The organism is Azospirillum sp. UENF 111221 (genome assembly GCF_058780625.1).
In genome coordinates, this window is the sequence record NZ_JBSNCH010000005.1 from 111,431 (window position 1) to 225,019 (window position 113,589).

The following is a 113,589-nucleotide window of genomic DNA, read 5'->3' on the forward strand; positions in this document are numbered from 1 at the left end:
CGAAGCCTGCGGTCCGCAGGAAATTCCGGCCCATCGAATCCGTGCAGGTCTGCCGCCGCAGGACCGCAGAGGGTTGTCCGTTGATTTCGCGGGTGCGAAAGGCAAAATAGGACCATGTAATCAGCGCCAAGCGCAGGAGATCAACATGGCCTACTCTTCGATGCAGTCTTCGTCCGGTGAATTGTTTGCGACCGGAACAAAAGAAATCACCCTCTTCCAGCGTGTCGTTCATTGGGTCCACGAACGGATTGAACTTCACCGCGCGGAAAGTGAGCTGAACCACATGTCCGACTCCGAACTGTCCGACATCGGACTGACCCGCGGCGAAATCCACATGGCCGTCCGCCGCAGCATCTGAGTCGGCGTCCGGCACGGTCTCGCGTACCGGAAAAAGCGGATATCGAAAGGTTTGCCCACAGCGTCCGGCGCGAGGCGGCCAATCGAGTCCCGAATGCGGAAAGCCCCGGACAATGCCGGGGCTTTCGCATATGAACCTCCATTAACCTTTTCTTCATGGACCCTGCCCATGCGACGCATATGCCTGGGAAGGGTTGCGCGCTGCAGCATTATTATGGTTAATGCATTTTAACATTACCCCCGGTTCTGTTCTAAAATGGAAACGGGGCGCCTTCGGGAACCCCAATCCTCCGTGAGAGCCGTGGTCGAAGCATGAGTCTCATTCATCGCCTTCAGTCGCTGGAAGCGGAGCGCGATGCCGCCCGGGAGGAAGCCGAGCGCGCCAATCTCGCCAAGTCGAAGTTCCTCGCTGCCGCCAGCCACGACCTCCGTCAGCCGCTCCAGGCTTTGTTCTTCCTGTCCGCAGCCCTTGCCCGCCATGTCGGCGACCACAGCGGCCGCGATCTGCTGTCCCGGCTCGACCAGGGGCTCGACACCATGAAGGGCCTGCTGGACGGGCTGCTGGAGGTGTCGCGCCTGGAAGCGGGGGTGGTGACGCCGGTCCTCGACACCTTCGACGTCGGCGAGCTGACCGACGCGCTCGACGCCGCCTATGGCGAGCAGGCGACCGCCAAGGGGCTGGTCTGGCGGGTGGAGAGCTGCGAGGCGGTGCTGCGCAGCGACCGCGGGCTGCTGATGCAGCTGTTGCGCAATCTGGTCGACAATGCGCTGCGCTACACCGATGCCGGGGCGATCCGCATCCGCTGCCGCATCGATGCCGGGCCGGACGGCGACCGGCTGGCCATCGAGGTTCAGGACACCGGCATCGGCATCCCGCCCGAACATCTCGACCGCATCTTCGAGGAATTCCATCAGGTCGGCAATCCGGAGCGCGACCGGCTGCGCGGGCTCGGGCTCGGGCTCGCCATCGTGCGGCGGCTGTCGCAGCTGCTCGACCATCCGGTCGAGGTGCGGTCGGTGCACGGGCAGGGATCGGCCTTCCGCGTCCTGGTGCCGCTGGCGCCGGCCCGCTTTCTCGCCGGCCGGGCAGGGGGGCCGGAGCGGCCGCCGTCCATCGACCGCCCGCGCCTTGCCGTGCTGGTCGATGACGACGCGGTTGTGCTGCTGGGCTTGCAGACGGTGCTGACCGAATGGGGGTTCCGCGTCGTCGCCGCCGACAGCGCCGACCGGGCGATGGACCGGCTGGAGTCGCTGGGACGGGTGCCGGACATCGTCATCGCCGATTACCGACTGCGCGAGGGGCGGGTCGGCACCGAGGTGATCCGCCGGGTGCGCGCCCGCTACGGTGCGGAGGTTCCCGCCCTGATCCTGACCGGGGAGACCGGCGCCGACACGCTGGCCGACGCCTCGGCCCATGGCGTGGCGATCCTGCACAAGCCGGTGACCCCGCGCCAGCTCCAGGCCGAGGTCGACCGCCAGCTGCGGATCAAGCGCGTGAACGGCATCGCGCAGGCGGCGCAGTAGCTCCGCTCAAGCAGCGCCTTAAATAGCAGCCCCTTAAATCAGCGCACCCTGCCGCGCATCGGCCTCCGCCTTGTCGGCAGGGGCGACATCGCCGTGCTCATGCCCGCCCAGCGCGGTGCGGCCGGCCTCGGTCAGGCGGCAGACCAGCCAGTCCGGCTTCAGCGGATTGTCGAACCAGCGCTCCGCCCATCCCGACTTCAGGCAGGCGTCCACCGTCGGCTTCTTCACGCGCTGCCCGCGCTCGTCGAACAGCGGCAGCTTGCCGCCCGGCTGGTCCAGACCGCGGCGCAGCCATGCCCCCTGAACATCGGACGGGGTGCTGCGGGACGGGGAACGGCGGGGCTTTGCCATGGGACGGGCTGCTCTTGCGGATACGGGAACGGACAGGAAAATCGCCGGCCCCGGCGGGGGCTGTGGCAAAGTGCGGGCATCCTACGCCAAAGCGCGGGGCAGGTGCATCGAAAAGGAGGGAGCCTTCCCCATGCCGGGAACCCGGCCTGTCCCGGCCTGTCCCGGCTGGCTGCGGGCGGGGACGGACCGAGGCGCCGCAATACAGGAATATCCAAACAGAGCCTTGACGCCGATCAAAGGCAGGGGTTGCAGTTGGCGATAGGAAGGGCGCGGGCCCGACCGCCGCTCGAATGGCGCTCCTCATCCCGGCCCGTTCAACAAGGACATCGAGATCATGGACGATTGCTCCGCACACGGCCCCATTCCCCTGTCGCTGGACGAGGCGGTCGCCCGCGTCGCACGGGGCTATGGCGCGGTGACCGGGACGGAGGAGGTGCCGCTGCGCCGGGCGCTCGGCCGCGTTCTGGCGGAAGAGGTGGTGGCGCCGGTCAACGTGCCGCCGGCCGACGTCTCGGCCATGGACGGCTGGGCCTTTCCCGCCGAGGCGGGGGAGGGCTTCCGGCGGCTGGACGTCGTCGGGCGGGTTCCGGCGGGATCGACCTTCGACGGCACGGTCGCGGCAGGGCAGGCGGTGCGCATCTTCACCGGCGCGCCGGTCCCGGCCGGGGTCGACACCGTGGCGATGCAGGAGGATTGCCGGACCGACGGCGACGCCGTGCTGGTCCCGGCATCGCTGAAGCGCGGCTCCAACATCCGGCTGGCGGGGGAGGACATGACCGCCGGTGCGGTGGTTCTGCAAACCGGCCAGCGCCTGCGCGCGCAGGAGGTCGGGCTCGCCGCCGCGGTCGGCCGCTCCACCCTGACGGTGCGCAAGCGGCTGACCGTCGTGCTGTTCTCCACCGGCGACGAGCTGCGCGAGCCGGGGACGCCCAAGCCGGACCACGCCATCTATGACGCCAACCGCTACACGCTGGCCGCCCAGCTCGACGCGCTGGGGGTGGAGGTGCGCGACCTCGGCATCCTGCCCGACCGGCCGGACGCCACCCGCGCCGCACTGGCCGAGGCCGCCGGCACCGCCGACCTGATCGTCACCAGCGGCGGCGTGTCGGTCGGCGAGGAGGACCATGTCAAGGCGGCGGTCAATGCGCTGGGCTCCATCGACCTGTGGACGCTGGCGATCAAGCCGGGCAAGCCGCTGGCGCTCGGCCGGGTGGGCGACACGCCCTTCCTGGGGCTGCCCGGCAATCCGGTGTCGGCGATGGTGACCTTCCTGCTGGTCGGCCGCCCGCTGGTCCTGCGCCTGTCGGGGGCCAGCGGCATCGCCACGCCGCGCAGCCTGGTGGTCGCCGACTTCACCTTCACCAAGAAGCCCGGCCGCCGCGAGTTCCTGCGCGCCCGGCTGGAGCGCGGCGCGGACGGCCGCCCGGTCGCGGTGAAGTTCCCCAGCAACAGCTCCGGCGTGCTGACCTCGATGGTCGAAGCCGACGGGCTGGTCGACATGCCGGCCGAGGCCACGGCGGTGCGGCCCGGCGATCTTGTCGATTTCCTGCCCTTCACCGGCCTGTTCGCGTGACGCTGGAGCAGCTGCGCATCTTCGCCACGGTGGCGGAGATGCTGCACTTCACCCGTGCCGCCGAGGTTCTGCACCTGTCGCAGCCGGCGGTCAGCGCCGCCATCGCCGCGCTGGAGGCCGAGCATGGCCTGCGCCTGTTCGACCGCATCGGCCGCCGGGTGGAGCTGACCGCCGCCGGCGACCTGCTGCACGCCCAGGCCCGCGCCATCCTGGCGAAGGTGGAGGAGGCCGGCACGATGCTGGCCGAGCTGTCCGGCCTGTCGCGCGGGGCGCTGCGGCTGGCGGCGAGCCAGACGGTCGGCAACCATTGGCTGGCGCCGCGGCTGCTGCGCTTCGCCGCGGCCTATCCCGGCATCCGGGTCGATCTGTCCATCGGCAACACCGAACAGGTGGCCGAGGCGGTGCGCGACGGCCGCGCCGAGCTTGGCATCGCCGAGGGGGCCGTGAGCGATTCGGCGCTGGTCAGCGAACCGATCGAAGGCGACCGGCTGCGGCTGGTGGTCGGCGCCGGCCATCCCTGGGCCGGGCTGGGCCGGGTCGGGCGCGAGGAGATGGCGGCCGGGCGCTGGATCCAGCGCGAACCCGGATCCGGCACCCGCGCGCTGTTCGAGGCGGCGATGCGCGGGGTGGGGCTGGCGCCCGACGCGCTCGACGTGGCGATGACGCTGCCCGGCGGCGGGGTGATCCGGGCGGCGCTGCTGGCCGGCGTCGGGGCCAGCGTGCTGTCCGACCTGATCGTCGCCGAGGATCTGGCGGCGGGGCGGATCGTGGCGCTGGATGGGCTGGACCTGCCGGCCCGGCCCTTCCACCTGCTGCGGCACCGCGACCGTTACCGCAGCATCGCCGAGCGGGCGTTCGTGCGCAGCGCGCTGGACGCCGGACAGGCCCCGGCGTCCAATTGACGGTCGTGCCTCAGGCCATCCGCAGGGCGCGGGTCCCGTAACCGGCCAGCTCGACGGCAGCGAATGCCAGCATCGAAACACCCACCATCGGGAAGAACAGGCCGCCTGCAAGCGCGATGACGATCAGCCCCTTCGGCACGGGCCGGCCCGCCGGCAGGCGCGGCGCGCCCAGGCTGCCGGCCGGGCGGCGCTTCCACCACATCACGATGCCCGACATCGTCAGCCCCACCATCGCCACCAGGGCCGCGAGCAGCACCAGCTGGTTCGCCAGCCCGAATGCCTGGCCCATATGGATGCCGACCCCCCATTCCGCCAGCCGGCCGAACAGGCCCAAATCCTTCAGCTGCATGTCGAACAGCACCGTGCCGCTGTACTGGTCGAGATGAACGACCCGTTCCCGGCTGACGTCGTCGGGATAGACGGAGGCGGTGAAGACGCCGTCCGGCTTGCCTGGGATGGCGATGGCATAGCCCGGCGCCATGCCCAGCGCCTCGACCGTCCGCACCACGTCGTCCAGCTTGGCGGGCACCCCGGCCGCCGACGTGGACAGCGGCGCCGGCTGGTTCTCGACGATCCAGGGGGCACGGTCGATTGTGTCCTTCAGCGGGACGGTGGAGACCGGGTACTTGTCCCAATAGCCGTCCGGCATGCCCATGCCGACCGCATAGGCGGCGGCGTAGAACTGCTTGCCCCAATAGCCCGACCAGGGCAGTCCGGTCATCGCCAGGAAGACGATGAAGACGCTGACGAAGAGTCCGGTGACGGCATGCAGGTCGCGCCAGAACACGCGCTTGCCCGGCCCTCCGCGCACCGTGACGACACCACCCCTTTGGCCGCCCCTCTGCTGACCGCGCGGCCACCAGAGATAGAGGCCGGAGGCGGTCATCAGCACCATCCAGCCGGCCACCCCCTCGACGACGCGCTCCGCGAACCAGCCGGCATATTGCAGGCTGTGCAGCTTGCGCACGACATACATGGTCGGCGATCCGGCGAAGCCGCCGTCCCACAGGCTGCCCAGCACCCGGCCGTCATAGGGATCGACATAGACGACGTCCTTCAGCCCGTCGGATCCCAGGATCTTCACTTCGGCGGGGCGGTCGGGTGCCGCAGGGGCGCCATAGCCCTTGAGCGTGCCGGGATGGGCTTCCAGCGCCCTGGCGACCAGGGCGGACGGAGCCAGCCGCTCGGTAGCCTGCGGTGTCACGAGGCGCAGCTCGCGGTGCAGCCCGTCGTTGATCTCGTCCTTGAACAGATAGAGGGCGCCGGTCACGCAGAGCAGGATGACGAAGGGGGCGCAGATCAGCCCGGCGAAGAAATGCCAGCGCCACAGCGCACGGTAAAGGGCAGAGCCGATGGCTCCGCCTTGCAGAGTTTGCGTCATGATCGGTCCAGTCGGTCGTCGCGATGCGGGTTCGCCCGGCAGGCGGGCGGCTCAATGCGTCGGATGACGGCCGGATGGCGGGGCTTGCGACTGGAAGGGCTTGAGCGGCTTCGGGCGGTGCGGCTGTTCGGGCTCCGGCACCTCCGCCGGCAGCAGCGGAATCGCCGGCAGGACCAGCATCTGCAACGCCGGCAGCAGGACGAGAAACTGTCCGAGCCAGTTGCAGGGCAGGTGGAGCGGCGGCAGGTCCGGCTTCTCGCTCTGCCCGCCGTCCGGCAGCGGCAGCCCGTCATGGTCCGCCGGCAGATAGACCAGTTCGCTTCCGGTGCAGATCGCGACATAGCCGTCGCGGTCGGCGGCCCCGGCATAGGGTGCGGCAAGGCGAACGAACAGGCTGAGGCTCAGCGCGAGTGCAAGCGCCAGCCCCCACCGTTCCTGCAGCCTGCGGCAATAAACCAGCATCGGTTTCCGTTCGCCAGAGAGCCCGAAAGCCGTCGATCGTTATCCGATCCGCGGCCAGCGGACAAGTGCCGGTGGAAGCACCGCTCTCGACAAGCGTGGTGGTACCCATACAGCCTAACGGTACATCGGCGGTTCGCCATATCGCCACGACCGGGTTATCGGCGCTATAACCGGGCGATCCCGCTTCCGGTTGTAAGGCGACATGATGGCACGGCTGTTGACGCTGCTTTGGGTTCTGGTGGTGATGGCATTTGCGGCCGGTCCGGTCCGTGCCGACTATACGCCGCCCGGCGCCCTCTCCGACGCTTCCGCCTATGCCAACGGGCTGCTGCTGAAATCGCCGCCGCAACCGAAACCGCAGGTGATCGCCGATTTGCTGAAGCAGGCGCGCGCCGCCCGCGACCGCAAGGACATGGCCGGCGCCATCCAGGCCTATGAGAAGACGATCACCCAGGGCGGCGGCTCCCCGTCGGTCTGGCTGGAGCTGAGCGCCGTCTGGCAGGCCGCCACCCCGCCCAACCGGGACCGCGCGCTGCAAAGCGCCGTGATGGCCGGCCAGTTCAACCCGAAGGACGAGGAGCGGGTCGCCATCCTCTGGCGCATCGCCACCCTGATGGACGAGGCCTTCGGCAAGCCGGACGAGGCGGTCAAGGCGCTGAGGTCGATCCAGGAGATCGCGCCGAAGATGGAGGCCGCGACCCTCGACACCCAGGCGCCGAAGCTGGAGGAACGCATCGTCGCACTCCGCCGCAAGGCCGGGCTGGCGCTGACCGGCGTCACCGTCAATGCGGAGGGCAGCAGCCCGCGTGTCTCGCTTCCAGTTCAGCGACCGGCTGAGCGGCAAGCAGGGCGTGCGCTTCGACGACTATGTCCGGGTGGAGCCGGCGACCAAGACCGCCATCGAGACGCGCGACAACAGCCTGTGCCTGCGCGGCGTCACCCATGGTTCCGGCTACACCGTCACCCTGCGCCAGGGTCTGCCCGGCGAGGACGGGGTGAACCTGAAAGCCGACGAGACCCAGCGCGTGCGCGTGCCCGACCGGCCGTCGATGGCGGCCTTCCGCGGCTCCGCCTACATCCTGCCGCGCAAGGGGGCCGACGGCATCCCGGTGGTCAGCGTCAACACCGACCGGCTCGACGTGTCGGTCTACCGCATCGCCGACCGGGCGCTGGTGTCCAACAAGTATGAAGGCAACATCTTCAACGAGCTGACCAGCTACTCCGCCGACCGGCTCGCCCAGGAGAATGGCGAGCTGGTGTGGTCCGGCTCGCTGGAGGTGAAGGGGGAGCGCAACCGCGACACCACCGCGGCGATCCCGTTCCGGCAGGCGGTGGGCGACGATCCCAAGGCCGGCCTCTATGTCGTCACCGCCCGCCCGCATGACGTGGAGGAGTCCGACCGCTGGGAGGCGCTGGCGACCCAGTGGGTGCTGCTGTCCGACATCGGCCTGACCAGCTTCCGCGGCGCCGATGGGCTGACCGTCTTCGCCCGCTCCTTCGGCACGGCCAAGCCGCTGCCGGGGGTCGATGTGGCGCTGGTCGCCCGCAACAACACCGAACTGGCCCGTGTCAAGACTGACGAGTTCGGCCGCGCCCGCTTCGCCCCCGGCCTGTTGAAGACCGGCGGCAACGCACCCGAGATGGCGATGGCCTATCTCGGCACCGATTTCGCCATGCAGGATCTGACCGGCGCCGCCTTCGACCTCAGCGACCGCGGGGTCGGCGGGCGTCCGGCGCCGGGACCGATGGACGCCTTCGTCTATGCCGACCGTGGCGTCTACCGCCAGGGCGAGACGGTGAACCTGTCGATCCTGCTGCGCGACGACAAGACCGAGGCGGTCGACAACTTCCCGCTGACGGTGAAGGTCCTGCGGCCCAGCGGCACCGAATATTACAGCGGCGCCCTGAAGGGCCAGGAGGCCGGCGGCTTCTTCCTGCCGCTGACCCTGACCCGCACCGCACCGCTCGGCGGCTGGGAGGTGCAGGTCTACAGCGACCCGAAGGGCGAGCCGATCGGCCGCGGCTCCTTCCAGGTCGAGGATTTCGTGCCGATCAAGCTGGCGCTCGACGTGACCGCCAGCGCGCCGATCCTGGTTCCGGGCCAGCCCTTCGAGGTGACGGCGCAGGGCCGCTTCCTCTACGGCCCGCCGGCCGCCGGGCTGGAGGGCACCGCCGAGGTGGCGCTGAAGACCGACCCGATGCCCTATCCGGCCTTCAAGGACTATCGTTTCGGCCGGGTGCAGGACAACCCGACCGAGCGGCTCGACCCGCTGGAATTCCCGACCACCGACGAGCAGGGCGTGTCGCACATCGCCGTGACCCTGCCGGAGGTGCCTGACACCAGCAAGCCGCTGCGCGCCGACATCCGCGTCACCCTGTCCGAGCCGGGCGGGCGCCCGGTCCACAAGTCGGTCAGCGTGCCGGTGTGGCCCAAGACCCATGCGCTGGGCCTGCGCCCGCGCTTCTCCGACGGGCGCGTCGGCGAGGGCGGCGATGCCGCCTTCGATCTGGTCGCCGTGGCGCCGGACGGCAGCGCCGTCGCCAAGCCCGGCATCAAGTGGGAGCTGGTCGAGGAACGGGTGTCCTTCGTCTGGTTCCGCCGCGACGGCCGTTACAGCTACAACGCCACGGTGCGCGACATCCCGCTGGCCTCGGGCAGCGTCGATGTCGCCGCCGACAAGCCGGCGGTGGTGGCGCTTGGCAAGCGCGACTTCGGCCGCTACCGGCTGGAGGTGACGGACAAGGCGGCGGGCGTGGCCAGCTCCTACCGCTTCTATTCCGGCTGGGCCAGCGGCGACGAGACCGCCGACATCCCGGACAAGCTGGAGGTCTCCACCGACAAGCAGTCCTACAAGCCGGGCGAGACCGCCCGCATCCGGGTGGCGCCGCCCTTCGCCGGCGAACTGCTGGTGACGGTGGCGACCGACCGCATCTTCGACGTGCGCACCATCTCGGTTCCGGCCGAAGGCGCGACGGTGGAGATCCCGGTCGATGCCGCCTGGGGTCCGGGCGCCTATGTGACCGCCACCGCCTACCGCCCGCCGGTCAAGGGCCGCGAACGTCAGCCGGTGCGCGCCATGGGTGTGGCCTGGGTCGGCGTCGATCCGTCGGTGCGCACCATGACCGTCACGCTCGACGCGCCGCAGGTGATGCGCCCGCGCAGCCGGCTGGAGGTCGGGGTGAAGGTCGCCGCCGCCGATGGCGGGAAGATCGAGGACACCTATGTCACGCTGGCCGCGGTGGACGAGGGCATCCTGCGCCTGACCGACTTCGCCAGCCCGCAGCCGGAGAAGCATTATTTCGGCAAGCGGCGGCTGGGGCTGGACATCCGCGACGATTACGGCCGGCTGATCGACCCGCTCGACGGTCCCTATGGCGCCATGCGCCAGGGCGGTGATTCGAGCGGCGCCGGACTGCCGGTGGTGCCCTTCACCGTGGTCTCGCTGTTCCACGGGCCGGTCAAGGTCGGCGCCGACGGCACCGCCCGCATCGGCTTCGACGTGCCGGACTTCAACGGCGAACTCCGGCTGATGGCGGTGGCCTACAGCCGCGGCCGTGTCGGCTCCGCCGCCGGGCCGGTGACGGTGCGCGATCCGCTGGTCGCCGACGCCATCCTGCCGCGCTTCCTCGCCCCCGGCGACGACAGCCGCGTTACCTTGTCGCTGCACAATGTCGAGGCGGCTGCTGGCACCTATGAGGTCGCCGTCACCGCCCAGGACGCGGTGGCGGTGGAGGGCGGCAATCTGTCGGTTCCGCTGGCGAAGGGCGAGCGCAAGACGCTGATCGTGCCGCTGAAGGGTGTGGCCGCCGGCATCGGCCATGTCGCCGTGGCGGTGAAGGGGCCGGAGAATTTGTCGCTGAACCACGACTACGGCATCACCGTCCGCCCGGCGCGGTCGGTGGAGACCCAGTTCGTCACCCGCCAGATCGCTCCGGGCGAAAGCGTCCGCTTCGACGGGGCCGAGCTTGCGACCTACCTGCCGGGAACCACCAGCTGGTCGGCCAGCTTCACCACCGCACCGCCCTTCGACGTCGCCGGCATCCTGCGGGCGCTCGACCGCTACCCGTTCGGCTGCCTGGAGCAGACGGTCAGCCGCGCCCTGCCGCTGCTGGTGGTGCGCGACGTCGAACTGGCGCTGGGCAAGGACCGCAAGCCCGACGACGGGCTGGAGGCGCGGGTCCAGCAGGCGATCTCCCGCACGCTGGACAAGCAGCGCTTCGACGGCGCCTTCGGCCTGTGGGGGGCGAATGACGAGGCCGACGGCTGGCTGACCGCCTATGCCGCCGAGTTCCTCGTCCGCGCCAAGCAGAAGGGCGAGGCGGTTCCCGACAAGCCCTTGACCGACGCCCTGAACTGGCTGCGCCAGCGCGCCATCGCCAGCGCGTCGGAGCCGGGGGATCTGGCGGTGCGCGCCTATGCCCTGCACACGCTGGCGCTGGCCGGCGTCTCGCTGCCGGGCCCGGCGCGCTACCTGCACGACACAGCACTGGAGAAGCTGCCGACGCCGCTCGCCAAGGGGCAGCTCGGTGCGGCGCTCGCCCGCATGGGCGACCAGGAGCGGGCGGCCAGCGCCTTCGACAGCGCGGTCGGCCATCTGGCACGTGAGGAATGGCACGTCGATTACGGCTCGACCGTGCGCGACTCCGCGGCCCTGGTGGCGCTGATGACCGAGGTCAACATGGCCGGCACCCGCATCCCGGCGCTGATCGACCGCCTGCCGGCGTCGGCCACCGCCGCCAACCGCACCAACACGCAGGAAAAGGCGTGGTCGGTGCTGGCTGCCGACGCGCTGCTGCGCGGCGCGCCGGCCAAGGCGGAGATGACGCTGGGCGGTGCGAAGAAGGACGGCGCGCGGGTCGATCTGACCCCGACGCTGGCCCAGCTGAAGGCCGGCATCCCGGTCGCCAACGCCGGCAAGGCGGCGGTCTGGCAGGCGGTGTCGCTGTCTGGTGTGCCGGTGGCGCCGCAGCCGGCGGCGCGCGAGGGGCTGCGCATCAAGCGCAACTTCTTCACCCGCAAGGGCGAGGTGCTGAACCTCGACACCATCAAGCAAAACGACGTGTTCGTCGTCGTGCTGGAGGGCGAGGCCAACACCAAGCTGTTCCACCAGGGCATGGTGACCCATGCGCTGCCCGCCGGCTGGGAGATCGAGAACGCCAAGCTGGGCGGCGGCACGCCGGAGGAGATGGCGTGGCTGGGCGACCTCAGCTACACCCGCACGACCGAGGCGCGCGACGACCGCTATGTCGCCGCGGTGGATTTGACGGAGGACCAGCAGACCTTCAAGCTGGCCTTCATCGTCCGCGCCATCACCCCCGGCACCTACGAGCTGCCGGGTGCGACGGTGGAGGACATGTACAAGCCGCGCTTCTTCGCCCGCCAGACCACCGGGCGGATCACCGTCCGTCCGGCGGAGTGACGATTGGCGCCGGGTTGGGTGCGTAATGTCTGGGTAAGGCGGGCGGGGGTGGCGGTGGCCGCCCTTGCCGCCCTGATGGGGACGGCGCTGCTGCTCGACCGGCTGTTCCCGCCGCCGCTCGACCGGCTGGCCGACCTGTCGGTGACTGTCACCGACCGCAAGGGCCAGCCGCTCCGCGTCTTCACCAACGCGGCCGGCGCGTGGCGGCTGCCGGCGACGGTGGACGATGTCTCGCCGCTGTTCGTCGAGCTGCTGCTGGCCTACGAGGACCGGCGCTTTGAAAACCATGCCGGCGTCGATCCGCTGGCGGTGCTGCGCGCGGCGGGACAGAATCTGGGGGCGGGGCGGGTGGTCTCCGGCGCCTCCACCATCACCATGCAGGTCGCCCGCCTGCTGGAGCCGCGGCCACGGACCTTCAGCGCCAAGCTGATCGAGGCGGCGCGGGCGGCCCAGCTGGAATGGCGCTACGGCAAGCGCGACATCCTCGGCATGTATCTGACGCTCGCCCCCTATGGCGGCAACATCGAAGGCATCCGCGCCGCCTCTCTGATGCTGTTGGGCAAGGCGCCGATTGAACTGGACGCGGCGGAGGCGGCGCTGCTGGTCTCGCTGCCGCAATCGCCCTCCCACCTGCGCCCCGACCGCTATCCGGAGCGGGCGCGGGCGGCGCGCGACAAGGTGCTGGACCGGGTGGCGGAAGCGGGCGCGCTGCCGCCCAAAGCGGTGGCGGAGGCCAAGACCCTGCCGGTGCCCTCGGCCCGGCTGCCGCTGCCGGCATCATCCCCGCATCTGGCCGACCGGTTGCGCAGCGCCAATCCCGGACGGGCGCAGATCGCCACCACCATCGACGGCACCCTGCAACAGGCGGTCGAGGCGCTGGGCCGGAAGACGGCGGAAACGCTGAACCCGCAGGCCGGGCTGGCGGTGCTGGTGGTCGACAACCGCGACCGCTCGGTGCTGGCCTATCTCGGCAGCCCCAACGCGCTGGACGAGACACGGCAGGGCCCCATCGACATGGTGCGGGCGGTGCGCTCGCCCGGATCGGCGCTGAAGCCCTTCATCTATGGGCTGGGCTTCGACGACGGCATCATCCACCCGCTGACCCAGATCGCCGACGTCTCCACCCGCTTCGGCGACTGGGCGCCGCGCAATTTCGACCGCAGCTTCACCGGCGACCTGACGGTGATGGAGGCGCTGCAACGCTCGCTGAACGTCCCGGCGGTGCTGGTGCTCGACCGCGTCGGGCCGCTGCGCTTCGCCGAGGCGTTGCGCAAGGCCGGTGCCCGGCTGGTGCTGCCGGGCGGCACAACGCTGCCGGGGCTGCCGGTGGCGCTGGGCGGGGCGTCGATCAGCCTGTGGGACATGACCATGCTTTACAGCGGGCTGGCGCGCGACGGGCTGGTGGCGCCGCTGCGCGCCAGGCTGGACGAGCCCGGCGGGGCGGAGCAGCGGCTGCTGTCGGCCACCGCGGCGCAGCAGGTCCGTGCCATCCTGGAAGGCTCGCCGCCGCCGCCGGGGGTGGTGCAGGCGCAGGAGCTGCGCGGCAGCGGGCCGGTGGCGCTGAAGACCGGTACCAGCTACGGCTTCCGCGACGCCTGGGCCTTCGGCGTCACCGGGCGCTATACGGTCGGCGTGTGGGTCGGGCGGCCGGACGGCACGCCCAGCCCCGACCATTACGGCCGCAACACCGCCGCTCCGCTGCTGTTCGAGGTCTTCGACCGGCTGCCGGCCGAGCGCGGCCGTCCCGCCGGCCCGGTCAGGAACGAGGCGCCGCCGGAGCTGCTGCGCCACCTGCGGCCGGGCGAGGTCGAACTGGCCGGGCCGCGCCAGACCGACCGGCTGCGCCTGACCTTCCCGGTCAGCGACATGGTGCTGGAGGCACTGGGCCCTGATGGCAAGGGGGAGCCGATGACCCTGACCGCCACCGGCGGGCGTCGCCCGCTATCCTGGCTGATCGACGGGCGGCGCATCGCCCAGTCACCGATTGCCCGCGACGTGGTTTGGCGTCCGGACGGGCCGGGGGTGGTGCGGGTCACCGTGCTGGACGCCGACGGCCGCAGCGACAGCGCGACCGTCGAGATTCGCTGAAACCGCTGGAGTGTGATCGGTTCAAGCGGGATCGCTTGAAGCGTGAATCACACGAAGAACCAAAAGCTTAGAGACTGTCTGGTGCTTCAATGAGCACCAGACAGTCTCTAAGACGCGCGGCGCAGTCCGAAGGGGGCGTCGTCGCGCCCGCTCCACACCCGCGTGCGGACGCGCATCTGCTTCTGGCAATCCGCCGAGCAATAGAGCGGTGCCGGCCCCCGCGTGGACGGACGGACGAAGGGACGGCCGCAGCAGGCGCAATGCAGCGGACGGGTCGCGGTGTGCAGAAGGGTGGCCGAACGGGCGGGGGCGGACATCTCGGGAGTGTTTTCTTGGTTTCGGGTGACGGCCAATATAGGGGCAGTGTGTTGCAGTTCCATGCTCGGGAAAACGCCTAGGACGGAATGGGTAGACGCCCTGTCCGGCGGTCGGAGGCGGTTGACCGGCTCCCACCGAGGGCCTATTTGGAAAGGCTGACAACAAGCGGGAGCGGTGCGGTGCCGATGCGCGTCGCCGACTGGATGCGGAGGCTGAGCGGGGTCGCGGGGGCGCTGGTCCTCGTGATGCTCGGCCTGCTGCTGTGGTCGGGCAATGCCGCCGCTGCCTGTCCGCATGATGCGCCGGCCGCCATGGCGGTGCACGGCGTGCCGCACGCGGCCGCCATGGATGGAATGGACCATGGCCGCCCCGCGCCGGGCCGGACGCATCACGCGACCCAGCCTTGCTGCGCCGGCATGGCCTGTGCCCCCATGGTCGTCGGTTTGCCAAGCGCCGGTCTGACGACCCCGGTCGGCTCCACCGGGCTGCGCTTGCGGTGGACGACCGGACTGTTGCGTGAAGGGCTTGGGGTGCGGCCCGACCTGCCGCCGCCGCGGCTGGGATGATGCCGGCGCGCCGCTGGGCTTCCGCGGCGCCTTTCCTTATCCCCTTTTCATCCGAATCTTCGGAGTCCGTCATGACTCTCGCGCTTTCGCGCCGCCGTCTGCTGTCGACGGCGGTCGCCGGCGGCTGTGCCGCCCTGCTTCCCGCCTTTCCGCGTTCCGTCTTTGCCGCCAGTCCGGTGGAGGATGCCGTCCGGCTGACCGTCGACCGCCGCACGCTCGACGTGAACGGCAAGGCGGCCGGCGTGTTCGGCATCCGCCAGCCCGACGGCACCCATGGGCTGACCCTCGATCCCGGCCGGCGCTTCGTCGTCGATCTCGCCAACCGGGCGGGCGAGGACTCGATCATCCACTGGCACGGCCAGACGCCGCCCTATGTCCAGGACGGTGTCGTCGACAACAACCGTCCGGCGATCCGCGACGGCGAGTCGGTCCGCTACGACTTCGCGCCCCGCACCGGCACCCATTGGATGCACTCCCATCACGGGATGCAGGAACAGCTGCTGATGGCGGCCCCGCTGGTGGTCCGCAGCGCAGAGGATGTGCGCACCGACGAGCAGGAGGTGACACTCCTACTGCACGACTTCACCTTCCGCGACCCGGCGGAACTGCTGGCCTCCCTGGGTGCGCCGGCCGGCGGAACGGCCCATGGCGGGCACGGCCAGATGGATCACGGTGCCATGAGCACTGGCGCCATGAATCACGGCGTGATGAACCATGGCTCAATGGATCACGGACAGGCGGGACATGGTTCGGCGCATGGCTCTGGGCATGGCATGAGCGGCATGTCCGGCGGCATGGCGATGGACCTGAACGACGTCGAGTACGACGCCTACCTCGCGAACGATCGCACGCTCGCCGACCCCGAACTGGTCCGGGTGGAACGGGGCGGACGGGTGCGGCTGCGCATCATCAACGGCGCCACCTCGACCGCCTTCCATCTCGACCTCGGGCGGCTGACCGGGCAGGTGATCGCCGCCGACGGCAACCCGGTGCAGCCGGTTGCCGGCAGCCGCTTCGCCATGAGCATGGGCCAGCGGCTGGACATCCGCCTCACCGTGCCGGCCGAGGGCGGCGCCTTCCCGATCCTGGCTCTGCGCGAAGGGGCGGTGCAGCGCACCGGCATCATCCTTGCCACCCCCGGCGCTGCGGTGGAGAAAATCGCGACGACCGGGGAGACGCAGACCGATCCGCTCGACCTGTCGCTGGAACGGCAACTGATCGCCATCATGCCGCTGGCGGCGCGTACAGCCGACCTGACGCGGCGGATGCAGTTGACCGGCTCGATGGCGCCCTATGTCTGGAGCCTGGACGGTCTGACCTTCGGGGCGCACCGGCCTTTGACGGTCCGCCAGGGCCAGCGGGTGGAGCTGACCTTCGAGAATGCGTCGATGATGGCGCATCCCATGCACCTGCACGGCCATCATTTCCAGGTGGTGGCCATCGACGGCCGGCCGGTGGCGGGGGCGGTGCGCGACACCGTCCTGGTGCCGATGATGGGCAGCGTCACCGTCGCCTTCGACGCCGACAACCCCGGCCGCTGGCCGCTGCATTGCCACAACCTGCTGCACATGGCGACGGGGATGATGACGGAGGTGGTCTACGAGGGGGTGGGGTGAGGACGCTCCCAGTCCCTCAGTAATGCGGCGGCGGCCGGTCGTCCTGCGGGGAGGCGATGGCGTATTCCGCCGCCTCCACCCGGTCGCGCATGCGCCTCATCTGGGCGGTCAGGCGGTCGATGGTCTGGCCCTGGGCGAAGATGACCTCCGACATCTCCTCCGCCATGCGCTCGTGATGCGCGAGGCGGCTTTCCAGATCGGCGAGGCGTTGTTCGAGGGCAGGATCCATAGGGCACCGATGACAGGAAGGAAAATCGGGGAACGGGCCGCAAGATGGACCATTCCCCGCTCCGGGTCGAGGTGCCTTTCCGCTCACGCCATGGCGGTGGTGCCGGCCAGCCAGCCGGACAGGCCGGTCAGCACCAGCACGGTCAGGCTGGCCAGCCGCAGGGTCAGCGGCGCCATCGCCAGCCCGCCCATCAGCTTGTCGTTGCGCAGCAGCACCAGCATCGGGATCAGGATGAAGGGCAGGGTCAGGGCCAGCACCACCTGACTCAGCACCAGCAAGCCATCCACCGCCCCGTCCCCGGCGCTGCCCAGCACCGCCAATGCCGGGATCAGCGAGGCGCCGCGGGTGATCAGCGCACGGGTGACCGGGCGCAGTCGCAGGTTCAGGAAGCCCTCCGTCACCATCTGCCCGGCCATGGTGCCGGTGGTGGTGGAGCTTTGGCCGGCGGCCAGCAGGGCGATGGCGAAGACCAGGGCGGCGACGCCGCCGATGCTGCTGCCCAGCAGGGCGTGGGCGTCCTCGATGCCGGGGGAGGCGCCGGCAGCCGCCCCCTGGAAGGCCACGGCGGCGACGGCCAGGATGGCGCCGTTGACCAGACCGGCCAGCGCCAGAGCGGTCGACAAGTCGATGGTCAGCCAGCGCGCGGCCTGCCGCCGCTCCTCCTCCGTCTTGACCTCGGCCAACCGGGCCTGCACCAGACCGGAATGCAGGAACAGATTGTGCGGCATGACGGTGGCGCCGATGATGCCCAGCGACAGGTACAGCATCTCGGGATTGCGAGCCAATTCGACGCTTGGCACCAGACCGGCCAGCAGGGCGCCGGGGTCGGGGCGGGCAATCGCCAACTCCCAGGCGAAGCAGACGACGACCACGCTCATCAGCGCGCCGACCACCAGTTCGGGCGCACGGCCGCGGGCGCCGGGCAGGGCCAGGATGCCGAAGGTCAGCACGGCGGAGATCACCACCCCGGCCATGATCGGGATGCCGAACAGCAGCTTCAGCGCGATGGCGCTGCCCAGCAGCTCGGCCAGATCGGTGGCGATCATCGCCAGCTCCGAGACCGCCCAGACCAGCATCGCCACCGGCCGCGGGAAACGCTGGCGGATCAGCCGGGCCAGATCGGTGCCGGTCGCCAGCGTCAGCCGGACGATCAGCCCCTGCAGGAAGATGCCGGCCAGACTGGCGATCAGCACCGCCGACAGCAGGGCGAAGCCGAAGCTGGAGCCCGCCGCGATGTCCGTCGCCCAGTTGCCGGGATCCATGTAGCCGACCGCCACCACGAAGCCGGGGCCGAGCATGGTCCAGAACCGGCGTCCCACCGCAGGGGAGCGGGTGGGGACGGTGTCGGCGATGGTGGGGGATGCGGTCTTCACGCCGGTTGCTCCTGAACGGGACGGCCGGAGGGCTTGGCCGCCGATGCAACAGTGGCAGGGTCTTTCGATAGCGTCCAATCGACGTTTTCTAACGTGGCGATAGGCGCTTGCTATCGATGTGGTGACCGAGCCAAGTCTGGTCCAGTTCAGAACAGCAGGGCGTCCCCTTCGTTCGCAGTGCAGCAGTGCCATGAGGGCGAATTTCGCCGGGAACCAATCCTCCTCACTCAATCCCCCGTTGTCAGCGGCGGCGCGGACCGAAGCGCTTGCGCGGGGCGCCGCGGAAGCCGGCGGCCGGCGGCGGCTCGCGGCGGCGGGCACGGGACGCCAGCGCTTCGGACAGGCGCTGGCCGATGGCGTCGCGGGCGCTGCGCACCCGGTCGCGGTCGGGCAGGGCGTCCGGGAACTTGCGCGACGCCCAGAAATAAAGGTCGCAGGCGCGCGACGCCGCCTCCAGCACATCGGCGGCCAGCCCGTCGAGCCGCGCCGGGATCAGTCGGCCGAGCGGCAGCCTTTCTCCGGCCTCCACCGCGTCGAGGATCGCGGCGAACACCTTGGCATCCTCCGCATCTTCCAGGTCGGCGGGGGCGAGCAGCAGGTCGAGCTTGGCGGTGAGCGCCAGCCGGCGGGCATCCAGCATGGGTGCTGCCCGGCGCAGCGCCGACAGGTCGGCCAGCCGGAAGGGGGAGCCGGATGTCGCGGCGCTGCCGAAGCACTCCACCAGCAGCCGGGTCTCGTCGCTGTCGATGTGGCTGGCGAGACGGGCCAACATGGCGCGGGTCGGGCGGACGGGCAGGGGAGCGTCGGCGCGCAGGCGGCGGTCGGGCGCCTCCAGCAGGCGTTTCAGCGTGGCGGGGGTGCCGCGGGCGATGACGCCGAAATGCCCCTCCTCGAACTGGCCGAAGCGGCCGGCGCGGCCGGCGATCTGCTTCACCTCGGTGGCACTCAGCGGGCGGACGCCGCTGCCGTCGAACTTCTCCAGGGCGGTGAACAACACCCGGCGGCAGGGCAGGTTCAGCCCCATGCCGATGGCGTCGGTCGCCACCACCACATCCGCCTCGCCGGACAGGAAACGGGCCGCCTCGCGCCGCCGCACCGCCGGGGCCAGCGCGCCGTAGATGGCGGCGACCGACAGCCCCTGGGCCAGCAGCGTGTCGCGGACGCTGTGCACCTCGCGGCGGGAGAAGGCGATCAGCGCGTCGCCGCGCTCCACCTCCGCCCACTCCAGCCGGCGGTCGAGCATCGACAGCGGGGTCTTGCGCTCAAGCTCCACCACCTCCAGCGGTTCGCCGAGATGGGCGGCGGCGCGCTCCACCAGCGGCCGGACCTCCGGCGCGCCGAGGATGTAGACGGTCTCCGCCGGCACGCCCATCAGGGCGGCGGTCCAGGCCCAGCCGCGCGCCGGGTCGGCCAGCATCTGGATCTCGTCGATCACCGCGACCTCGACGGGGCGGTCGGGGTCCATCACCTCGATGGTGGAGGCGGTGTGGCGGGCGCCGGGGGTGCGGATTTCCTCCTCGCCGGTGATCAGCGTTGTTGGGGTGCCTTCGCCGTTCAGCCGCTCCATCACCTCCAGCGCCAGCAGGCGCAGCGGCGCCAGATAGACGCCGTCGCGCGCTTCGCGCAGCGCGGTGATGGCACGGTGGGTCTTGCCCGAGTTGGTCGGGCCGATCACCAGCACCAGACGGCGGTTCATGCCGCGCGCCACCGGGAACAGCCGTTCGAAGCGCGAGAAGTCGAAATGGCGGTCGACATAGAGCCGGCCGCGCCCCTCCGCCCGCTCGCGGCGCCACTGGTCGTATTCGCGGTCCCAGCGGTCGAGCAGCTCGTCGGCGTCGCTGCGGTTGCGGGCGGCCTTGCCCAGCCGGTCGGCGAGGCTGGCGAAGCCCCACTCCGGGTCGTCACCGGCCCGCTCGGCCAGATCGCGCAGCCGGGTGGCGACCCGCGACAGGGTGTCGTCCAGTGCTGCGCGCAGGGCCGGGTCATGGTCCAGCCGGGCCGACAGCTCCCCATCGGACAGGTCCGACAGCTCCAGCGCGTCGAAGGTCCGGGAAACCTGCAAGCGGATCGCCGGGGACAGGCCGGGCCAGGGCAGCTCGTCGCTGCGCACGGCGCGGACGCGGGTGCGGTCCTCGCAGGACAGCAGGGTGGTGTGGCCGCCGGCCAGCGCCCGGCGGCCCTGGGCAAGCAGCGCGTCGCGGCGGTGGGCGCGGTCGATGCGTCCGGCGATCTCCAGCAGGATGGCCGCGCGCCGCTCCGCCGGCACCAGCAGGTCGCGCTTGCCCTTCGGCAGCGGCAGGCCGAGCGCCACCAGCCCGCGCGCCTCGGCGTCGGTCATCCGCAGCAGGCCGGCCGCCCCCAGCGTCGTCACCTCCGGATGGGCGACGGCGAGGTCATGGACCAGATGCGGGTCGGCGGTGGCTGTGGCGGCCGGCGTGCCGATGTCGTCGCTCATATCGTCTGTCATGGCACCTGTCCGGACGCGATGTGGTGCAGCACGATGCCGCTGGTGGTCGCCACGTTGAGGGAATCGAAGTCGCCGGCCATCGGGATGCGCACGCTGCGGGCGCGGGCCAGCAGGGCGGGCGGCAGGCCCGGCCCTTCAGAGCCGAACAGCAGGGCGGCACGGCGCGGCGGCGTCAGGGCGGCCAGCGTCTCGGCACCGGCGGGGCTGAGCGCCACCGCCTCGAAGCCGAAGCGGTCGAGCAGGGCGAGCGGATCCTCGTCCGCGGCGAGCTTGGCCGTCGGCACCAGCAGGGTCGCCCCCACCGAAACGCGGATCGCCTTGCGGTAGAGCGGGTCGCAGCAGCCGGGATCGAGGGTCACCGCATCGGCGCCGAAAGCGGCGGCGTTGCGGAAGATGCCGCCCATATTGTCGTGGTTGCCGATGCCGAACAGCATGACGACACGGGAAACCGGCCCGCAGGCACCCAGCAGGTCGGCGACGCTCGGGACACCGGTCTTTTCCCCCACCGCCAGGATGCCGCGATGCAGGGGGAAGCCGGCGATGCGGTCCAGCACGGGCTGGGTGGCGGTATAGACCGGCGTTTCGGGCGAAAGGGCCGCCAGCATCGGCTCCAGCGCCTCCAGCCGCTTCTCGGCGATCAGCAGCGAGCGGGCCCGGTAGCGGGTGGATTGCACGAGGCTGCGCACCACCACCGCCCCTTCGGCGATGAACAGCCCGTCACGGCCGACGAGATCGCGCTCCCGCACGTCGCGGTAAGGCTCGATGCGCGGGTCTTCGGGGTCGGTGATCGGGATGACCTGATAGTGCGGGGTGGGCAAGGGGCGGCTCGGCGTCTGGGGTGTCCGCCTACTTAGTGCATGTGGCGGCGGGTTTCCAATGCCGTTCCCTGCCTGCCTCCATGGGCATACCCCCTTGCCGATGCGGAAGTCCCTGCTCATGTTGCGGTGCAGCATAAGCATTTGGAGACGTGCCGGCCATGACGATGATCCGAAAGCTGTGGAACCGTGTGTGCGGCAAGGCGACGCCTGTGCCGCCCGCCTGCCCTGCGGAACCGTTGGAACTGTCGGGGCCGGACCCTCTTCTGGCCCTGCCGCCGCCCAGGCCAACGCTGGCGCTGGCCTTGCAGGGCGGCGGTGCGCATGGCGCCTTCACCTGGGGCGTGCTCGACCGGCTGCTGGAGGAGGACATCCGGCTGGTCGGGGTCAGCGGGGCCAGCGCCGGGGCGATGAACGCCGCCATGCTGGCCCAGGGCTGGGCACGCGGTGGATGCAGTGGGGCGCGGGCCGAACTGGCGACTTTCTGGGAGCGGGTCAGCGCCGCCGGGCGGCTGGGGCCGATCCGGCCGAGCGTGACCGACCGGCTGCTCGGCCGCTGGAATGTCGATCACGCGCCGGGAACCCATATGGTCGATTGGGCACGGCGCTGGGTCAGCCCCTATCGGACCCAATCGGCGGATTTCCACCCGCTGCGCGGCCTGCTGGCCGAGATGGTCGAACCGGAGCTGATCCGGCGGAGCGGGCTGCGGCTGTTCGTCAGCGCCACCACTGTGCGGACCGGAGCCCTGCGGCTGTTCGACGAGACGGAGCTGGAGGTCGATCACCTGCTGGCCTCGGCTTGCCTGCCCAGCCTGTTCCGCGCGGTGCGGATCGACGGCCAGGATTATTGGGATGGCGGCTATCTCGCCAACCCGCCGCTGTCGCCGCTGGCGGCGGCCTGTCCCGGCGCAGACCTGCTGGTGGTGACGATCAACCCCTTCACCTGCGCCACCACGCCGGAGGATCCGGCCGGCATCGCCGCCCGCCTCAACCAGATCACCTTCAACGCCGCCCTGTTGCAGGAGATGCGCTGCCTGTCCGCCCGCGGCGACGCCCCGCGCCTGCACATGATCGGCGCCGACGAGCATCTCCAGGATCTGGGGCTCTATTCAAAGCTGATGACCGACTGGAGCTTCCTGAACTGGCTGCGCGACGCCGGGCGCGAGGCGGCGGGGCGCTGGGTCGAGGAGAACATGCGGGCCGTCGGCGTCGGCAGTTCGGTGCGGACCCCGGCCCTGGCCTGACCCTCACTCTGCCGGATGCTGTTGGGCGTCTGGATCGCTGTGGGCGAACCAGCGTTTCATCCGGCGCGACAGCCCGTCGAGATAGGTCAGCGCCACCGGCACCACCAGCAGCGTCAGGATGGTGGAGGACAACAACCCGCCGATCACCGCATGGGCCATCGGCGCGCGCTGCTGCGCCCCCTCGCCGATGCCGAGCGCCAGCGGCAGCATGCCGAAGATCATCGCGGCGGTGGTCATCACGATGGGGCGCAGGCGGATGATGCCGGCCTCGACCAGCGCGTCGTGCAGGCCGGCGCCGCGCTTGCGCGCCTGATTGGCGAAATCGACCAGCAGGATGGCGTTCTTGGTCACCAGCCCCATCAGCATGATGAAGCCGATGGCGCTGAAGATGTTCAGCGTCGATCCCGCCGCCAGCAGCCCCAGGAAGACGCCGACCAGCGACAGCGGCAGCGAGGCCATGATGGCGAGCGGTTGCAGGAAGCTGCCGAACTGCGAGGCGAGGATCAGGTAGATCAGGATGACGGCAAGCGCCAGGGCCTGCATGGCATAGCCGCTGGTCTCGGCGATGTCCTTGGTCGAGCCGCCGAAGACGATGCGGTAGCCCGGCGGCAGCTCGATCTTGGCCAGCGCCGCCTGGAGGTCGCGGCCGGCATCGCCGGCGGCGCGGCCCTGGACGTTGGCCTGGACATTCACCTCGCGCTGCAAATCGCGCCGGTTGATCTGCGAGGCGCCGAGCGTCGTCACCACCTCCGCCACCTGGGACAGCGGGATCATGCGCGGCGTGCCGTTGGCATCGACCCCGCCGGAGAAATAAATGCGGTCGAGGTCGGCGCGGCCGGCGCGGTCGCCTTCGGGCAGGCGGACCAGCACGTCGTAGCTCTCGCCGTCCGGCGCCTTCCAGCTCGACACCGTGTCGCCGGCGAACAGCGGGCGCAGTGTGTCGGCCACCTTGGCGGTGCCGATGCCGAGATCGCTGGCGAGGTCGCGCTCCAGCCGGACCGCCAGCGTCGGCTTGGCCGCCTTCAGCGTGCTGTCGACATCGACGAAGCCGGGGATGGCGCGCATGGCGCCGATCACGGTCTGCGACAGCCGGTCCAGCTCGGCGATGTCGCGGCCCTGGACCGAAACCTGGATTCTGCTTCTGCACGCCGCCGACGCCGGGGATGGCGATGCCGATGGTGACGCCGGGGATCGCCGACAGACGTTGCCGCAGCAGCGGGGCCAGGTCGTTGGGCGAGCGCTTGCGCTGGTCGATGGGGGTGTAGCGCAGATAGATGCTGCCGCGGTTGTGGCCGATGGAGACCCCGGTGTTGACCGTGCTGTAGGTGTAGGCGATCTCCGGGAACTCGCGGATCGCCGCCTCGACTTGGCGGGTCTTGGCGGTGGTGGTGGCGAGCGACGAGCCGACGGGGGATTCCACCTCGACGATCTGCTCGCCGAGGTCGGCGGCGGGGACGAACTCCACGCCGATGCGCGGCACCAGCAGGAAGCTGCCGAAGAAGATCGCCAGCGCCACGATCACGACAATCCAGCGCCGGCGCAGGCCCCAGCGCAGCAGCCGGCCATAGCCGTGCGAGAGCGCATCGAAGCCTCGCCCGAACCAGGCGGCGAAGCGGCCGAAGATCGAGCGGCCATGGCGGCCGTGGGCGGCCGGGTCGTACCAGATGCTGGACAGCATGGGGTCGAGCGTGAAGGACACGAACAGCGAGATCAGCACCGCCGCCGAGACGGTGATGCCGAATTGCAGGAAGAAGCGGCCGATGATGCCGCCCATGAAGGCGACCGGCAGGAACACCGCGACGATGGTCAGCGTGGTCGCCAGCACCGCGAGCCCGATCTCTGCCGTGCCGTCGAGTGCCGCCTGACGGTGGCCCTGGCCGCGGGCGAGGTGGCGCATGATGTTCTCGCGCACGACGATGGCGTCGTCGATCAGGATGCCGATGGCGAGCGACAGCGCCATCAGCGTCATCATGTTCAGCGTGAAGCCCATGGCGGCCAGCATGCCGAAGGTGCCGAGCACGGCAACCGGCAGGGTCAGCGCGGTGATGACCGTGCTGCGCCAGGACCCCAGGAACACCATGACGATCAGGATGGTCAGGATGCCGCCCTCGACCAGCGTCTCCTGCACGTTGCTGAGCGAGTTGGTGATGCCGCGGGAGCTGTCGCGCACCACCGCCAGCGTCACGTCCGCCGGCAGCGAGCCGTTGGTCCGCAGATCCTGGATCGCCCCATGCAGGCCGCGGGCGACCTCCACCGTGTTGGCGCCCTGGACCTTCACCACATCGACCGCCAGCGCCGGGTTGCCGTTCAGCAGGGCGGCCGAATCCTGCTCCTCCTGCCCGTCGATCACCTCGGCGACCTGGGAGAGGCGCACCGGGCTGCCGCCGCGCCGCGCGACGATTAGGTCCAGCAGGTCGCGCGGGTTGCGCACGCGCCCCTCCACCTGCACCACCCGCTCCCGTCCCTGGCCGGAGACGGTGCCGGCGGGCACGTCCTGGTTCTCGCTGGTGACGGTAGCGATCACCTCGTCGACGCCGACGTTGAGTGCTTCCAGCTTTTCCGGCTTCAGGCGGATCAGGATCTGCCGCTTGACCCCGCCGGCGATGGTGGCCTTGCCGACGCCGCGGACATTCTGCAAGCGCTTCAGGATGATCTGGTCGGTCAGCGTGGTGAGGTCGCGCAAGGACCGCAGGTCGGAGGTGACGGCGATGGACAGGATCGGCTGGTCGTCCGGGTTGAAGCGGGTGATCTGCGGATCCTTCACCTCGTCGCGGAAGCTGGCGCGGATGGCCGAGACCTTCTCGCGCACGTCCTGCAACGCCTGGACCGACGAGGTCTTCAGGTCGAACTCGGCGATCACCACCGACTGCCCCTCGTAGGAGCGCGAAGTCAGCGTCTTGATGCCGGCGATGGTGTTGATCGCATCCTCGACGGGCCGTGTGATGTCGGTCTCCACCGTCTCCGGGCTGGCGCCGGGATAGGCGGTGCTGACCACCACCACCGGGAAATCGACGTCGGGAAACAGGTCGACGCCCAGCCGGTTGTAGGAGAAGAGGCCGAGCACCATCAGCGCCACCATCATCATGGTGGCGAAGACCGGGTTGTCGACGCTGATGCGGGTGATCGGCATGGCTGCTGGTCCGTCCGGGTCAGGTGCCGGCGATCGAGACGCTGCGTCCGGCGGTCAGGCCGGGCAGGTTGCCGGTGACGACGCGCTCGCCCGGCGCCAGGCCGTCCACCTGCACCAGATCGCCGCGCGCCCACAGCGCCACCCGCGTGACCGGGCGGCGCACGGTGCGGCCGTCCGCAATCGCCAGGACGAACTCGCCCTGCTCGTCGTGGCGGATGGCGACCGGCGGCACGGCGATGGCGCCCGCCGCCTGCGCCACCAGAACCTCGCCGCTGGCGAACATGCCGCCGCGCAGCGCGCCGTCGCGATTGTCGATGGTCACATAGACCGGGATGGCGCGCGATCCCGCCCGCGCCATCGGGTTGATGCGGGCGACGCTGCCGGCGAACTCCCGTTCGCCGAACCCCTCCACCCGCAGGCTGGCGGTCTGGCCGACGGCGAGCCGGGCCACCTGCTCCGCCGGGACGGTCGCCTCGACCTCGACCCGCGACAGGTCGACCACGGTGAACATGGCGGCATTCACCGCCAGATTTTCCCCGGGATTGACGGTGCGGGTGGCGACCATGCCGTCGATGGGGCTGAGCACCACCGCGTCGCGCAAGGCCTTGCGCGCCAGTTCCACCTGCGCCGCCAGTGCGTCGACCTGGGCGCGCTGGAAGCCGAAGCTGCTTTCGGCCTGATCCAGGCTGGTGTCCGAGACGATGTTGCTGGCGGTTCAGCGTGCGGTTCTTGGTCAGCGTCTTTTCGGCCAGCACCAGCTGAGCCCGCGCGCCCTCCAGGTTGGCCTGCTTCTCATTGAGGCGGGCGGTCAGCTCCACCGTGTCGAAGCGGGCCAGCATTTCGCCGCGGCGGACCGCCTGCCCCTCGCGCACCGCCACCTCGGCCAGACGGGCGGCGACCTCCGCCTTCACCGCCGACTGTTCCATCGGCGAGACGGAGCCGCTGAGCCGGACCGTCTCCGCCAGCGCGCGCGGGGCGACGGCCGTGACCTCAAGCGCGGTCAGCTCCACCGGGCGCTCCGCCGCCTGGCCGGCCGGGGTGGGGGAGGGAGGGGCCGGATTGCGGGCGCGCCACAGGGCAATACCGCCGCCTGCCGCAAGAAGAACCAGCAGGATCGCCAGCAGCCGGCCGAAGCGCCGGGGCTTGCGGGGCGGGGCGTCTTCCTGCGGCGGGGACGGCATCTGCGGCTGCGGTGTCTGCTGGGCCGGCGGGAAGGTCCGTTGGGGGGCGGTCATGATCGTCGATCCAGTTCGGCCGAGCCTGTCCGATCGGAACGGCATCGGTTGAGGGGGCGGCCGGCGCCCTCCATTAGGGGTGGCGTGGATGTTCCGTCAAGGTTCCCGTTGTCGCGCCTTGTGACGGCATGGTGATGTCCGGACGGAGAGAGAAGATAGGCATAGGGACATTTGCCCAAAATCCTAATTGCCGACCTCTTCACAAGGGATAAAGCGGGCATTTTTGAGGCATCTTCGGGACAGGATTCAAGAAACGGCCGTGATGTCGCTTGACAGGCGTGGGCTATACATTGAAAAGCGATCCATCTTTTGTCCCGCCTGCGCCAACAGCACGGAAATCCCCTCGTGGTCAAACGAAACCTCGCGACGATCCACGCCGCCGGAGCACTGCTGTGCCTTGCCCTCGGTCTGGCCGGCTGCGCCTCCGACGCGCCGCAGGTGCAGACGGCTCCGCCGGTCGAATCCGCTGCCTATGTCCCGGATCCGAACGATCCGCTGTCCCGCTGGGTCCCGCACATCCGCGAGGCTTCCCAGCGGTACGACATGCCGGAGAAATGCGATCCGCGCGGTGATGATGCGCGAGAGCAACGGCCGGGCGACGACCAACAGCGGCAAGGTGCTGACCAGCTCCGCCGGGGCCATCGGCCTGATGCAGGTGATGCCCGGCACCTACGAGCTGATGCGGGCCAAGTATGGACTAGGGTCCGATCCCTCAGACCCGCACGAGAACATCATGGCCGGCACCGCCTACTTGCGCGAGATGTACGACCTGTTCGGCGCCCCCGGTTTCCTGGCCGCCTACAATTGCGGCCCGGCCTGCTACGCCCAGCATCTGGCCGGCAAGCAGCGGCTGCCGCGCGAGACGAAGATGTATCTGGCGGCGCTGACCCCGGTGCTGCGCGGCACCGGCCCGCGCGAACCGTCGCTGGCGGCCGGCGCCTCGGCCATCGAGGTCGCGGTGGTGCCGGACGACGCGCCGAAGCCGCGCGGCGGCCAGACGGCGTCCACGCAGCGGACGGAACCGGCGCCGGTCGTCGTCGCCTCCGCCGCTCCGGAAACCCGCGCGCCCGAATCCCGCGCTGTCGAGCCGCGGCGGATGGAGCCGCGCCCGGCCGAGCCGAAGCTCGCAGAACCGGCGCCCGCTCCGGCACCGGCTCCGGTGGTGGTGGCGTCGCTGCCCGAACCCGCGCCCGCTCCCGTCCCGGCTCCCGCCCCCGCGGTGGCTCCGGCAAGGCCGGTGCAGGTCGCCAGCCTCGACCCGGCGCCCGCACCGACGCACCGCGTCAGCCCGCAATTCACCACCCAGGTCGCCGAGGCGCTGTTGCCGCCGCAGTCGGTCGGCAAGGGTGAGCGCGTTGTGATGCGCTTTGTTTCCCAGCGCGCCGACGGCTGCGGCAGCCTCGCCGGCCGCGACCGCGCCTGCGTCGCACTGGCCGACGTGCGTTGACGGCATAGGGCTGCGCGGTCCTGTTCCCCCGCTGTGGGGAGCGGGGCCGCCGCTGTCCCCAGGTCCAGCGTGAGCGGAGCTATTTTTTCGCACTCTTGCGGTCCGATTTGATCCGCATCACTTACGGATCGCCTCGCCACTGGCATAACGGTGAGATGGACCGGTCCGAACACACATCCAGCCCATACCCTCCCTGCGCCTGTTGCGGCGAAGAGGTGCTGCTCGGCGAACCCATGTACTGGACGCCGGAGCGTCCGGGCCATGTCTGGCACGACCTGTGCGCGCAGAGGGAAGGCCTGCTTCCCGCCACCCCCAAGCCAGCCCGCGGCAAGCGGCGCAGCCCCAGGACGCAGACGGTCGAATCGCTGTTTTGAGCGACATCTGGGCAGGCAAAAGAAAAGGGGCGGTTTCCCGCCCCTTTGTCTTTCACCGGCAAAGCGTTTCCACTCGCCTCATTCCCACTCGATGGTCCCCGGCGGCTTCGACGTGATGTCGTAGACGACGCGGTTGACGCCGCGGACCTCGTTGACGATGCGGTTGGACACGCGCGCCAGGAAGTCGTGGGGGAAGGGGTACCAGTCGGCGGTCATGCCGTCGGTGGAGGTCACCGCGCGCAGGGCCAGCACATGGTCGTAGGTGCGGCCGTCGCCCATCACGCCGACGGTGCGGACCGGCAGCAGCACGGCGAAGGCCTGCCAGATCGCGTCGTAGAGGCCGGCGTTGCGGATTTCCTCCAGATAGACCGTATCGGCCTTGCGCAGGATCTCCAGCTTCTCCGGGGTGATCTCGCCGGGGACGCGGATGGCGAGGCCCGGGCCGGGGAAGGGGTGGCGGCCGATGAAGGCCGGCGGCAGGCCGAGTTCACGGCCCAAGGCACGGACCTCGTCCTTGAACAGTTCGCGCAGCGGCTCGACCAGCTTGAGCTTCATCCGCTCCGGCAGGCCGCCGACATTGTGGTGCGACTTGATGGTGACCGACGGGCCGCCGGTGAAGGAGACGCTCTCGATCACGTCGGGGTAGAGCGTGCCCTGGGCCAGGAACTCCGCACCGCCGACCTTCGCGCTCTCCTCGTCGAAGACCTCGATGAACAGGCCGCCGATGATTTTGCGCTTCTGCTCCGGATCGGTGACGCCGGCCAGCTTGCCCAGGAACAGGTCGGCCGCCTCGCGGTGGACCAGCGGGATGTTGTAGTGGTCGCGGAACAGCCGCACGACCTCTTCCGACTCGCCGGCGCGCATCAGGCCGGTGTCGACGAAGATGCAGGTCAGCTGGTCGCCGATGGCCTCATGGATCAGCACGGCCGCGACCGACGAATCGACGCCGCCCGACAGGCCACAGATCACCTTGCCGGTGCCGACCTGGGCGCGGATCTTCTCGATGGCCTGTTGCTTGAAGGCGGCCATCGTCCAGTCGCCCTCGATGCCGGCGACGCGGTGGACGAAGTTCGCCAGCAGCTGGGCGCCGTGCGGGGTGTGGACCACCTCCGGGTGGAACTGCACGCCGTAGATGCGGCGCTGGTCGTCGGCGATGGCGGCGAAGGGCGCGCCGTCGCTGACCGCCACGGCGCGGAAGCCGGGCGGCAGCGCGGTGACGCGGTCGCCGTGGCTCATCCACACCTGTTCCTTCGACCCGACCTCCCACAGCCCGTCGAACAGGGCGCAGGGCTCCTTGATCTCGATGAAGGCGCGGCCGAACTCGCGGTGGTCGGAGCCGGACACGGTGCCGCCCAGCTGGTGGCACATCGTCTGCTGGCCGTAGCAGATGCCGAGCACCGGGACCTTCAGGTCGAACACGGCCTGCGGGGCGCGCGGGCCGTTCGCCTCGGTGACCGAGGCCGGGCTGCCCGACAGGATGATCGCCTTCGGGTCATACTCGCGGATGCGCTCGTCGCTCATGCCGAAGGGGTGGATTTCGCAATAGACACCGCTCTCGCGCACACGGCGGGCGATGAGCTGGGTCACCTGCGACCCGAAATCGAGAATGAGGACCCGTTCGGCTGAAAGCGAGGCGGCGGAAAGGGAGGCGGCGCTGGACATCGGCGAATCCTGATGCGTGGGGACTCAAGTCCCCTCACTACCGCACCTCCGGCCCCGCCGACAAGCGTGCAAGCGGCGTCAGGTCGCGCCAGCCATAGGCGATTTCCACCAGATCGCTGCCGGCGAAGCGGATCGGCCGCTCCGCCACCTTGATTCCGCCCAACCTTTCGTAGAACCAGCGCGACGGGTTGTCGCGCAGGCACCAGACCGCCGCGGACCGGATGCCGGCGGCCAGGAAACGGTCGGCCATCGCCGCCATCAGCCGCCGACCGATGCCGTAACCCTTTGCGTCATCTAGCAAATAAAGCGCGTGGAACTCACCCGCATGCCCTTCCACCGTGACCCGCCGCGTGCCGAAGGAGGCGATGCCGACGATGGTGCCGGGACCGGCGATCCGGCCGGTGACATCCACCGCGACGAAGGCGCCCTGGCCGGGGCCGCGCGTCTCGGCGATGGCTGCCCAGCGCTGGGCGGCGGCCGGTTCGGACAGGTTGACCAGGAACTGCGCCGGGATCAGCCCGGGATAGGTGGAGCGCCAGCTTTGCACATGGACGCGGGCCATGCCGGCGGCGTCCGACCCGCGTGCCTGGCGGATTGCGAGCGTGGTGTCCGTCATCGACCGACCCTCCCGTGCAGCCTCTCTCCAACAGTTTGGAGTGCCCGCGCAGGAAGTCCAGATGGAAAAGGAGGGAGACGCACGACGCCGTCGATAGGCCTGCGGGCGACCGGCTTCGGCTCCGACCGAGGCTTCGGCCTCGGCTCCGGTTGTCATCGCGGCGCAACAGAGGTAAACAGCGGGACTTGTTCCGGCGGGGGCCCGCACCGATCCTTGATCGGGCGGGGCCGCGCCAGTCCGTCCCAGGTGCCATGGCGGCGCCGCGGGCGGGGCTCCGGAGACCGGACACCGCATGTATTCCTCGCCTACGCTTTCCCGCTACATCGGCCGGCAGTTCGTCGTGTGGTTCTGCCTGCTGATGGTGATCCTGCTCGCCATCGTGCTGCTGCTGGACACGGTGGAGCTTCTGCGCCGCGCCGGCACCAAGCCCCACGTCACCTTCGGGCTGGTGGTGGAGATGGCGCTGCTGAAGCTGCCGGAGATCGGGCAGCAGATCTTCCCCTTCGTCGTCCTGTTCGCGGGCATGTTCACCTTCTGGCGGCTGACGCGCAGCGCCGAGCTGGTGGTCGCCCGCGCGGTCGGCGTGTCGGCCTGGCAGTTCCTGATGCCGGTGATGTTCGCCGCCGCCGCCATCGGCGTGGTGAAGGTGACGCTGATCAACCCGGTCGGCGCCGTGTTCATCGCCAAGTACGAGCAGCTGCAGGACCGCTATCTCAAGCTCCAGTCCAGCACGCTGAACATCTCGCGCTCCGGCCTGTGGCTGCGCCAGACCAACGAGAACGAGCAGTTCTTCATCCATTCGGAGCTGGTGAACCCGGTGACCTTCGAGCTGTCGAACGTCATCGTCTTCCTGTTCGACGCCGACCAGAATTATCTGGGCCGCGTCGATGCGCCGAGCGCCGTGCTGAAGGACCGCAAGTGGGAATTGCAGGAGGCGATCCTGAACCGGGCCAAGAAGGACCCGGAGAAGCTGGACAGCTACACCATCCCGACCGAGCTGGACATGGCGACCATCGAGGAGAGCTTCGCCCCGCCGGAAACCATCTCCTTCTGGGAGCTGCCGCGCTTCATCCACACGCTGGAGACAACCGGTTTCCCGGCCGTGCGCCACCGGCTGCATTACCAGTCGCTGCTGGCCCAGCCCTTCCTGTTCCTGGCGATGGTGCTGTTCGCCGCCGCCTTCTCGCTGCGGCTGCCGCGTCGCGGCGGCACCATGGCGATGGTCACCGGCGGCGTGCTGACCGGCTTCGTGCTGTTCGTGATGACCGACGTGGTCCGCACCTTCGGAATGTCGGAAACCATTCCCATCCTCATGGCCGCCTGGAGTCCTGCCGGCATCAGCCTGCTGTTGGGCATCGCCGCCCTTCTGCATCTGGAAGACGGCTGACGGGACGGCTGCCGGGAGGGGGTGCTGGGACGGGACGCCGGGAAGGGACGGGGGTGGGACCATTCGCCGCAAAGCGGGCGGTTATCGCCATCGGTCATAATTCCGCCCACTTGGTTTAGCACTGGATTGCAGGGTCCGATTCCGTTTGCCAGGGGCACCGGCCCCACCGTAATAACGGGCGACCCGTTTTTGGAGCTTGAGCAGCATGTCGAGTTTGCGAGCCGTCCGGACCACCGTCGCCGTGGCGACCGCCTGTGCGCTTCTGGCCATGCCCGCCGTGGCGCAGTCCAGCAAGGCTGCCGCCGGTGCCGCCGCGCCGCGGACGGGGGACGAGAGCACGCGTCAGGCCCGCGCGCCGGGGTCGGAAGGCATCGCTGCGGTGGTGAATGACGAGGTCGTTTCGGTTTCGGACGTCAATGCCCGCATCCGCATGGCGCTGCTGAACGCCGGCGCCGCCGCCAATCCGGAAACGACCAAGCGGCTGATGCCGCAGGTGATGCGCCTGCTGATCGACGAGCGCCTGCAGATGCAGGAGGCCAAGCGCCAGGGCGTCACCGTCTCGGCGTCGGAGATCGACGACGCCGTCAAGCGCATCGCCGAGCAGAACCGCATGAACGGCCAGCAGCTTCAGGAGATGCTGAAGCGCCAGAACGTGCCGTACTCCACCCTGAAGGACCAGATCCGCGCCCTGCTCGCCTGGCAGAAGGTGATGCAGCGCCGCATCCGCCAGGAGGTCGTGGTCGGCGAGGACGAGGTCGACGCCGCGATGGAGCGGCTGAAGGCCAACATCGGCAAGCCCGAATATCTGGTCGCCGAGATCTTCCTGGCAGTGGACAGCCCCGACCAGGACGACGAGGTGCGCCGCAACGCCGAGCGTCTGGTGGAAGAGGTGAAGCGCGGCGGCAATTTCGCCGCACTCGCCCGCCAGTTCTCGCAGTCGGCCGGCGCCGCGTCGGGCGGCGACCTCGGCTGGGTGCGCAGCGGCGAACTGTCGTCGGAGGTGGACAAGGCGCTGTCGGGCATGCGCGGCGGCCAGCTGTCGGCGCCGGTCCGCACGGCGACCGGCTACCACATCCTGCTGGTGCGCGGCCAGCGGCCGTTCGGCAGCAGCGGCGGCGAGGTGCCGATGCCGGTCGCCCGTCCGGCGGCTCCCCGTCCGCAGCCGCGGCCGGACGTGGCCAAGGCCACGGTCAACATGAAGCAGATCATCCTCCCGATCGAGTCCAAGGAGCAGGCCAAGTCCGTCAAGGAACAGGCCGAGAAGCTGCGCAAGTCGATCAAGAGCTGCGCCGATTTCCAGGCCCGCGCCAAGGAGACCGGCATGCCGGAATCGGGCGACATGGGCACCATGCGGGTGAAGGACATGGCCCCCGGCCTGCAGAACCTCGCGCTCGGCATCCCGCTCGGCCAGGCCAGCCCGGTGCTGATGAGCCCGGCCGCCGCGGTGATCCTGATCGTCTGCAAGCGTGACATGCCGATGATCCAGCCGCCGCCGGAAGCCCAGCCGGCTCCGCCGCCGCCGCCGGCCCCGACCCCGGTTCAGGAAGCCAAGCTGCCCGGCCGCGACGAGATCGAGCGCGAACTGGTCAGCGAGCGGGCGGAACTGCTGTCGCGCCGGTACCTGCGCGACCTGCGCCGCACCGCCTTCATCGAGACCCGCCTGTGACCGCCGCCCCGCCGAACGACCTGCCGCTGGCCCTGACCATGGGGGAGCCGGCCGGCGTCGGCGGGGAGATCGGGCTGAAGGCGTGGCTGGCCCGCGACGAGGCCGGCCTGCGCCCCTTCGTCGTGCTGGACGATCCCGCGAGGCTGGCCGCGCTGGCGGCCTCGCTCGGGCTGCCGGTGCCGGTGCAGGCCGTCTCGTCTCCGCAGGAGGGGGCGGCGATCTTCGGCCGTGCCCTGCCGGTCCTGCCGGTCGCGCTCGGCAACCCGGTCGTCGCCGGCCGGCCCGATCCGGCCAATGGTGCCGCGGTGATCGCCAGCATCGACCGTGCCGTGGCGCTGCTGCAGGGTGGGCAGGCCGCGGCCGTTGTCACCAACCCGATCCAGAAATCGTCTCTCTATGCCGCCGGTTTTCGCCATCCCGGCCACACCGAATATCTGGCCCACCTCGCCGGGCTGGCCGGCGAGCCGATCATGATGCTGGCGGCGGCCGATCTGCGGGTGGTGCCGGTGACCATCCATGTGTCGGTGCGCGACGCGGTGAACCAGCTGACCGCCGACGCCATCGTCCATGCCGGCCGGGTCACCGCGGCGTCGCTGGCGCGCGACTTCGGCATCGACCGTCCGCGGTTGGCCGTCGCCGGCCTCAACCCGCATGCGGGGGAGGGCGGGGCGATGGGGCGTGAGGAGATCGACATCATCGAGCCCGCCATCGCGACGCTGCGCGCCGACGGCATCGACGTGTCCGGGCCGCGCCCGCCCGACACCATGTTCCATGCCGCCGCCCGCCGTGGATATGACGCGGCGCTGTGCATGTACCACGATCAGGCGCTGATCCCGGTGAAGACGGTGGATTTCGACAGCGGCGTGAACATCACGCTGGGCCTGCCCTTCGTCCGCACCTCTCCCGACCATGGGACGGCGCTGGACATTGCGGGCACTGGCAGGGCCAATGCGACCAGCCTGATCGCGGCGCTGAAGACGGCCGACCGGATGGCGCGGAACCGGCAGCGGACAGCCGGCCCCTGAGGTCGAAGTTCTCCAAACGAAAAAGGAGCGCCCGATGCGCTCCTTTTTTCATGCCGTCTGCTTTCGTTGCTTTCCGACCCGTGCCGTAAGCCTGGCCGTCAGCCCCGGTCATCGGGATCGTACATGGTCGGCCCGCCCTGCTGGTCATGGTGGGAGGGCATCTGATCGCGGTGATGGTGGGTGCGGGCGATGAAGGGTGCCAGCTCCTGCAACTCGATGAAGTTGTCGGCCTGCCGCCGCAACTCGTCGGCGACCATCGGCGGCTGCGAGCGGACGGTGCTGACGACGCTGATGCGGACGCCCTTGCGCTGCACGGCCTCCACCAGCCGGCGGAAGTCGCCGTCGCCGGAGAACAGCAGGATGTGGTCGACATGCTCGGCCATCTCCATCACGTCGATGGCCAGCTCGATGTCCATGTTGCCCTTGATCTTGCGCCGGCCCGATGCGTCGGTGAACTCCTTGGTCGGCTTGGTCACCATGGTGTAGCCGTTGTAGTCCAGCCAATCGACCAGCGGACGGATCGGGGAGTATTCCTGGTCCTCGACGAGGGCCGTGTAATAGAAGGCGCGCACAAGCCGGCCTTCCCCGGCGAAGCCGTCACGCAACCTTTTGTAATCAATATCGAAGCCGAGTGAACGCGCTGCGGCGTAGAGGTTGGCGCCATCGATAAAAAGTGCGAGACGCTCTTCTTTGTAAAACAACTTGCTGACATCACGCGGCAAAGTCGAATTTCGGTCCAATGCAAGGATCCTTCCATCGCTGCTTGTTGAAAATGTATTGGAACATGCGCAAAAGCTCGCGTTCCAATTTTGAAATCTAGTGTATTGCCGGCAGACATACAAGAGGCAGGGTTTGCCGACTGTTTCCAGGCATCGGGCCGGATAGATATTGAGATTGGACGGATGTGTTCCCCTGACGCAATGCAGCAGCGCTGTCGTTCGCGCTTGCACCTATCGGGCCACATCCATATAGTCTAGAGCCTCCTCTGAATCCGGAGTTCGTCTGGCATGGCCCGCGTTACCGTTGAAGATTGCGTCCTGAAGGTTCCGAACCGTTTCGAGCTGGTCATGATGGCTGCCCAGCGCGCCCGCGAAGTCGCGAGCGGCGCCCCGCTGTCGATCGACCGCGACAACGACAAGAATCCGGTCGTGGCGCTGCGCGAGATCGCGGACGAGACGGTGTCGCTGGAGTATCTGAAGAACGCCCTGATCAAGGGCCACCAGAAGCATGTTGAGCCGGACGAGCCCGAGGAAGAGATCGTCGAGCTGATGGCCGGCGAGAATGACTGGGCCGCCCGCGGCAACAACTCGCTGGGCGACGAAGACGGCATGAGCGAGAGCGACGGCGAAGAGCTGACCGAGGAAGACGACGTCGCCGCCGACATGGATGCGGAGCCGGGCGCCGGCTTCGCCATGACCGAGGATCCCGACGGAGACCTCTGATCCTGGACAACGACCGCAGGACCCGGAGGGGGCGCAACGCCCCCTCGCCGAACAAAAAACAGGAGGGCGTCCTGCTCTCCTTCGGTTCTTGCAGGACCGCCCTGAGAACCGCCACGAACACATTTGAGGCGCCGCGTGCGCCGGGTCGGGCCGCATGATCCGGCAGTACGAGCTTGTCGAGCGCGTCAAGGCGTATGATCCCTCCGCCGACGAGGATTCTGCTCAACCGTGCCTACGTCTTTTCGATGAAGGCGCACGGGTCGCAGACGCGCGCGTCTGGCGATCCCTACTTCCTCCACCCGCTGGAGGTCGCCGGCATCCTCACCCAGATGAAGCTGGACGCCGGCACCATCGCCACGGCGCTGCTTCACGACACGGTCGAGGACACCGTCGCCACGCTCGAAGACATCGAGCGGGTGTTCGGCAAGGAGATCGCCCGTCTGGTCGACGGCGTCACCAAGCTGTCGCGGCTGGAGCTGAACAGCGAGCAGGCCAAGCAGGCGGAGAATTTCCGCAAGCTGGTCATCGCCATGTCGGAGGACATCCGCGTCCTGCTGGTGAAGCTGGCCGACCGGCTTCACAACATGCGCACGCTGTTCCACCTGAAGAAGCCGGAAAAGCGCCGCCGCATCGCCCGCGAGACCATCGAGATCTTATTCGCCCTTGGCCGAACGCATCGGCATGCACAAGATCAAGGACGAGCTGGACGATCTTGCCTTCGCCGAACTGAACCCCGACGCGCGCGACAGCATACTGGCCCAGCTGGCCCGCCTGCGCAGCGAGGGCGAGAACCGCGTCCAGACCATCATCACCGAACTGCGCGAGCTGCTGGCCTCCGAAGGTCTGCCCGACGTGTCGGTGTCGGGGCGCGAGAAGTCGGCCTATTCGATCTGGCGCAAGCTCCAGCGCAAGAATGTCAGCTTCGAGCAGCTGTCCGACATCATGGCCTTCCGCATCACGGTCGGCTCGGTCGGTGAATGCTATCAGGCGCTGGGCATCGTGCACGCCCATTATCCGGTCGTGCCCGGGCGCTTCAAGGACTACATCTCCACGCCCAAGCCCAACGGCTACCGCAGCCTGCACACCGGCGTGATCGGTCCCGGCCGCAACCGGATCGAGGTGCAGATCCGCACCCAGGACATGCACGAGATCGCCGAGCTGGGCGTGGCCGCCCACTGGGCCTACAAGCAGGACCACCAGCCGCGCCCGACCGGCGGCGAATACCGCTGGCTGCGCGAGCTGCTGGACATCCTGGAGCATGCGCAGAAGCCGGAAGAGTTCCTGGAGCACACCAAGCTTGAGCTGTTCCAGGACCAGGTGTTCTGCTTCACGCCGAAGGGCGACCTGATCGCGCTGCCGCGCGGGGCGACGCCGGTCGACTTCGCCTATGCCGTGCACTCGCAGGTCGGCGACCATTGCGTCGGGGCGAAGATCAACGGCCGCATGTTGCCGCTGCGCACCCAGCTGCAGAACGGCGATCAGGTCGACATCGTCACGTCGAAGGCGCAGACGCCGGTTCCCGGCTGGGAGCGCTTCGTCGTCACCGGCAAGGCGCGCGCCCGCATCCGCAAGTTCCTGCGCACCCAGCAGCGCGCCCAGTATATGGAACTGGGCCGCGGCATGCTGATGCGGCAGTTCAAGTCGGAAGGCTACGAGTTCACCGAAAAGGCGCTGGAGGCCGCCACCAAGATCTTCCAGCAGCCGACGGTGGACGACCTGATGGCCGGTGTCGGCTCCGGCCTGCATTCGGTCCGCGAAGTCTTCCACGCCGTCTTCCCCGGCCACAAGGCCCAGACCGCTCCCGCCGTCCGCGAGCTGGAAGAGAGCGCGCCGAAGCCCAAGGCCAAGGCCCGCAAGGAATCGGCGCTGCCGATCCGCGGGCTGATCCCGGGCATGGCGGTCCATTACGCCCGCTGCTGCCACCCGCTGCCGGGCGACCGCATCGTCGGCATCGTCACCACCGGCAAGGGCGTGACGATCCACACCATCGATTGCGAGACGCTGGAAAGCTTCCATGAATCGCCGGAACGCTGGATCGACGTGTCGTGGGAGACCGGCCCGGATTCGCCGGAGGAGCATGTCGGCCGCATCAGCGTCGTCATCGCCAACGAACAGGGCTCGCTCGGCACGCTGTTCACGGTGATCGGCAAGAATCAGGGCAACGTCATCCATCAGAAGATCACGAACCGCAGCACCGATTATTTCGAGCTGCTGATCGACATCGACGTGAAGGATGCCAAGCACCTGACCAACATCATGGCCGCCCTGCGCGCCACCCCGGCCATCCATTCGGTGGAGCGGGCGCGGGGGCGGTGACGCTCCCGACGGCACGGAGCAGGGTCGCACCACAAAGACGCACCATGAAGGTGCGCGATGGGAGAACAGGACATGCGGCTCGCCAGGCTGCTCCTGCCGGTTTCGGTTGCTGCCGTCTGCCTGTCTCCACTTCATGGGGCCAGTGCGGACAACGGCGAGAGGTTGTTCGTGGAGAGATGCGCCATGTGCCACGGGACGGATGCGAAAGGCTCCGGTCCGTTGGCGCACAAGAGCAACCCTCCGACCCCCGATCTGACGACGGCGGCCTTCAGGAAGCGATTGGCGGACTATCCCGGCGTCATCGTGTCGTCGGTCATCCTGCGGCCAAACGGCGATCTGATCCCGAAGACACTGAAGGAGAACGGCTACCGGCTCCCGCCGCACGCCTGGACCGTCAAGGACTTCCGCGATCTGAACGACCACATGAACGGCCTGATCCAACGGTCGAAATAAGGACAATCCGCCGGGATCGCCGGTCCGGCCATTCGGTCGGGCAGGGGGCGGAGACGGTAAATTCCCTGTCATCCGCGATTGCGTCGGTCGGTTCGGCGTGACGGATGGCGGACGCACCGCTATATAGACGGAATCGCTCCCGCCCGTTCCGGCGGGCCGCGGCGCTTTGGAGTCCTTGCATGTCCCGTCCTCTCCGCCTCGGCGTGAACATCGACCATGTGGCGACCGTCCGCAACGCACGCGGCGGGGCGCATCCCGATCCGGTGCGCGCGGCGAAGCTGGCCATCGAGGCCGGTGCCGACGGGATCACCGCCCATCTGCGCGAGGACCGCCGCCACATCGTGGATCGCGACATCGAACGGCTGATGGCCGAGATCGACCGTCCGCTGAACTTCGAGATGGCGGCGACCGGCGAGATGCTGGGCATCGCGCTCCGCCACAAGCCGCACGCCGCCTGCCTCGTCCCGGAAAAGCGCACGGAGGTGACGACCGAGGGCGGGCTGGACGTGATCGGCCAGTACGACCATCTGGTCCGCCCGGTCGGCGAACTGGGTGCCGCCGGCATCCGCGTCTCGCTGTTCATCGATCCGGAGCCGGCGCAGCTCGACGCCGCCAAGCGCCTCGGCGCCCCGGTGGTGGAACTGCACACCGGCGCCTATTGCGACGCCCACAGCCCGGCGGAGCGCGAGGCGGAACTGGCGCGCATCGTCCGCGCCGCCGCCCATGCCGAGGCGATCGGGCTGGAATGCCATGCCGGCCACGGCCTGAGCTACGACACCGTCGGCCCCGTGGCGGCGATCCAGACCATCGTGGAGCTGAACATCGGCCATTTCCTGATCGGCGAGGCGATCTTCGTCGGGCTGACCAACTCCATCGCCCGCATGCGCAAGGCGATGGACAGGGCGCGCGCCGCCGGACTGCCGGCATGACGATATCCGGCACCATCCTCGGCATCGGCAACGACCTGATCGACATCCGGCGGGTCGAGAAGTCGCTGGAACGCTTCGGACAGCGCTTCATCGACCGCATCTTCACCGATGTCGAGCAGGCCAAGTCCGAGCGCCGCGCCGGCTCCGCCGCGAAGAACAACGCGCGGGCCTCCACCTACGCCAAGCGCTTCGCCGCCAAGGAGGCCTGTTCCAAGGCGCTGGGCACCGGCTTCCGCGACGGCGTCTTCTGGCGCGACATGGGGGTGGTCAACCTGCCGTCCGGCCAGCCGACGATGCGGTTGACCGGCGGCGCGCTGGCCCGGCTGGAGGCGATCACGCCGCCGGGCATGCGCGCGAAAATCCATGTGACGCTGACCGACGAATACCCGATGGCGGAAGCGTTCGTCGTCATCAGCGCCGAGCCTGTCCAGTCCGTCCCCAATTCGTCCACAACGCCCACCGAAACGGCGACCCCAGAATGACCTTTCAGAAAGAAACGGCGCCCACTGCCAAAGCCAAGGAATCCGGGTTCGCCGAAACCGTCAAGACGGTGATCTTCGCCGTGCTGATCGCCTTCGGCGTGCGGACCTTCGCCTTCGAGCCGTTCAACATCCCGTCGGGCTCGATGATCCCGACGCTGCTGATCGGCGATTACCTGTTCGTGTCGAAGTTCAGCTACGGCTACAGCAAATACACGGTCGGCTTCGGCCTGCCGCTGTTCGAGGGCCGCATCCTCGGCTCCGAGCCGGAGCGGGGCGACGTGGCGGTGTTCAAGCTGCCGCGCGACAACAAGACCGACTACATCAAGCGGGTGATCGGCCTGCCGGGCGACACCGTCCAGATGATCGGCGGCATCCTGCACATCAACGGCCAGCCGGTGAAGCGGGAGCGGATCGAGGATTACGTGACCACGGATTCGCTGGGCCGCAGCATCCGCACGGCGCAGTTCCTCGAAACGCTGCCCAACGGCCGCACCCACCGCATCATCGAGGAATCGGACAACGGCCCGCTCGACAACACGCCGGTGTTCAAGGTGCCGCCCGGCCATCTCTTCATGATGGGCGACAACCGCGACAACTCGCTCGACAGCCGCGTGCCGTCGCAGGTCGGGTTCGTCCCCATCGAAAACATGGTCGGCCGGGCCGAATTCCTGTTCTTCTCGCTCGACGAGGGCACGCGCTTCTACGAAATCTGGCGCTGGCCGGTCGACCTGCGCTTCAGCCGTCTGTTCAACGGAGTCCGGTAAGTGTCCACCGTCACCAAGGCGCCCGCCGATCCGGGCGCCGGCTCCGACATCCAGCCCGATGGCGCCGCCCGGTCCGCGGACGTCGCCAGCCTTGCGCAGGCGCTGGGGTATGAGTTTTCCGACCCGTCGCTCCTGCACGATGCCGTCACCCACCCCAGCCTGATGGGGCTGGAGCGGGTCGGCCGCAAGGGGCACAAGGGGCCGGGCATCGCCTATGAGCGGCTGGAGTTCCTGGGCGACCGCGTCGTCGGGCTGGTCGTCGCGCAATGGCTGCTCGAACGCTATCCGAACGAACGCGAGGGCGCGCTGGCCAAACGGCATGCCGCGCTGGTGCGCCGGGAATCGCTGGGCCGCGTCGCCGACGCCATCGGGCTGGGCGCCTATCTGCGCCTGTCGCCGGCGGAGGCGCAGAGCGGCGGGCGGGAGAACCGCACCATCCTGGGCGACGCCTGCGAAGCGGTGCTGGGCGCCATGTATCTCGATGGCGGGCTGGAGCCGGTGACGCGCTTCGTCCGCCAGGCTCTGGCCGGCGAGATCGACAAGGCGACGCCGCCGCCGCTGGACAGCAAGACGACGTTGCAGGAATGGGCGCAGGGCCGCGGCAAGCCGCTGCCACGCTATGAACAGATCGAACGCAGCGGCCCGGCGCACGAGCCGCTGTTCGTGGTTGCGGTGCATGTCGAGGGGATGGAGCCGGTCTCCGGTTCCGGCTCCTCGAAGCGCATCGCGGAAAAGAAGGCGGCCAGCGCGTTGCTGCGCCAGGTGGGAGTGCAAGTCGATGACTGACGGTCGCGACGACATCGACAAGACGAAGATCCAGCCCGGTTCCGAAGCTGCGGAGCCGACTCCGGAGCCCGTGGGGGAACCCGTGCCGGACGACGAGGCGCTCGAAGACGCCGGCCTCGAGGGTGAGGATGCCGCCGAAGAGGGCGACTTCGACGACGAAGAGGACGGCGAATACGAGGACGACGACTACGACGACGATGAGGACGCCCCGCGCGGGCAGCCCATCTCCGTCCTGCCGCCGTTGCCGACGATGCCGGACCATCCGCGCTGCGGCTTCATCGCGCTGGTCGGTGCGCCGAATGCCGGCAAGTCGACGCTGCTGAACGCGATGATCGGCAGCAAGGTGTCGATCGTCAGCCCGAAGGTGCAGACCACCCGCACCCGCGTGCTCGGCATCACCATCCAGGGCGATGCCCAGATGATCTTCGTCGACACCCCCGGCATCTTCAAGCCGAAGCGCCGGTTGGACCGCGCCATGGTGGCGGCTGCCTGGCAGGGGGCGGAGGATGCCGACGTGATCGGCGTGCTCTACGACGTGTCGCGCCGCTCCATCGACGAGGACACTCGCAGCATCGTCGCCCGGCTGAAGGAACAGGGGCGCGAAGCCATCCTGATCCTGAACAAGATCGATCTGGTGAAGCGCGACGTCCTGCTGGGCATCGCCGACGCCTTCCGGCAGGAGGGCATCTTCTCCGACATCTTCATGGTGTCGGCCTTCACCGAGGACGGCGTCGCCCATCTGAAGCAGTTCCTGGCCGACCGTCTGCCGGAAGGGCCGTGGCATTTCCCGGAGGACCAGATCTCCGACATGCCGATGCGCCTGCTGGCGGCGGAGATCACCCGCGAGAAGCTGTTCCTCCAGCTTCACCAGGAGCTTCCCTATTCCGCCACGGTCGAGACCGAGGTGTGGGAGGAGTTCGACGACGGCTCGGTCAAGATCTCGCAGGTCATCTTCGTGCAGCGCGAAAGCCAGAAGGCCATCGTGCTGGGCAAGGGCGGCCAGCGGATCAAGGCGCTGGGATCGGCCGCGCGCTCCGAGCTGACGCACATGCTGGAACGCCGCGTCCACCTGATCCTGTTCGTGAAGGTGCGCGAGGGCTGGGTCGACGATCCGGAACGCTACTCGGCCTGGGGCCTCGATTTCGGAGCGTCCTGACCTCGTGGCGTCCCGCCCCATGAAAAAGGCCCTCTCCTGCGGGAGAGGGCCTTTTCATTTGTCCGCCGTTGAGCGGTTTCGTCAGGCGGCGATCAGGCGCAGATGGCCGTCGAAATCGTCGAGCGCGCGCATCAGGTCCATCATCGCCTGATCGGCCTGGGCGCGGGCGAAGGGCCATGCGTCGTCATCGGCCATGTGGGCGGCCTCGATGCGGGCGATGGCGCGATTGTTCAGGCCGCGGAGACGGTCGAGCGTGCGTTCCCACGTCTCGCGCCGGTTGCTGTCCGCGCGCTCCACCATCGATCGCAGGGTTTCCATGCGGTCGGTGGCGCGCAGCACCAGATCACGGCTCAACGTGTCGAAAGCTTGCCGGTTGCGGCGGCTCATGAAGTGTCCTCCTTTGATCCTCAACCGTTTTTTGACTTCTTGGCGCTTTTGACCTCTCGGCCGGATGGAAAGATATCCCCGCGCCGACATGACGAAAACACGCCGGAAGCGCAGTCGGCACAGCCCGTTTGGGAGATGCCGCCCGGTTTTCGCGGTGCGATTTCGCAGTTGCGGAATACCTGTCCGAATCCAAATCCCGCCGGGCCGCCAAGCCCATCAAGGACAAGGCAAACCCGGTGGCCAAGGAAGTCATCCTGGTTGGATTGCGTTTCCTCCATGGCCGGTTTCATCCGGCCCGTTCCTGTTTTTATACGCCGTCATTTTGACGACGTTCTTTTGTTTTGGTGACGCTTTTGTGCCGGAATGCCGCTGTCGGGTCAATTCGCCCAAAAATCATAGTCGGCGCGCAATCTGTCGCAGCCTTAAGGCGAGGTTGTAGACCTGTTATTCAGCAGAAAGTCGGAAGTGGTAGACCTGGCGGGAGCGCGGTCCTGATCCTATGCGTGCGTGTTCACTCGGCCGCGACGGCATAGGCGGGGACGGCCTCGGCATTGGCCGGCTCAGGCAAGACGGAGCCGCAGCAGGGGGCGGCGGCCGGCGTCGCCACGACGGCTGCGGCAGCGGCGGCCTGCTGTGCGAAGATAGCGCGGTGTTCGCTGGCCATGCTGCGCATGGTCGGAACGCATTTGCCGCACTGGACCTGGCAATTGTGATGGCGGAACACCGAGGCCGGGGTCGTGGCGCCCTGATCGAGCGCAGCCTTGACCTTCTTATCGTTCAACGCGTGGCAGATGCAGACGAACATAAGCCCTCGGCGAAAATCGGTTTCGGATGAGGTGTCCTGAGCCCAGCAATAGCTGAGAGTGAGAATCGTTGTCAATGCAGCAATTGCGAGCCAATCGCATATAAGAAGTTTCGAGACGCTTTGTCACAGCCCCCTTCGCGTCACGCCGAAAGGGGTGAGCCGCATCCTTGCGCTTGCATTCGACGGCCGGCAGCGGTAGCCCGTGGGGCATGGACGACAGCACCCCCAAAACCGCCTCCCCGAATGCCCCCGGCACCGACCCGAAAGCCATTCCCGGCGCGGTGGTGACCCCGCTTGGCCAGACCATCTATCTGGCGGCGGACGGCTTCCTCGACGATCTGGTGGCGGAACTGGGGGATGTCGCATCGGTCGACGGCCGGCTGGTCTTCGTCGACGGTCCGGCCCGGCCGGCGGCCTGGGCGCAGAACATCTGGTACGACCCGGTCCGCATCGACTTCCCTTCGATCAAGGGCGGGGCAAAGGCTCTGCGCGGCATCCAGCGCAATTGGGCGCTGTGGTCGCAGCGCCATCACCGCCGCGCCGCCCTGATCCAGGAAAACCTGCCGCATGTGTCGGCCAAGCCGGTGGTCTTCCCGTCGCCCCTGCCGACGGCGCCGCTGGGCTCCTGGACGCTGGTGGACGAGTCCACCATCATCGCCGCGGCGCACTGTTCCAGCCCCTTCCGCAACGGCGAGGTGACCTTCGTCGAGAACCGCACGGCGCCGCCCAACCGGGCCTATCTGAAGCTGTGGGAGGCGCTGACCCTGTTCGGCGAGCAGCCGGGACCGGGCGACCGCTGTCTCGACCTCGGCGCCTGTCCCGGCGGCTGGACCTGGGTGCTGCACGAGCTGGGGGCGTCGGTGGTCAGCGTCGACAAGGCGCCGCTCGATCCGGCCATCGCCGCCCTGCCGCGGGTGGAGATCCGCCAGGAGAGCGCCTTCGGCCTGAAGCCGGCGACGGTCGGTCCGGTCGATTGGCTGTGCTGCGACGTGATCTGCTATCCGACCCGCCTGCTGCGGCTGGTGAAGGAGTGGATGGACAGCGGGCTGGCCAAGCGCTTCGTCTGCACGCTGAAGTTCCAGGCGGACACCGACCATGAGACCGCCCGCGCCTTCGCGGAGATCCCCGGCGGCCGGGTGCTCCACCTCCACCACAACAAGCACGAGCTGACCTGGATCTGGCCGGCGAAATAAGGGCCGGCAAAATAAGAGCCAGTACTGGGCTCAGGCCAGCGCCCGCCCCTCGGCATAGCCATAGCTGACGTAATGCTGCTTGGCGGCGGTCAGGTTGCCGCCGACGGCGGTGCGGACGTCCGGGTTCGCCGCCAGATAGGCGGCGGCGTTGAAGCGGGTCAGCGAACGGCCCTCCAGCCGGCCGCTGACGATGTAATGCAGTTCCACCGCTTCGCGGTTGTCGCCGAAGGCGGCGATCAGGTCGGGGTTGCTGGCCTCGTAGGACAGCGTGTCGAACAGGGTGGAGCTGCGGCCCTCGCGGTTGCCGGCCTCGATGTAATGGCGGGTGGCGGCGGCGACGTCGCTGCCGAAGCTGGTCAGCAGGTCGCCATAGCCGGCCAGATAATTGTAGGGATCGAAGCCGGTCAGGCTGCGGCCCTCATAGACGCCGGCACCGATCAGATGCTGGGTCGCCGCCGCGGCGTTGGTGCCGAGTGCTGCGATCAGGTCGCTGTTGGAGGCGACGTAGCGCAGCGCGTCGAAACTGCCGGACACCATCGACGACAGGGCGGTGCTGCCGTCGGCGAAGCGCAGATAGTCGATGTTGGTCAGCAGGTCGTTGCCGTCGGCGCCGCTGACGATGTAGCGGCCGGCGTCCAGCGACTGGACGCGGTACTGCGCACGGCGTCCGCTGAGCACCACGGTGTCGGTCCCGGCGCCGCCGTCGATGACGTTGCCCAGATCGTTGACGGTGAAGCTGTCGTTCCCGCTGCCGCCGGTCGCCAGCTGCACCCTGGTGCCATAGGCCAGAGCCAGGAAGGTCGTGCCGCCGGCGCTGCTGAACTGGCCGCTGCGCAAATCCAGCGACAGGTCGGCCGTCTGGGCGGCACCGTTCAGGCTGTTGTGGCCGGTGGGGTCCCACAGGGTGGTGAAGCTGGCGGTGTTCAGCGCATAGCCGGTGTCGCCGGCCCCGGTCGCCATGTTGGCGCCGTAGAGATACTGGATCGCGGCGATGTCGTAGAGGCTGGGGCCGGTCAGGTAGGTCCCCGACGGCAGCGCGGCGTTCTCGTTGTAGGACATGATGCTGAACGCATAATTGTCCGTCGCCGCCGGCAGATAGGGCCCCTCCGTTCCGTCGTCGGTGCCGGCGTTGTAGTTGCCGGGATGCTTCAGCCCCAGCGCATGGCCGATCTCGTGGATGACGGTCATGTAGCTGTAGCTGCCCGACGTCGGGTTGGTGTTCCCGGCGCTGTCGTTGGCCAGGAACACCTGTCCGCCCTGGATGCCGGTGGAGGGATAATAGGCGTAGGCCGCCGACTGGCCGCGCTGCCGGTTGGTCCCGAAGGCGACCGCCGCGCTCGCGGCGTCGGAAATCTCCACGAAGGTGACGTTGGCGACCGCGCTCCAGGCCGCCAGCGCCTGCCGGACGGCGGCGCGCTGGGCCGTGCTCATGGCGGCGAAACCGGTGGAGTCGGCGGAGGAGACCTGCCGCGCGCTGGTCAGGAAGCCATAGGTGACGGTGGCGGCGGCGCCGACGGAGCCGCCGTCCAGCACCGTGCCGTTGTTGCCCCAATGCGGTGTTCCGCTGGCGAGCAGGGTGGCGACGGTGTCGGACGGCGCAGACTGGCTCATGGACGCTGGCTCTCGCGGTGATCGGGGAGGGGCAAACAGGGAAGGGCAGGCGGGGACATGGCCCGGACGAACGCCGAGACACGAGGGATATATGGCTGATACGGAAGACGGGAACAGCCTCCAGCGCAACCGGTCAGGCGCGGCGCAGGGCCAGTTCGATGGAGGGGCGCAGCATGGAGGCGGCGGCATGGCCGATCTCCACCGCCTCGGCGGCGCGGTCGAACTCCAGGATGCCGATATGGGCCAGCCGCGGCGCGATCAGCACGTCGGGCGGTTCGCCGGCCAGACGGGACCGGGTGATGCGGTCCTGCATGATGTCGATGGAGCCGGCCATCACCTCCAGCGCGTTGGGCATATGCTTGTGGGCATGGGCGTCGTCGATCTGGTCGGCCAGGAACTGGGTGCGCCGGCTGGGCTTGCGGCCGAGCCATGTCGAGATCTGGCTGGTCAGGTGGGACAAGGCGGGGGAACCGGCGTCGCCGCCCGCCACCACCGGTTCCGGCGCCTTGACCGCGACCGTGTTGCCGCCGATTCCCTTGCCGCCAAGCCCTTTCCCGGTCAGCCCCTTGCCGGCGGTGCGGCCGGTCGGCCGGCCCAGCGGCGACAGCTCGCTGTTCAGGTTGACCGCGACCACGATGTCGGCCCCCAGCGCCCGGCAGAGCGAGACCGGCACCGGATTGACCAGGGCGCCGTCCACCAGCAGGTGATGGTCGCGCCGCACCGCGGGGAACAGGCCGGGCATGGCGGCCGAGGCCATCACCGCCGACATCAGCGGGCCGTCGCGCAGCCACATCTCGCGCCCCGTCGACAGGTCGGTGGCGACGGTGGCGAAGGGCATCGGCAGCTTTTCGATCAGGACGTTGCTGCGCTCGTTGTCGAAGCGGCCGAACGCCTTCTCGGCCGCCACCAGACCGCCGCGGCGGAAGGTGAGGTCGATGATGCCCAGCATGCCGAGCCAGCCCATCTTCTGCGCCCAGGCCTGAAGCTCGTCGAGCTGGTCTGTCAGATAGGCGGCCCCCACCGCGGCGCCGATCGAGGTGCCGCAGATAATGTCGGGCTTGATCCCGATCTCCTCCAGTGCGCGCAGGACGCCGATGTGCGCCCAGCCGCGCGCCGCACCGCTGCCCAGCGCAAGCCCGATCTTCAGGTCGGTTCCCTTCGCCATCCGCATCTCCCGTCGGCGCCCCCGGTGTCGGGGGCCAGATGCCCCCGGGCATCGGAGGCTGGATGCCTCCGGCATCGGAGGCTTGATCTAGAGCTTATCATCTAGGCATTACCGCCCGGTTTCGGAAGCGGCCGGAAGTGGCACGCCGCCGGAGACGACGGCATCGCCACCCGCGAGATGGGAAATGTCGAAAATTTGGCCGATGTTTGACCTGGATCAGAGGTTGGCTGGGCATGACTGTGGCAATTCTGTGCCACTGGTCGAGCATTGTCGTGGTGCCGGGTGATTTTAACCATGCGTCAACTGCCCGGGATGCAGTTTCGTTGCGTTGCAGTGTAGTTCCCGAACCCCGGAAGGTTTGTCATGGCCGACGAACTGAAAAGCTTCAGAAAAGACTGGAAGCGCTGGTCGCCGATGGAGCGGCTGGTTGCCGTCACCGTGCTGGCCCTGATCGCGCTCCTCGGTGCGCCGGCTGCCGCCAGCCTGTTCTGAACCACGCCGCCGGCGAGGCCGGCACCCATGCGGTTGCGCCGGCCACAGTGTGATGCGCGGGCAACTCGGGCACGGTGTCAGGACCCTTGGCGGGGTCATCTTTACGGGCTCTTAACCCTCGCGCCCTAGGCTTTGTCGGCTCGGACAGTTCCTTGGACGGTTGGGCGCCACAAGCGGTCGGAGCATCGAACCTCCGCCGTGGAAGGCACCGACGGTGCGCTCGCCGGAGGGCGCGAACCGGGGAGGTTCCGGCACTTTCCGCCAAGGCCTTGCCCCTCTCGCTGGACACGCCCGATGACCTTCTCCGCCCAATCCGCCGTGACGGAACAGAAGCTCCTGAGACAGCGCCTCGACACCGCCTTCGCGGAAGCCGCACAGCCGCTGTCGCGCGACGAGGTGACGGACATCGTCCGCAACATCCTGGGCAGCATGGACGGCGACATCTCCGCCACCGACCTGCGCCTGTACAAGGAGGTGGTGGACCTCGCCAAGTACATCGAGACGGCCAAGCAGGAGATCGCTGCGCTCCAGCCGGCCGAAATCCGCGACGAACACATCCGCACCGCGACGGACGAGCTGGACGCGGTGATCGGCGCGACGGAAAAGGCGACCTTCGCCATCTTCGACGCCTGCGACGCCATCGGCGCCGTCGCCGGACAGACGGATGCCGGCACCTCGGCCAAGCTGAACGACCAGATCACCGCGATCTACGAGGCCTGCAACTTCCAGGACATTACCGGCCAGCGCATCAGCAAGGTGGTGCGCACGCTGAAGCACATCGAATCGAAGGTGGACATGATCGTCGCCGCCTTCGGCAGCGAGGTGCGGCAGAACCACGCCCCGCGGCTGGCGAAGCTGGCGGCGGAGGAGGCGGAGGCCGCCGTGCATTTCGAGCCGATGAGCGCGGCGGAGGCCGATCAGCAGCTTCTGCATGGCCCGCAGCTGCCGGGCAACGCCATGGACCAGGACGAGATCGACCGTCTGCTGGCCAGTTTCGACTGACGCCATGCTGCCCGGCTCCCCCATCAGCAGGCCCGGCGGCGGGCACACGGCCCAGGGCATCGCCCCAGGGGCGGGAGGCGCCGGATTGCCGTTGCTGCTGCGGGCCGGGCGCGCCGGCGGTTCGGGCAGCCATGCCAATCCGAACAACGGCAGCATCCTGCTTCTGCTGTCGCTGTTCCTGCTGCTCCTGGTCTTCTTCATCGTGCTGAACGCCCATTCGGTGCAGACGGTGCAGAAGGTCAAGGCGGTCGCCGCCTCGCTGGAGCGGACCTTCCCCAGCTTCGTCATCGATCCGCGCCTGCGCGACGGATCCGAACCGGTGGCCTCGCGCGCCGGGACCGTCTTCGCCGTGCAGCGGCTGGAGGATGTCGGCACCCTGTTCGCCACCGCGGTCGCGGTCTCCAAGGTGGAGGTGGTCGCCCCCGGCCAGCTGCTGGAGGTGCGCCTGCCCGCCGACGATTTGTTCGTTCCCGGCACCATGACCCTGCGGCCGGACCGGCAGGGGCTGATCGACCGCATCGCCGACGCGCTCCGCCAGTCGCGCCAGGGCGAGCGGGTGGAGTTGGACGCGCTGCTCGGCATCGGCCCGACGGGAACGCCCAGCCAGCCGCCGGGGCCGGTCGCCCGTGCCGGCGTGCTGGCCCGCGCCCTGGTCGAGGATGGGGCGCCGGCCCGCAACGTCACCGTCGGTATCGAACGCGGCGAGCCCGGCGGGGTGCGGCTGCTGTTCTCCCTGCGCTGGGACGAGGACGGGGCGGCCCGTCCGGTCGCGAAGGCGGCACCGGCGAAGCCCACCACACCGACCAATACCGTCCCTGCGAATACGGCACCGGCGAAAGCCGAGGTGCGGAAATGATCCGCGTTCCCCGGATCGCCGGCAGGGCGGACGATGGCGGCGCCCAGCGCAAGACGCTGTGGCTGATCAGCTTCACAGACCTGATCTCACTCATGCTCGCCTTCTTCGTGCTGATGTATTCGATGAGCGAGCCGGAGGCGGAGCGCTGGACCCGTCTGGCGAAGGGCGTGTCGGAGTCGATCCCGGCCGCGCGCTCGACCGCGACGACCCCGTCGGACCGGCCGGCCGATCCCGGCGCCGCCTTCAACGCCATGGCGGTGGAGGCGAGGGCGGCCATCGACCTGCATTATCTGGCCGCCTTGCTGGGAAGCCAGCTGCGGTCGAACGCGGAGCTGGCGGTGGTCGATGTCCGGCGCGAAGATGACCGGGTGGTCATCCGCCTGCCGGGAGAGCGGATGTTCGACCCCACCGGTGCCGCCTTCACCGAGGAGGGGCGGCGGGTGCTGTTCCTGCTGGGTGCCGTCATCGGCCGCATCGGCAACCGCATCGAGCTGGTCGGCCATGCGGAGCATGAGGACACGACCGGCGGCGTCGCCTGGGAACGGGCGCTGACGCGGGCGGTCGCCGTCTCCGCCGCCCTGCGCGAGACCGGCTATCGCCGCGATCTGGTGGCGCGGGCGGTGATGATGCCGGTGGACGGGGTAGGGATTGGGGCAGGGATTGCCGGCGATGTGTCGGGCGGCGGGGGGCGCCTGCCGGTCGACATCGTGGTGCGCGAGGAAGGAGCGGATTGAGGTGACGGACGGCTCGGGCTATCGACGGAAGCGCTGGCTGCGCGGCTGTGCCGCCGCGGTGGCGCTGCTTGCCGTGCCGGTCCTGCTCTCCACCCTGCCGGCCGATGCCGCCAGCGTGCCGGTGCGCGGCGGCACCCACAAGGATTTCGGCCGTCTGGTCTTCGACTGGCCGGGCAAGGTCGATTTCACCGCGGCGGTCGAGGGCGACCGGCTGGTCATCGCCTTCACCGAACCCATCGACGCCCCGGTCGACCGGCTGGTGCGGGCGCTGCCCGACTATCTCGCCGCCGGGCGGGTGGAGGCCGATGGAAAGACGGTGTCCTTCGACCTGAAGCGCCCGGTTTCGCTGAAGAGCTTCCGCAACGGCAATGCCGTCGCCATCGACCTGTCGCCCGCGGCGGCGGGCGCCGCCCCGCAGCAGGCCAATGCCAATGCCGAGCCCGCGCCGCCGGCCCCCGCGAAGGCGGATGCCGCGAAGCCGGTGCCGTCCGCCGGCCGGCTGCGGGTGCAGGGGGGCGACCAGCCCGACCGGAGCCGCCTGACCTTCGATTGGCCGGCCCCGGTCGGCTACAAGGTGACCCGCGACGGCGCCGCGGTGACCGTCGCCTTCGACAAGGGCGGCACCGCCGACCTGTCGGCCCTGCCCAAGGCACCGCTGCGCAACATCCGCAACATTGAATCCTACCGCCAGCCCGACGGCTCGCTGGCGGTCACGCTCGCCGTGCCGCAGGACGCCGAGGTGAGCGACAGCGCGTCGGGCAAGTCGATGGTGCTGACCGTCGGCAATCCGGGATCGCGCGCCGGCCTGAAGAGCGACGGCGCCGCTCCGGCAGCCGTTGCGCCCGCTTCGGGCTCCCAAGGGACGCCGGCCGGGCCGGGCAGCCAGGGCGCCAGCGGCAACCAGGGCGCCAGCCAGCCTGCACCGGCGAAGGACGTAGCCAAGGAGGGCGGCAAGGACGCCCCCACCGTGGCGTCGGCCACCTCCGGCCGGTCGGCCGTCGCCGCGAACGCCGCCGCGGCCAACACTGCCGCCAACCCGGCTCCTGCCGCTCCGCCGGCCGAGGCCAAGGCGGCTCCGGCGGCTGCTGCCGATGCGAAGGCCCAGCTGGCGGCGGGGCCGAAGGGGCCGGTGCTGACCTTCGACACCGGCGGCCCTGCCTCCATCGCGGTCTATCCGCGGGCGGGACAGCTCTACATCGCCTTCGACCGGCCGATGCCGATCGGCGCCGGCAAGCTCAGCGGTCCCGGCGCCGAGCTGATGGGCGCGGTGGAGCCGGTGCCGGCGACCGGCGGCAGCGTCTTCCGCACCAAGATCGGCCCGATGGTGTGGCCGACGGTGGAGCGGCAGGGCACCACATGGCGCATCCTGTCCTCCGCCCGCCCCGCCAACATGGGCAGCACCGGCGACCTGCGGGTCGAGCCGGACCCCGATTTCCTGCTGGGCGCCCGGCTGCTGGTGCGGGCCCCCGATGCGGCCAACGTCGTGCAGTTCGCCGACCCGGACGTCGGCGACCGCATCCAGGTCGTTCCGCTTCCCAGCCCGGGGCAGGGGGTGCCCGAACCCCACCGCTATCCGGACCTTGAGGTCATGGCCTCCTACCAGGGCGTGGTGGTGCGGCCGATCTCCGACAATGTGACGGTGCGGGCGATCAAGGAGGGGGTGGAGCTGACCACCGCCGGCGGCCTGCACATCTCGCCCACCGCCGATTCCGGCAACGCGGCGTCACCGCCGCCGCCCGCCGCCGTCCCGCCGTCGGCCGCTCCGCAGCCGGTTCCGGCGCAGCTGGCCGCCGCGCCGATGCCGGCGCCACCGGCCGGCGGGTCGTCCGCCGCCATGGAGCCGCCCAAGGTCCAGCCCGCCCAAACGCCCGCCCAGATGCAGGGGCGCCGGCTGTTCAACCTGCCGGCCTGGAAGCGCGGCGAGCTCGACCATTTCACCGAGGCGCGGCAGGACCTCCAGCTCGCCGTCGTCAACGCGCCGGAATCGGAGCGGCCGAAGGCGCAGCTCGATCTCGCCCGCTTCTATTTCGCCAACGGGTTCGGGCAGGAGACGCTCGGCCTGCTGGACGTGCTGCAACAGAACCAGCCCGACCTGGAAGGCTGGCCGGAGTTCCGGGCCTTGCGCGGCGCCGCCCGCGTGCTGACCGGCGATCTCGACGGCGGCGAGGCCGACCTGTCGATCCCCTCGCTCGCCGGCAATCCGGAAGCCAATCTGTGGCGCGCCGCCATCGCCGCGGACCGCCGCGACTGGCCCAAGGCGATGGCCGGCTTCAAGGCGTCGGGCCAGATCCTGAACAGCTATCCCGATCCGATGCTGGGCAAGCTCGGGCTGCGGGCGGCGGAGGCGGCGCTGGAAACGCGCGACACCGCGACCGCCAAGCGGCTGTTCGACCGCGTCATCGAGCATGGCGGCCCGGATCAGGAGGAGAACCCGCAGACCCAGTATCTGCGCGGCCTGCTCTATGCCCAGACCGGCGAGATCGATCAGGCACGCCAGCAGCTGACCGCCGCCTACAACAGCTACGACCGCTTCTACCGTGCCAAGGCCGGGCTGGCGCTGACCAATCTGGAGCTGTCGGAAGGCAAGATGTCGCCGACCGCGGCGGCGGAGCAGCTGGCCGGCTTGACCTTCACCTGGCGCGGCGACGATCTGGAGATGCAGATCCGCTCGCGCATGGGCGAGGTGCTGATCGCCGGCGGTGAATATGCCAAGGGCTTCAACACGATGAAGGAGACGGCTGCCCTGGTCGCCGACACGCCGCGGGCCGAGGCGATCACCAAGGAGATGTCGCGCATCTTCGCCGACCTCTACAAGGACGGGGCGCAGCGCCTGCCCACGCTGGACGCCATGCAGCTCTACGACCAGTTCCGCGAGCTGACCCCGGTGGGCGAGGCCGGCGACGAGATCATCCGGCAACTGGCGGAACGGCTGATTTCCATCGACCTGCTGAACCGCGCCGCCGACCTGCTGCAGCATCAGGTCGAATACCGCCTGTCCGGGCTCGACAAGGCGCGGGTCGGCACCCGGCTGGCCTCGGTCCGGCTGCTCGACAACAAGCCGGAAGAGGCGTTGAAGGCGCTGGAACTGTCGAACGTCGCCGGGCTGCCGGCCGATCTGGCGGCGGAGCGGCGGCTGATGCAGGCCAAGGCGCTGGCGGAATTGAACCGCGGCGACGAGGCGATGCAGATTCTGGCCCAGGACGACAGCACCAACGCCAATCTGCTGCGCGTCGACATCGCCTGGAAGGGGCAGAAGTGGGATGCGGCGGCGCTGGCGCTGAACAAGGTGATCGGAGCGCCGCCAGCACCGGGCAAGCCGCTCGATCCCAACATGTCGCAGCTCGTGCTGAACCGTGCCGTCGCGCTGGCGCTGGCCGGCGACGGCAACGGGCTCAACCTGCTGAAAAAGGATTTTGAAGGGTCGATGAAGGGCGGGCCGAACGAGGATGCCTTCCGCATTCTGACCCGCCCCGAACAGGCGATGGGCCTGATCGACGTCGGCACGATCCGCTCCCGCGTCGCGGAAGTGGATATGTTCAAGAAGTTTTTGAAGCAGTATCGCGGCGGCAAGCAATCCGCGGACAAGCCGACCTCTTAAATCGGCGGAATGCCGGGCGGAAAACGCCGCCCGCCGCCGCCCGCATTCCTGCGGTTACTTCGGCAGTAGAACCTTGTCGATGACATGGACGACGCCGTTGGACTGCTGGACGTCGGCGATGGTGACGCGGGCGGTGTTGCCCGACGCGTCGGCGACCATCACGGCATCGCCGGACTGGGTGAAAGTCAGCGGCATGCCTTCCACCGTCTTCAGCATCGCCTTGCCGTTGCCCTTCTTGATGTCCGCCACGAGGTCCTTGGCGTCCAGCTTGCCCGGAATGACGTGGTAGGTCAGCACCTTGGTCAGCTGGCCCTTGTTCTCAGGCTTCAGCAGCGTGTCGACGGTGCCGGCGGGCAGTGCGGCGAAGGCCTCGTTGGTCGGGGCGAAGACGGTGAAGGGGCCCTTGCCGTTCAGCGTGTCGACCAGCCCGGCGGCCTTCACGGCGGCGACGAGGGTGGTGTGGTCCTTCGACTGGGATGCGTTCTCCACGATGGTCTTGCTGGGGTACATCGGCGCGCCCCCGACCATCTTTTCCATGGCGGCATTGGCGCAGCCGGCAAAAAGAAGGGTGGCGATCGCCACGGTGGCAACCTTCTTCATAGCATTTCCTCTTATCGGTGAAGGTCCGCTTCCCGCGGACACAACACCGATACGGAGGCTTCTTTCGCTCAGATCACCATTTTTTCTGTTGGTGGCGGCGATTTCCGCGAGAGCGAAGGAGGTAAGTCTTCGGTCGTGCCCAGCCGTCCTTCAACCGGCTACAGCTGTACCTGCGTGCCGAGTTCCACCACGCGGTTGGGCGGCAGCTTGAAGAAATCGGTGGCGCTGACCGAGGTGCGCGACATCACCACGAACAGCTTCTCCCGCCACAGCGCCATCTGGGAGTTCATCTGCGGGATCAGCGTCTCCCGGCCCAGGAAGAAGGAGGTCGCCATCACGTCGAACTCCAGCCCGAACGCCTTGCACAGGCGCAGGGCCTTGGGAATATTCGGCTCCTGCGAGAAGCCGTAGCGCACCGTGATGCGGTAGAAGCCGTCGGCCAGCCCCTCGACCAGCACGCGGTCCTTGGCCGGGACGCGCGGCACGTCGTCCACCACCACGGTGACGAAGACGACGCGCTCGTGCAGGACCTGATTGTGCTTCAAATTGTGCAGCAGGGCGATCGGCACGGTGTTGGAGCTGGAGGTCATGAAGACCGCCGTGCCCTTCACCCGATGGATGTCGCCCTTCTTCGCCTGCCGCTGGATGAAGGCGTCGAGCGGCAGCGATTCCTCGGCCAGCCGCTTGGTCAGCACCGCGCGGCCGCGGCGCCAGGTGGACATCAGGCCCAGCGTGACGCAGGCGATCACCAGCGGCACCCAGCCGCCATGGGGGATCTTCACCGCATTGGCGGCGAAGAAGGAGACCTCCACCGTCAGGAAGGCGGCGCCGACCCCGAAACAGACCGGCAGGCTCCAGTTCCAGCGGCGGCGGGCCACCACCAGGAACAGGCTGGTGGTGATGATCATGTCGCCGGTCACCGCGATGCCGTAGGCGGCGGCGAGGCGGCTGGAGGACTGGAACACCAGGACGAGGCCCAGCACCGCGGCCAGCAGGCCCCAGTTGGCGCGGGGGATGTAGATCTGCCCTTCCTCCTCGTTGGAGGTGTGGCGGATGTCGAGACGCGGGCAGAGCCCGAGCTGCACCGCCTGCCGGGTCAGCGAGAACACGCCGGAAATGACCGCCTGGCTGGCGATGACGGCGGCGGCGGTGGACAGGCCGATCAGCGGATAGAGCGCCCAATCCGGCGCCAGCAGGTAGAATGGGCTGCGCACCGCCGTCGGGTCGTTCAGCAGCAGCGCGCACTGGCCCAGATAGTTCAGCAGCAGCGCCGGCAGCACCACCGCCAGCCAGGCCACCTGGATGGGGCGGCGGCCGAAATGGCCCATGTCGGCATAGAGCGCCTCGCCGCCGGTCACCGCCAGCACCACGGCACCCAGCACCAGGAAACCGGCGATGCCGTGGTCGGCGAAGAAGGAGATGGCGTAGAGCGGGTTGAAGGCGACCAGCACGCTCGGCTGCTCGATCACCTCCAGCAGACCGAGGACGCCCAGCGTGGCGAACCAGGCCAGCATGATCGGACCGAACAGCGCCCCGACGCGCGAGGTGCCGTGGCTCTGGATGGCGAACAGGGCGATCACGATGGCGACGGTCAGCGGCACCACCGCCGATTCCAGCGCCGGCTCGGCCACGCCCAGGCCTTCCACCGCGGACAGCACGGACATCGCCGGGGTGATCATGCCGTCGCCGTAGAACAGCGCGGCACCGAACAGCCCCAGCGCCGTCAGCACGGTCAGCCGGCCCGAGGCGTCGGGCCGCGTCTTCGACGCCAGCGCCAGCAGGGAGAGGATGCCTCCCTCGCCCTTGTTGTCGGCCCGCATGACGAAGCCCACATATTTGACGGTGACGACCATCACCAGTGCCCAGAACACCAGCGACATGATGCCCAGCACGTTGTCGTGGGTCAGCGGCAGCCCATGCTCGCCGCCGAAGCATTCGCGCAGCGTGTAGAGCGGGCTGGTGCCGATGTCGCCGAAGACGACGCCCAGGGCACCGAGGGTCAGCGTCGCGAGCTTGCCGGTGTCGGGCTGCGCGGCCTTCAAAGCGGTATCAGTCATGCAGTGATTGCGGTCCGAAGTTGGTCCGTCGTTCAAAACGCCCGTTCGATGGCGCCCGTGGTGGCGGCGATGGTCGCCGGGCCGCCCATCCCGCCGTAAACGCGCATCGCCTTTCCTCATACGCGTTTACGGCGCCCGACGCCAGAGCGTGCTTGCGCGGCCCCTCCGGCGCCGGGGGGATGCGACGAAGTGCGCAGGACTTTTCCCGCTGTGCGTGTCGCCTCAGAGCGTTCCGAAACTGCGGGCAAGCGAGCCGGCGATCAGATACCACCCGTCGACCAGCACGAAGAAGATGATCTTGAACGGAATCGCCACCATGGTCGGCGGCAGCATCATCATGCCCATCGACATCAGGATCGACGACACCACCATGTCGATGATCAGGAAGGGCAGGAACAGCAGGAAGCCGATCTCGAAGCCGCGCTTGATCTCGGAAATCATGAAGGCCGGGACCAGCACATGCAGGGGCATGTCGTTCGCCTCCGGCACCGACTGGATGCGGGCCATGTCCATGAACAGGCGCAGGTCCTTCTCGGCGGTGTGGTGCAGCATGAAATCGCGGAGCGGCGCCATCGTGCGGCGGAACGCCTCCATCTCGTCGATTTCCTGATTCATCAGCGGCTGGATGCCCTGGGCGTAGCTGCGCTCGAACACCGGGGCCATGACGAAGAAGGTCAGAAACAGCGCCAGCGACATCATCACCGTGGTCGGCGGCACCTGCTGCACGCCCAGCGCGTTGCGCAGGAAGGACAGCACGATGACGATGCGGGTGAAGGCCGTCATCATGATTAGGATCGACGGCGCCAGCGACAGCACCGTGATCAGCCCGATGGTCTGGACGATGCGGCCGGTGGCGGTGCCGCCGGCGTCGCCCAGGTCGAAGGTCAGGCTCTGCGCCAGCGCCGGCCCGGCGCTCAGGCCCAGCGCCACGCCGACGGCGAGCGCCAGCGCCAGCCCGGCGGCGGCCGGCTTCCAGCAGGACCGGAGACGGCGGAGCATGGCCAGCCTCATCGCGGATCGCTCCCCGCCGGGCGGGGGGTGTCGCCCGGTGCGGCCTCCGCCCCGGCGAGCGCGCTGTCGAACCCGCCCGCCGGCGTGCTGTCGACCAGCAGGTCGCCGTTGGCGCCCAGCAGGATCAGATGCTCGCGGTCGTCGCGGCGGACCAGGACCAGCCGCCGCTTGGCGTCGATCGGCAGGGCCTCCACCACGCTCAGCCGGCGCTGGCGGGCGCGTCCGCGCACCGTTCCGCCGGCCATGCCGACCCGGCGCATCACCCAGGCGACGACCATGATCAGCGCCACGACGAAGACGAGCGCCATCAGGAATTTGATATACTGGTCGAGATCCATGGAAACGGCAGGCTTTCTCTGGTCAGGGCGTGTCGTCGGCCAGGCCGGTATCTGTCAGGCCGGTATCTGTCAGGCCGGGATCCGCCAGACCGGATCCGGCCGGGCCGGCGCTGCGGCCATAGGCGGCCGCCGCGCGCTGGCGGGCGGTGTGCGGATCGTCGCGGCCGGCCAGTGCGGCGGAGACGGCCTCCTCGCGTCCTTTCTGCTGGTCGGTCAGGGCGGCGGCGAGCGGACCCAGCGCCGCAACCAAATCGCCGAGCGGGCCGAGCAGCGTGCGCGCCTCGCCCCGCGGCAGCGTCTCCGCGGCAAGGCAGAGATGGGCGACGCGGTCCTCCAGCCCGGCGAGATCGATCAGGACGCCGGCCTCCGCCTGCGCCCGCGCGTCGTCGAGCGTGGCGCCCAGCGCTGCCGCCCGTTGCGCGATGCCGGCTGCCGACTCGGTGCCGTCTGGACCGGGAGGAGCGGGGGAGGGCGAAAGGGCGGATGGCGGCATGGATGGCGGACGGGTCACGGCTTGTCCTCCTCCGGACTCTCTTCGGATCGCGGCTCCGGCGGCAGGGTGCCGTTGGCGCGGTAGACATAGGCCAGGATTTCGGCCACCGCGGCGATGGCTTCGACCGGAATGTCGCTGTCGACCTCGATGGCGGACAGGATTTCGACCAGATCGGCGTCCTCGCGCACCTTCACGCCGTTGGCGAAGGCGACCTCCAGGATCTGTTCCGCCACCGTGCCCTTGCCGGTGGCCACGATCCGCGGCAGGCTCTCGGTGCCCAGCTCGTACTTCAGCGCCACCGCGACCGGGCGTTGCGCCGGGCGCCGGGCGGCAGGCTGCCTCTTGCCGGCAGTCGGGCCGGCAGGCGACGGGGCGGGAGGGCGGGCTTGCGCGGACAACAGGCGGCCTTGGTCAGGGGGTCCTTCCTGCGCCGCATCCTGGACCGGTAGGCTTAACGAACTGTAAAGGCGGTTGTCCCGGCCGATTCTCGCAGGTAAGGATTCATCCTTCGTTAACGCAAACGGGCGACCATTGCACTCCATGGCGATATCCTTGCCGGACGCCGCCGTCAGGGCGGCATTCGGCGGGATCGGCGGCGGTATTGGTGGCGGGATCAGGGCGATGGACCTCGGAAATCTCGGACTCTTCAAACTGATGTCGCGCAAGATGGACTGGCTGACCCAACGCCAGGAAGTCCTGTCGCAGAACATCGCCAACGCCGACACGCCCGAATACAAGAGCCGGGACCTCAAGCCCTTCAGCTTCCGCGACGCGCTGAGCGACAGCCGGCGGCTGACCCCGGTGGCGACCAACGCGTCCCATCTGGCCGGCACCCGCGGCGCCGGCGGCATGGCCCAGGAACAGAAGGTGCGCGATCCGTACGAGACGGCGCCGGACGGCAACAACGTCGTGCTGGAAGACCAGATGATGCGGATGAGCCAGAGTTCGATGGATTACCAGACCATCACGAACCTGTATAAGAAGCAGGTGGCGATGATCAAGTCGGCGATCCGCTCGGGCAGCTGAGCGTCATTCCGGCCGATCTTTCCGGCCGGGTTTTGAGGAGGCGGTGCGATGGATCTCTACAAGTCGATGGCGGTGTCCGCCTCGGGCATGAAGGCGCAGGGCACGCGCCTGAAGGTCATCTCGGAGAATCTGGCCAACGCCAACACCACCGCCGAGACGCCCGGCGATCTGCCCTATCGCCGCAAGACCGTCATCTTCAAGAACGAGCTGGACCGGGCGATGGACGTCGACAAGGTCCGCGTCGCCAAGGTCGATGTGGACAAGAGCGACTTCCAGCGCAAGTACGACCCGTCGCACCCGTCGGCCGACGCCGACGGCTATGTCCTGATGCCCAACGTCAATTCGGTGGTGGAGGCGATGGACATGCGCGAGGCCCAGCGCAGCTACGAAGCCAACCTGTCGGCCATCGACACCGCGCGCCAGATGCTGACCCGCACGCTCGACCTTCTCCGCACCTGATTTTCGCCTGCTCAGCCGCAAACCCTCCTGACCGACCGGAACCGCCGCCATGATCAATCCGCTGAACGCCGCCGCGGCCTATGCCACCACCGCCGCCAAGACGACCGGCCCCGGCATGCCCGCGCGCGACGGCGCCTCCTTCGGCGACGTGCTGGAGCAGGCGGCCAAGGAGAGCATCGGCACCCTGAGGAAGAGCGAGGACATCTCGGCGATGGCGGCCGTCGGCAAGGCCGACCTGAACGACGTCGTCCAGGCGGTGACCAACGCCGAGGTGACGTTGCAGACCGTCACCGCCGTGCGCGACAAGGTGCTGAACGCCTACCAGGAAATCCTGCGCATGCCGATGTGACGGCCTGCGCCCGGTCCCAGCCGCCGTCATGCCCAGCTTGCAGTTATGAACGAGACCGAAGTCATCGAGCTTTGCCGCACCTCGATCGTCACGCTGGTGATCGTGTGCGGACCGATTCTGGTCATCATGATGGCGCTCGGCACCGTCATCTCCATCTTCCAGGCCGTCACCCAGATCAGCGAGCAGACCATCGCCATGGTGCCGAAGGTGATGCTGGTCTTCGGGCTCAGCATCCTGCTGATGCCCTTCATGCTGAGCAAGCTGACCGAGTTCTTCGAGCATGAGGTCGCCGACCGCATCGTCGCCATCGGCGTCGGCGCCAACGAGAATGGCGGCGCGCCCTTCACCCCCGGCACCGGCGTGACGCCCGCCCCGGCACCGACCGCCGCCGCGGCGGGCCAATGACCATCCTGCAGCAGCTGCTGGGCGAACAGATCTTCGTCTGGATGCTGGTCTTCATGCGGGTCGGCACCGCCTTCAGCGTGATGCCGACCATCGGCGACGCCTTCGTTCCCACCCGCGCACGGCTGCTGTTCGCGCTGGTGGTCAGCATGGTGGCGGCGCCGGCGATCCGGCCGATGCTGCCGCCGATGCCGGGCAACCCGTTCCAGCTGCTGGTGCTGGCCGCCGGCGAAATGACCATAGGCATCTTCATGGGCACCATCGCCCGGCTGCTGATGGGCGCGCTGGAGGTGGCCGGCACCATCATCAGCCTGCAGAGCGGGCTGGCCAACGCGCAGATCTTCAACCCGGCGCTGGCGTCCGCCGGGTCGCTGCCCGGTTCGCTGATGGGGTGGCTGGGACTGCTTCTGCTGTTCGTCACCGACCTGCACCATCTGCTGATCATGGCGGTGGTCGACAGCTATTCCACCTTCCCGCCCGGTGCCGCCATCCCGGTCGACGACATGGCGAACGTGGTCGGGCAGCTGGTGTCGAAGAGCTTCATGATGGGGGTGCAGATGGCAGCTCCCTTCCTGATCACCGGCATCCTGTTCGCGCTGGCGCTCGGGCTCCTGAACAAGCTGGCGCCGCAGGTGCAGGTGTTCCAGCTGTTCACCTCGGTCCAGGTGCTGCTTGGGCTGTTCATGTTCGCCCTGACGCTGGGGGCGATGATGCTGTTCTGGCTGTCGCGCTTCGAATCGACCTTCATCGAATTCCTGAAGCCGCTGTAGAAGGAGGACGCCGGTGTCGGAAGAAGCTGACGAGTCCTCCAAAACAGAAGACCCGACGGGAAAAAAGCTCGACGAGGCCCACAAACAGGGCCAGTTCGCGATGACCCGCGAGGCCGCGAACTGGTTGATGGTCGCGGCGATGCTGGTGGTTCTGGTCTCCATCCTGCCCGGCACCTTGAAGGGGCTGGTCTTCCGCCTGAATTATTATTTCGAGAATCTGGACCGCATCACCTTCGACCGGGCCGGGGTCGGGGCGCTGTTGTTCCGGGTGATGACCGACGCCATGTGGGCGCTGTGGCTGCCCATCCTGCTGTTCGTGGTGGCCGGCGTCCTGTCGACCATCGGGCAGACCGGCTTCCACGTCTCGTGGGAGCTGATCTCGCCGAAGTTCGGCAAGCTGAACCCGCTGCCCGGCCTGATGAACATGTTCAAGGCCAACCAGGGCGTCGAGCTGCTGAAGAGCATCGTCAAGCTGGGGGTGGTCGGCGGCGTCGCCTATATGGCGCTGGTGCCGATGTTCGGCGGCATCGAGGCCTATATCGGCATCGACATCGTTGCCATGCTGTTGCAGATGGACGGGCTGGCCCATCGCCTGCTGGTCTGGGTCCTCGTCGTCCTGACCTTCATCGCCGCCGGCGACTTCCTGTGGCAGAAGCAGCAGTTCGACAAGAAGATGAAGATGACCAAGCAGGAGGTGAAGGACGAGCACAAGCAGCAGGAAGGCGACCCCGTGGTCAAGGGCCGCATCCGGCAGATCCGGTTCGAGCGCGCGCGCAAGCGCATGATGGCCGCGGTGCCGAATGCCGACGTGGTCGTCACCAACCCGACTCACTTTGCGGTTGCGCTGAAATACGATCCCACCCAGATGGGCGCGCCGATGGTGCTGGCGAAGGGTGTCGATCAGGTCGCCTTCAAGATTCGCGAGATCGCCGAATCGAACAATGTCCCGGTCATAGAAAACCCGCCCCTTGCCCGTGCGCTCTATGCCGCTTGCGATATCGACGAGGAAGTTCCATCCGAGCATTATCGGGCGGTCGCCGAAGTCATCACCTATGTCTTCAAGCTGAAAGGGCGGTCGCTGCGCAATTGATCCGGGGCAACCGATCCGGTTCAATCGATCCGGATTCATTCGATCTGGGTGCAACGGCTCCGGCCCCTTGACGGTTGAAGGGGCGGTTGACGGGATCGGCTGGATCGGCCGGCCATCGCAGGTGGTGTGACGGGCAAGTGCGGACCGGGGCATGTCCCGGCCGGACCGTGTGGGGTTTGGAGTATTGGTGGACGACGCAACTTCCCTTTCCGACACCGCGCGCGATGCAGTGAACCGCAAGGCTTCGTCCGGCGGGGTGTTGATGCTGGTGCAGTATGCGCTGGCGCCGGCCGGACTGCTGGTGCTGGCCGCCGGATTGCTGTTGGAGCACGATGCGGTCGGCTGGCTGGGGGCGGCGCTGGTGGCCTTGGGCGTGGCCCTGCTGATCGCCCGCAGCGTGTCGGTGGTGCGGCGGTCGGCCCACATCGGCGCGCTTCTCGGCGGCGCGCTGGAAGGGATGCCGGCCGGACAGCTGGTCTGCGACGGAACGGACGATGTGGTGTTCGTCAACGCCGCCTTCCGCGAGCTGTCGGGCTGGCGCCGCGGCGAACGGCCGCTGGACGCCCTGGCCCGCCAATTCTCCGGCGACCCCGACAGCGCGCGCGAATTCCGCCGCCTGCGCGAACGGGTGAAGGCGGGGGGGCTGCCTCGGCCGAGTTGGCGATCCCGGCGCTGGACGGGCACCCGCCGGAATGGCGCAAGGTGCAGGGCCAGCCGGTGGCCGGCTTCCCCGGCTCCGTCCACTGGCGGATCGAGGACATCACCGCGCGGCGCGAGCTGGAGCATGTCATGCTGCGCGAGCAGGCCAAGCTCGCCGACTTCATGGAACATGCGCCGGTCGGCTTCTTCTCGGTCGATCAGAACGGCCATTTCCTGTTCGTGAACGCCACCCTGGCCCAATGGCTGGAGGCCGCCCCCGGCGACCTGACCGACGGTGAATCGCGGCTGCACGGCATCCTGGCGGCTCCCCCGGTGTCCGCCGCCCCCTACGACCTGTTCGACCATGGCGGCGGCGAGCAGCGCGGCGAGCTGACCATGGTGGGTCTGCGCAGCCGGCGGTTCCAGGTCGCGGTGGCGCAGAGCGTGGTGCAGGCCGACGACGGCACCATCCACACCCGGTCGGTGGTGCGCGACCTGTCCCCGGAACGGGAATGGCAGGAGGCGCTGCGCCAGTCCGAGCAGCGGTTCCAGCGCTTCTTCGAGGATGCGCCCATCGGCATCGCGCTCGTCGACGAGACCGGGCAGCTGACCGAATGCAACGAGGCCTTCCTGGCGCTGATCGGCAGCGAGTCCGGCAGCGTCATCAACCGCCCGATGGCCGACCTGATCGTTCCGGCGGAGCGCGAGGCGGTGATCGCCCGGCTGCGGTCGGTGCAGGGCGGCGCCGACCCGGCCCACCCGCTGGAGGTCCGGCTGTCCGGCGGGCGCGAGCTGACCGCCCAGCTCTATGCCCGGCGCCTCGCCAACCCGGTGCGGACGGATGGCCGCGGCGAGGGTAGCAGGGGCGATGGTGCCAGGGGCGATGGGGCGCGCGGCGACGGTGTCGGCCTGATCCTGCACTTCATCGACATGACCGAGCGCAAGAGCCTGGAGGCCCAGTTCGCCCAGTCGCAGAAGATGCAGGCGGTCGGCCAGCTGGCCGGCGGCGTGGCGCACGACTTCAACAACCTGCTGACGGCGATGATCGGCTTCTGCGACCTGCTGCTGCTGCGGCACAAGCCGGGCGACCAGTCCTTCAGCGACATCATGCAGATCAAGCAGAACGCCAACCGCGCCGCCAACCTCGTGCGGCAGCTGCTGGCCTTCTCGCGCCAGCAGACCCTTCAGCCGCGCGTCATCAACGTGACCGACGTGCTGGCGGAGCTGGCGAACCTGCTGCGCCGGCTGATCGGCGAGAACATCGAACTGAAGATGATCCATGGCCGCGACCTGGGTCTGGTCAAGGTCGACCAGAATCAGCTGGAGCAGGTCATCATCAATCTGGTGGTCAATGCCCGCGACGCCATGGCCGGCGGCGGCAAGCTGATCGTCAACACCACCAACTACGTCGTCAGCCAGCCGGAGCGGCGGGAGCACGAGACGGTGCCGGCCGGCAGTTATGTCTCCATCGAGGTGATCGACACCGGCTGCGGCATCGCGCGGGAGAATCTCCAGCGCATCTTCGAGCCCTTCTATACGACCAAGGAGGTCGGGTCGGGCACCGGGCTCGGCCTGTCGACGGTCTACGGCATCGTGCGGCAGACCGGCGGCTTCGTGCTGGTCGATTCGGCCGTGGGGGAGGGAACCACCTTCACCATCCTGCTGCCCCACCACCAGGGCGAGCTGCGTCCGGTCGATACGGCGGAGCCGCGCGAGCGGCGCGGCAGCGACCTGACCGGCACCGGCATCATCCTGCTGGTGGAGGACGAGGATGCGGTGCGCGTCTTCTCCGCCCGCGCGCTGCGCAACAAGGGCTATCAGGTGCTGGAGGCCAAGAACGGCGAGGCGGCCTTGCAGCAGATCGAGACCAACGGCGCCTCCATCGACCTGCTGATCACCGACGTGGTGATGCCGCAGATGGACGGGCCGACGCTGGCCCGCCATGTCCGCAGGCTGCGCCCGGAGATGCGGGTCATCTTCATCTCCGGCTATGCCGAGGACCGGCTGGGCGAGATCGACGGCGTCGAAGTCGCCCATTTCCTGCCCAAGCCCTTCTCGCTGAAGCAGCTGGCCTCCAAGGTGAAGGAGGTCATCCGCGACGGGCGGTGAGGGGCAGCCGGGACAGCGGATGGGGGAGCGAATTCGTTCGCGAAAACGAGCCTGGACAACCCCGGAAAAATAGGAACGCACCGGCAACATCGGCGCTTGCAAACGAGAACGAAGAGAGTACATTCAGCCTCGTTGCAAGAGCGCCGACCGTGTGTTCTAAGAGAGGGGTACCGGGCATGTCGTCCGCACAGCTTCGTTTGGTCGAGAAGGATTCCATGGACAAGCAGAAGGCGCTCGATGCCGCCCTGAGCCAGATCGAACGCGCGTTCGGCAAGGGCTCGATCATGAAGCTCGGCGCCAAGGAGAACCTGGTCGAGACGGAGGTGATTTCCACCGGCTCGCTCGGTCTCGACATCGCGCTGGGCATCGGCGGCCTGCCGAAGGGCCGCATCGTCGAAATCTACGGGCCGGAAAGCTCGGGCAAGACGACGCTGGCCCTGCACGCCATCGCGCAGGCCCAGAAGGCCGGCGGCACCTGCGCCTTCGTCGATGCGGAGCATGCGCTCGACCCGTCCTATGCCCGCAAGCTGGGCGTCAACATCGACGAACTGCTGATCTCCCAGCCGGATGCCGGCGAGCAGGCGCTGGAGATCGCCGACACGCTGGTGCGCTCCGGCGCCATCGACGTGCTGGTGGTCGACTCGGTGGCGGCCCTGGTGCCGCGCGCCGAACTGGAAGGCGAGATGGGCGACAGCCATGTCGGCCTGCACGCCCGCCTGATGAGCCAGGCCCTGCGCAAGCTGACCGGCTCGATCTCCAAGTCGAACTGCCTGGTGATCTTCATCAACCAGATCCGCCTGAAGATCGGCGTGATGTTCGGCAACCCGGAGACGACGACCGGCGGCAACGCGCTGAAGTTCTACGCCTCCGTCCGCCTCGACATCCGCCGCATCGGCTCGATCAAGGACCGCGACACCGTCGTCGGCAACCAGACCCGCGTCAAGGTGGTGAAGAACAAGATGGCCCCGCCGTTCCGGGTGGTCGAGTTCGACATCATGTATGGCGAGGGCGTGTCGAAGGTCGGCGAGCTGCTCGACCTCGGCATCCAGGCCGGCGTGGTCGACAAGTCGGGCGCGTGGTTCAGCTATGACGGCACCCGCATCGGCCAGGGCCGCGAGAATGCCAAGACCTATCTGCGCAACAACCCGGAGATGGCCGACGCCATCGAGGCCAAGATCCGCGGCAACGCCGGTCTGGTCGCCGACGCGATGATGGGCACCCCGGAAGCCGACGGCGAAGCCTCCACGCCGGAGTGACACCGTCCGGTCATGCGTGACGAAAGGCCCCGCTTTCCGAAAGGAAGGTGGGGCTTTCTGTTTTTTGGCGGCTGGCGAATGCCCTCACCTACACATCCATCACCACATGCGGCCGGAACGCCCCCTCCAGCGTCAGCAGCAGGTGCAGATAGACCGCCACCTTGCGCGCGCGGTCGGTGTTGCGGGAGAGGCAGTCGCGTAGCTGTTCGGCCATCCGGGCGGTTTCCGCATCCTGCGCCGGCGCTGCCGCGGTGACGGCCTGGACGATGTGCTCGGCATCGACCGGGATCGGCGCCGCCGGGTCCTTCAGCAGGGCCTCGGCCAGCGCTTCCTCGTCATGGGGAACCGGCCCGGCTGGGAAATTGGCTGCGGCCTGAGGGGTAAGGGCAGCGGCACGGTGGGACAGGTGGCTGCGGAGATTGTCCTTCAGCCGGCTGCGCTGCCCGTCGTCGAGCCCCTCGAACTGGTCGACCTCATCGAACAGCAGGTCGTAGAGGCGGCGGCGCTGTGGGTTGGGCGGGCTCTGGTCGCGCCGCTCCTGCTCGCGCTCCTGCTGCTCCCGCCGTGGGTTGCGGCGGTGGTTGCGGTCGGTGGCGCTGCCGGTCCGCTCGACGCCGGCTGTGGTGCGGACACTGAACTCCGGTGGGCCGATGCCGCGTCCGGAGGTGAGATTGCCGGACATGAGCCGCCTCCCGGGACTGGTTACCCCTGGCGATCCAGTCTGGCAGAGCCGGCGCTTCCTTCCAAGCCGAAGCGCCGGCCTATGACCATCAGTCGCCGGCGCTGGCCACCGCATTGTCGGCCGGTTGCGGCTTGTTCCTGCCGAAGCCCAGCGTCGGGAAGACGTTGATCAGTGCGGTGATGAAGGCGGCCAGATAGGGCAGCGACTGCACCACCAGCAGGCCCGACCACATGAAGGCGTCGCGGTTCTCATGGCCGAAGACCATGACGATGGCGAGCGCCGCTCCCCACAGCGACACCAGCAGAACCAGTTCCTCCCGCGCCATCAGGAAGGCCTGCATCAGCGCCGGCTGGTTCTCGCATTTCGGCGTGCGGACGAAGGGACGGCCGGACGTGAACATACCGAGCCACATGGCGCGGCCGACCGTGTGGGTCAACGCCATGCCGGCCACCGCCGCGCCGACCTTGTCCCAGAAGCCGCACCTCACCCGCGCCTCGTAGAGCCAGAGCGAGGCGCCGACCTTGAAGGCGAAGACGCTGAGCGTCGGGATCATGAAGACGTTGGGCGGGAACTCGAAATATTTCGGGAAGGCCATCAGCCCGATGGACCACAGGATGCCGGCGATGCCGAACACCATGTGGGCGGCGTCGGCGAACCAGGGCAGCCAGCCGGTGATGAAGTGATACTTCTGGCCGGCGGTCAGCTCCTTGGCACCGGGCGACAGCTGGCGCCAATGATGCTTCAGGATCTGCACCGCACCATAGGCCCAGCGGAAGCGCTGCGTCTTGTAGGCGGAGAAGCTGTCGGGCACGAGGCCCTTGCCGTAGCTCTCCGGCATGTAGACGGCCTCATAGCCATGCTCGAACAGGCGCAGGCCGAGGTCGGCGTCCTCGGTGATGCACCATTCGCCCCAGCGGCCGACCTTTTCCAGGGCCGACTTGCGGATGATGGTCATGGTGCCGTGCTGGATGATCGCGTTGCGCTCGTTGCGCTGGATCATGCCGATGTGGAAGAAGCCGGCATATTCCCAGTTGGTCATGCGCTGGAACAGGTCGTGTTCCCACTCGCGATAATCCTGCGGCGACTGGACGAAGCCGACCTCCGGCCGGTTGAAGTGCGGGATGGTCGCCTTCAGCCAGTCGGGATGGACCTGATAGTCGCTGTCGATGACGGCGATGTGCTCGGCATCCGGGGCGGTCTGCGCCAGACCGAAGTTCAGCGCGCCGGCCTTGAAGCCCGGCCAGTTGTCGAGGTGGAAGAAGCGGAACTTCGGCCCCAGTTTCTTGCAATATTCCTCGATGGGCCGCCAGACCGCCGGATCCTTGGTGTTGTTGTCCAGCAGCAGGACTTCGTAGTTCGGGTAATCGAGGGCGGCCAGCGCGTCCAGCGTCTGCATGACCATGTGCGGCGGCTCGTTGTAGCAGGGCACATGGATCGACACCTTCGCCGCATTGGGCAGCGGGGCGGCGGAGCAGGGGATGAACTTGCGCTTGAACTTGTGCTGCCAGACGACCTCGGTCAGCTCCATGCCGTCGATCAGCATGACCGCGAACAGCACCAGCTGGCAGAAGATCAGCAGGCCCCAGGCGATTTCGGTGGTGAGTGCGAGGCCGGCGGCCGAGGCGGCGCTGACGGTGAAGACCAGCACGGAGGCGACCGCCTGGATCAGCGCGCCGTAGAAGATTTGCCCGCCGATCTTCAGGTCGCTGCGGCGCCACAGGAAGAACACCAGCGGCAGGAAGCCCAGCGCCACGGCGGTGGCGCACTTGATCTCCCAGTTGCGGATCTCGTGTACCCCGCCGATCATCGGGAATTTCGGGTTGCGCTGATAGTCCCACAGGCCCCAGCTGGTGCCCGCCGTGCCCTCAATCTCCCGCTTCCAGGGCTGGTCGAAGGCCTCCATGATGAAGTAGTCGAGCTTGTTCTGGGCGGCGACGTTCAGGAAGTTGCGGATGAACTTGGCCTGGTTGACCTGGCTCGCCTCGGCGCCGCGGCGCCACGGCCCGTCGGCCGGCCAGCCGATCTCGCCGATCAGGATGTGCTTGTTCGGGAACTTCGCCTTCAGCTCGTTGTAGCGGAACATGGCGTAATCGACCGACTGGTCGACCGGCACGCCTTCCCAGTAGGGCAGCAGATGGACGGCGAGGAAGTCCACCGCGTCGGCCAGCTCGGGGTTCTTCAGCCAGACGTGCCACGGCTCGGCGATGGAGACCGGGACGTTGACCTTCTTCTTCACCCGCTTGACGTACTCGATTGCCTGCGGGACCGTCAGGTCGGCGCGCAGGATCGCCTCGTTGCCGACCAGCACGCGGCGGACGTTGCTGTTGGCGCGGGCGAGCTTGATCAGGCCGGCCAGTTCAGGCTCGTCGATTTCCGGCTTGCCGGCGGTCCAGGCGCCGGCGGTCACCGGCAGGCCGTGCTTGGCGGCGATGGCCGCGACCATTTCCGAGCCGTCGGTGGTCGAATAGGTTCTGACCGCCTTTACAGCACCTTCCAGCGCCGTCATGTCCTTTTCGATGTCGTCGGCGGACGCCTTGTCGCCCTTCGAGGGGCTCTTGTCCGAATGGAAGGGGGTATAGGCGACGCCGGTGATGGCGCCGGCCCAGGACCGCTCGTCCACCGGACGGTTCCACAGCGCCCAGAAGGCGATGTTGCCGAGGATCACCAGGATCAGAACCGCAAAGGCCGATTTGCGCATGTGGGTCGTTCTCGCTCGCCGCACCAGAAAACATGGATACGGCCCGCGGAAATGGCGCAAGGGGATCGTTGCCGCCCCGACCATTGCCTCGGACCGAACTCTCTCAATCGTCCAACGAATGCCGCCCGTGCCGTATGGCCGGCGCGCACGGCCTTCTATACAAGCTTCGCGGTTGGCCCGCCACTGCCGGCTACAACAGGGCAGCCTCCGGATTATTCCCGGATGATGCTTCCGGTCAGTGCCAGACAGCGAGTGCCAGAGAGGAGTGAAGCATGTTTTCCCTTAACGAACGGCTACAGGCCGACACACTTCATGTGACCGATCTGGATCTTTGCCGGGTTCTGCTGATGAACAACCGGCTGTGGCCCTGGCTGATCCTGGTGCCGATGCGCGAGAGTGCCGTGGAAATCCACCGGCTCGGCGACGGGGACCAGGCGACGCTGATGCGGGAGATCGCGCGAGCCTCCCGCGTGGTGGAGCGGCTGTTCGCGCCGGACAAGATGAATGTCGGGGCGCTCGGCAACATGGTGCCGCAGCTGCACGTCCATGTGATCGGGCGGACGCGCGGCGATCCGGCATGGCCGGGTCCGGTCTGGGGAGCCGGCCATGCCGAGCCTTACCAGCCGGCGGCGGCGGCGGCCCTGGCGCAACGGCTGGCCGACGCGCTGCATGCGGAGGACTGACCGCCGGCCCGGTCGCGGGGACAGGCGTTACAGGGTCTTCAGATATTCCACCAGATCCCACCGCTCCTGTTCCGACAGGCCGCGGCCGATGATGCCGCTGCCGGCGACGCCGGACCCGACGAACTGGTGCCCGACATTGGTGTTGCCGGGGATCTTGGTGTCGAGGGTGAAGGTGCCGTCGGCGCAGTCGGTGCGGTAGCCGACCTTCACCGGATCGAAGCTGCGCAGGCCGAGGCAGAAGCTCTTCGGCCGCTCCTCCAGCGGCGACAGCAGGTCGTAGAGCGTCGGGACCGAGCCATTGTGCAGGTAGGGGCCGGCGGCCCAGATGCCGTCCAGCGGACGGGCCTTGTAGCCGGCTTCCGCCTGGAGGCAGTTCGGACGGAAGCCGTTCATCTCCTCCCGCTTGGCGGGCGGGATTTTGTTCTCGTCATAGGCGGTCTCGGCCGTCTTCTGGACGACGTAGCCCAGCGCCGCCGCGAAAGTCGTCTTCGTGACCGGCTCGCCCGGCTTGCCGTTGCACAGGCTGGCGGGATCGACCTTCAGGAAGGCCGGCAGCTGCACCGTCCGGGTTTGCAGGATGTTGGCCTGGGCCGGGTCGGTGCCGACATTGATCGGCGTGACCTTCAGATAGCTCTGCTTGGCGGCGTTCGGCTTGGTCCAGTATTTCGCATCCCAGAAGGCCGGGGTATCGACCGGCGGCAGGTGGCAGCCCTGGCACAGCTCCTGGTACAGGCCCGCGCCGCGTGCCCGCTTGGTCTCATCGACGGTGCCCAGAACGGCTTGCGGCCATTTCGGCGCGGTCAGCCCCTGGAACCCGGTCACGCTGCCGTCCGGCTTGCGGGCCAGCGGGTTCGGGCCGGCCAGCAGCTGTTCCATCTTGTAGAGATTGTCGACCGGCACGGAGGAGGCATAGAGCTTGCGGTCCGGGTTCGACAGGTTCACCCGCGCCGCCACGCCCATCGACTCGCCGGCGTTGCGCACCATCGGCTGCATGATCGAGGCGTCATACTGCACCCAGTCGAACCAGGACGCGTTCCAGATGTGCGGATACTTCACCGGCGCCGTGATGGCGGCGACGTTGGTGAAGGGGTCGAACTCCACCTTGCCGTTCAGCAGGTCATTGGTGAAGACGGTGTTGCCGATGCGGGTCAGCGCGTCCAGACGGTTGAAGCCCTCGGTGACCGCCGGATTGCCGCTCTGCGCCGCGCCGCGCTTCGCCAGGGTCTCCAGGGTGGTCAGCGTCTGCTCGAACTGCTCGCGCAGGGCGGCCGTCTGTTCGGCGGTGCGGGTGGGGCCGAGCACGCGGTCGGCGAAGCGGTCGAACCGGCCGGGCAGGACCTTGGTGTAGGCCAGCGAATAGCCCAGCGCCGCCGTCAGCGCATCGAGGTTGATGACGGCCGGCGCGCCGTCGATGCGCAGGCTGACGCCGTTATACTCGATGTGGCCGGTGTGACAGGCGGCGCAGGTCAGGCCGATCTGGTCGGGCAGCGACTGGCCGGTCGTCGGGTCGACATAGCCCTTGGTGCGGGCGAAGCCGACCGGCAGGCCGTCCGGGTTGACCTCGTCCTCCGACTGGTTGTAGGCGGCCAGCACCGCCTTGGCCGAGCCGGGCTCTGCCCCATAGCCGTAATCGCGCGCCGTGGCGCCGCCCAGCCGCTTCGGGCTGGGGATGAAGCCGAACTGCTGCAGGTACGATTCGTCCGCCAGCATCTTAGGCTCGCCGAAGACCCGGATGTCCGGCTGCTCCAGCGCCGTGAACCAGGAATAGGGGATCGGGAAGGTCGAGGTGCCCTGGCTGGCATGGTGATACCAATAGCGCTCGCCCGGCTTCCAGTTCTGGTCGAGCCAGACCGCCTCCTTGGTGGGGGCCGGTGTCGGCAGTGCCGGCGCACAGGCGCCGAGCAAAGTCAGCGGCAGCAGGCCGACCGCTGCCACAATCGACAGGCGAGACGCATTCATGGGCGTAACCTCCACGCGCGTGGGTTGATGGTCAATGACCCCACTGTCGCTGTGATAAATGAGCCCGAGCAACAGAAAAATTGTATTTCTTTTCTACATGCAATTTTTGAAACCGGAGCGGAACCGCCGGGCCGGCCATGCCGTTATCAGGACGGAACCGTTCGTGTGTTCAGCAAAAATCCGGAGATCGCCGCCATGGCCACCGAAGACCGCCCCGCCTCCCGCACCTCCGACGCCCAGTCTGACGCCCCTTCCGAAGCCGCCCAGCAGATCGAGGACAAGCTGGTCGATGAGACCGGCAAGGCCGCCGGCGATCCCGACAAGCCTGTCCAGAAGAAGTGGGAGGAGATGGGCGAGCGCGAGGAGATCGCCGAGCAAAGCCGGCGGGAGGGCGGCGGCGCCTGACGGCCGCCCCTACCGCTTCACCGTGCAGGTCAGCGCCAGCACGTCCGCCGCCTTGTCGAGGTCGTCGGCGCGGACCAGCACATAGTCGGTGTTGTAGGTGGAGATCGCGAAGATCGGCAGATGGGCCTGGGCCAGCGGCACGGCGATGCGGGCCAGGATGCCGAACAGGCTGAAATCGACCACGCCCTCCACCCGGAAGGCGCGCCAGCCGCGCTCGGCCTTCACCCCGTCGGGCACGCGCTCCTCCCGGCAGAGGATCGACAGCTCCTCGCCGGTGCGGGTGGCGCCGACCAGCGGGTCGGTCCAGTCGAGCCAGTCCGGCAGGCCGCTGCCCGGCGGCAACTGCGCCACCGCCAGCCGTTCCGGCAGGATCGACAGGGTCAGGCCGGTCTGCTCGCGCACCAGGGCCGCGGTCAGCGTCGCCTCGTCCACCTCGAAGGGCTTCAGGATGCGCCGCGCGCGGGCGGCCAACGACGGCACGCCGGAGCGCATGGCGCGGCCCAGCATCTCCGCCGAAGTGGCGCGCAAGTCCGCGTCCGATTCGGCCAGATCGACCACCGCCTGCAGGGCGCTGGTCTGGACGATGCGGCTCGGGCTGTTCTCGAACCAGTCGGCCAGCAGGACGGCGGCGCGGTGGCGCTGCTCCTCCGTCATGGTCAGGCGCGGCACGATCTGGGCGATGTGCCAGCGCACCTCCGCCTGCTCGATGGCGACGGCATCGGTCAGCAGATGCTCGACATAGGGGTCGAGCCAGCCGGCATTGCCGCGCGACACCCGTTCCAGCGCGTCGGCGGCGCGCATGCGCACGCTGGCGTTCCCGTCGAACAGGCAGCCGACCAGTTCCGCCAGCTTGCCGCGGTCGGCCGCCACCTCGTCGGCGACCGACGGGGCATCGCCCATTGCACGCCGGTCGCCGATGGCCAGACGGCGGGCCAGCGACACGGTGCGGATCAGCTCATCCATCTCAGCGCCGCCCGGTCGGACGGCCGAACCGCGACGGCGTGCCGAAGCGCGAGGCGATCTTCGCCCCGGTCGGCTTGGGCGGCGGCGGGGGAGGGGGCGGCGGCGGGGTCTCGCCGCGCGGCACGCCGCCGCCCGACGCCATCTCCGCCAGATCCTTGACCAGCTTCTGCACGCTGCGCACGCGGGCCTGCGGATCGGGCCATTCGCGGACATAGACCAGCTTGTGGTCGGGCCGCAGCTTCATCAGCGTCAGGTGTTGGGCGATGTAGGTCAGCAGCTTGGCGGGCTCGGCATAGAAATTGTCGTGGAAGGCCAGCACCAGCCCCTTCGGCCCGGCATCGACCCGGTCGATGTTGGCCTGCTTGCACCAGCGCTTGACGGTGACGACGTCCAGCAGGTTCTCCACCTCCTCCGGCAGCTTGCCGAAGCGGTCGATCAGCTCGGCGGCGAAGCCGTCCACCTCGGCCCGGTCGACCAGATCGGCGATGCGGCGGTAGAGCGACAGCCGCACCGTCAGGTCGGGGACGTAGCTTTCCGGGATCAGCACCGGGGTGCCCAGGTTGATCTGCGGCACCCACTCCTGCGCCGCCGCGGCGGCGACCGCCCCCTCCTGCATCGAGGCCCGCGCGCTGGCGACCGCCTCCTCCAGCATCTGCTGGTACAGCTCGACGCCGACCTCGCGCACCTGGCCCGACTGCTCCTCGCCCAGCAGGTTGCCGGCGCCTCGGATGTCCATGTCGTGGCTGGCGAGCTGGAAGCCGGCGCCCAGGCTGTCCAGCGTCTCGATGACGTGCAGGCGCTGCTGGGCAGTGGAACTCAGCGGCTTGTTCGGCGCATAGGTCAGATAGGCATAGCCGCGCTTCTTCGACCGGCCGACGCGCCCGCGGATCTGGTAGAGCTGAGCCAGCCCGAACAGGTCGGCGCGGTGGACGATCAGCGTGTTGGCGTTGGGAATGTCCAGGCCGCTTTCGATGATGTTGGTGGCGAGCAGCACCTCGAACTTGCCCTCGTCGAAGGCGGTCATCACGTCTTCCAGCTCGCTGGCCGGCATCTGGCCGTGGGCGGTGACGACCTTGACCTCGGGCACCAGCTCGCGCACCCGCTCGGCCACCTTCGCCAGATCCTCCACCCGCGGGCAGACATAGAAGCTCTGGCCGCCGCGGTAATGCTCGCGCAGGATCGCCTCGCGGATCACCACCGGGTCATAGGGCAGGACGAAGGTGCGCACCGCCAGACGGTCCACCGGCGGGGTGGCGATCAGCGACAGCTCGCGCACGCCGGACAGCGCCATCTGGAGCGTGCGCGGAATCGGCGTGGCGGTCAGCGTCAGCACATGGATGTCGGCGCGCAGCTCCTTCAGCCGCTCCTTCTGCTTCACGCCGAAATGCTGCTCCTCGTCGACGATGACCATGCCGAGCCGCTTGAAGTCGAGGCCCTTGGCGAGCAGGGCATGGGTGCCGACGACGATGTCGGCCGTGCCCTCCGCCAGCTCCTTCTTGACCAGAGTTTGTTCGCGCGCGGTGACCATGCGCGACAGCTGCACGACGCGCACCGGCAGCCCGTTGAACCGGGTCGAGAAGGTGCGGAAATGCTGGCGGGCGAGCAGGGTGGTCGGCACGACGACGGCGACCTGCTTGCCGCTCATCGCCACCATGAAGGCGGCGCGCAGAGCCACCTCGGTCTTGCCGAAGCCGACGTCGCCGCAGACCAGCCGGTCCATCGGCCGGCCGCTGCCGAGGTCGGTGAAGATGTCCTCGATGGCCTTCAGCTGGTCGTCGGTCTCGGGGTAGGGGAAGCGGGCGGCGAACTCCTGATAGACGCCCTCCGGCGTCAAAACCGGATCGGCCTTCTTCAGCATGCGCTCGGCCGCGATCTTCAGCAGCGCCTCCGCCATGTCCTTCAGGCGCTTCTTGACCCTGGCCTTGCGGCCCTGCCAACCGGCGCCGCCCAGCTTGTCGAGCTGGACATTGGCGTCCTCCGAGCCGTAGCGCGACAGCACCTCGATGTTCTCGACCGGGACATAGAGCTTGTCGCCGCCCTCATAGACCAGGCGCAGGCAGTCGTGCGGCGCGCCGGTGACCTCCAGCGTCTCCAGCCCATCGTAGCGGCCGATGCCGTGGTCCATATGGACGACGATGTCGCCCTCATGTAGGGCCGAATGCTCGGCGATGAAGTTGGCGGCCTTGCGCTTCTTCTTGGCCGGGCGGACCAGACGGTCGCCGAGGATGTCCTGCTCGGTGATGACGGCGAGGTCGGCGGAGGTGAAGCCATGCTCCATCCCCAGCACGATGGTGCCGATGATGCCGCGGTCGAAGCGGCGGACATCCTCCATGCTCTCCGCCGGTTCCAGGCCGGGGATGCCGTGGTCGGCCAGCACGTTGGACAGGCGGTCGCGCGACCCGGCGGAATATCCCGCGATCAGCACGCGGCGCCCGTCGGCGCGCAAGCTGCGGATATGGTCCTTCACCGCGTCGAAGACATTCACGTCGGGGCGGTTGCGCTCCTCGGCGAAGTCATGGCCGCGCTTGCCGCCGGCGTCCACCGTCCCCTTGATGCCGGGGGGCGTCGAGAAGATCTGGAGCTGCGCCACCGCGCGTTCCGCCAGCAGCGCGTCCCAGCCGGTGGCGTCGATGAACATCGAGGCGACCGGCACCGGCTTGTAGACCGGGGAGCCCGCCCGCTTCTCGATGGTCATCATGCCGTCGCGCGAGGCGTGGAAATCCACCACCTGGGCGATGCGGGCGTCGCGCGCCTCGTTGGCCTGATGGTCCAGGCCGACGATGCCGCGCGGCAGATAGTCCAGCACCGTGTCCATGCTCTCGTGGAACAGCGGCAGCCAATGCTCCATCCCGCCATAGCTGCGCCCGGCGGAGATCGCCTCGTAGAGCGGATCGTCGTCGGTCACCGCCCCGAACAGCTCGCGGTAGCCGGAGCGGAAGCGGGCGATCCCGGCCTCGTCGAGGAAGACCTCCGACATCGGCTTCAGCTCGACGCTGTCCCGCTTGTCGGTGGTGCGCTGGGTCATCGGATCGAAGGCGCGCACGCCCTCCAGCTCGTCGCCGAACAGGTCGAGGCGCAACGGCTCTTCCGTGCCGGGCGGAAACAGGTCGACGATGCCGCCGCGCACGGCGAACTCGCCGGGCTCCCGCACCGTCTGCGCGCGGGTGTAGCCGTTGCCGGCGAGGTAGCGCTGCAGCTTCTCCAGGTCGATCCGGTCGCGCAGCTTGGCGGAGAACACCGCATTCCTGAAGGCGCTGCGCGGCGGCACCTTCTGCACCACGGCGTTGACCGTGGTCAGCACGATCAGCGGCGCCAGGCCGTCGCGGTTCGCCGCCGCGTCGCGCCGGGCGATCAGGCGGGTCAGCGTGTCGATGCGCCGGGCGACGATGCCGCCGTTCGGCGACACCCGGTCATAGGGCAGGCAGTCCCAGGCCGGGAAGGTCAGCACCTCCAGCTTCGGCGCGAAGAAGGCCAGCGCCTCCGCCAGCAGGGCGCAGCGCGTGTCATCCAGCGCCACATGCAGCAGGCCGTAGCCGCCGGCCTTCTGCGCCAGCTCCGCCAGGATGCGGGCGTCATGACCCTCGGGCGCGCCGCCGATCAGGAGTCGGCCGGCGCGGCCGGGCTGGAGATCGTAACTGACCAAAGGAGGATGCCTCGGAGATGGGAAGTGCGTGTCGGGGAGCCTTGACCGGGCTCCGTCAGGAGCCTTGACGTGGTGTGTAACGGAACGCCGTCAACAGGCGCATCACGTCAGTGTCATGCTCCGCCGGGACCGGCTCGCGCCCCGACATCCAGTCGTAGAGGTCGGGATCGCCAAGCTCCAGCAGCGCCTCGAAGCGGTCGAGCATGGCGTGGTCGAAGTCGCCGACATGGGCGTCGGCGAAGCTGCCCATCAGCAGGTCCATCTCGCGCGTGCCGCGGTGCCAGGAGCGGAAGCGCAGCCGCTTGCGCCGGTTTTCGATCGATTTCGGCCTTCTCGGGAGCCGGTGCGGTACCGTTTTCGGTCATTGCAGTCCAACGTCGAAAGCCCCCAGCGCCACCAGCGGCGAAGGGGGGAACCATTCAGGAACCCCATCCTGCACGGGCCGGCGTGGCGATGCAACATTCCCCGCCCGTCTTGACCCTGCCGTCTTGACTGGGCATGCCGCCTGTCCTATCTGCGGTCAGGCCCGCGGGGACGACCCCGCCGATTTGCAGAGGCCAACCGGGTGGGGACGACCCCGCCATTCCAGGACGGAGGGTACCGTCATGGCGTGGGTCACGCTGTTCTTCGCCGGTCTTTTTGAAATCGGTTGGGCCGTCGGCCTGAAATACACCGAAGGCTTCACCCGTCTGGTCCCCAGCGTGCTGACCGCCGCGGCGATGCTGGCAAGCATCCTGCTGCTGGGGGCGGCGCTCAAGACGCTGCCGCTCGGCACCGCCTATGCGGTGTGGACGGGCATCGGCACGGTCGGCACCGCCCTGCTCGGCATGATGCTGTTCGGCGAACCCGCCGGCGCGCTGCGTCTGCTGTGCATCGCAGCAATCGTCGGCGGGATCGTCGGGCTGAAAGTCCTGCATGGGTGAGGGGGCAGCCCCCTCACAGCGCCTCCGCCCGGCAGGTCAGCCCCAGCGTTTCCGCGGTGTTGGCCACCGCCGACAGGCAGACCTCCGCCCGCTCCGGCGGGATCGAGACCGAGAAGCGCAGGACATAGCGCTCGCCGGCGCGGTCGGGCAAGGTCTGCGCGTCCAGCCGCACGATGTTGGCGTCGAACTGGGTGAAGATCTCCGACAGGCGGGCGACGAGGCCGGGCTGGTCGCCGCCCGACACCTCGACGCGGTGGGTGACCATCGCCTGCGGGCCCGGCTGGGGATCGAAGGCGAAGGGGGTGACCTTCACCTCGGCGCCGGCCAGGACGCTCAGGGACGACAGGCTGGCCTGGACCTCCGCCACCGTCAGGCCGGCGGGCAGTTCACAGACGGCGGAGAACTCGGCCCCCGTGCCGAGCGAGGCGAAGGTGGCGTCGCGCAGGTTGATGCCCTGGTCGAACAGGTGGCTGGTGATGCCGGACACCAGCCCGACCCGGTCGGGGCAGAAGGTGGAAACCAGGGCCAGCCCAGCGGTCGATTCCGTCGCCATCGCACATCTCCCGTTTTGATCTTGTTCTCGAGGGGCACGGGTTCGGCCGTGCCGTCCGGAAGGGCGATCATCGAAGCGGGGTGCCGGGAACGCCAGCACAAAATGGCGCTCAGAAACCGAACAGGCGGCGGGTCGCGGCGCTGATGGTGTGAAGCTCCGCCGCCAGCGCCGGGTCGGCGTCGTCGACATAATGCGAGGCGAGCAGGCCGAAATTCAGCTCGTCGGCGTGGTCGAGCCGCTCGGCCCCATCCCGCGCCGCCCCGTCTACATAGTCAAGCTGGCGCTGGATGCTGGCCAGCCAGCTGCTGTCCGGTTCCCGCCGCGCCAGCACGGCAACCCCGGCCTGGGCCTGCGCGATGCGGCGGCGCAGTTCGTCGGTGGTGGCGATGTCGGACATGGCGGGGCTCCGGGTGCGATGGAAGGGGTTGCGATTGCGGCGGGGCGTTACTGTACCAGACCGCCGCTGGTGACGCCGGCCTTCACGCTGTTCGGCACCACGACCTGGGCGCAGCCGCCCGCCGTCTGCACGCTGGTGCCGGGGGTGGTCCAGCTGTCGACGATGGGGGCGGCAACCGACTTCAGCCCCTGGCCGGCGGGCAGGACCGCCTTGTACTCGGCCCGGCCGGCGCCGGAGATTCCGAGGCAGTCGGGCGTCGCCGTCACCACGGGCGAGAAGAAGTTGCCGAAGCGGACGCTGTCATAGCCGGTGCGGACATACTGGTACCAGCCGGTGCCGGCGGCGACGTCGATCACCTCCAGCGGCTTGGAGAAATCGATTCCCTTGGAATCGTCGGCATAGCGGGCGGAGGTGAGATCGGTGGAGGCGTAGAAATAGCTCGCCACCACGACGCGGGCGTTCAGCTGGTCGGCGCTGGCGCCCGGGGCCTTGGCGGCGGCCGCCTGTTCAACGGTCGGGGCGGTCTGGGCATGGCCGGGAAGGGTCGCGGCCAGCGCCAGCCCGAAAGCGAGCGTCGCGGCCTTTAAAATTCTCGAAAACGAATGCATGTGTGATCGTCCAATCCGGGAAGTTGAAAAACTCCTGATTGACGATACCAATGCAATCGGCGGCTCCAAGCCCGAAATACGAAAAGGGCCGGACCGCAGAAGCGATCCGGCCCTTCATCGAGGCTCGGAAAATGTCAGACGCCGCAGCGTCAGGCGGCGGTGCCGCCGACCGTCAGGCCTTCCAGCTTCAGCGTCGGCTGGCCGACGCCGACCGGCACGCCCTGGCCGTCCTTGCCGCAGGTGCCGACACCGGGGTCGAGCCGGCTGTCGTTGCCGATCATCGACACGCGGGTCAGGCTGTCCGGGCCGTTGCCGATCAGGGTGGCGCCCTTCACCGCCGGACCCAGCTTGCCGTCCTCGATCAGGTAGGCTTCGCTGGCCGAGAAGACGAACTTGCCGTTGGTGATGTCCACCTGGCCGCCGCCGAAATTCTTGGCGTAGATGCCCTTCTTGACCGAGGCGATGATCTCGTCCGGGCTGTGGTTGCCGTTGCGCATCACCGTGTTGGTCATGCGCGGCATCGGGTTGTAGGCGAAGCTCTGGCGCCGGCCGTTGCCGGTCGGGCGCATGCCCATCAGGCGGGCGTTCATGCGGTCCTGCATGAAGCCGACCAGGATGCCGTCCTCGATCAGCGTGGTGCACTGGCCGGGCGTGCCCTCGTCGTCGACGCTGATCGAGCCGCGCGAGTTCTCGATGGTGCCGTCATCGACGATGGTGACGCCGGGCGCGGCGATGCGCTGGCCCAGCAGGCCGGAGAAGGCCGAGGTCTTCTTGCGGTTGAAATCGCCCTCCAGCCCGTGGCCGATGGCCTCGTGCAGCAGGATGCCGGGCCAGCCGCTGCCCAGCACCACCGTCATCTCGCCGGCCGGGGCGGGGACCGAGGACAAATTGACCAGAGCCTGCCGCAGCGCCTCGTCGACGAAGCCGCGCCAGGTCTCCGGCTGGATGTAGTGTTCGTAGGTGACGCGGCCGCCGCCGCCATAGCCGCCGGTCTCCATCCGGTCGCCCTCGGCCACCACGACCGAGACGTTCAGGCGGACCAGCGGGCGCAGGTCGGCGACACGCACGCCGTCGGCGCGCATGATCTGCACCGCCTGCCATTCGCCGCTGATCGAGCAGCTGACCTGCCGGACGCGCTCGTCCTTGGCGCGGGCATAGGCGTCGATGTCGGCCAGCAGCTTCACCTTCTCCGCGAAGGGGACGAGGTGCAGGGGGTTGTCGGGGATGTAGAGCGCGCGGTTGGTGCCGGCCGGCGGCTCGGCCAGAGTGCCGGCGTGGCCGGCCTGCACGGCGCGCACGGTGGCGGCTGCGCGGCGGATCGCCTCTTCCGACAGGTTGCTGGCATGGGCGTAGCCGGTTGCCTCGCCGGCGATGGCGCGCAGGCCGAAGCCCTGGGTGGTGTCGAAGCTGGCGGATTTCAGCTTCCCATCGTCCCAGCCCAGCGACTCGCTCTGGGCGTATTCAAGATAAAGCTCCCCATCGTCGGCACTGTGCAGGGCGTCCTGCACGACGCCTTCCACGCGGGCGCGGTCCATGCCGGCGCGGTTGAAGAAGAGATCGTCGGTGACGGCAAGCGCGCTCATGAAAACTCCGAACCTGTGATGGGGCGGAACCCGGCCTGCCCGGCCCGCGGGGAGTAGCGGCCTTGTTCCATGGTAGGACACAGTGTCATAGCGGGCGATCTCGCGCCGCACCGTACGATGTGTTCTAACGGACAGACTATAGTGTGGCGACGCTGGCGCGATCCGGCAAGTTCGCCGATGCCCGATTGTGTAACCTGTCGGCGGACGGGCCAGGGAAGACCAGGGGATGGCCACGGAACGGCCAAGCGGGGGCGGTGCTGGGATGGCGGAGGGGATCATGACCGACGGTGCGGCGCGGACGACAGCCGATACCCTGAACCGCGCCGGGCCCGGTGGCTCCGGTGCGTCCATCTCCGGCCTGCGCCCGCTGCGCGATCATCCGCTGCGCCAGACGCTCACCAACGAGGTGCATGCCCGCCCGCCGGAGGCGCTGGCCGCCCCGGTGCGCGCCACCATGCTGGCGATGCTGTCGGGCGAAGGGGCGGCGGAGGCCGACCGCCGGCATCTGGAGGCGCTGTGCGACTGGGCCGGCGTTGTCCGTCCGCCGCAGGGCGCCACCCACCACAGCGCCTCCTTCGGCAGCTTCCACCTGAAGTGGGAACGCCATACCGAATTCTCGACCTGGACGGTCTTCCGTCCCAGCGCCATGCCGGCCGGCTCCGTCGTCGATCCCTTCGTCGATCCGGCGCTGCACGCCCTGCCGCGCGACTGGCTGGCCGGGCTGCCGGGCGAACTGCTGGTCGGCATCCATGTCGCCGTGCTCGATCCCGACACGCCCGAACCCTCGGCGAACATGATGGCGGCGATGTTCGGCTCCGAAAGCTATGTCGGCTCGCGAATTGCCGGCCGGTCGGCCACCGCCTGGACCGACTTCCGCATCCATGGCGACGGCTTCTCCCGCATGCTGGTCGCCGACCATTCGATGACGCCGCGCCAGACCGGCCGCGTCGTCCAGCGCCTGCTGGAGATCGAGACCTACCGCGTGCTGGCCCTGCTGGCCCTGCCGATGGCGCGCGGCGTGCTGCCCCGCATCGGCCCGATCGAGGCCGGGCTGGCCGAGGTCACCACCCGCATCGCCAGCCTGCGCGGCCTTCAGGACGAGCGCGACCTGCTCGACCGCCTGACCCTGCTGGCGGCGCAGACCGAGCAGATCGCCGCCGAGACCGCCTACCGATTCGGCGCCGCCCGCGCCTATCACGAGCTGGTGGAGCGGCGAATTGAGGAGCTGCGCGAGATCCGGATCGAGGGGTTGCAGACCGTCCAGGAGTTCATGGACCGCCGCCTGACCCCGGCGATCCGCACCTGCGAGGCGGTGGAGGAGCGGCTCGATTCGCTGTCGCAGCGCGTCGCGCGAGCCAGCACGCTGCTGCGCACCCGCGTCGAGATTGCGGTGGAAGGGCAGAATGCCGAGCTGCTCCAGTCGATGGACCGCCGCGCGCAGTTGCAGCTTCGCCTGCAGGAAACGGTCGAGGGGCTGTCGGTGGTGGCGATCAGCTACTACCTCGTCGGCATCGTCGGCTATGCGGCCAAGGGCTTGAAAGGCTTCGGCCTCAAGATCGACCCCGACCTGCTGGTCGGGCTGATGATCCCCATCGTCATCGCCTTCGTCTGGTCGGGTGTCAGGCGGATTTCGCAAGGTGCTGGTCGGCGGGCATTGACCGGCGCGGTTGCCGCCCTGTCCGATCTGAATTGAAGGTGCCGCAAACCCTCCCTAGCCGGGCGGGGAAGGGTAGGGGCGCCGTCTATCACCTTCGCGCATCTGGCGGGACGCCCGGACCTTGCCCATCCTCAACTCCTGAGTCGCGCACCGCCGCCGCAACAATCCTGCGCGCCAGGGCTTGAGCGCTGGCATTCATGTCCCGAAGCCAATCCCGAGAAAATCAGCTGGTCCAACGGACTGCGGCGGAATGCCGCATGGCATGCCCCCTGTTTCCGCTCAACCTTTGTTCCCACGGCTCATCTGAATGTGAGGAAAAGTCTATGCAGTCGATGGGGCAATCGGTGGGCGAGAGGAAAGGCTTGTAACCCAGCGGGGCACGGGGATAAGCTCCGGCTGCGGGTATATGTCGCGCTAAGATGGCGTGATCCCTGCATAAACTGACGTTCGCTGATAAGCCCAACCATGGACCGCGCGAACAGAAACCGGTCCGGATCAACAGGGCGGAGGGAGCGTCGGCGGGAGAGACGACCGCGGGCCATGACGAGCGTCGCGGCTAAGAAGGGGTTGGGGATGAGAAGGCAAAGCCTGTACGCCGCCGGCCTGGCGGCGGTCCTGTCGATGGTGGGCGGCTGGAGCAGTGCCGCCCTGGCGAACGAGCCGCGACCGTGGGAAATGGGCATGCAGCCCTCCGCCTCGCCGGTCAAACACCTGATGACCTCGTTCAACGACCTGCTGACCGTCGTCATCACGCTGATCGTGATCTTCGTCGCGGGGCTGATGGCCTACTGCGTCGTCCGGTTCAACGCGAAGAGGAACCCGGTTCCGTCCAAGACCTCGCACCACACGCTGCTCGAGGTCGCCTGGACCGTGGTCCCGGTCATCATCCTGATCGTGATCGCCGTTCCGTCCTTCAAGCTGCTCTACGCGGCGGAACGCATCCCGCAGGCCGACATGACCATCAAGGTGATCGGCCACCAGTGGTACTGGGATTACGAATATCCCGACCACGGCAACATCACCTTCTCCAGCTACATGATCGCCGATGCCGACCTGAAGCCGGGCCAGAAGCGCCTGCTGGAGGTCGACAACCGAGTGGTCGTTCCGGTGAACACCACCATCCGCGTGCTGGTGACGGCCGGCGACGTGATCCATTCCTGGGCGGTTCCCGCCTTCGGCCTGAAGAAGGACGGCGTGCCCGGCCGCATCAACGAGACCTGGTTCAAGGCCGAGCGCGAAGGCGTCTATTACGGCCAGTGCTCCGAGATCTGCGGCACCAACCACGGCTTCATGCCGATCGCGGTTGAGGCCGTGTCTCGGGAAGCGTTCGACGCCTGGGTCGCCAAGGCCAAGACGGCCTACGCTCCTAAGGACGGTGACCGCGACGTGGCGCAGCGCCCGACCGGAACGCTGGTCGAATAAGCGGACTTCGCACAGCCCGCCACAGGGACGACGCGATAAGAAGAACCCAACCCAGCTGCCGGCGCTCCGCGACAGAGCGGAGCGGACGGCGGCCAGGGACAGCGACAAAGGGTAGAGACATGGCAAACGCCACACCGGGACATGGTGAGCATGTGGGAGACCATGGGCACGGGCATGACGATCATCACGTCCCCGGCTTCGTGCAGCGTTGGTTCTATTCGACCAACCACAAGGACATCGGCACGCTCTATCTGATCTTCTCGGTCATCGCCGGGCTGATCGGCGGCCTGTTCTCCGTCATCATGCGGGCGGAGCTTCAGTCGCCGGGGTTGCAGTTCGTCTCCGACGGCCAGATGTGGAACGTGCTGATCACGGCGCACGGCCTGATCATGGTGTTCTTCGTGGTGATGCCGGCGCTGATCGGCGGCTTCGGCAACTGGTTCGTGCCGCTCATGATCGGCGCGCCCGACATGGCCTTCCCGCGCATGAACAACATCAGCTTCTGGCTGATCGTGCCGGCCTTCCTGCTGCTGCTGGGCTCCGCCTTCGTCGGCACCGGTGCCGGCACGGGATGGACGATCTACCCGCCGCTGTCCTCGCCGCTGGGGCACAGCGGGCCGTCGGTCGACATGGCGATCTTCGCCCTGCATCTGGCCGGCGCCAGCTCGATCCTGGGCGCGGTGAACTTCATCACCACCATCTTCAACATGCGCGCCCCGGGCATGACGCTGCACAAGATGCCGCTGTTCGTCTGGGCGATGCTGGTGACGGCCTTCCTGCTGCTGCTGGCGGTGCCGGTTCTGGGCGGCGCCATCACCATGCTGCTGACCGACCGCAACTTCGGCACCACCTTCTTCAACCCCGAAGGCGGCGGCGACCCGATCCTGTTCCAGCACCTGTTCTGGTTCTTCGGCCACCCCGAAGTCTACATCATGATCCTGCCGGCCTTCGGCATCATCAGCCACATCGTGTCGACCTTCTCCAAGAAGCCGGTGTTCGGCTATCTCGGCATGGCCTACGCCATGGTCGCCATCGGCGTGGTCGGCTTCGTCGTGTGGGCGCACCACATGTACACGGTCGGTCTGGACGTCAACACCAAGGCCTACTTCACCGCCGCCACCATGATCATCGCGGTGCCGACCGGCGTGAAGATCTTCTCCTGGATCGCCACCATGTGGGGCGGCTCGATCGAGTTCCGGGTGCCGATGCTGTGGGCGCTGGGCTTCATCTTCCTGTTCACGGTCGGCGGCGTCACCGGCGTGGTGCTGGCGAACGGCGGTCTCGACAACTACATGCACGACACCTACTACGTCGTGGCGCACTTCCACTATGTGCTGTCGCTGGGTGCGGTGTTCTCGATTTTCGCCGGCTGGTACTATTGGATCGGCAAGATGTCGGGGCGGCAGTATCCGGAGTTCTGGGGCAAGGTCCATTTCTACACGACCTTCGTCGGCGTCAACCTGGTGTTCTTCCCGCAGCACTTCCTCGGCCTGTCGGGCATGCCCCGCCGCATCCCGGACTATCCGGATGCCTTCTGGGGCTGGAACATGATCTCGTCGCTGGGCGCCTACCTCTCCTTCGCCTCCACGCTGCTGTTCGTGTGGATCGCCTGGAAGACCCTGCGCAGCGGGGAGCGGGTGCCAGGCGCCTATTGGGGCCCGCAGGCCGGCACGCTGGAATGGACGGTCAGCTCGCCGCCCCCGTTCCATGCGTTCGAGACGTTGCCCCAGGTCAAGTAAGCGTGCTAACGGGCGGGCGTCGCCCAGAAGCAGGCGCCCGTCCGGGAAACAGGACCAGGCCGAGCAGCCCGAACATGGGCGCCGGTGGTGAGGGTGCCGGGGTGACGACTTTTTGTTGGAAGGCCCGGGGTTAGAAGACAAGGACATGATATGACGGACGTGACGAACGAACTGGCGCTCAACCACACAGGGGGCGCGTCGGCCGGTGACTTCATCGAGCTTCTCAAGCCGCGGGTCATGTCGCTTGTGGTCTTCACCGGGCTGGCCGGCATCGTGCTGGCGCCCGGTCACATCCACCCCTTCCTGGCATTGGTCGCCGTCCTGTGCATCGCCGTCGGCGCCGGGGCGTCGGGTGCCATCAACATGTGGTACGACCGCGACATCGACGCGGTGATGACCCGCACGGTGAAGCGTCCGATCCCGTCGGGCCGGGTCGAGCCGGCCGAGGCGCTGGGATTCGGCGTCACCCTGTCGGTGCTGTCGGTGGTGGTGATGGGGCTGGCGGTGAACTGGACCGCCTCGGCGCTGCTGGCGCTGACCATCGGCTTCTATGTTTTCGTCTACACCATGTGGCTGAAGCGCCGGACCCCGCAGAACATCGTGATCGGCGGGGCCGCCGGCGCGTTCCCGCCGATGATCGGCTGGGCCGCGGTGACCGGCAGCGTCGATTTGCCGTCGATTATGCTGTTCCTGCTGATCTTCCTGTGGACGCCGCCGCATTTCTGGGCGCTGGCCCTGTTCCGCAACGGCGACTACACCCGTGCCGGCGTGCCGATGATGCCGGTGGTGGCGGGCGAGGCGGCGACCAAGCGGCAGATGCTGCTCTACACGCTGATCCTGCTGCCGGTGGCGGCTGCGCCGTCCTTCCTCGGCATCGCCGGGCCGGTCTATCTGGCGGTTTCCGCGATCCTCGGCCTGATGTTCCTCGGCTGCGCCGTCCGCGTCCTGCGGGCCAGCGACGACAAGCCGGCCAAGAAGATGTTCGGTTTCTCGATCCTGTACCTGTTCCTGCTGTTCGCCGTGATGATGGGCGAGCGGCTTATCCTTGGAGGGTGGGCATGACGGTGATGGAACGCGATGACCTGACCGATACCCGCAACTCCGTCGAAGAGCAGCGCCGGCAGGAAGCCGCCCTGCGGGCCAAAAAGCTGCGCGGGCGCAATCTGGCCGTTCTGGCGGCTTTGCTGGCCCTGGTGGTCCTGTTCTATGCGATCACCGTGGTGCGGATGGGCGGGGCGCACTGATGATACCTCGTGACGGGATGAACGGGCGCGACGACAGCCTGCGCCGCCGCAACCGCCTCGTCCTCGGCACGCTGTTCGGGCTGGTGGCGGGGATGATCGGGCTGACCTATGCGTCGGTCCCGCTCTACAACCTGTTCTGCTCGGTCACCGGCTTCGGCGGCACCACCCAGCGGGCCGAACAGGCCGCGGCGCGTGTCGTCGGGCGCACGGTGACCGTCCGCTTCAACGCCGACACCAACTCCGCCCTTCCCTGGGGCTTCCGGCCGGAACAGAAGGATCTGGTGCTGAAGCTGGGAGAGACCGGTTTCGCCGCCTACCGGGCGGAGAATTGCGGGAAGGCGCCGACCGTCGGCACCGCCGTCTACAACGTCACGCCGGAAAAGGCGGGCGCCTATTTCAACAAGATGCAGTGCTTCTGCTTCACCGAGCAGGTTCTCGAACCTGGTCAGGTCGTGGACATGCCGGTGACCTTCTTCGTCGACCCGTCGATGGCCGACGATCCGAACATGGACGACGTGAGCACCATCACGCTGTCCTACACCTTCTTCCGCGCCAAGGACAGCGAGGCCAGGCTGGCACAGCACACGGCCGCCGCATCGACGTCCCCGGCTCCGGGGGCAAGCAAACAAAAGGCGGAGCCGGGGGCGACCGCCACAAACTGAACCATATGGGGTAGTGAGACGATGGCCGACATCACCCACGGGCAAATGCCGCACGCCGAACCGTCAGCCCATGAACCGGGCGCCGGCATCCCGCATCCCTACCATCTGCTGAAGCCGAGCCCCTGGCCGCTGATCGGCGCCTTTTCCGGCGGGCTTCTGGCGACCGGTCTGGTCATCTACATGCATGGCGGCGGCAAGCTGCTGATGATCCTGGGCGTGCTGGCCATCCTGGTGACGATGTTCGGCTGGTGGCGGTCGGTCATCCGCGAGTTGGTGGTGGAGCATGCCCACACCCCGGTGGTGAAGATCGGCCTGCGCTATGGCATGGCGCTGTTCATCGCGTCCGAGGTGATGTTCTTCGCCGCCTTCTTCTGGGCCTTCTTCCATGCGGCGCTGGAGCCGAAGGTGTCGCCGCTCAACCCCGACGCCATCTGGCCGCCGCCCAACGTGCATGTCATCGACGCCTTCGACATGCCGCTGATGATGACGCTGACCCTGCTGCTGTCGGGCGTCACCGTCACCTGGGCCCACCATGCAATCATTGAGGGACAGAACCGCGTGGCAGCGAAGGCGCTGGGCCTGACCGTTCTGCTCGGCGTCCTGTTCAGCTTCTTCCAGGTCTACGAGTACGTCCACGCGTCCTTCAAGTTCACCGACGGCATCTTCCCCTCGACCTTCTACATGGCGACCGGATTCCACGGCTTCCATGTGCTGGTCGGCACCATCTTCCTGGCTGTGTGCTGGTTCCGGACGAACAAGGGGCACTTCACCCCGGAAAGCCATTTCGGCTTCGAGGCGGCGGCCTGGTACTGGCACTTCGTCGACGTCGTCTGGCTGTTCCTGTTCGTGTCGGTCTACTGGTGGGGCGGTCATGGCGGCGTGGTCGCCGTCCACTGACGCGACCGGTGCCGAGCCGTTCCGGCGGCGGTCTGTATCGCTGCCGGAACGGTCCGGACTGGAGGTGATGGCGTGATCGATCTCTACCCGAGTGTTTCCCCCTTGTCGGCGGGCCTGCGCAGCGTATGCCCGCGCTGCGGCAAGGGGCGGCTGTACGACGGCTATTTGACCGTCGCGGAGCGCTGCAATGTCTGCGGCCTGGATTTCTCGCAGGTCGACAGCGGCGACGGCCCCGCCGTGTTCCTGATCTTCATCCTGGGCTTCCTCGTGGTTCCGGTCGCACTCTGGGTGTCGATGACGGTGGACTGGCCGCTGTGGCTGCATGCCATCGTCTGGAGCATCGTCGTGCTGGGCCTGACGCTGGGCATGTTGCGGCCGGCCAAGGCCGCTGTGATCGCCCTCCAGTACCGCTATCGCCGCAGCGAAGTGGAGAAGGGCTCTTGAGCGCGACCGCGGTCGAGACGTCAGGGCGGCGACATTTCCGCCCCACACTGGGAGCGACCTTGGTCACGCTGGCCGGGCTTGCGGTCACCATCGGGCTCGGCACATGGCAGCTGGAACGGCTGCAGTGGAAAGAGGAACTTATCGCCCGGATCGACCGCCAGATGGCCGCGCCGCCGGCACCGCTGCCTGCCCGGATCGACGACCCCGCCGCCTGGGAGTTCCGGCCGGTGACGCTCGCCGGGCATTTCCTGACCGACAAGGACCTGCTGGTGATCGCCCGCCCGCACCAGGGGCAGGTCGGCTATGAGGTGCTGACTCCGTTCGAGCGCGCCGATGGGGCCGGCATCCTGCTGGTCAACCGCGGCTTCGTGCCGATGGACCGCCGCGACCCGGCGGCCCGCACTGCCGCCCGGCTTGAGGGCGAGACGACCGTCAGGGGCATCGTCCGCGTGCCGCAGCCGCCCGGCCTGTTCCAGCCCGGCAACGGCACCCCGGCGCCCGGTTCCGCCTGGATGCGCGCCGATCCGCCGGCGATGGCCGCCGCGCTGTCGCTAAGCGGCGTGGCGCCGGTGGTGGTGGAGATGCTGCCGGGACAAGGGAGCGGTAATGGCGCCGGGCAGGGCGCCGGTTTGCTCGGTGCACCGGCCGGAACCCTGGCGGGGATCGAGCCGCGGGTGGAACTGCCGAACAACCACTTGCAGTATGCCTTGACCTGGTACGGGCTTGCGGTGACGCTCGCCGGGATCTACGTGCTGTCACAGCGCAAGCGCGCCGACACCGGAACCGACGGACGACCCGATGACCGCATATCAGGAGCTTGAACGCCGCCACGCCCGCATCGCCGCCATCGGCGACGCGCTGGGCATTCTCGGCTGGGATACCCAGACGATCATGCCGGAGGGGGCCAACGACGGCCGGGCGGAGCAGACCGCGACCCTGTCGGTGATCGCTCACGAACTGGCGACCGACCCGCGCATGGGCGATCTGCTGGCCGAGGCGGAGGGCGACGGCAGCCTCGACCTTTGGCAACGCGCCAACCTGCGCGAGATGCGCCGCCACCACATCCAGGCAACCGCCGTTCCCGCCGATCTGGTCGAGGCGACCAGCAAGGCGGTGTCGGTCTGCGAGATGACCTGGCGCGCCGCGCGGGCGGAAAGCGACTATGCCAAGCTGCTGCCCTCGTTGACAGAGGTTCTGGCCCGCGTCCGCGAGGGGGCGGAGGCGCTCGGCTCCGTGATGGGGATCAGCGCCTATGACGCGCTGCTCGACAGCCACGATCCGGGCGCGCGGGCGGAGCGGATCGACGCGCTGTTCGCCGACCTGTCCGGCTTCCTGCCCGACCTGATCGGCCGCGTCCTCGACAAGCAGTCGGCTGCCCCGGCGGTGACCGAGCCGCAGGGGCCGTTCCCGGTGGAGAAGCAGCGCGAGCTTGGCGTCCGCATGATGGAGCGGCTGGGCTTCGACTTCCGTCGCGGCCGGTTGGACGTGTCGCTGCATCCCTTCTGCGGCGGGGCGACCGGCGACGTGCGCATCACCACCCGCTACGACGAGGCGAACTTCACCGATGCGCTGATGGGCATCCTGCACGAGACCGGCCATGCGCTGTACGAGCAGAACCGCCCGGCCGCGTGGCTGACCCAGCCGGTCGGCCAGTCCCGCGGCATGGCGGTGCATGAGAGCCAGTCGCTGCTGATGGAGATGCAGGCCTGCCGCTCGGCGGAGTTCATCACCTGGCTGGCGCCGGTGGTGCGCGAGACCTTCGGCGGGGAGGGGCCGGCCTGGGAGGCCGACAATCTGCGCCGCCTCTACAGCCGGGTGGAGCGTGGCTTCATCCGCGTCAATGCCGACGAGGTGACCTATCCCGCCCACATCATCCTGCGCTACCGCCTGGAAAAGGCGCTGGTCGCCGGCGACCTGACCCTGCCGGACCTGCCGGGCGCCTGGAACGACGGCATGGCCGAACTCGTCGGCGTGGTCCCGCCGGACGACCGGCTCGGCTGCTTGCAGGACATCCACTGGCCCGGTGGCGGCTGGGGTTATTTCCCCAGCTACACGCTGGGCGCGATGACCGCGGCCCAGCTGTTCGACGCCGCCCGCAGCGCCGATCCGGAGATCGTCCCGGCATTGTCGCGTGGCGAGTTCGCGCCGCTGGTGAACTGGCTGCGGGTGAACGTCCATCAGACCGGCTGCTTCCATGCCTCCGGCGACGAGCTGCTGACCGCGGCGACCGGCCGGCCGCTCGACGCATCGGTGTTCAAGCGGCATCTGGAGCGGCGGTATCTCTGACCGCCACCTCGCGGAAGGCGTGCGGAAGCCTCTTGGCAAGAGCGGGAAATGGCTTATCTTTAGGGACAGGTGCGCCGGGGTGTGATCGACCCCGACGCACCCATCCGATCAGCGGTTCAGAAGATCAAGGCACGCCTTGATGATCTGCAACAGCAGGATCAGGAGTGTGAGGATTTTCTCCATCCTCTTCTCTCCCTTGTTCGTGTGCGGCGGTGGCGGCCTGTCCGCCACCCCGTTCACACACTCCCACTATAGATGCATGGTTGCAGATGTGTGCGGCGCTACCGTCCGGCAGCGTGCATTTTTCTGTGGATAATCCGATCCGATGGAATTCTGCTTCACAGACTTTCAATTATCCACGCATGAAAAAGGCCGCCCCATGAGGCGGCCTGTCTTCGTTGAGAGTGGCTGTGACGATCACCCGCGCGCGGTCGTGCGCAGCGTCTCCTCGGCGGCGCGGATCAGCGCCATCGACTTGTTGACGGTCTCCTGATACTCGGATTCCGGGTCGCTGTCGGCGACGACGCCGCCGCCGGCCTGGACATACATCATGCCGTCCTTCAGCACGGCGGTGCGCAGCGCGATGCAGGTGTCCATGGCGCCCGACGCGCCGAAATAGCCGACGCAGCCGGCATAGACGCCGCGGCGGGCCTTCTCCAACTCGTCGATGATCTCCATGGCGCGGACCTTCGGCGCGCCGGACACCGTGCCGGCGGGGAAGCCGGCGACCAGCGCGTCGAGCGCATCGAACTTCGGATCGAGGTCGCCCTCGACGTTGGAGACGATGTGCATGACGTGGCTGTAAAGCTCCACGATCATCTTGGACGTCACCTTGACCGTGCCGACCTTCGCCACCCGGCCGACATCGTTGCGGCCGAGGTCGAGCAGCATCAGATGCTCGGCCAGCTCCTTCGGATCGCTCAGCAGATCGGCGGCCAGCGCCTCGTCCTCCGCCGTGGTGGCGCCGCGCTTGCGGGTGCCGGCGATGGGACGGACGGTGACCTTGCCGTCGCGCACGCGCACCAGGATCTCCGGGCTGGAGCCGACGACGGTCAGGTCGCCGAAGTCGCAATGGAACAGGAAGGGCGACGGGTTGAGGCGGCGCAGCGTGCGGTACAGCGCCAGCGGCGACGGCTTGAAGGGAAAGCGGATGCGCTGCGACGGCACGACCTGGAAGATGTCGCCGGCCCGGATGTACTCCTTCGCCTTCTCCACGATCGCGTGATACTCCTCGCGCGTCGTGTTGGAGGTCCAGGCCAGCGGCAGGCCGGTCTCCGCCCGCGGCTCCCGCCGGTAGGGCAGGGGGCGTTCCAGATCGGCCAGCGCGTCGGTCAGCCGCTCCCGCGCGTCGGCATAGGCGGTGGCGGCATCCTTGCCGGCCTTCGGCCACACCGGGGTCACCAGCGTGATCGAATCGGTGTGGCTGTCGAAGATGGCGACGATGCTGGGCCGGGTCAGGATGGCGTCCGGGATGTTCAGCTCGTCCGGATTGTTGTCCGGCAGCCGCTCCATCAGCCGGACCATGTCGTAGGTCATGTAGCCGAACAGGCCGGCGGCCATCGGCGGCAGCGCGTCCGGCAGGTCGATCCGGCTCTCGTTGATCAGCGCGCGCAACTCGTCCAGCGGTGCGTTGTCGAGCGGCTTGAAGGCCTCGCGATCGTGCAGCGCGTCGCGGTTGATCTCCGCCCGGTTGCCGCGCGACCGCCACACCACGTCCGGCTTGAAGCCGATCACCGAATAGCGGTCGCGCCGCGACCCCGCTCCGCGCTCCGCCGATTCCAGCAGGAAGCCGAAGGGACGGCCGTCCGCCAGCTTCATATAGGCGGAGACCGGGGTCTCCAGATCGCTGACCAGCGTGGTCCACACCACCTGCGGCCGACCGGCGGCGTAAGCGGCATCGAAGCTGGTGTTATCGGGCTGGACCTTCACGGCACGAGACCTCTCGGATTGCTGTCGGCTGCGCCGAAGCCTCAGTTGCTGGCGAAGAACTGGTCGATGCGCTGGCGATGGATGCGGACCGGATACTTGTCGCGCAGCGCGTTGGTGAACTCCGCCACCAGATCGCTTTCCATCCCCTGTTCGACCGCGGCGCGGACCGGCGCCAGATCGGCATCGGCGGCCTTCGGATCGGCCGGGATGATCTCCTTCAGGCGGGTGACCACCTGGGCATCGGCGGTGTTGCCGGTGACGACCTCGTTCGGCTTGGCGGCGAACAGCTTGGCGACCATCTCGGCCGGCAGACCCTGGACCGCCTGGGCGTCGCGGGTGAAGGGGCTGGTCATGGCAAAGGTGGCGCCGGACTGGGTGGCGATGTCCTGGGCCGCGGCCTCCGCACCCTGCTTCAGGCTGGCGGCGATCTCCTCCGCCTTCTTGGCGGCGCGCTCGGCGCGCTGCTCCTGCTGCCAGTCGGCGATGACCTGCTCGCGCACGTCGGCCAGCGGACGGACGGCGGCGGGGATCACGCTGTCGACGCGGACGGCGGTGAAGTTGCTTCCCTCGCCCTCGGTCAGGTTGGAGGAGGCCCCGGTCTTCAACTGGAAGGCGTTCGGCAGCAGCGCCTTCAGGCCGGGCAGGTCCGGCGCGGCGTCCTTGCCGTCCGGCGCCTTGCCGGTGCTGTCGATGGCGGCGACCTTGCTCAGCACCAGACCCTGGGCCTGGGCGACCTCGTCGAGCGATGCGCCGCTGGCCAGCTGGTCCTCGACCCGGTTGGCGATGGAGAAGACGGAGTTCGAGCGCCTGCTCCTTCTTCAGCTCGGCCGCCAGCTGGTCGCGCACATCCTCGAAGCTCTTGGTCGAGGCCGGGGTGACGCCGGTGACGGCCATGACATGCCAGCCGAGCGCGCTCTTGATCGGGTCGGACGGCTTGCCCGGCTCCAGCGCGAAGGCGGCGTCGCCGATCTCCGGCAGGTCGGCCTTGGCGATGTTGTCGAGCGTCACCGGCTCGACGCCGGCATCCTTGGCGGCCTCGGCCAGGCCCTTGGCCTTGGCGGCCTCGGCGATCTGCTTGGCCTTCGCCTCGTCGTCGGTCACCACCATCTGGACCAAGCGCTTTTCCGGGGCGCCGAACTCGTTCGCGCGCTCTTCGTACGCCTTGCGGAGCTGGGCGTCGTCGATCTTGATGTCCTTCGCCAGCGCGTCGGGCGACAGGCGGGCGACCGTCAGGGCGCGGTATTCCGGGGCGGTGAAGCGGACCTGATGGTCGTCGTAAGCCTGCTTGACCGTCGCGTCGTCGGGCACGCCGACATCGCCGATGGAGGCGTTGGGCAGGGTCACCACTTCCGCCACGCGCTTTTCGCCGCGATAGCGGTAGAGGTCCTGCACCAGCGGCTGCGGCGGGGTCAGGCCGGCGGACACCGCACCGGCGACCAGCTGGCGGGCGGTCTCGCGCTGGATCATCGCGACATAGCCGTCTTCGGTCAGCTGGTTGTTGCGCAGCACGGACCGGAAGATGTTGGGGTCGAACTGGCCCTGCTGGTTGCGGAAGGCCGGCTCGTCGGCGATGCGCAGGCGGACCACCTCCGGGCCGACGGCGATGCCCATGTCGGCGGCGGCGAGGTCGAACAGCGAGCGCTGGATCAGCGATTGCAGCGACTGTTCCAGAAGGCCGAAGCGCTTGGCCTGCTCGGCGGTCAGGTTGCCGCCCAGCATCGGGCGCAGCCGTTCCATCTGCCGGCGGAATTCCTGGTCCAGCGCCTGCTGCCCGATCTCCACCTTGCCGACCTCGGCGACGGTGGTGGGGGTGGAGGAGCGGAACACGTCGCCGATCCCCCAGAACGCCGAAGCTGAGGATCAACAGCACGAACAGGATCTTGACGACCCAGGAGCCGGCGAAATTGCGGATGAACTGGAGCATGGGACCCGAATCTAAGCGCGTCGTTCGGCCATCCGGCCGGGGCGGCGCATCATAGATAGGGGAAAGAGGGGGGGCAACAGCCCATTTCCGGCTTGGGCGTTGCCGCTGGCGCCCGCCCGGCGGGGCCCGAGCATGCGAACGCCCCGGCCCTGCATGGAAATGCGGGGCCGGGGCGTCCGATGGTCACGTCGGATCGGCAAACCCTCGCGGGCGCCGGGATCGCGTCGGCGGTTACTTCAGCGCGTCGCGCACGGCATCCTTGGCGCCGCCGACGCTGTTCTGCACCTTGCCGGCGGCCTTTTCGCCGCGGCCCTCGGCCTCGGTCTTGGTGTCGCCGGTCAGCTTGCCGGCGGCTTCCTTGATGGCACCCTTGATGGAACGGGCAGCGCCTTCGATGCGATCCTTGTCCATGGTGGCAACCTCATCTGTGTTGGTTATGCCAGGACAACGGATCGGAAGGCAAAAGGGTCCATTAAAAATAATACACGAAAGGCAAGCGGCCCAGGCCCCACGCTTCCGTCCTGCTCACGCCCGGCGTGGTCCATCGACTCCGCGGCCGGCCGACCGCGCCGGCATGCCGCCATCGACGGGCAGGTCGCGGTGCATCGGCCCGGCGCTGTGACGGCGCAGGGCCGCCAGCTGGAGGGCGTGATGGGTGATCTGGTTGCGGAAATCGCGGTCGACCCGGCTGAAGGCGCTGAAGGCCAGCTTCACGGCCGCCGGGGATCGGGTGTGCAGGGCATCGTTCAGGGAATCGCGCAGGGTGCGCAGTTCGAGGATACCGGGAACGAAGGCCATTTCGACCGCCTCCGCCAGAATCTCGACGGAACACAGCGTGGCTTCGTCATCGAGCGTCAGGCGCATTCCGCGTTCTCCCCGCCCGTGGTCAGGAACCGAGCAGATCCAGCACCGCCGGCAGGCAGCGGCTGCGGGACGAGCACTCTTCGCAACGGCCCGCCATCGGACGCGGGTCCGGACAATGCCGGTCCCGCAACGCCTCCAGCCCCTGGAACAGGATGCGCTTCTTCGAGTCCGAAATCACGTCGGTGGCCCGGATCGTTTCGATGGCATCCCGCATCGGGTCGGTAGCGTCTATGAGCATCATAGTATGCCTCCTCCCAGCGAATTTATGCCGCACCCCCGGCCAAGTCCATGAATGCACTGTAATATTAGGGCGGCAAATTGAAACGAGCTGTGGCGCCTTGCAATGGAGTGCACCCTGTTGACGCCGAGGGGCACGGCCGTCAGCATCCTGCCGGTCTGAAGCGGGGCTGGGGTGGACGGGCGGATGGAGCGGACACAGGGCGCGACGCTGGCGCTGTATGGCGCGGCGGCGCTGGCGGAGATCGCCGGCTGCTTCGCCTTCTGGGCGTGGATAAGGCTGGACCGCAGCGCGTGGCTCGTCTTGCCGGGGGTGGCCAGCCTGTGCCTGTTCGCCTGGCTGCTGACGCGGGCCGACGCCGAATTCGCCGGGCGGGCCTATGCCGCCTACGGCGGCGTCTACATCGCGGCGTCGCTGCTGTGGCTGTGGCTGGTCGAGGGTGCGCGGCCCGACCGTTGGGATGCGGCCGGCGCGCTGATCTGTCTGGGCGGAGCGGCGCTTATTCTGGCCGGGCCGCGCGGGGGCTGAGCGCCGACGGGGCCAGCCGGCTGACCCACGGGTGCAGGGCAGGGCCGTTGACCAGCACAAGCCGGCCGTCATCCACCCGCAGATAGGCCCCGACGCGCACCCGGCGGCGCAGGATGTCGTCGTTGAGCATGATCTGCGCATCGGCCAGGGACAGCGGGGTGCCCTGGTAGTATGCACGGCCGTCGGTGTGTCGGATCTGGCTGAATGCGTTGGTCATGACGGAATGCTCCCAATCGTTTTTTCTCGAACCGCGGACCGTTGGCGGACCCGACGGGCCGGCGCCAGCCGACCTGGGGGTCGGTTGTTGCGGCCATTGTCAGGAAAAACGCCTGGGACCTGCGGTTTATTCCTCCATCAGGCACAAAGAGACGGGACTGGCTGAAAAAATGCCGGGACGGTTCCCGGACCGGCGATGCCGGCAACTGGTGTCGGCGAATATCTTGGGGTGTATACCGCCGAAGGTCCAGCACGCCGGACCCAATGCCCCCGAATTGTCGCAGACCACACGCGCGAAAGCTGTAGCGATGCGGCGGATGGTGCGCGTCCGTTTCCGAAACCGCGGCCTGAATTGAACCATGTCAATCGTGCTTCGGCTTCCAACCGTTAGAGTGCGAAAGCATCACGGCGGCGGGGTTGCGGAAATGTCCTGCATTTACGCGTCCGCTTGACGTTGGAAAAGATGCCGGACGGGGTCATAATACCACCGTCGGGTATCCGAATTCGGTCAGCCGGTATCCCGGCGATGTATCACGAGGTCCGTCTTTCGGGCCGGACAGAAGAAACGGATCGCTTCGTGAACCTACAACCGGCGGATCAGATGAACGGTTCCGAGTGCAGCGGGTCCGGCGCGGCGGACGCCGCCGGGATGCCGCGCGATCCGGCCTTCCTGGCCTCGCTGGCCGCCAGCCTGCTCGACGATGGGGGGATGGCGGGCGGAATGGCGGGTGGGATGGCGCTGGTCTATCTGGACCGCGACCGCGTGTGCCGGCATGCCGACCGCCATTTCGCAGCGGCGCTCGACCGTTCGCCGGCGGAGCTGGTCGGCCGCCCGCTCGCCGCCATCGACCATCCCGTGACGGCGGCGCTGGGGGCCGCCATCGCCGCCCTGGGTCAATCGCCGGCCCACGGCTCGGCCCCGGTCGATTGCCCGACGCTTGGCTGCGATGGCCGCCGCTCGATTCTCAGCGGCAGCGTGACCGCCCATCGCGACGGCGCCGGGACGATTCTCGGCTATCTCGGCACCTTTCACCAGACCGGCGATCCCGACCGCATCGCCCAGTTCGTGACCTGCCGCGACAGCTTCGTCGCCACCCTGCTGGACGCGGCGGTGGACGGCATCATCGTGTCCGACCGCAGCGGCACCATCCGCTCGATCAACCGCGCCTGCTGCCGCCTGTTCGGCTATGAGGACAGCGAGCTGGTCGGGCGCAGTATGACAATCCTGATGCCGCCGCCCTTCTCCCGCGACCACGCCCGCTATGTCGACACCTATATGCGGACCGAGCGGGCCAAGATCATCGGCATCGGCCGCGACACGCTGGGCCAGCGCAAGGACGGCACGGTGTTCCCCATCCATCTCAGCGTCGGCGAGGCGCGGATGGGCGACGACGTCACCTTCGTCGGCATCATCCGCGACATTTCCGACCGTCTGGCGGCGGAGCAGCGCGCCTCCTACCTTGCGCGGCACGACCCGCTGACCGGCGTTCTGACCCGCACCGCCTTCCTGGAGGAATGCGAGGCGCTGTTCGCCGGCCACCGCGCCGGCGGGCCGGAGGGCGGCAGCGCGGATGGCGGCGCAAATGGCGGGCTGTTCGCGCTGTTCGCGCTGGACGTCGACCAGTTCAGCGACGTGAACGAAGCCTTCGGCTTCCATGTCGGCGATGCCGCGCTGAAGGCGATGGTCAGCCGGGTGACCGAGGTGCTGCCACCCAACACCATCATCTGCCGCATCGCCGCCGACGAATTCGCAGCGCTGTCACGGGTGGCCGATGCCGATCAGGCGCGCACGCTGGCCGGGGTGCTGCATGACCGGCTGACCGCATCGATCTACGCCGACCGCCATTGGGTGCGGCTGCGGCTGTCGGTCGGCGCCGCGGTGCAGGACGACACGGTCGGCACGCTGGAGGACCTGAACGCCAAGGCCAAGCTCGCTTTGCAGGCGGTGCAGCACAATGGCGGCAACGCCATCTGCTTCTACACGCCGGAAATGGCGGCGGCGGCGACGCGCCGGATGATGCTGACCATGCATCTGACCCACGCCATCGAACGCAACGAACTGCGCCTCGTCTACCAGCCCATCGTCGACAGGGCCGGCCGGGTCCGCTCGGCGGAGGCGCTGCTGCGCTGGGACCATCACGCACTGGGTCCGGTGTCGCCGGGGGAGTTCATCCCGGTCGCCGAGGAAAGCGGCCTGATCGTGCCGATCACCGACTGGGTGCTGTCCACCGCCATCGCCCAGATGACGGCCTGGGAGGCGGAGGGCGTGCTGCCCGACCGCGTCTTCCTCAACATCTCCGGCCAGCAGTTCCTGCGCGGCAACCTGACCCTGCGCCTGGAGGAGTTGCTGGGCGAGCATCCGTCGCTGCGCAGCCATCTCGGGCTGGAGATCACCGAGCAGGCGGCGGTGCGCGACCTGAAGGTGGCGGTGCGGACGCTGGGCGAGTTGGCCGCTCTCGGCATCCAGGCGGCCATCGACGATTTCGGCTCCGGCTATTCCTCGCTCAGCTATGTGCAGCAGCTGCCGGTGGCGAAGCTGAAGATCGACCGCGCCTTCGTCATCGACGTGCCGGAGAACCCGAAGAGCAACGCGCTGGTCCGGGCCGCCGTCGGCATGGCGCACGGCCTTGGCCTGACCACCGTGGCGGAAGGGGTGGAGACGGCGGAACAGCGCGATTTCCTGGTGTCGGTCGGCTGCGACCTGATGCAGGGCTACCTGTTTGGCCGCCCGATGGCGCCCGAGGCGCTGGCCGACATGGTGCGCACGCAGGCCGCGCCGGCCATCGCCTGATCTCCCGGTCCGGTGCCGGGGCGATCCGTTGGGACGATCAAGCACTGAGCGATCCGGGCGAGGGGACGGTCACCCGCCCCTCACAGCTTTTCCGTCGGCTCCCATCCCTCCGGCGCCATCCGGAACCCGGCGAACTCGAAGGCCGGCGCCACGGTGCAGCTGACAAGCGACCAGCCCTCCGGCCCGTCGGCCAGACTGCGCGCCGCCTGCCAGGCTCCCACCGGCACCACCGCCTGCGGCCGCTCGCCGCCGGCGATGTCCATCCCCAGCCGGTGGCGTTCGACCGTTCCGCCCTCCTGATGAACCGACAGCTCCAGTGGCGCCCCGCCGTGCCAGAGCCAGATCTCCACGGCATCGACGGTGTGCCAGTGCGACCGCTGCCCGGCCTTCAGCAGGAAATAGATCGCCGTCACCGCCCCGCGCCCGCCGTCGCCCGGCGCACGGTAGGTCTCGGCGTAGAAGCCCCCCTCCGGATGCGGCTGCAACTCCAGCATTTCGATCAGCCGCTCGGCGGACAAGGCGTGTTCAGGCATTGTCGGTATCGCTCACAGGGATGGTCAGGTCGAAGGACACCCGCGTGTCCTCATAGATCGCCGCCAGCGGCAGCGTCACCTCCAGCGCCGGGATTGCCAGCAGGCCGTCGCGCCCGGACAGCAGCTCATGCGTCCAGCCGTCGCCGGCCCGGCGGAAGCTCTCGACCACCGCCACGCGCTGATGGATCAGCACATAGTGGGTCAGCGAGGGCAGGGTGCGGTAGGCGGCGCTTTTGGTGGTGTGGTCGTAGCTGGAGGTGCTGTCGGACAGAACCTCGACGATCAGGATCGGTTCGCGGGCCAGCCGATCGCGGTCGTCCAGCTTGGCGCAGGTGACGAAGACATCCGGATAGAACACCGAACTCGTCGGCCCGGATGCGCATCGTCTCCTGGAACACCCGGCAGGGCGACCCGCGCAGCTCGCCGCGCAGGGCGGCATAGACGTTGCCGGCGATCTGGTTGTGGGCGACCGTGCCGCCGACCATGGCGACGATCTCGCCCTGGAGGAACTCGTGGCGGCCGTCCTGCCGCTCCTCCCAGGCGAGAAACTCGTCAAGCGTCATCCGGCGCTCTTTGCGCAGGGCCATGGCCGCCCTCCCGGTCGGTGAAAGGTCGCCCCGTCTTTCTACACCGACCGCGTCCGCGCCGCCATGCCCAGCCCCTCGCGCAGCTCCGGCAGCAGCATCGCCCCCAGCATGGCGATCACCGGCAGCACCGCATAGTCGCCCTGCGCCGCCGCGTCGATCAGCTCGCGCGCGCTGTGCAGCTCGATCCGCATGTCCTCCAGATCGCCCTGATCGGGTTCCGCCACCTTGCGGGCGCCCTTGGCGTGGAACATGTGGCAGGTGCTGCCCTTCGAGTTCGCCCCGACGACGAAGCCGCCCAGCGCCGTCCAGTCGTCGGCGGCATAGCCGGTTTCCTCCAGCAGCTCGCGTTTGGCGGCGGCCAGCGGATCCTCGCCGGGCTCGATGGCGCCGGCGGGGAAGGTCAGGCTGACGCGGCGCGGCCCGTGCTTGTAGGTGCGCAGCATCACGACCTTGCCGTCCTCGGTCTCCACATACATCAGGGCGAAGTCGGGCTGGTCGAGCTGGTAGAAATTATCCACTGTCCGCCCGTCCGGCAGCCGCACCGTCTCCGCCCGCACCTTCAGGTACGGGCTGGCGTCCAGCAGCTCACGGCTGCCGAGCACGTCCCAAGGCTTCTGTTCGCCCTGCTTCTGTTCGTCCTGCTTCCGGTCGTCGCTCATGCGGCGCTCCCGTAGGGCGGCTGGGTGTGGCCGGCGGGGGAGAGGGTGAAGATCTCGCAGCCGTCCTCGGTGATGCCGATCTGGTGCTCGAACTGCGCCGACAGCGAGCGGTCGCGGGTGACCGTGGTCCAGCCGTCGGACAGGATCTTCACCTCGGGACGGCCGGCGTTGATCATCGGCTCGACCGTGAAGACCATGCCGGGGCGCAGCTCCACGCCGGTGCCGGGCTTGCCGAAATGATCGACGTGCGGGGCGCCGTGGAACTCCCGCCCGATGCCGTGACCGCCGAAATCGCGCACGACCGAGCAGCGCGCCGCCTCCGCCATCGTCTGGATGGCATGGCCGATGTCGCCCAGATGATTGCCGGGCTTGGCCTGGGCGATGCCGGCCATCATGCAGCGGTAGGTCAGATCGACCAGCTTGCGCGCCTTCACGCCGACCTTCTCACCGACGAAATACATGCGGCTGCTGTCGCCGTACCAGCCGTCCAGGATCACGGTGACGTCGATGTTGACGATGTCGCCCTCGACCAGCTTCTTGTCGTCGCTGGGGATGCCGTGGTTGACGACATGGTTGGGCGAGATGCAGCTGCAGGCCGGATAGCCCTGGTAGCCCAGCGTCGCCGGGATGCCGCCACGGTCGCGCTGGAACTCCTCGATCAGCGTGTCGAGTTCTCCCCGTGCTGACGCCCGGCACCACGAAGGGCGCGATGTAGTCCAGCGTCTCGGCCGCCAGCCGGCAGGCCTTGCGCAGCGCCGCGAACTCTTCCGGACCGTGCAGAACGATCCGCCGTCCATCCTTGTCCATCAAACCGTCATCCGTCACGTAAATCCTCTGACCAACCTTCGGCCGCTGCGACCATCCGCAGGCAGCGCAACAAGCTATCACGCCACCCGTCTGAAAAAAGCCCCTGCATTCCACCCCTGCAATCGTAGGATTCGGCGGAATGGCTTGCTATATGTGGCGGGCCCTATCCCCATTGGACTACCAGACCTTTGGCGAAGCCCACCACCCGATATGTCTGCCAGGCTTGCGGCGCCTCCTTCCCCAAATGGGCGGGCAAGTGCGACGCCTGCGGCGAATGGAACAGCCTCGTTGAGGAGGCCGCGCCCGACAGCGCGCCCAAGGGGCTGGGCGCGGCCCGCGGCCGCCGCATCGACTTCGTCGGGCTGCACGGCTCCAGCGAGGCGCCGCCCCGGCGCATGACCGGCATCGCCGAGTTCGACCGCGTCTGTGGCGGCGGGCTGGTCCCCGGCTCGGCCATCCTGATCGGCGGCGATCCCGGCATCGGCAAATCGACCCTGCTGCTCCAGGCGATGGCCCGGCTGTCGCAGGACCACCGCTGCGCCTATGTCTCGGGCGAGGAGGCGGTCGATCAGGTCCGTCTGCGCGCCCAGCGGCTGGGCTGCGCCACCGCCCCCGTCGATCTGGCCTCGGCCACCAGCGTGCGCGACATCGTCGCCTCGCTCGACGACGCCAAGGGTCCGGAGGTGATCGTCATCGATTCGATCCAGACCATGTACATGGACAATCTGGACAGCGCCCCCGGCACCGTCGCCCAGGTCCGCGCCAGCGCGCAGGAGCTGATCCGCGTCGCCAAGCGGCGCGGCGTCGTCCTGCTGCTGGTCGGCCATGTGACGAAGGAAGGCATGATCGCCGGTCCCCGCGTGCTGGAGCACATGGTGGACACGGTGCTCTATTTTGAAGGCGAGCGCGGCCACCAGTTCCGCATCCTGCGCGCGGTGAAGAACCGCTTCGGCCCGACCGACGAGATCGGCGTGTTCGAGATGGGCGACGCCGGGCTGGGCGAGGTCGCCAACCCGTCCGCCCTGTTCCTGGCCGAACGCCGCGGCGACGTGTCGGGGGCCGCCGTCTTCGCCGGGATGGAGGGCACCCGCCCCGTGCTGGTCGAGGTGCAGGCGCTGGTCGCCCCGTCGCCGCTCGGCACGCCGCGCCGCGCCGTGGTCGGCTGGGATTCGGCCCGCCTCGCTATGGTGCTGGCGGTGCTGGAGGCGCGCTGCGGCGTGCAGATCGGCGCCAACGACGTCTATCTGAGCGTGGCGGGCGGCCTGCGCATCACCGAACCGGCGGCCGATCTGGCGGTCGCCGCGGCGCTGGTGTCGTCGCTGACCGGGGAGCCGGTGCCGGCCGACACGGTGGTGTTCGGCGAACTCGGCCTGTCGGGCGAGGTCCGCGCCGTGAGCCAGACCGACACGCGGCTGAAGGAGGCGGCGAAGCTCGGCTTCTCCTCCGCCATCTTCCCGGCGCGGCGCGCCGGCAAGAAGGGCAGCCGCGGCGACAACGGCCTCAAGACCGTCGAACTCCAGCAGCTGGGCGAGCTGATGCCGCTGTTCCAGCCGCAGGGCTCCTCCGGCCGGCCGCCGTCCCGGCGCGGCCATGACGACAACGACACGCGCCGCTCGCGTGACGACGAATACATCTGACCGCAATTCCGCCTTCACTCGGCACATTCACCAATCGGCACCTCATCAATCCCTACAGGCAATCGGCACAGGGTCATGGACACTCTTCCCGTCAATCCGGTGGACATCGTCGTCTTCGCCGTGCTGCTCCTGGCTGCACTGCTCGCCTTCAGCCGCGGCCTCGTCGCCGAACTGGTGTCGGTCGCCGCCTGGGCCGGTGCGGCCATCGTCACGCTCTACGCGCTGCCCCATGTCCTGCCCTATGCGCAGATCTACATCCGCTTCGAGATGCTGGCCTACGCCGCCTCGGCGGTGGGCGTCTTCATCGTCGCGCTGATCGTGCTGTCGCTGCTGGGCCGCAGCCTGTCGCGCGGGGTGCAGGCCTCCGCCCTGTCGGCGCTGGACCGCACGCTGGGCTTCGCCTTCGGTCTGGTGAAGGGGGGGATTCTCGTTTCCATCGCCTACCTGTTCTTCCTGTGGCTGGTGCCGAACCAGGCCGAACAGCCGGTCTGGCTCCAGCAGGCGAAGACCCGGCCCTTCCTGGCGATGGGGGCGGAAACGCTCTACGCCTTCGTGCCGGAGAATTTGCGCAAGGAAGGTCTCGGCCAGATGGACATGGCGCGCGACCGTGCGCGTCAGGCGATGGAGGCCAAGCAGGCGCTCGACCGCCTGTCGACGCCGGTGCCCAGCCCCGCGAAGACCGGGGGTGCGCAGGCGCCCGATACCGGTTATAAGGACCGCGATCGCGCCGATCTTGAAAGGCTGATGCAGAACAACGCCCGCTGAGCTTGACCGCTCGGTTTTGGCGCGATTGACGTTTGTGGGACCGTGGTTTTTTCCGTTGCATGTGCTGACGCGCGCCGACGGCGCCTCTTGGACGAAGGACTTCTGGTGATGCTGACGACGCATCCGTTCGACGACGACAAGCTGCGCGAAGAGTGCGGCGTGTTCGGCATCTACGGCAACCCGCAGGCGGGCGCCATCACGGCGCTGGGCCTGCATGCCCTGCAGCACCGCGGGCAGGAGGCGGCGGGCATCGTCAGCTTCGACGGCGGCCGGTTCCACCTCCAGCACACGCTGGGCCTGGTCGGCGACCATTTCAGCTCCGAGGCGATCATCGCCAAGCTGAAGGGCGGCAGCGCCATCGGCCATGTGCGATACGCCACCACCGGCGACACCTCGATCCGCAACGTCCAGCCGCTCTACGCCGATTTCGAGTTCGGCGGCTTCGCGCTGGCGCACAACGGCAATCTGACCAACGCCCAGGTGCTGCGCCGCCAGCTGGTCCGCCGCGGCTGCCTGTTCCAGTCCTCGACCGACACCGAGGTCATCGTCCACCTGATGGCGACCGCCCGCGGCGGCTCGCCGGTCGACCGGCTGATCGAGGCGGTGCGGCAGGTCGAGGGCGCCTTCTCCCTGGTGGCGCTGTCCTCCAAGGAGGTCATCGGCGTGCGTGACGCGCTCGGCGTCCGTCCGCTGGTGCTGGGCAAGCTCGGCGACACCTACATCCTGGCCAGCGAGACCTGCGCCTTCGACATCGTCGGCGCCGACTATGTCCGCGACGTCGAGCCGGGCGAGATGATCGTCATCGACGACAGCGGCGTCCACAGCCTGCGCCCGTTCCAGCCGCAGCAGCGCCGCCTGTGCATCTTCGAATACATCTACTTCGCCCGCCCCGACAGCGTGATGGAGGGCACCTCCGTCTATGAGGCGCGCCAGCGCATCGGCCGCGAGCTGGCCCGCGAGGCCGGCGTGCCCGCCGACGTGATCGTGCCGGTGCCGGACAGCGGCGTGCCCGCGGCGCTGGGCTATGCCCAGGAAGCCGGCGTGCCCTTCGACCTCGGCATCATCCGCAACCATTATGTCGGCCGCACCTTCATCGAGCCGACCGACCAGATCCGCCATCTCGGCGTGAAGCTGAAGCACAACGCCAACCGCGCGATGATCGAGGGCAAGCGCGTCGTGCTCGTGGACGACAGCATCGTCCGCGGCACCACGTCGAAGAAGATCGTCGAGATGGTGCGCGCCGCCGGGGCCAAGGAGGTGCATATGCGCATCTCCAGCCCGCCGACCTCGCACCCCTGCTTCTACGGCATCGACACGCCGGAGCAGAGCAAGCTGCTGGCCCACCGCATGACGGTGGAACAGATGCGCGAGTTCATCCAGGCCGACAGCCTCGCCTTCATCTCGCTCGACGGCCTCTACCGCGCGATGGGCGACGAGAAGCGCGACCCGGCCAAGCTCGGCTACTGCGACGCCTGCTTCACCGGCGATTACCCGATCCCGCTGACCGACGCGCTGGACCAGCCGCCGGTCGAGTCGAACGTCCCGGTTCGCGCCTGACCTCGAAAAACCCTCTCCCATCCCAGGAGAGGGTTTTTCATATGTGAACGAACAATAATCCCAGGAAACGAGTTGTCCCCATGTCCCGTCTCTCCGGCCGCATCGCCCTCGTCACCGGCGCCTCGCGCGGCATCGGCGCCGCCGTCGCCAAGCGTTTCGCCGCCGAAGGCGCCCATCTGGTCCTGGTCGCCCGCACGGTCGGCGGGCTGGAGGAGACCGACGACGCCATCCAGAAGCTCTCCGGCCAGTCGGCGACGCTGGTGCCGATGGACCTGCGCGACTACGACAAGATCGACCAGCTCGGCCATGCGCTCTACCAGCGCTTCGGCAAGCTGGACGTGGTCGTCGGCAATGCCGGCGCGCTGGAGGCGCTGGGTCCGGTCGCCCAGTACGATCCGAAGCTGTGGTCGCGGGTGATGGACCTGAACGTGACGGCGAATTATCGGCTGATCCGTTCGATGGATCCGCTGCTGCGCGCGTCGGGCACCGGCCGCGCCATCTTCGTGACGTCGGCCGCCGCCAAGGCGCCGCACCATTACTGGATGCCTTACGGCGCCAGCAAGGCGGCGCTGGAGATGATCGTGAAGACCTATGCGATGGAGGTCGCCGGCTCGACCCTGCGCGTCAACCTGCTCGACCCCGGCGTGGTGGCGAGCAAGCTGCGCACCCAGGCCTTCCCCGGCGAGGACCCGACCAAGGTCGCCCAGCCCGACGACGTGACCGAGCGTTTCGTGGAATTGGCCGAGGCCGGGTGCGAGCGCCACGGGGAGTTGGTTCAGGCGCAATAGCGACTGCCTAAATCCCCCTCCTCCCCCCGGGGAGAGGGTCGGGGTGAGGGGGAAGCACCTGCCGAATGTCTTCGGCTCCGCCGAACCCCCTCATCCTAACCTTCTCCCCGCTTTCGGCGGACCTATGGTCCGCCTGTCGCGTCAGCGCAAACGAAGTTTGCGCGTGAGCAGGGGGGAGAAGGGATCTCCGAGAAATCAGCGCATCAATCCCCGCAGCCGGTACAGCTCCTCCAGTGCCTGCCGCGGCGTCAGGCTGTCCGGATCGATCCCCGCCAGCGCCACCTCCACCGCCGACGGCCCCGCCGGAGTAACCTCCACCACCTCAGCCCTCGGCGCCGGCCGCTTCAGCGCCGCGCTGAACAGCGGCAGATCCTCGGCCAGCCGGTGGATCGTCGCGTTCTGGTCGCCCGATTCCAGCAGCTTCAGCACCTCGTCGGCCCGCCCGACCACCGCCGGCGGCAGCCCGGCCAGCTTGGCGACGTGGATGCCATAGCTGCGGTCCGCCGCCCCCGCCGTCACCTCGTGCAGGAACACCACGTCGCCCTGCCATTCCTTGATGCGCATGGTGTGGCAGGACAGCGCCGGCAGCTTCGACGCCAGCATGGTCAACTCGTGATAGTGCGTCGCGAACAGCGCCCGGCAGCGGTTCACGTCGTGCAGATGTTCCACACAGGCCCAGGCGATCGACAGCCCGTCGAAGGTCGCCGTCCCGCGCCCGATCTCGTCGAGGATCACCAGCGCCCGCGTGCCCGACTGGTTCAGGATCGCCGCCGTCTCCACCATCTCCACCATGAAGGTGGAGCGCCCGCGCGCCAGATCGTCGGCGGCACCCACGCGGCTGTAGAGCCGGTCGACCACCCCGATATGGGCCTGCTCCGCCGGGACGAAGCCGCCCATCTGCGCCAGGATCGCGATCAGCGCGTTCTGCCGCAGGAAGGTCGATTTACCGGCCATGTTCGGACCGGTCAGCAGCCACAGCCGGTTGTCCGGCGCCAGGTCGCAATCGTTCGCCACGAACGGCCCGCCATGGGCGGCGTCCAGCACCGCCTCCACCACCGGATGCCGCCCGCCCTTGATCGAAAAGGCGAGGCTGTCGTCCACCTGCGGCCGGCTGTAGCGCCGCTCCTCCGCCAGTTCGGCCAGCGAGGTGGCGACGTCCAGCGCCGCCAGCGCATGGGCGGCTTGCGCGATGGCGTCGGCCTTGCCGGCGACCACCTCGACCAGCCCGGCGAACAGCTCCAGCTCCACCGCCAGCGCCCGGTCGGCGGCCTCCGAAATGCGGCGCTCCAGGTCCGACAGCTCCACCGTGCCGAAGCGCACGGCGTTCGCCATGGTCTGGCGGTGCATGAACACTTCGCGCCCCTTATCCGACATCAGCTTGTCGGCATGGGCAGCGGTGACCTCGATGTGATAGCCCAGCACGTTGTTGTGCTTGACCTTCAGCGACGGCACCCCGGCGATCTCGGCGTATTTCGTCTGCAAGCCGGCGATCAGCCGCCGGCTCTCGTCGCGCAGCGTCACCAGCTCGTCCAGCGCATAGCTGTAGTCGCGGGCGATGAAGCCGCCGTCGCGGGCCAGCAGCGGCAGCTCCGGCGCCAGCGCCTGGGTCAGCTGGTCGACCAGTTCCGAATGCGCGCCCAGCCGCTTGTCCAGCGCCGCCAGACCGTCCGGCAGCGGCATGGATCCTGCCAGCAGTTCCCTGATCAGCCCGGCCTGCCGCAGCCCGTCGCGGATCGCCGCCAGATCGCGCGGGCCCCCCCGGCCCAGCGTCAGCCGCGACAGAGCGCGCTCCAGATCGGGACAGCTCCGCAAGGCGCCGCGCAGCTCGCCGCGCAGCCGCTCGCCCGTAAGCGCGAATTCCACCATGTCGAGCCGGCGGCCGATTGCGGCGGGATCGGTCAGCGGCGAGGTCAGATGGGCGCAGAGCAGCCGCGCCCCGGCTCCGGTCACCGTACGGTCGATGGTGGCGAGCAGGCTGCCGCGCCGCTCCCCGCTCAACGTCCGCGTCAGTTCCAGGTTGCGCGCGGTGGAAGCGTCGATCTCCATCACCGCACCCGGCCCCAGCCGGCGCGGCGGCGACAGCCGGGGCACGCGCCCCTTCTGCGTCAGCTCGACATAGCCGACCAACGCACCGGCCGCCGCGACCTCCGCCCGCGTGAAGGTGCCGAAGGCGTCCAGCGTGCCGACGCCATACTGGTTCAGCAGCCGCTGCCTGCCGTTCTCACTGTCGAAACGCGGGGTGGGCTGGATGGTCAGCCGCGACTTCCATTCGCCCCACAGCTCGAACAGCTCCGGCGTTCGGCTCAGCTTTTCCGAGACCAGCACCTCCTGCGGGTCGAGCCGCCCCAGCGCCGCGCCAAGTCCTGTGCGCTCCACCGGCTGCACCACCAGCTCGCCGGTCGACATCTCCAGCCAGGCCAGACCCAGCCCGCCGGCCGTCTCCGCCACCGCCGCCAGCCAGTTGGAGGAGCGGGCGTCGAGCAGGCTGTCCTCGGTCAGGGTGCCGGGGGTGACGATGCGGATGACGCCGCGCTTCACCACCGATTTGCCCCCGCGCTTCTTCGCCTCGGCCGGGTCTTCCATCTGCTCGCAGATGGCGACGCGGAAGCCCTGGCGGATCAGGCGCTGCAGGTAATTCTCGTGGGAATGCACCGGCACGCCGCACATCGGGATGTCCTCGCCCAGATGCTGGCCGCGCTTGGTCAATGCGATGTCCAGCGCCGCCGCGGCATTGACCGCATCCCCGAAGAACATCTCGTAGAAGTCGCCCATCCGGTAGAACAGCAGGCAATCGGGATGCGCCTGCTTGATCTCCAGATACTGCGCCATCATCGGGGTGGCGTCGGGCGGGATGACGATTTCTGCGATGTCGGACACGGGAACCACGGAGCCTTGGATGGGTGTTGTTTCGGATGCGCACCCTATCACGGGATATGCAGCCGCGGGATAGGCCGGATAGCCGAGCCTGGGACAATGGCATGTGGGACAATGGGACGCGCACGAACGACTCGGGTTCCTGTCCCTGTCGCGGTTGACGGGCGCTTGGAACCGGTCGCTACAATAGGGAAAGCTGAAAAATAGGGAGACGGCCATCATGACGCAATCGACCGGGCAGACCGTGCCCGCCGCCATCTCTTCCGCCACCTCTGCCGAGGTGCGGGAGGTCGTTGCCCTCTTCGCCACCCGCGCCGCGTTCGACCGCGCGGTGGAGGCCCTGCTGGCGGCGGATTTCGACCGCGCCGACCTGTCGGTGCTGGCCAGCCACACCTCGCTGGAGGCCGCCGATCCGAAATACCGGCCGCGCGACGAGGCGCTGACCGGTCTGGTGGGTGAGCTGAAATACGCCTTCCCCCTGACCACCGCCGGCCTGATCGCCATCGTCGGCGGCCCCATCGAGGCGGCGCTGGCGGCGCTGGTCGCGGCCGGCGTCGGCGGCGTGGCGATCAAGGATTATCTGGACGAGCTGACCAGCCATCCCAAGCCCGACGAGTTCTCCCGCGCGCTGGAGGCCGGCGGCATCATCCTGTGGGTGCGGGTGGAGACGGCGGAGCGCGAGGCCCAGGCTTCCGCCCTGCTGGATCGCGAGGGCGGCGGCAACGTGCATGTGAGCGTCCGCGACGCGTAACGGAAACGGCAGGGTCGGGCAGGGGATAAGGAGGCTGCGTCAGGCAGGCGGCGTCAGGCGGTCAGGTTCATCACGGCGCCGCGCTTGGCATCCTGCCCGGTCAGCTTCCGCTTCAGCTCCTCGGCGATTTCCTTCTCGACCGCCTCCCGCTTCTCCGACGGCATCGATTTGAGGTCGTCCTCGGTCATCTTGTGCCGGGCGAGCCAGTCGTCGCGGATCCGCTCGGCCGGCGTCTTCTTCGACTTCGTCAGGAAGGCGTTGACCGCGTCGGTGTCGGTGGTCGGTCCGGCACTGCTGCCCCAGCCCTTGCGGACGGCCGCCGTCTGCGACTGGGTGTGGAGCGCGCTCGAATAGCCGCTGTAGCCGTTGACTTGCATCGCGGTGGTCCCGCTGTCGGTTGCGCCGCCGCCGGACAGCACCTGCCGGCAGTGCGGTGCGCGATGCAATTTCAACGCCGAACGGGAAGTCTTTCCGTTCCAGGGGCTTGAGGCGCCCGCCAGGGCGGCGGAGCCTGCCGCCGGGCAAGGTTTGCCGGCCAGTTCCTGCCGGCTCCGGCCTGCGCGGACCCTTCACCTCACGCCGCGGCGGCCTGCCGGCGCTTCGGGGCGTCGACCATCCGCAGCCCGTGTGCCCGGTACTGCGCCTGGACGATGGACGCCCATCCCATGCGGATCAGCGTCAGCTTCACCCCGTCC

Annotated in this window: 101 protein-coding genes and 6 pseudogenes (2 of these 107 only partly in view); 57 read left to right on the forward strand and 50 right to left on the reverse strand. The window is 68.6% G+C overall.

The genetic code is table 11. The annotated features are described in order from the left end of the window. Positions 1-373: the 5' portion of a hypothetical protein gene (locus ACWPN3_RS14885; protein ID WP_492240322.1), read on the reverse strand. 92 nt of this gene lie to the left of the window's left edge; the window shows 373 of its 465 coding nt (coding positions 1-373); its start codon is at positions 371-373; its stop codon lies off the left edge, out of view. Between the two features lie 296 nt (positions 374-669). On the opposite strand from ACWPN3_RS14885, the gene ACWPN3_RS14890 reads away from it, so the two are divergent. Beyond that, on the forward strand, positions 670-1,881 hold the full coding sequence (locus ACWPN3_RS14890) for an ATP-binding response regulator (protein WP_109452024.1): 1,212 nt from the start codon (positions 670-672) through the stop codon (positions 1,879-1,881). Between the two features lie 33 nt (positions 1,882-1,914). On the opposite strand, the gene ACWPN3_RS14895 is transcribed toward ACWPN3_RS14890, so the two are convergent. After that, positions 1,915-2,232: a hypothetical protein gene (locus ACWPN3_RS14895; RefSeq protein WP_492240323.1), complete on the reverse strand. Its 318-nt coding sequence runs from the start codon at positions 2,230-2,232 to the stop codon at positions 1,915-1,917. Positions 2,233-2,566: 334 nt separating this feature from the next. On the opposite strand from ACWPN3_RS14895, the gene ACWPN3_RS14900 reads away from it, so the two are divergent. Then, positions 2,567-3,805, forward strand: a complete 1,239-nt coding sequence (locus tag ACWPN3_RS14900; protein ID WP_492240324.1) for a molybdopterin molybdotransferase MoeA — start codon at positions 2,567-2,569, stop codon at positions 3,803-3,805. Next, positions 3,802-4,707 carry a LysR family transcriptional regulator gene (locus ACWPN3_RS14905; protein WP_492240325.1) on the forward strand — a complete coding sequence of 302 codons (906 nt, stop codon included), beginning with the start codon at positions 3,802-3,804 and terminating at the stop codon, positions 4,705-4,707. The genes ACWPN3_RS14900 and ACWPN3_RS14905 overlap by 4 nt, the downstream gene beginning before the upstream one ends. A gap of 10 nt (positions 4,708-4,717) precedes the next feature. On the opposite strand, the gene ACWPN3_RS14910 is transcribed toward ACWPN3_RS14905, so the two are convergent. Together ACWPN3_RS14910 and ACWPN3_RS14915 are read right to left on the reverse strand one after the other, a co-directional pair. Further along, positions 4,718-6,088 (reverse strand): PepSY-associated TM helix domain-containing protein, encoded by a 1,371-nt coding sequence (locus tag ACWPN3_RS14910; RefSeq protein WP_492240326.1) that lies wholly within the window; start codon positions 6,086-6,088, stop codon positions 4,718-4,720. 51 nt (positions 6,089-6,139) lie between these two features. Continuing rightward, positions 6,140-6,550: a hypothetical protein gene (locus tag ACWPN3_RS14915; RefSeq protein ID WP_492240327.1), complete on the reverse strand. Its 411-nt coding sequence runs from the start codon at positions 6,548-6,550 to the stop codon at positions 6,140-6,142. A gap of 202 nt (positions 6,551-6,752) precedes the next feature. Here ACWPN3_RS14915 and ACWPN3_RS14920 point away from each other — a divergent pair, with 202 nt between their 5' ends. Genes ACWPN3_RS14920 through pbpC form a run of 3 tightly spaced genes read left to right on the forward strand, consistent with a single transcriptional unit; the run spans position 6,753 to position 14,058 of the window. Continuing rightward, positions 6,753-7,739: a tetratricopeptide repeat protein gene (locus ACWPN3_RS14920; RefSeq protein WP_492261540.1), complete on the forward strand. Its 987-nt coding sequence runs from the start codon at positions 6,753-6,755 to the stop codon at positions 7,737-7,739. Beyond that, positions 7,660-11,970 (forward strand): alpha-2-macroglobulin family protein, encoded by a 4,311-nt coding sequence (locus ACWPN3_RS14925; protein ID WP_492261878.1) that lies wholly within the window; start codon positions 7,660-7,662, stop codon positions 11,968-11,970. The genes ACWPN3_RS14920 and ACWPN3_RS14925 overlap by 80 nt, the downstream gene beginning before the upstream one ends. 48 nt (positions 11,971-12,018) lie before the next feature. Next, positions 12,019-14,058, forward strand: a complete 2,040-nt coding sequence (gene pbpC, locus ACWPN3_RS14930) for a penicillin-binding protein 1C (protein WP_492261541.1) — start codon at positions 12,019-12,021, stop codon at positions 14,056-14,058. A gap of 107 nt (positions 14,059-14,165) precedes the next feature. Here the strand turns inward: pbpC and ACWPN3_RS14935 are convergent, their stop codons facing one another. Next, on the reverse strand, positions 14,166-14,375 hold the full coding sequence (locus ACWPN3_RS14935) for a hypothetical protein (RefSeq protein ID WP_109452014.1): 210 nt from the start codon (positions 14,373-14,375) through the stop codon (positions 14,166-14,168). A 186-nt stretch (positions 14,376-14,561) separates the two neighbouring features. On the opposite strand from ACWPN3_RS14935, the gene ACWPN3_RS14940 reads away from it, so the two are divergent. Both ACWPN3_RS14940 and ACWPN3_RS14945 read left to right on the forward strand, forming a co-directional pair. Next, positions 14,562-14,942, forward strand: a complete 381-nt coding sequence (locus ACWPN3_RS14940; RefSeq protein ID WP_492240331.1) for a hypothetical protein — start codon at positions 14,562-14,564, stop codon at positions 14,940-14,942. Between the two features lie 71 nt (positions 14,943-15,013). Further along, complete coding sequence (locus ACWPN3_RS14945; RefSeq protein WP_492240332.1) at positions 15,014-16,558, forward strand: multicopper oxidase family protein; 1,545 nt, start codon at positions 15,014-15,016, stop codon at positions 16,556-16,558. 16 nt (positions 16,559-16,574) lie between these two features. Here the strand turns inward: ACWPN3_RS14945 and ACWPN3_RS14950 are convergent, their stop codons facing one another. From ACWPN3_RS14950 to ACWPN3_RS14965, 4 genes are all read right to left on the reverse strand, one after another. Beyond that, entirely contained in the window at positions 16,575-16,787 is a 213-nt protein-coding gene (locus ACWPN3_RS14950) for a SlyX family protein (protein ID WP_109452008.1), read from the reverse strand. Between the two features lie 83 nt (positions 16,788-16,870). Next, a complete protein-coding gene (locus tag ACWPN3_RS14955; protein WP_492240333.1) occupies positions 16,871-18,160 on the reverse strand; it encodes an Nramp family divalent metal transporter in 1,290 nt (429 codons plus the stop codon). A gap of 241 nt (positions 18,161-18,401) precedes the next feature. Beyond that, on the reverse strand, positions 18,402-20,627 hold the full coding sequence (locus ACWPN3_RS14960; RefSeq protein ID WP_492240334.1) for a helicase-related protein: 2,226 nt from the start codon (positions 20,625-20,627) through the stop codon (positions 18,402-18,404). After that, positions 20,624-21,445, reverse strand: a complete 822-nt coding sequence (locus ACWPN3_RS14965) for a TrmH family RNA methyltransferase (protein ID WP_492240335.1) — start codon at positions 21,443-21,445, stop codon at positions 20,624-20,626. Before ACWPN3_RS14965 ends, ACWPN3_RS14960 begins: the two co-directional genes overlap by 4 nt. Before the next feature lie 158 nt (positions 21,446-21,603). Between ACWPN3_RS14965 and ACWPN3_RS14970 the strand changes: the two genes are divergently transcribed. Next, positions 21,604-22,686, forward strand: coding sequence for a patatin-like phospholipase family protein (locus ACWPN3_RS14970; protein ID WP_492240336.1), 1,083 nt, complete (start codon positions 21,604-21,606; stop codon positions 22,684-22,686). 3 nt (positions 22,687-22,689) lie between these two features. On the opposite strand, the gene ACWPN3_RS14975 is transcribed toward ACWPN3_RS14970, so the two are convergent. The 3 genes and pseudogenes from ACWPN3_RS14975 to ACWPN3_RS14985 all read right to left on the reverse strand — a co-directional run bounded on the left by ACWPN3_RS14975 (position 22,690) and on the right by ACWPN3_RS14985 (position 26,519). After that, the gene (locus ACWPN3_RS14975; RefSeq protein ID WP_492261879.1) at positions 22,690-23,958 is read right to left on the reverse strand and encodes an efflux RND transporter permease subunit; all 1,269 of its coding nucleotides are present in this window, start codon (positions 23,956-23,958) and stop codon (positions 22,690-22,692) included. Further along, positions 23,918-25,816 (reverse strand): annotated as a pseudogene (locus ACWPN3_RS14980) (efflux RND transporter permease subunit); the annotation flags it as partial. The gene ACWPN3_RS14975 and the pseudogene ACWPN3_RS14980, both read right to left, overlap by 41 nt. A 19-nt stretch (positions 25,817-25,835) precedes the next feature. Next, entirely contained in the window at positions 25,836-26,519 is a 684-nt protein-coding gene (locus ACWPN3_RS14985) for an efflux RND transporter periplasmic adaptor subunit (RefSeq protein WP_492261880.1), read from the reverse strand. Between the two features lie 116 nt (positions 26,520-26,635). Between ACWPN3_RS14985 and ACWPN3_RS14990 the strand changes: the two genes are divergently transcribed. Beyond that, entirely contained in the window at positions 26,636-27,103 is a 468-nt protein-coding gene (locus tag ACWPN3_RS14990; RefSeq protein WP_492261542.1) for a hypothetical protein, read from the forward strand. Between the two features lie 519 nt (positions 27,104-27,622). After that, positions 27,623-28,498: a lytic transglycosylase domain-containing protein gene (locus tag ACWPN3_RS14995; protein ID WP_492261543.1), complete on the forward strand. Its 876-nt coding sequence runs from the start codon at positions 27,623-27,625 to the stop codon at positions 28,496-28,498. Positions 28,499-28,950: 452 nt separating this feature from the next. Here ACWPN3_RS14995 and guaA read toward each other — a convergent pair whose 3' ends face one another. Continuing rightward, the gene (gene guaA, locus ACWPN3_RS15000; RefSeq protein WP_109451992.1) at positions 28,951-30,534 is read right to left on the reverse strand and encodes a glutamine-hydrolyzing GMP synthase; all 1,584 of its coding nucleotides are present in this window, start codon (positions 30,532-30,534) and stop codon (positions 28,951-28,953) included. A 37-nt stretch (positions 30,535-30,571) separates the two neighbouring features. Beyond that, entirely contained in the window at positions 30,572-31,150 is a 579-nt protein-coding gene (locus tag ACWPN3_RS15005) for a GNAT family N-acetyltransferase (protein ID WP_109451990.1), read from the reverse strand. A 292-nt stretch (positions 31,151-31,442) separates the two neighbouring features. Between ACWPN3_RS15005 and lptG the strand changes: the two genes are divergently transcribed. From lptG to pdxA, 3 genes are all read left to right on the forward strand, one after another. After that, on the forward strand, positions 31,443-32,537 hold the full coding sequence (gene lptG / locus ACWPN3_RS15010) for an LPS export ABC transporter permease LptG (RefSeq protein ID WP_109047418.1): 1,095 nt from the start codon (positions 31,443-31,445) through the stop codon (positions 32,535-32,537). Positions 32,538-32,742: 205 nt separating this feature from the next. After that, entirely contained in the window at positions 32,743-34,203 is a 1,461-nt protein-coding gene (locus ACWPN3_RS15015) for a peptidylprolyl isomerase (protein ID WP_492240341.1), read from the forward strand. After that, positions 34,200-35,228 (forward strand): 4-hydroxythreonine-4-phosphate dehydrogenase PdxA, encoded by a 1,029-nt coding sequence (pdxA, locus tag ACWPN3_RS15020; protein ID WP_492240342.1) that lies wholly within the window; start codon positions 34,200-34,202, stop codon positions 35,226-35,228. Before ACWPN3_RS15015 ends, pdxA begins: the two co-directional genes overlap by 4 nt. 98 nt (positions 35,229-35,326) lie before the next feature. Here the strand turns inward: pdxA and ACWPN3_RS15025 are convergent, their stop codons facing one another. Beyond that, positions 35,327-35,929, reverse strand: coding sequence for a LabA-like NYN domain-containing protein (locus tag ACWPN3_RS15025; protein ID WP_109453342.1), 603 nt, complete (start codon positions 35,927-35,929; stop codon positions 35,327-35,329). Between the two features lie 306 nt (positions 35,930-36,235). On the opposite strand from ACWPN3_RS15025, the gene rpoZ reads away from it, so the two are divergent. The 8 genes and pseudogenes from rpoZ to era all read left to right on the forward strand — a co-directional run bounded on the left by rpoZ (position 36,236) and on the right by era (position 43,556). After that, positions 36,236-36,670, forward strand: a complete 435-nt coding sequence (rpoZ, locus tag ACWPN3_RS15030) for a DNA-directed RNA polymerase subunit omega (RefSeq protein WP_098740113.1) — start codon at positions 36,236-36,238, stop codon at positions 36,668-36,670. Positions 36,671-36,824: 154 nt separating this feature from the next. Next, positions 36,825-38,986, forward strand: a pseudogene (locus tag ACWPN3_RS15035) (RelA/SpoT family protein). A gap of 72 nt (positions 38,987-39,058) precedes the next feature. Continuing rightward, positions 39,059-39,439, forward strand: coding sequence for a c-type cytochrome (locus ACWPN3_RS15040; RefSeq protein WP_492240344.1), 381 nt, complete (start codon positions 39,059-39,061; stop codon positions 39,437-39,439). A 179-nt stretch (positions 39,440-39,618) separates the two neighbouring features. Continuing rightward, the gene (locus ACWPN3_RS15045; RefSeq protein ID WP_109451980.1) at positions 39,619-40,368 is read left to right on the forward strand and encodes a pyridoxine 5'-phosphate synthase; all 750 of its coding nucleotides are present in this window, start codon (positions 39,619-39,621) and stop codon (positions 40,366-40,368) included. Further along, positions 40,365-40,850, forward strand: coding sequence for a holo-ACP synthase (gene acpS / locus ACWPN3_RS15050; protein ID WP_492240345.1), 486 nt, complete (start codon positions 40,365-40,367; stop codon positions 40,848-40,850). The genes ACWPN3_RS15045 and acpS overlap by 4 nt, the downstream gene beginning before the upstream one ends. Beyond that, positions 40,847-41,614 (forward strand): signal peptidase I, encoded by a 768-nt coding sequence (gene lepB, locus ACWPN3_RS15055; protein ID WP_109451976.1) that lies wholly within the window; start codon positions 40,847-40,849, stop codon positions 41,612-41,614. Before acpS ends, lepB begins: the two co-directional genes overlap by 4 nt. Beyond that, on the forward strand, positions 41,615-42,400 hold the full coding sequence (rnc, locus tag ACWPN3_RS15060; RefSeq protein ID WP_492240347.1) for a ribonuclease III: 786 nt from the start codon (positions 41,615-41,617) through the stop codon (positions 42,398-42,400). Positions 42,401-42,650: 250 nt separating this feature from the next. Further along, on the forward strand, positions 42,651-43,556 hold the full coding sequence (gene era / locus ACWPN3_RS15065) for a GTPase Era (RefSeq protein ID WP_109453340.1): 906 nt from the start codon (positions 42,651-42,653) through the stop codon (positions 43,554-43,556). A gap of 81 nt (positions 43,557-43,637) precedes the next feature. Here era and ACWPN3_RS15070 read toward each other — a convergent pair whose 3' ends face one another. The 3 genes from ACWPN3_RS15070 to ACWPN3_RS15080 form a co-directional block, all read right to left on the reverse strand. Next, positions 43,638-43,943: a hypothetical protein gene (locus ACWPN3_RS15070; protein ID WP_098740106.1), complete on the reverse strand. Its 306-nt coding sequence runs from the start codon at positions 43,941-43,943 to the stop codon at positions 43,638-43,640. Between the two features lie 20 nt (positions 43,944-43,963). Continuing rightward, positions 43,964-44,233 carry a hypothetical protein gene (locus tag ACWPN3_RS15075; RefSeq protein ID WP_492240348.1) on the reverse strand — a complete coding sequence of 90 codons (270 nt, stop codon included), beginning with the start codon at positions 44,231-44,233 and terminating at the stop codon, positions 43,964-43,966. A gap of 221 nt (positions 44,234-44,454) precedes the next feature. Continuing rightward, on the reverse strand, positions 44,455-44,748 hold the full coding sequence (locus ACWPN3_RS15080; RefSeq protein WP_109451972.1) for a (2Fe-2S)-binding protein: 294 nt from the start codon (positions 44,746-44,748) through the stop codon (positions 44,455-44,457). A 209-nt stretch (positions 44,749-44,957) separates the two neighbouring features. Between ACWPN3_RS15080 and ACWPN3_RS15085 the strand changes: the two genes are divergently transcribed. Then, the gene (locus tag ACWPN3_RS15085; protein WP_492240349.1) at positions 44,958-45,941 is read left to right on the forward strand and encodes an SAM-dependent methyltransferase; all 984 of its coding nucleotides are present in this window, start codon (positions 44,958-44,960) and stop codon (positions 45,939-45,941) included. Positions 45,942-45,971: 30 nt separating this feature from the next. On the opposite strand, the gene ACWPN3_RS15090 is transcribed toward ACWPN3_RS15085, so the two are convergent. Both ACWPN3_RS15090 and ACWPN3_RS15095 read right to left on the reverse strand, forming a co-directional pair. Next, positions 45,972-47,552 (reverse strand): matrixin family metalloprotease, encoded by a 1,581-nt coding sequence (locus tag ACWPN3_RS15090; protein ID WP_492261544.1) that lies wholly within the window; start codon positions 47,550-47,552, stop codon positions 45,972-45,974. Between the two features lie 133 nt (positions 47,553-47,685). Further along, positions 47,686-48,717, reverse strand: a complete 1,032-nt coding sequence (locus tag ACWPN3_RS15095) for a patatin-like phospholipase family protein (protein ID WP_492240351.1) — start codon at positions 48,715-48,717, stop codon at positions 47,686-47,688. 363 nt (positions 48,718-49,080) lie between these two features. Between ACWPN3_RS15095 and ACWPN3_RS15100 the strand changes: the two genes are divergently transcribed. From ACWPN3_RS15100 to ACWPN3_RS15120, 5 genes are all read left to right on the forward strand, one after another. Further along, positions 49,081-49,209 (forward strand): hypothetical protein, encoded by a 129-nt coding sequence (locus ACWPN3_RS15100; protein WP_492240352.1) that lies wholly within the window; start codon positions 49,081-49,083, stop codon positions 49,207-49,209. A gap of 294 nt (positions 49,210-49,503) precedes the next feature. Then, positions 49,504-50,211: a protein phosphatase CheZ gene (locus tag ACWPN3_RS15105; RefSeq protein WP_109451966.1), complete on the forward strand. Its 708-nt coding sequence runs from the start codon at positions 49,504-49,506 to the stop codon at positions 50,209-50,211. A gap of 85 nt (positions 50,212-50,296) precedes the next feature. Beyond that, a complete protein-coding gene (locus ACWPN3_RS15110; protein ID WP_247873330.1) occupies positions 50,297-51,067 on the forward strand; it encodes a hypothetical protein in 771 nt (256 codons plus the stop codon). Continuing rightward, entirely contained in the window at positions 51,064-51,801 is a 738-nt protein-coding gene (locus tag ACWPN3_RS15115) for an OmpA/MotB family protein (RefSeq protein WP_492240353.1), read from the forward strand. Before ACWPN3_RS15110 ends, ACWPN3_RS15115 begins: the two co-directional genes overlap by 4 nt. Before the next feature lies 1 nt (position 51,802). Continuing rightward, entirely contained in the window at positions 51,803-55,399 is a 3,597-nt protein-coding gene (locus ACWPN3_RS15120) for a tetratricopeptide repeat protein (RefSeq protein ID WP_492240354.1), read from the forward strand. Between the two features lie 54 nt (positions 55,400-55,453). Here the strand turns inward: ACWPN3_RS15120 and ACWPN3_RS15125 are convergent, their stop codons facing one another. From ACWPN3_RS15125 to ACWPN3_RS15150, 6 genes are all read right to left on the reverse strand, one after another. Then, on the reverse strand, positions 55,454-55,999 hold the full coding sequence (locus ACWPN3_RS15125; protein ID WP_109449518.1) for a fasciclin domain-containing protein: 546 nt from the start codon (positions 55,997-55,999) through the stop codon (positions 55,454-55,456). A 158-nt stretch (positions 56,000-56,157) separates the two neighbouring features. Next, on the reverse strand, positions 56,158-58,056 hold the full coding sequence (locus tag ACWPN3_RS15130; RefSeq protein WP_109449515.1) for a potassium transporter Kup: 1,899 nt from the start codon (positions 58,054-58,056) through the stop codon (positions 56,158-56,160). Between the two features lie 222 nt (positions 58,057-58,278). Continuing rightward, the gene (fliP, locus tag ACWPN3_RS15135) at positions 58,279-59,055 is read right to left on the reverse strand and encodes a flagellar type III secretion system pore protein FliP (protein ID WP_492240355.1); all 777 of its coding nucleotides are present in this window, start codon (positions 59,053-59,055) and stop codon (positions 58,279-58,281) included. Between the two features lie 8 nt (positions 59,056-59,063). Continuing rightward, positions 59,064-59,405 (reverse strand): FliO/MopB family protein, encoded by a 342-nt coding sequence (locus ACWPN3_RS15140; RefSeq protein ID WP_492240356.1) that lies wholly within the window; start codon positions 59,403-59,405, stop codon positions 59,064-59,066. 22 nt (positions 59,406-59,427) lie between these two features. After that, positions 59,428-59,916, reverse strand: a complete 489-nt coding sequence (locus ACWPN3_RS15145) for a hypothetical protein (RefSeq protein ID WP_492240357.1) — start codon at positions 59,914-59,916, stop codon at positions 59,428-59,430. Beyond that, positions 59,913-60,296 carry an EscU/YscU/HrcU family type III secretion system export apparatus switch protein gene (locus tag ACWPN3_RS15150; RefSeq protein ID WP_492261545.1) on the reverse strand — a complete coding sequence of 128 codons (384 nt, stop codon included), beginning with the start codon at positions 60,294-60,296 and terminating at the stop codon, positions 59,913-59,915. The genes ACWPN3_RS15145 and ACWPN3_RS15150 overlap by 4 nt, the downstream gene beginning before the upstream one ends. A gap of 256 nt (positions 60,297-60,552) precedes the next feature. Between ACWPN3_RS15150 and flgB the strand changes: the two genes are divergently transcribed. The 9 genes and pseudogenes from flgB (at position 60,553) to recA (ending at position 67,998) form a co-directional block, all read left to right on the forward strand. Beyond that, entirely contained in the window at positions 60,553-60,924 is a 372-nt protein-coding gene (gene flgB / locus ACWPN3_RS15155; protein ID WP_395458162.1) for a flagellar basal body rod protein FlgB, read from the forward strand. 48 nt (positions 60,925-60,972) lie between these two features. Beyond that, a complete protein-coding gene (flgC, locus tag ACWPN3_RS15160; RefSeq protein ID WP_098740091.1) occupies positions 60,973-61,383 on the forward strand; it encodes a flagellar basal body rod protein FlgC in 411 nt (136 codons plus the stop codon). Between the two features lie 49 nt (positions 61,384-61,432). Then, positions 61,433-61,732, forward strand: coding sequence for a flagellar hook-basal body complex protein FliE (fliE, locus tag ACWPN3_RS15165; RefSeq protein WP_109449505.1), 300 nt, complete (start codon positions 61,433-61,435; stop codon positions 61,730-61,732). A 45-nt stretch (positions 61,733-61,777) separates the two neighbouring features. Beyond that, positions 61,778-62,137 (forward strand): flagellar biosynthetic protein FliQ, encoded by a 360-nt coding sequence (locus tag ACWPN3_RS15170; RefSeq protein ID WP_098740089.1) that lies wholly within the window; start codon positions 61,778-61,780, stop codon positions 62,135-62,137. Beyond that, positions 62,134-62,904 carry a flagellar biosynthetic protein FliR gene (gene fliR / locus ACWPN3_RS15175; RefSeq protein ID WP_109449503.1) on the forward strand — a complete coding sequence of 257 codons (771 nt, stop codon included), beginning with the start codon at positions 62,134-62,136 and terminating at the stop codon, positions 62,902-62,904. The genes ACWPN3_RS15170 and fliR overlap by 4 nt, the downstream gene beginning before the upstream one ends. 13 nt (positions 62,905-62,917) lie before the next feature. Next, on the forward strand, positions 62,918-63,994 hold the full coding sequence (gene flhB, locus ACWPN3_RS15180; RefSeq protein ID WP_492261546.1) for a flagellar biosynthesis protein FlhB: 1,077 nt from the start codon (positions 62,918-62,920) through the stop codon (positions 63,992-63,994). A gap of 457 nt (positions 63,995-64,451) precedes the next feature. Continuing rightward, positions 64,452-64,610, forward strand: a pseudogene (locus ACWPN3_RS15185) (PAS domain-containing protein); the annotation flags it as partial. 86 nt (positions 64,611-64,696) lie between these two features. After that, positions 64,697-66,742 (forward strand): ATP-binding protein, encoded by a 2,046-nt coding sequence (locus ACWPN3_RS15190; protein ID WP_492240359.1) that lies wholly within the window; start codon positions 64,697-64,699, stop codon positions 66,740-66,742. 176 nt (positions 66,743-66,918) lie between these two features. Beyond that, positions 66,919-67,998, forward strand: coding sequence for a recombinase RecA (gene recA, locus ACWPN3_RS15195; protein ID WP_492240360.1), 1,080 nt, complete (start codon positions 66,919-66,921; stop codon positions 67,996-67,998). A gap of 88 nt (positions 67,999-68,086) precedes the next feature. Here the strand turns inward: recA and ACWPN3_RS15200 are convergent, their stop codons facing one another. Together ACWPN3_RS15200 and ACWPN3_RS15205 are read right to left on the reverse strand one after the other, a co-directional pair. Then, positions 68,087-68,680 carry a hypothetical protein gene (locus tag ACWPN3_RS15200; protein WP_492240361.1) on the reverse strand — a complete coding sequence of 198 codons (594 nt, stop codon included), beginning with the start codon at positions 68,678-68,680 and terminating at the stop codon, positions 68,087-68,089. An 88-nt stretch (positions 68,681-68,768) separates the two neighbouring features. Continuing rightward, positions 68,769-71,378: a glycosyltransferase family 2 protein gene (locus ACWPN3_RS15205; protein ID WP_492240362.1), complete on the reverse strand. Its 2,610-nt coding sequence runs from the start codon at positions 71,376-71,378 to the stop codon at positions 68,769-68,771. Positions 71,379-71,650: 272 nt separating this feature from the next. On the opposite strand from ACWPN3_RS15205, the gene ACWPN3_RS15210 reads away from it, so the two are divergent. Continuing rightward, a complete protein-coding gene (locus tag ACWPN3_RS15210; RefSeq protein WP_492240363.1) occupies positions 71,651-72,061 on the forward strand; it encodes an HIT domain-containing protein in 411 nt (136 codons plus the stop codon). Positions 72,062-72,088: 27 nt separating this feature from the next. Here ACWPN3_RS15210 and ACWPN3_RS15215 read toward each other — a convergent pair whose 3' ends face one another. After that, positions 72,089-74,020, reverse strand: a complete 1,932-nt coding sequence (locus tag ACWPN3_RS15215) for a di-heme-cytochrome C peroxidase (RefSeq protein ID WP_492240364.1) — start codon at positions 74,018-74,020, stop codon at positions 72,089-72,091. Between the two features lie 195 nt (positions 74,021-74,215). Here ACWPN3_RS15215 and ACWPN3_RS15220 point away from each other — a divergent pair, with 195 nt between their 5' ends. Then, entirely contained in the window at positions 74,216-74,425 is a 210-nt protein-coding gene (locus ACWPN3_RS15220; RefSeq protein ID WP_492240365.1) for a hypothetical protein, read from the forward strand. 9 nt (positions 74,426-74,434) lie between these two features. On the opposite strand, the gene ACWPN3_RS15225 is transcribed toward ACWPN3_RS15220, so the two are convergent. Genes ACWPN3_RS15225 through ACWPN3_RS15235 form a run of 3 tightly spaced genes read right to left on the reverse strand, consistent with a single transcriptional unit; the run spans position 74,435 to position 79,293 of the window. After that, the gene (locus tag ACWPN3_RS15225; protein WP_109449485.1) at positions 74,435-75,388 is read right to left on the reverse strand and encodes an ACT domain-containing protein; all 954 of its coding nucleotides are present in this window, start codon (positions 75,386-75,388) and stop codon (positions 74,435-74,437) included. 1 nt (position 75,389) lies between these two features. After that, positions 75,390-79,031, reverse strand: coding sequence for a transcription-repair coupling factor (mfd, locus tag ACWPN3_RS15230; protein WP_492240366.1), 3,642 nt, complete (start codon positions 79,029-79,031; stop codon positions 75,390-75,392). Between the two features lie 55 nt (positions 79,032-79,086). After that, positions 79,087-79,293 carry an FAD assembly factor SdhE gene (locus tag ACWPN3_RS15235; RefSeq protein ID WP_492261547.1) on the reverse strand — a complete coding sequence of 69 codons (207 nt, stop codon included), beginning with the start codon at positions 79,291-79,293 and terminating at the stop codon, positions 79,087-79,089. Between the two features lie 343 nt (positions 79,294-79,636). Here ACWPN3_RS15235 and sugE point away from each other — a divergent pair, with 343 nt between their 5' ends. Next, on the forward strand, positions 79,637-79,954 hold the full coding sequence (gene sugE / locus ACWPN3_RS15240; protein WP_098740076.1) for a quaternary ammonium compound efflux SMR transporter SugE: 318 nt from the start codon (positions 79,637-79,639) through the stop codon (positions 79,952-79,954). A 13-nt stretch (positions 79,955-79,967) separates the two neighbouring features. Here the strand turns inward: sugE and ACWPN3_RS15245 are convergent, their stop codons facing one another. From ACWPN3_RS15245 to tldD, 4 genes are all read right to left on the reverse strand, one after another. Then, entirely contained in the window at positions 79,968-80,507 is a 540-nt protein-coding gene (locus ACWPN3_RS15245) for a glycine cleavage system transcriptional repressor (RefSeq protein WP_492240368.1), read from the reverse strand. A gap of 109 nt (positions 80,508-80,616) precedes the next feature. After that, on the reverse strand, positions 80,617-80,904 hold the full coding sequence (locus tag ACWPN3_RS15250) for an immunity protein Tsi6 family protein (protein ID WP_492240369.1): 288 nt from the start codon (positions 80,902-80,904) through the stop codon (positions 80,617-80,619). Positions 80,905-80,951: 47 nt separating this feature from the next. Next, positions 80,952-81,512 carry a polymorphic toxin type 46 domain-containing protein gene (locus tag ACWPN3_RS15255; protein ID WP_492240370.1) on the reverse strand — a complete coding sequence of 187 codons (561 nt, stop codon included), beginning with the start codon at positions 81,510-81,512 and terminating at the stop codon, positions 80,952-80,954. Between the two features lie 149 nt (positions 81,513-81,661). After that, positions 81,662-83,095: a metalloprotease TldD gene (gene tldD, locus ACWPN3_RS15260; RefSeq protein WP_109449469.1), complete on the reverse strand. Its 1,434-nt coding sequence runs from the start codon at positions 83,093-83,095 to the stop codon at positions 81,662-81,664. A gap of 277 nt (positions 83,096-83,372) precedes the next feature. Here tldD and ACWPN3_RS15265 point away from each other — a divergent pair, with 277 nt between their 5' ends. The 10 genes from ACWPN3_RS15265 to ACWPN3_RS15310 all read left to right on the forward strand — a co-directional run bounded on the left by ACWPN3_RS15265 (position 83,373) and on the right by ACWPN3_RS15310 (position 93,446). Beyond that, positions 83,373-84,788, forward strand: a complete 1,416-nt coding sequence (locus tag ACWPN3_RS15265; protein ID WP_492261548.1) for a DUF3422 family protein — start codon at positions 83,373-83,375, stop codon at positions 84,786-84,788. A 537-nt stretch (positions 84,789-85,325) separates the two neighbouring features. Beyond that, entirely contained in the window at positions 85,326-86,174 is an 849-nt protein-coding gene (gene coxB, locus ACWPN3_RS15270; RefSeq protein WP_109449467.1) for a cytochrome c oxidase subunit II, read from the forward strand. A gap of 119 nt (positions 86,175-86,293) precedes the next feature. Then, on the forward strand, positions 86,294-87,913 hold the full coding sequence (ctaD, locus tag ACWPN3_RS15275; RefSeq protein WP_098740070.1) for a cytochrome c oxidase subunit I: 1,620 nt from the start codon (positions 86,294-86,296) through the stop codon (positions 87,911-87,913). Positions 87,914-88,063: 150 nt separating this feature from the next. Beyond that, positions 88,064-88,975 carry a heme o synthase gene (gene cyoE / locus ACWPN3_RS15280; RefSeq protein WP_492240372.1) on the forward strand — a complete coding sequence of 304 codons (912 nt, stop codon included), beginning with the start codon at positions 88,064-88,066 and terminating at the stop codon, positions 88,973-88,975. Continuing rightward, positions 88,972-89,157 carry a cytochrome c oxidase system small membrane protein gene (locus ACWPN3_RS15285; RefSeq protein WP_109051101.1) on the forward strand — a complete coding sequence of 62 codons (186 nt, stop codon included), beginning with the start codon at positions 88,972-88,974 and terminating at the stop codon, positions 89,155-89,157. The genes cyoE and ACWPN3_RS15285 overlap by 4 nt, the downstream gene beginning before the upstream one ends. Next, entirely contained in the window at positions 89,157-89,819 is a 663-nt protein-coding gene (locus tag ACWPN3_RS15290; RefSeq protein WP_492261549.1) for a cytochrome c oxidase assembly protein, read from the forward strand. The genes ACWPN3_RS15285 and ACWPN3_RS15290 overlap by 1 nt, the downstream gene beginning before the upstream one ends. Positions 89,820-89,840: 21 nt before the next feature. Then, positions 89,841-90,716 (forward strand): cytochrome c oxidase subunit 3, encoded by an 876-nt coding sequence (locus ACWPN3_RS15295; protein ID WP_492240374.1) that lies wholly within the window; start codon positions 89,841-89,843, stop codon positions 90,714-90,716. Positions 90,717-90,788: 72 nt separating this feature from the next. After that, positions 90,789-91,160 (forward strand): DUF983 domain-containing protein, encoded by a 372-nt coding sequence (locus ACWPN3_RS15300; protein ID WP_109449459.1) that lies wholly within the window; start codon positions 90,789-90,791, stop codon positions 91,158-91,160. After that, on the forward strand, positions 91,157-91,981 hold the full coding sequence (locus ACWPN3_RS15305; protein WP_492240375.1) for an SURF1 family protein: 825 nt from the start codon (positions 91,157-91,159) through the stop codon (positions 91,979-91,981). Before ACWPN3_RS15300 ends, ACWPN3_RS15305 begins: the two co-directional genes overlap by 4 nt. After that, a complete protein-coding gene (locus ACWPN3_RS15310) occupies positions 91,959-93,446 on the forward strand; it encodes a carboxypeptidase M32 (protein WP_492240376.1) in 1,488 nt (495 codons plus the stop codon). Before ACWPN3_RS15305 ends, ACWPN3_RS15310 begins: the two co-directional genes overlap by 23 nt. Before the next feature lie 417 nt (positions 93,447-93,863). Here the strand turns inward: ACWPN3_RS15310 and trpE are convergent, their stop codons facing one another. From trpE to ACWPN3_RS15340, 6 genes and pseudogenes are all read right to left on the reverse strand, one after another. Further along, entirely contained in the window at positions 93,864-95,375 is a 1,512-nt protein-coding gene (gene trpE / locus ACWPN3_RS15315; protein ID WP_492240377.1) for an anthranilate synthase component I, read from the reverse strand. A gap of 41 nt (positions 95,376-95,416) precedes the next feature. After that, complete coding sequence (locus tag ACWPN3_RS15320; RefSeq protein ID WP_492261881.1) at positions 95,417-96,160, reverse strand: hypothetical protein; 744 nt, start codon at positions 96,158-96,160, stop codon at positions 95,417-95,419. Positions 96,161-96,272: 112 nt separating this feature from the next. Next, positions 96,273-97,202, reverse strand: a pseudogene (locus ACWPN3_RS15325) (peptidylprolyl isomerase); the annotation flags it as partial. A 328-nt stretch (positions 97,203-97,530) separates the two neighbouring features. Continuing rightward, positions 97,531-97,710, reverse strand: coding sequence for a CsbD family protein (locus tag ACWPN3_RS15330; protein WP_098740061.1), 180 nt, complete (start codon positions 97,708-97,710; stop codon positions 97,531-97,533). Positions 97,711-97,824: 114 nt separating this feature from the next. Beyond that, on the reverse strand, positions 97,825-98,163 hold the full coding sequence (locus ACWPN3_RS15335) for a hypothetical protein (RefSeq protein WP_492240379.1): 339 nt from the start codon (positions 98,161-98,163) through the stop codon (positions 97,825-97,827). A 22-nt stretch (positions 98,164-98,185) separates the two neighbouring features. Then, positions 98,186-98,404, reverse strand: coding sequence for a hypothetical protein (locus ACWPN3_RS15340; RefSeq protein ID WP_146208075.1), 219 nt, complete (start codon positions 98,402-98,404; stop codon positions 98,186-98,188). 183 nt (positions 98,405-98,587) lie between these two features. Between ACWPN3_RS15340 and ACWPN3_RS15345 the strand changes: the two genes are divergently transcribed. Further along, positions 98,588-98,929: a YnfA family protein gene (locus tag ACWPN3_RS15345; protein WP_109449445.1), complete on the forward strand. Its 342-nt coding sequence runs from the start codon at positions 98,588-98,590 to the stop codon at positions 98,927-98,929. Here ACWPN3_RS15345 and ACWPN3_RS15350 read toward each other — a convergent pair. Beyond that, a complete protein-coding gene (locus tag ACWPN3_RS15350; RefSeq protein WP_109449442.1) occupies positions 98,901-99,146 on the reverse strand; it encodes a hypothetical protein in 246 nt (81 codons plus the stop codon). The two genes, ACWPN3_RS15345 and ACWPN3_RS15350, sit on opposite strands and share 29 nt — an antisense overlap. Before the next feature lie 600 nt (positions 99,147-99,746). On the opposite strand from ACWPN3_RS15350, the gene ACWPN3_RS15355 reads away from it, so the two are divergent. Beyond that, a complete protein-coding gene (locus tag ACWPN3_RS15355) occupies positions 99,747-101,936 on the forward strand; it encodes a putative bifunctional diguanylate cyclase/phosphodiesterase (RefSeq protein WP_492240380.1) in 2,190 nt (729 codons plus the stop codon). A gap of 80 nt (positions 101,937-102,016) precedes the next feature. On the opposite strand, the gene ACWPN3_RS15360 is transcribed toward ACWPN3_RS15355, so the two are convergent. From ACWPN3_RS15360 to map, 4 genes and pseudogenes are all read right to left on the reverse strand, one after another. Beyond that, entirely contained in the window at positions 102,017-102,469 is a 453-nt protein-coding gene (locus tag ACWPN3_RS15360) for a cupin domain-containing protein (RefSeq protein ID WP_492240381.1), read from the reverse strand. Then, positions 102,462-103,056: pseudogene (locus tag ACWPN3_RS15365) on the reverse strand (Uma2 family endonuclease). The gene ACWPN3_RS15360 and the pseudogene ACWPN3_RS15365 overlap by 8 nt, the downstream one beginning before the upstream one ends. Before the next feature lie 38 nt (positions 103,057-103,094). Next, a complete protein-coding gene (locus ACWPN3_RS15370) occupies positions 103,095-103,715 on the reverse strand; it encodes an NUDIX hydrolase (RefSeq protein WP_109449434.1) in 621 nt (206 codons plus the stop codon). Then, a pseudogene (map, locus tag ACWPN3_RS15375) lies at positions 103,712-104,522 on the reverse strand (type I methionyl aminopeptidase). Before map ends, ACWPN3_RS15370 begins: the two are co-directional and overlap by 4 nt. Before the next feature lie 188 nt (positions 104,523-104,710). On the opposite strand from map, the gene radA reads away from it, so the two are divergent. From radA to ACWPN3_RS15395, 4 genes are all read left to right on the forward strand, one after another. After that, positions 104,711-106,159, forward strand: a complete 1,449-nt coding sequence (radA, locus tag ACWPN3_RS15380) for a DNA repair protein RadA (RefSeq protein ID WP_109449430.1) — start codon at positions 104,711-104,713, stop codon at positions 106,157-106,159. A 75-nt stretch (positions 106,160-106,234) separates the two neighbouring features. Next, complete coding sequence (locus ACWPN3_RS15385) at positions 106,235-106,924, forward strand: CvpA family protein (RefSeq protein WP_109449428.1); 690 nt, start codon at positions 106,235-106,237, stop codon at positions 106,922-106,924. A 108-nt stretch (positions 106,925-107,032) separates the two neighbouring features. Further along, complete coding sequence (purF, locus tag ACWPN3_RS15390) at positions 107,033-108,481, forward strand: amidophosphoribosyltransferase (protein ID WP_199237667.1); 1,449 nt, start codon at positions 107,033-107,035, stop codon at positions 108,479-108,481. Positions 108,482-108,561: 80 nt separating this feature from the next. Beyond that, entirely contained in the window at positions 108,562-109,269 is a 708-nt protein-coding gene (locus tag ACWPN3_RS15395; RefSeq protein ID WP_109449424.1) for an SDR family NAD(P)-dependent oxidoreductase, read from the forward strand. 195 nt (positions 109,270-109,464) lie between these two features. Here the strand turns inward: ACWPN3_RS15395 and mutS are convergent, their stop codons facing one another. Next, positions 109,465-112,101 carry a DNA mismatch repair protein MutS gene (mutS, locus tag ACWPN3_RS15400; protein WP_492261882.1) on the reverse strand — a complete coding sequence of 879 codons (2,637 nt, stop codon included), beginning with the start codon at positions 112,099-112,101 and terminating at the stop codon, positions 109,465-109,467. Positions 112,102-112,363: 262 nt separating this feature from the next. Between mutS and ACWPN3_RS15405 the strand changes: the two genes are divergently transcribed. Beyond that, entirely contained in the window at positions 112,364-112,894 is a 531-nt protein-coding gene (locus ACWPN3_RS15405) for a hypothetical protein (protein ID WP_492240384.1), read from the forward strand. 53 nt (positions 112,895-112,947) lie between these two features. Here ACWPN3_RS15405 and ACWPN3_RS15410 read toward each other — a convergent pair whose 3' ends face one another. Next, positions 112,948-113,271, reverse strand: coding sequence for a hypothetical protein (locus tag ACWPN3_RS15410; protein WP_492261550.1), 324 nt, complete (start codon positions 113,269-113,271; stop codon positions 112,948-112,950). A 197-nt stretch (positions 113,272-113,468) separates the two neighbouring features. Further along, positions 113,469-113,589 carry the 3' portion of a hypothetical protein gene (locus tag ACWPN3_RS15415; protein ID WP_098740047.1) on the reverse strand. The gene runs 242 nt beyond the window's last position, so 121 of the gene's 363 nt are visible here — the last part of the coding sequence; its start codon lies off the right edge, out of view — the gene reads right to left on this strand; the stop codon is at positions 113,469-113,471.

Excerpts from the sequence above, each read along its gene's own strand:
- ACWPN3_RS15360 (WP_492240381.1), bottom strand. The coding sequence starts at position 102,469 with ATGCCTGAACACGCCTTGTCCGCCGAGCGGCTGATCGAAATGCTGGAG.
- ACWPN3_RS15350 (WP_109449442.1), bottom strand. The coding sequence starts at position 99,146 with ATGACCAACGCATTCAGCCAGATCCGACACACCGACGGCCGTGCATAC.
- ACWPN3_RS15015 (WP_492240341.1), top strand. The coding sequence starts at position 32,743 with ATGTCGAGTTTGCGAGCCGTCCGGACCACCGTCGCCGTGGCGACCGCC.
- ACWPN3_RS15205 (WP_492240362.1), bottom strand. The coding sequence starts at position 71,378 with ATGCGCAAATCGGCCTTTGCGGTTCTGATCCTGGTGATCCTCGGCAAC.
- ctaD (WP_098740070.1), top strand. The coding sequence starts at position 86,294 with ATGGCAAACGCCACACCGGGACATGGTGAGCATGTGGGAGACCATGGG.
- ACWPN3_RS15290 (WP_492261549.1), top strand. The coding sequence starts at position 89,157 with ATGATACCTCGTGACGGGATGAACGGGCGCGACGACAGCCTGCGCCGC.
- ACWPN3_RS14915 (WP_492240327.1), bottom strand. The coding sequence starts at position 6,550 with ATGCTGGTTTATTGCCGCAGGCTGCAGGAACGGTGGGGGCTGGCGCTT.
- fliR (WP_109449503.1), top strand. The coding sequence starts at position 62,134 with ATGACCATCCTGCAGCAGCTGCTGGGCGAACAGATCTTCGTCTGGATG.
- ACWPN3_RS14960 (WP_492240334.1), bottom strand. The coding sequence starts at position 20,627 with ATGACAGACGATATGAGCGACGACATCGGCACGCCGGCCGCCACAGCC.
- ACWPN3_RS15385 (WP_109449428.1), top strand. The coding sequence starts at position 106,235 with ATGGACACTCTTCCCGTCAATCCGGTGGACATCGTCGTCTTCGCCGTG.
- ACWPN3_RS14940 (WP_492240331.1), top strand. The coding sequence starts at position 14,562 with ATGCGCGTCGCCGACTGGATGCGGAGGCTGAGCGGGGTCGCGGGGGCG.
- fliP (WP_492240355.1), bottom strand. The coding sequence starts at position 59,055 with ATGCTCCGCCGTCTCCGGTCCTGCTGGAAGCCGGCCGCCGCCGGGCTG.
- ACWPN3_RS15395 (WP_109449424.1), top strand. The coding sequence starts at position 108,562 with ATGTCCCGTCTCTCCGGCCGCATCGCCCTCGTCACCGGCGCCTCGCGC.
- ACWPN3_RS15255 (WP_492240370.1), bottom strand. The coding sequence starts at position 81,512 with ATGCATTCGTTTTCGAGAATTTTAAAGGCCGCGACGCTCGCTTTCGGG.
- sugE (WP_098740076.1), top strand. The coding sequence starts at position 79,637 with ATGGCGTGGGTCACGCTGTTCTTCGCCGGTCTTTTTGAAATCGGTTGG.
- ACWPN3_RS15090 (WP_492261544.1), bottom strand. The coding sequence starts at position 47,552 with ATGAGCCAGTCTGCGCCGTCCGACACCGTCGCCACCCTGCTCGCCAGC.
- guaA (WP_109451992.1), bottom strand. The coding sequence starts at position 30,534 with ATGTCCAGCGCCGCCTCCCTTTCCGCCGCCTCGCTTTCAGCCGAACGG.
- ACWPN3_RS15115 (WP_492240353.1), top strand. The coding sequence starts at position 51,064 with ATGATCCGCGTTCCCCGGATCGCCGGCAGGGCGGACGATGGCGGCGCC.
- ACWPN3_RS15295 (WP_492240374.1), top strand. The coding sequence starts at position 89,841 with ATGGCCGACATCACCCACGGGCAAATGCCGCACGCCGAACCGTCAGCC.
- era (WP_109453340.1), top strand. The coding sequence starts at position 42,651 with ATGCCGGACCATCCGCGCTGCGGCTTCATCGCGCTGGTCGGTGCGCCG.
- lepB (WP_109451976.1), top strand. The coding sequence starts at position 40,847 with ATGACCTTTCAGAAAGAAACGGCGCCCACTGCCAAAGCCAAGGAATCC.
- ACWPN3_RS15140 (WP_492240356.1), bottom strand. The coding sequence starts at position 59,405 with ATGGATCTCGACCAGTATATCAAATTCCTGATGGCGCTCGTCTTCGTC.
- lptG (WP_109047418.1), top strand. The coding sequence starts at position 31,443 with ATGTATTCCTCGCCTACGCTTTCCCGCTACATCGGCCGGCAGTTCGTC.
- ACWPN3_RS15070 (WP_098740106.1), bottom strand. The coding sequence starts at position 43,943 with ATGAGCCGCCGCAACCGGCAAGCTTTCGACACGTTGAGCCGTGATCTG.
- flgC (WP_098740091.1), top strand. The coding sequence starts at position 60,973 with ATGGATCTCTACAAGTCGATGGCGGTGTCCGCCTCGGGCATGAAGGCG.
- rpoZ (WP_098740113.1), top strand. The coding sequence starts at position 36,236 with ATGGCCCGCGTTACCGTTGAAGATTGCGTCCTGAAGGTTCCGAACCGT.
- ACWPN3_RS15355 (WP_492240380.1), top strand. The coding sequence starts at position 99,747 with ATGAACGGTTCCGAGTGCAGCGGGTCCGGCGCGGCGGACGCCGCCGGG.
- mutS (WP_492261882.1), bottom strand. The coding sequence starts at position 112,101 with ATGATGGCGCAGTATCTGGAGATCAAGCAGGCGCATCCCGATTGCCTG.
- ACWPN3_RS14945 (WP_492240332.1), top strand. The coding sequence starts at position 15,014 with ATGACTCTCGCGCTTTCGCGCCGCCGTCTGCTGTCGACGGCGGTCGCC.
- ACWPN3_RS15220 (WP_492240365.1), top strand. The coding sequence starts at position 74,216 with ATGGCCACCGAAGACCGCCCCGCCTCCCGCACCTCCGACGCCCAGTCT.
- ACWPN3_RS15235 (WP_492261547.1), bottom strand. The coding sequence starts at position 79,293 with ATGGACCTGCTGATGGGCAGCTTCGCCGACGCCCATGTCGGCGACTTC.
- tldD (WP_109449469.1), bottom strand. The coding sequence starts at position 83,095 with ATGAGCGCGCTTGCCGTCACCGACGATCTCTTCTTCAACCGCGCCGGC.
- ACWPN3_RS15285 (WP_109051101.1), top strand. The coding sequence starts at position 88,972 with ATGACGGTGATGGAACGCGATGACCTGACCGATACCCGCAACTCCGTC.
- ACWPN3_RS15265 (WP_492261548.1), top strand. The coding sequence starts at position 83,373 with ATGACCGACGGTGCGGCGCGGACGACAGCCGATACCCTGAACCGCGCC.
- ACWPN3_RS14920 (WP_492261540.1), top strand. The coding sequence starts at position 6,753 with ATGATGGCACGGCTGTTGACGCTGCTTTGGGTTCTGGTGGTGATGGCA.
- ACWPN3_RS14995 (WP_492261543.1), top strand. The coding sequence starts at position 27,623 with ATGATGCGCGAGAGCAACGGCCGGGCGACGACCAACAGCGGCAAGGTG.
- recA (WP_492240360.1), top strand. The coding sequence starts at position 66,919 with ATGTCGTCCGCACAGCTTCGTTTGGTCGAGAAGGATTCCATGGACAAG.
- ACWPN3_RS15130 (WP_109449515.1), bottom strand. The coding sequence starts at position 58,056 with ATGACTGATACCGCTTTGAAGGCCGCGCAGCCCGACACCGGCAAGCTC.
- ACWPN3_RS14910 (WP_492240326.1), bottom strand. The coding sequence starts at position 6,088 with ATGACGCAAACTCTGCAAGGCGGAGCCATCGGCTCTGCCCTTTACCGT.
- ACWPN3_RS15405 (WP_492240384.1), top strand. The coding sequence starts at position 112,364 with ATGACGCAATCGACCGGGCAGACCGTGCCCGCCGCCATCTCTTCCGCC.
- ACWPN3_RS14970 (WP_492240336.1), top strand. The coding sequence starts at position 21,604 with ATGACGATGATCCGAAAGCTGTGGAACCGTGTGTGCGGCAAGGCGACG.
- ACWPN3_RS15245 (WP_492240368.1), bottom strand. The coding sequence starts at position 80,507 with ATGGCGACGGAATCGACCGCTGGGCTGGCCCTGGTTTCCACCTTCTGC.
- ACWPN3_RS15040 (WP_492240344.1), top strand. The coding sequence starts at position 39,059 with ATGCGGCTCGCCAGGCTGCTCCTGCCGGTTTCGGTTGCTGCCGTCTGC.
- ACWPN3_RS15085 (WP_492240349.1), top strand. The coding sequence starts at position 44,958 with ATGGACGACAGCACCCCCAAAACCGCCTCCCCGAATGCCCCCGGCACC.
- ACWPN3_RS15330 (WP_098740061.1), bottom strand. The coding sequence starts at position 97,710 with ATGGACAAGGATCGCATCGAAGGCGCTGCCCGTTCCATCAAGGGTGCC.
- ACWPN3_RS15080 (WP_109451972.1), bottom strand. The coding sequence starts at position 44,748 with ATGTTCGTCTGCATCTGCCACGCGTTGAACGATAAGAAGGTCAAGGCT.
- ACWPN3_RS15225 (WP_109449485.1), bottom strand. The coding sequence starts at position 75,388 with ATGGATGAGCTGATCCGCACCGTGTCGCTGGCCCGCCGTCTGGCCATC.
- ACWPN3_RS15210 (WP_492240363.1), top strand. The coding sequence starts at position 71,651 with ATGTTTTCCCTTAACGAACGGCTACAGGCCGACACACTTCATGTGACC.
- ACWPN3_RS14895 (WP_492240323.1), bottom strand. The coding sequence starts at position 2,232 with ATGGCAAAGCCCCGCCGTTCCCCGTCCCGCAGCACCCCGTCCGATGTT.
- ACWPN3_RS15075 (WP_492240348.1), bottom strand. The coding sequence starts at position 44,233 with ATGAAACCGGCCATGGAGGAAACGCAATCCAACCAGGATGACTTCCTT.
- purF (WP_199237667.1), top strand. The coding sequence starts at position 107,033 with ATGCTGACGACGCATCCGTTCGACGACGACAAGCTGCGCGAAGAGTGC.
- ACWPN3_RS15095 (WP_492240351.1), bottom strand. The coding sequence starts at position 48,717 with ATGGCGAAGGGAACCGACCTGAAGATCGGGCTTGCGCTGGGCAGCGGT.
- fliE (WP_109449505.1), top strand. The coding sequence starts at position 61,433 with ATGATCAATCCGCTGAACGCCGCCGCGGCCTATGCCACCACCGCCGCC.
- ACWPN3_RS15335 (WP_492240379.1), bottom strand. The coding sequence starts at position 98,163 with ATGCGCCTGACGCTCGATGACGAAGCCACGCTGTGTTCCGTCGAGATT.
- ACWPN3_RS15005 (WP_109451990.1), bottom strand. The coding sequence starts at position 31,150 with ATGACGGACACCACGCTCGCAATCCGCCAGGCACGCGGGTCGGACGCC.
- ACWPN3_RS15170 (WP_098740089.1), top strand. The coding sequence starts at position 61,778 with ATGAACGAGACCGAAGTCATCGAGCTTTGCCGCACCTCGATCGTCACG.
- ACWPN3_RS15310 (WP_492240376.1), top strand. The coding sequence starts at position 91,959 with ATGACCGCATATCAGGAGCTTGAACGCCGCCACGCCCGCATCGCCGCC.
- flgB (WP_395458162.1), top strand. The coding sequence starts at position 60,553 with ATGTCGCGCAAGATGGACTGGCTGACCCAACGCCAGGAAGTCCTGTCG.
- ACWPN3_RS14935 (WP_109452014.1), bottom strand. The coding sequence starts at position 14,375 with ATGTCCGCCCCCGCCCGTTCGGCCACCCTTCTGCACACCGCGACCCGT.
- ACWPN3_RS14890 (WP_109452024.1), top strand. The coding sequence starts at position 670 with ATGAGTCTCATTCATCGCCTTCAGTCGCTGGAAGCGGAGCGCGATGCC.
- ACWPN3_RS15250 (WP_492240369.1), bottom strand. The coding sequence starts at position 80,904 with ATGTCCGACATCGCCACCACCGACGAACTGCGCCGCCGCATCGCGCAG.
- cyoE (WP_492240372.1), top strand. The coding sequence starts at position 88,064 with ATGACGGACGTGACGAACGAACTGGCGCTCAACCACACAGGGGGCGCG.
- ACWPN3_RS15105 (WP_109451966.1), top strand. The coding sequence starts at position 49,504 with ATGACCTTCTCCGCCCAATCCGCCGTGACGGAACAGAAGCTCCTGAGA.
- ACWPN3_RS15215 (WP_492240364.1), bottom strand. The coding sequence starts at position 74,020 with ATGAATGCGTCTCGCCTGTCGATTGTGGCAGCGGTCGGCCTGCTGCCG.
- ACWPN3_RS15370 (WP_109449434.1), bottom strand. The coding sequence starts at position 103,715 with ATGAGCGACGACCGGAAGCAGGACGAACAGAAGCAGGGCGAACAGAAG.
- ACWPN3_RS15045 (WP_109451980.1), top strand. The coding sequence starts at position 39,619 with ATGTCCCGTCCTCTCCGCCTCGGCGTGAACATCGACCATGTGGCGACC.
- ACWPN3_RS15345 (WP_109449445.1), top strand. The coding sequence starts at position 98,588 with ATGGAGCGGACACAGGGCGCGACGCTGGCGCTGTATGGCGCGGCGGCG.
- ACWPN3_RS15125 (WP_109449518.1), bottom strand. The coding sequence starts at position 55,999 with ATGAAGAAGGTTGCCACCGTGGCGATCGCCACCCTTCTTTTTGCCGGC.
- ACWPN3_RS15410 (WP_492261550.1), bottom strand. The coding sequence starts at position 113,271 with ATGCAAGTCAACGGCTACAGCGGCTATTCGAGCGCGCTCCACACCCAG.
- ACWPN3_RS14950 (WP_109452008.1), bottom strand. The coding sequence starts at position 16,787 with ATGGATCCTGCCCTCGAACAACGCCTCGCCGATCTGGAAAGCCGCCTC.
- ACWPN3_RS15200 (WP_492240361.1), bottom strand. The coding sequence starts at position 68,680 with ATGTCCGGCAATCTCACCTCCGGACGCGGCATCGGCCCACCGGAGTTC.
- coxB (WP_109449467.1), top strand. The coding sequence starts at position 85,326 with ATGAGAAGGCAAAGCCTGTACGCCGCCGGCCTGGCGGCGGTCCTGTCG.
- ACWPN3_RS14900 (WP_492240324.1), top strand. The coding sequence starts at position 2,567 with ATGGACGATTGCTCCGCACACGGCCCCATTCCCCTGTCGCTGGACGAG.
- acpS (WP_492240345.1), top strand. The coding sequence starts at position 40,365 with ATGACGATATCCGGCACCATCCTCGGCATCGGCAACGACCTGATCGAC.
- ACWPN3_RS15340 (WP_146208075.1), bottom strand. The coding sequence starts at position 98,404 with ATGATGCTCATAGACGCTACCGACCCGATGCGGGATGCCATCGAAACG.
- ACWPN3_RS15100 (WP_492240352.1), top strand. The coding sequence starts at position 49,081 with ATGGCCGACGAACTGAAAAGCTTCAGAAAAGACTGGAAGCGCTGGTCG.